Origin of the sequence: Providencia alcalifaciens DSM 30120, from assembly GCF_000173415.1 — a bacterium.
In the GTDB taxonomy this organism is placed as follows: Bacteria; Pseudomonadota; Gammaproteobacteria; order Enterobacterales; family Enterobacteriaceae; genus Providencia; species Providencia alcalifaciens.
Genome location: NZ_ABXW01000014.1, coordinates 1 through 114975 on the forward strand (window position 1 = coordinate 1; position 114975 = coordinate 114975).

Annotated in this window: 120 protein-coding genes, 2 pseudogenes and 1 other annotated feature (1 of these 123 only partly in view); of the genes and pseudogenes, 67 read left to right on the forward strand and 55 right to left on the reverse strand. The window is 41.9% G+C overall.

The genetic code is table 11. The annotated features are described in order from the left end of the window. Positions 1 to 322 precede the first annotated feature (322 nt). Positions 323 to 1087, reverse strand: a pseudogene (locus PROVALCAL_RS03235) (substrate-binding domain-containing protein). 207 nt (positions 1088 to 1294) lie between these two features. On the opposite strand from PROVALCAL_RS03235, the gene PROVALCAL_RS19695 reads away from it, so the two are divergent. Further along, positions 1295 to 1450: a DUF4376 domain-containing protein gene (locus PROVALCAL_RS19695; RefSeq protein ID WP_006657670.1), complete on the forward strand. Its 156-nt coding sequence runs from the start codon at positions 1295 to 1297 to the stop codon at positions 1448 to 1450. A gap of 8 nt (positions 1451 to 1458) precedes the next feature. Here PROVALCAL_RS19695 and PROVALCAL_RS03240 read toward each other — a convergent pair whose 3' ends face one another. Then, positions 1459 to 2538: a tyrosine-type recombinase/integrase gene (locus tag PROVALCAL_RS03240; RefSeq protein ID WP_006657671.1), complete on the reverse strand. Its 1080-nt coding sequence runs from the start codon at positions 2536 to 2538 to the stop codon at positions 1459 to 1461. A gap of 353 nt (positions 2539 to 2891) precedes the next feature. On the opposite strand from PROVALCAL_RS03240, the gene PROVALCAL_RS03245 reads away from it, so the two are divergent. From PROVALCAL_RS03245 to PROVALCAL_RS03255, 3 genes are all read left to right on the forward strand, one after another. Continuing rightward, positions 2892 to 4268, forward strand: a complete 1377-nt coding sequence (locus PROVALCAL_RS03245) for a DKNYY domain-containing protein (RefSeq protein ID WP_006657672.1) — start codon at positions 2892 to 2894, stop codon at positions 4266 to 4268. Positions 4269 to 4355: 87 nt separating this feature from the next. Further along, on the forward strand, positions 4356 to 5549 hold the full coding sequence (locus PROVALCAL_RS03250; RefSeq protein WP_006657673.1) for a multidrug effflux MFS transporter: 1194 nt from the start codon (positions 4356 to 4358) through the stop codon (positions 5547 to 5549). A 128-nt stretch (positions 5550 to 5677) separates the two neighbouring features. Beyond that, a complete protein-coding gene (locus tag PROVALCAL_RS03255) occupies positions 5678 to 6313 on the forward strand; it encodes a CatB-related O-acetyltransferase (RefSeq protein WP_006657674.1) in 636 nt (211 codons plus the stop codon). Positions 6314 to 6469: 156 nt separating this feature from the next. Here PROVALCAL_RS03255 and PROVALCAL_RS03260 read toward each other — a convergent pair whose 3' ends face one another. The 9 genes from PROVALCAL_RS03260 to hisG all read right to left on the reverse strand — a co-directional run bounded on the left by PROVALCAL_RS03260 (position 6470) and on the right by hisG (position 14173). Further along, entirely contained in the window at positions 6470 to 6910 is a 441-nt protein-coding gene (locus tag PROVALCAL_RS03260; protein WP_224063805.1) for a YbaK/prolyl-tRNA synthetase associated domain-containing protein, read from the reverse strand. Positions 6911 to 7098: 188 nt separating this feature from the next. Beyond that, the gene (gene hisIE, locus PROVALCAL_RS03265) at positions 7099 to 7710 is read right to left on the reverse strand and encodes a bifunctional phosphoribosyl-AMP cyclohydrolase/phosphoribosyl-ATP diphosphatase HisIE (RefSeq protein ID WP_006657677.1); all 612 of its coding nucleotides are present in this window, start codon (positions 7708 to 7710) and stop codon (positions 7099 to 7101) included. Then, positions 7704 to 8480, reverse strand: a complete 777-nt coding sequence (hisF, locus tag PROVALCAL_RS03270; protein WP_006657678.1) for an imidazole glycerol phosphate synthase subunit HisF — start codon at positions 8478 to 8480, stop codon at positions 7704 to 7706. Before hisF ends, hisIE begins: the two co-directional genes overlap by 7 nt. Beyond that, positions 8462 to 9199 (reverse strand): 1-(5-phosphoribosyl)-5-[(5-phosphoribosylamino)methylideneamino]imidazole-4-carboxamide isomerase, encoded by a 738-nt coding sequence (gene hisA / locus PROVALCAL_RS03275; RefSeq protein WP_006657679.1) that lies wholly within the window; start codon positions 9197 to 9199, stop codon positions 8462 to 8464. The genes hisF and hisA overlap by 19 nt, the downstream gene beginning before the upstream one ends. Positions 9200 to 9202: 3 nt before the next feature. After that, a complete protein-coding gene (gene hisH, locus PROVALCAL_RS03280; protein ID WP_006657680.1) occupies positions 9203 to 9796 on the reverse strand; it encodes an imidazole glycerol phosphate synthase subunit HisH in 594 nt (197 codons plus the stop codon). Continuing rightward, positions 9796 to 10863 (reverse strand): bifunctional histidinol-phosphatase/imidazoleglycerol-phosphate dehydratase HisB, encoded by a 1068-nt coding sequence (gene hisB / locus PROVALCAL_RS03285; RefSeq protein WP_006657681.1) that lies wholly within the window; start codon positions 10861 to 10863, stop codon positions 9796 to 9798. The genes hisH and hisB overlap by 1 nt, the downstream gene beginning before the upstream one ends. A gap of 13 nt (positions 10864 to 10876) precedes the next feature. Beyond that, on the reverse strand, positions 10877 to 11947 hold the full coding sequence (gene hisC, locus PROVALCAL_RS03290; RefSeq protein ID WP_006657682.1) for a histidinol-phosphate transaminase: 1071 nt from the start codon (positions 11945 to 11947) through the stop codon (positions 10877 to 10879). 3 nt (positions 11948 to 11950) lie between these two features. Continuing rightward, positions 11951 to 13267 carry a histidinol dehydrogenase gene (gene hisD, locus PROVALCAL_RS03295; RefSeq protein ID WP_006657683.1) on the reverse strand — a complete coding sequence of 439 codons (1317 nt, stop codon included), beginning with the start codon at positions 13265 to 13267 and terminating at the stop codon, positions 11951 to 11953. A gap of 6 nt (positions 13268 to 13273) precedes the next feature. After that, positions 13274 to 14173: an ATP phosphoribosyltransferase gene (gene hisG / locus PROVALCAL_RS03300; RefSeq protein ID WP_006662255.1), complete on the reverse strand. Its 900-nt coding sequence runs from the start codon at positions 14171 to 14173 to the stop codon at positions 13274 to 13276. 40 nt (positions 14174 to 14213) lie between these two features. Further along, positions 14214 to 14341, reverse strand: a sequence feature (His leader region). A 250-nt stretch (positions 14342 to 14591) separates the two neighbouring features. On the opposite strand from hisG, the gene PROVALCAL_RS03305 reads away from it, so the two are divergent. Then, positions 14592 to 15416 carry an SDR family oxidoreductase gene (locus PROVALCAL_RS03305; protein WP_006657685.1) on the forward strand — a complete coding sequence of 275 codons (825 nt, stop codon included), beginning with the start codon at positions 14592 to 14594 and terminating at the stop codon, positions 15414 to 15416. Positions 15417 to 15456: 40 nt separating this feature from the next. Here the strand turns inward: PROVALCAL_RS03305 and PROVALCAL_RS03310 are convergent, their stop codons facing one another. Further along, a complete protein-coding gene (locus PROVALCAL_RS03310) occupies positions 15457 to 16080 on the reverse strand; it encodes a glutathione S-transferase family protein (protein ID WP_006657686.1) in 624 nt (207 codons plus the stop codon). A gap of 267 nt (positions 16081 to 16347) precedes the next feature. On the opposite strand from PROVALCAL_RS03310, the gene PROVALCAL_RS03315 reads away from it, so the two are divergent. Both PROVALCAL_RS03315 and PROVALCAL_RS03320 read left to right on the forward strand, forming a co-directional pair. Continuing rightward, complete coding sequence (locus tag PROVALCAL_RS03315) at positions 16348 to 17553, forward strand: serine hydrolase (RefSeq protein WP_006657687.1); 1206 nt, start codon at positions 16348 to 16350, stop codon at positions 17551 to 17553. A gap of 254 nt (positions 17554 to 17807) precedes the next feature. After that, entirely contained in the window at positions 17808 to 19364 is a 1557-nt protein-coding gene (locus PROVALCAL_RS03320) for a coiled-coil domain-containing protein (protein ID WP_226890327.1), read from the forward strand. A 64-nt stretch (positions 19365 to 19428) separates the two neighbouring features. Here the strand turns inward: PROVALCAL_RS03320 and PROVALCAL_RS03325 are convergent, their stop codons facing one another. From PROVALCAL_RS03325 to PROVALCAL_RS03340, 4 genes are all read right to left on the reverse strand, one after another. Further along, positions 19429 to 20796 (reverse strand): L-serine ammonia-lyase, encoded by a 1368-nt coding sequence (locus PROVALCAL_RS03325; protein ID WP_006657689.1) that lies wholly within the window; start codon positions 20794 to 20796, stop codon positions 19429 to 19431. Positions 20797 to 20950: 154 nt separating this feature from the next. Continuing rightward, positions 20951 to 22267, reverse strand: a complete 1317-nt coding sequence (locus PROVALCAL_RS03330; RefSeq protein ID WP_006657690.1) for a serine/threonine transporter — start codon at positions 22265 to 22267, stop codon at positions 20951 to 20953. A 903-nt stretch (positions 22268 to 23170) separates the two neighbouring features. Further along, the gene (gene ybjG, locus PROVALCAL_RS03335) at positions 23171 to 23779 is read right to left on the reverse strand and encodes an undecaprenyl-diphosphate phosphatase (protein WP_006657692.1); all 609 of its coding nucleotides are present in this window, start codon (positions 23777 to 23779) and stop codon (positions 23171 to 23173) included. A gap of 420 nt (positions 23780 to 24199) precedes the next feature. Continuing rightward, positions 24200 to 24463, reverse strand: coding sequence for a GrxA family glutaredoxin (locus PROVALCAL_RS03340; RefSeq protein ID WP_006657693.1), 264 nt, complete (start codon positions 24461 to 24463; stop codon positions 24200 to 24202). A gap of 192 nt (positions 24464 to 24655) precedes the next feature. Here PROVALCAL_RS03340 and PROVALCAL_RS03345 point away from each other — a divergent pair, with 192 nt between their 5' ends. The 3 genes from PROVALCAL_RS03345 to rlmC all read left to right on the forward strand — a co-directional run bounded on the left by PROVALCAL_RS03345 (position 24656) and on the right by rlmC (position 26782). Further along, positions 24656 to 25009 carry a YbjC family protein gene (locus PROVALCAL_RS03345; protein ID WP_006662250.1) on the forward strand — a complete coding sequence of 118 codons (354 nt, stop codon included), beginning with the start codon at positions 24656 to 24658 and terminating at the stop codon, positions 25007 to 25009. A gap of 125 nt (positions 25010 to 25134) precedes the next feature. Continuing rightward, positions 25135 to 25647 carry a YbjN domain-containing protein gene (locus PROVALCAL_RS03350; RefSeq protein WP_006657695.1) on the forward strand — a complete coding sequence of 171 codons (513 nt, stop codon included), beginning with the start codon at positions 25135 to 25137 and terminating at the stop codon, positions 25645 to 25647. Between the two features lie 7 nt (positions 25648 to 25654). Next, positions 25655 to 26782 carry a 23S rRNA (uracil(747)-C(5))-methyltransferase RlmC gene (gene rlmC, locus PROVALCAL_RS03355; protein ID WP_006657696.1) on the forward strand — a complete coding sequence of 376 codons (1128 nt, stop codon included), beginning with the start codon at positions 25655 to 25657 and terminating at the stop codon, positions 26780 to 26782. A 46-nt stretch (positions 26783 to 26828) separates the two neighbouring features. Here the strand turns inward: rlmC and PROVALCAL_RS03360 are convergent, their stop codons facing one another. The 7 genes from PROVALCAL_RS03360 to PROVALCAL_RS03390 form a co-directional block, all read right to left on the reverse strand. After that, positions 26829 to 28286 (reverse strand): hypothetical protein, encoded by a 1458-nt coding sequence (locus PROVALCAL_RS03360; RefSeq protein WP_006657697.1) that lies wholly within the window; start codon positions 28284 to 28286, stop codon positions 26829 to 26831. Between the two features lie 192 nt (positions 28287 to 28478). Beyond that, positions 28479 to 29147 (reverse strand): arginine ABC transporter permease ArtM, encoded by a 669-nt coding sequence (artM, locus tag PROVALCAL_RS03365; RefSeq protein WP_006657698.1) that lies wholly within the window; start codon positions 29145 to 29147, stop codon positions 28479 to 28481. Continuing rightward, the gene (gene artQ, locus PROVALCAL_RS03370; protein ID WP_006657699.1) at positions 29144 to 29884 is read right to left on the reverse strand and encodes an arginine ABC transporter permease ArtQ; all 741 of its coding nucleotides are present in this window, start codon (positions 29882 to 29884) and stop codon (positions 29144 to 29146) included. The genes artM and artQ overlap by 4 nt, the downstream gene beginning before the upstream one ends. A gap of 12 nt (positions 29885 to 29896) precedes the next feature. After that, on the reverse strand, positions 29897 to 30640 hold the full coding sequence (gene artJ, locus PROVALCAL_RS03375; RefSeq protein WP_006657700.1) for an arginine ABC transporter substrate-binding protein: 744 nt from the start codon (positions 30638 to 30640) through the stop codon (positions 29897 to 29899). An 18-nt stretch (positions 30641 to 30658) separates the two neighbouring features. Next, a complete protein-coding gene (gene artP, locus PROVALCAL_RS03380; RefSeq protein WP_006657701.1) occupies positions 30659 to 31387 on the reverse strand; it encodes an arginine ABC transporter ATP-binding protein ArtP in 729 nt (242 codons plus the stop codon). 98 nt (positions 31388 to 31485) lie between these two features. Further along, positions 31486 to 32967, reverse strand: coding sequence for a DUF2867 domain-containing protein (locus PROVALCAL_RS03385; protein WP_006657702.1), 1482 nt, complete (start codon positions 32965 to 32967; stop codon positions 31486 to 31488). 51 nt (positions 32968 to 33018) lie between these two features. Beyond that, a complete protein-coding gene (locus PROVALCAL_RS03390; protein WP_006657703.1) occupies positions 33019 to 33918 on the reverse strand; it encodes a LysO family transporter in 900 nt (299 codons plus the stop codon). Between the two features lie 397 nt (positions 33919 to 34315). Between PROVALCAL_RS03390 and PROVALCAL_RS03395 the strand changes: the two genes are divergently transcribed. The 7 genes from PROVALCAL_RS03395 (at position 34316) to PROVALCAL_RS03425 (ending at position 43707) form a co-directional block, all read left to right on the forward strand. Beyond that, complete coding sequence (locus PROVALCAL_RS03395) at positions 34316 to 35980, forward strand: ATP-dependent nuclease (RefSeq protein ID WP_006657704.1); 1665 nt, start codon at positions 34316 to 34318, stop codon at positions 35978 to 35980. 108 nt (positions 35981 to 36088) lie between these two features. Continuing rightward, the gene (gene macA, locus PROVALCAL_RS03400; RefSeq protein WP_006657705.1) at positions 36089 to 37198 is read left to right on the forward strand and encodes a macrolide transporter subunit MacA; all 1110 of its coding nucleotides are present in this window, start codon (positions 36089 to 36091) and stop codon (positions 37196 to 37198) included. 2 nt (positions 37199 to 37200) lie between these two features. Further along, positions 37201 to 39144: a macrolide ABC transporter ATP-binding protein/permease MacB gene (gene macB, locus PROVALCAL_RS03405; protein ID WP_006657706.1), complete on the forward strand. Its 1944-nt coding sequence runs from the start codon at positions 37201 to 37203 to the stop codon at positions 39142 to 39144. Between the two features lie 463 nt (positions 39145 to 39607). Next, the gene (locus PROVALCAL_RS03410; protein WP_006657708.1) at positions 39608 to 40954 is read left to right on the forward strand and encodes a purine-cytosine permease family protein; all 1347 of its coding nucleotides are present in this window, start codon (positions 39608 to 39610) and stop codon (positions 40952 to 40954) included. Between the two features lie 10 nt (positions 40955 to 40964). Beyond that, positions 40965 to 41798: a nitrilase-related carbon-nitrogen hydrolase gene (locus tag PROVALCAL_RS03415; protein ID WP_006657709.1), complete on the forward strand. Its 834-nt coding sequence runs from the start codon at positions 40965 to 40967 to the stop codon at positions 41796 to 41798. Further along, positions 41795 to 42541, forward strand: a complete 747-nt coding sequence (locus tag PROVALCAL_RS03420) for an IclR family transcriptional regulator (protein WP_006657710.1) — start codon at positions 41795 to 41797, stop codon at positions 42539 to 42541. The genes PROVALCAL_RS03415 and PROVALCAL_RS03420 overlap by 4 nt, the downstream gene beginning before the upstream one ends. Before the next feature lie 230 nt (positions 42542 to 42771). Next, positions 42772 to 43707 (forward strand): DUF1177 domain-containing protein, encoded by a 936-nt coding sequence (locus PROVALCAL_RS03425; RefSeq protein WP_006657711.1) that lies wholly within the window; start codon positions 42772 to 42774, stop codon positions 43705 to 43707. Positions 43708 to 43809: 102 nt separating this feature from the next. Here the strand turns inward: PROVALCAL_RS03425 and cspD are convergent, their stop codons facing one another. The 12 genes from cspD to PROVALCAL_RS03485 all read right to left on the reverse strand — a co-directional run bounded on the left by cspD (position 43810) and on the right by PROVALCAL_RS03485 (position 51463). Continuing rightward, positions 43810 to 44040, reverse strand: a complete 231-nt coding sequence (cspD, locus tag PROVALCAL_RS03430; RefSeq protein WP_006657712.1) for a cold shock domain-containing protein CspD — start codon at positions 44038 to 44040, stop codon at positions 43810 to 43812. Between the two features lie 290 nt (positions 44041 to 44330). Beyond that, positions 44331 to 45464 (reverse strand): phage integrase Arm DNA-binding domain-containing protein, encoded by a 1134-nt coding sequence (locus PROVALCAL_RS03435; protein ID WP_006657713.1) that lies wholly within the window; start codon positions 45462 to 45464, stop codon positions 44331 to 44333. After that, positions 45454 to 45690, reverse strand: a complete 237-nt coding sequence (locus tag PROVALCAL_RS03440; protein ID WP_006662242.1) for a hypothetical protein — start codon at positions 45688 to 45690, stop codon at positions 45454 to 45456. Before PROVALCAL_RS03440 ends, PROVALCAL_RS03435 begins: the two co-directional genes overlap by 11 nt. 31 nt (positions 45691 to 45721) lie before the next feature. After that, the gene (locus PROVALCAL_RS03445; protein ID WP_006657715.1) at positions 45722 to 46519 is read right to left on the reverse strand and encodes a DNA adenine methylase; all 798 of its coding nucleotides are present in this window, start codon (positions 46517 to 46519) and stop codon (positions 45722 to 45724) included. After that, positions 46506 to 47051, reverse strand: coding sequence for a phiTE_072 family protein (locus PROVALCAL_RS03450; protein WP_006657716.1), 546 nt, complete (start codon positions 47049 to 47051; stop codon positions 46506 to 46508). The genes PROVALCAL_RS03445 and PROVALCAL_RS03450 overlap by 14 nt, the downstream gene beginning before the upstream one ends. Before the next feature lie 487 nt (positions 47052 to 47538). After that, the gene (locus PROVALCAL_RS03455) at positions 47539 to 47877 is read right to left on the reverse strand and encodes a hypothetical protein (RefSeq protein WP_039861564.1); all 339 of its coding nucleotides are present in this window, start codon (positions 47875 to 47877) and stop codon (positions 47539 to 47541) included. A gap of 10 nt (positions 47878 to 47887) precedes the next feature. Further along, positions 47888 to 48091, reverse strand: a complete 204-nt coding sequence (locus tag PROVALCAL_RS03460) for a hypothetical protein (protein WP_006657719.1) — start codon at positions 48089 to 48091, stop codon at positions 47888 to 47890. Positions 48092 to 48108: 17 nt separating this feature from the next. Next, positions 48109 to 48873 (reverse strand): hypothetical protein, encoded by a 765-nt coding sequence (locus tag PROVALCAL_RS03465; protein WP_006657720.1) that lies wholly within the window; start codon positions 48871 to 48873, stop codon positions 48109 to 48111. A gap of 83 nt (positions 48874 to 48956) precedes the next feature. Further along, positions 48957 to 49859 (reverse strand): recombination-associated protein RdgC, encoded by a 903-nt coding sequence (gene rdgC / locus PROVALCAL_RS03470; protein ID WP_006657721.1) that lies wholly within the window; start codon positions 49857 to 49859, stop codon positions 48957 to 48959. Between the two features lie 144 nt (positions 49860 to 50003). After that, positions 50004 to 50189, reverse strand: coding sequence for a carbon storage regulator CsrA (gene csrA / locus PROVALCAL_RS03475; RefSeq protein ID WP_006657722.1), 186 nt, complete (start codon positions 50187 to 50189; stop codon positions 50004 to 50006). Between the two features lie 30 nt (positions 50190 to 50219). Further along, on the reverse strand, positions 50220 to 50450 hold the full coding sequence (locus PROVALCAL_RS03480; RefSeq protein WP_006657723.1) for a hypothetical protein: 231 nt from the start codon (positions 50448 to 50450) through the stop codon (positions 50220 to 50222). A gap of 350 nt (positions 50451 to 50800) precedes the next feature. Next, the gene (locus PROVALCAL_RS03485) at positions 50801 to 51463 is read right to left on the reverse strand and encodes a helix-turn-helix domain-containing protein (protein WP_006657724.1); all 663 of its coding nucleotides are present in this window, start codon (positions 51461 to 51463) and stop codon (positions 50801 to 50803) included. Between the two features lie 41 nt (positions 51464 to 51504). Between PROVALCAL_RS03485 and PROVALCAL_RS03490 the strand changes: the two genes are divergently transcribed. The 14 genes from PROVALCAL_RS03490 (at position 51505) to PROVALCAL_RS03545 (ending at position 57479) form a co-directional block, all read left to right on the forward strand. Continuing rightward, positions 51505 to 51726 carry a helix-turn-helix domain-containing protein gene (locus PROVALCAL_RS03490; RefSeq protein ID WP_006657725.1) on the forward strand — a complete coding sequence of 74 codons (222 nt, stop codon included), beginning with the start codon at positions 51505 to 51507 and terminating at the stop codon, positions 51724 to 51726. Between the two features lie 50 nt (positions 51727 to 51776). After that, entirely contained in the window at positions 51777 to 52439 is a 663-nt protein-coding gene (locus PROVALCAL_RS03495; protein ID WP_006657726.1) for a hypothetical protein, read from the forward strand. Positions 52440 to 52453: 14 nt separating this feature from the next. Next, complete coding sequence (locus PROVALCAL_RS03500) at positions 52454 to 52912, forward strand: YmfL family putative regulatory protein (RefSeq protein WP_039861565.1); 459 nt, start codon at positions 52454 to 52456, stop codon at positions 52910 to 52912. An 82-nt stretch (positions 52913 to 52994) separates the two neighbouring features. Continuing rightward, positions 52995 to 53171: a hypothetical protein gene (locus tag PROVALCAL_RS19700; protein WP_006657728.1), complete on the forward strand. Its 177-nt coding sequence runs from the start codon at positions 52995 to 52997 to the stop codon at positions 53169 to 53171. Beyond that, positions 53161 to 53340: a DUF4222 domain-containing protein gene (locus tag PROVALCAL_RS19190; protein ID WP_192941393.1), complete on the forward strand. Its 180-nt coding sequence runs from the start codon at positions 53161 to 53163 to the stop codon at positions 53338 to 53340. Before PROVALCAL_RS19700 ends, PROVALCAL_RS19190 begins: the two co-directional genes overlap by 11 nt. Further along, positions 53340 to 54401 carry a conserved phage C-terminal domain-containing protein gene (locus PROVALCAL_RS03505; RefSeq protein ID WP_006657730.1) on the forward strand — a complete coding sequence of 354 codons (1062 nt, stop codon included), beginning with the start codon at positions 53340 to 53342 and terminating at the stop codon, positions 54399 to 54401. Before PROVALCAL_RS19190 ends, PROVALCAL_RS03505 begins: the two co-directional genes overlap by 1 nt. After that, positions 54398 to 54643: a hypothetical protein gene (locus PROVALCAL_RS03510; protein WP_006657731.1), complete on the forward strand. Its 246-nt coding sequence runs from the start codon at positions 54398 to 54400 to the stop codon at positions 54641 to 54643. The genes PROVALCAL_RS03505 and PROVALCAL_RS03510 overlap by 4 nt, the downstream gene beginning before the upstream one ends. Beyond that, positions 54643 to 55176, forward strand: coding sequence for a phage N-6-adenine-methyltransferase (locus tag PROVALCAL_RS03515; RefSeq protein ID WP_006657732.1), 534 nt, complete (start codon positions 54643 to 54645; stop codon positions 55174 to 55176). Before PROVALCAL_RS03510 ends, PROVALCAL_RS03515 begins: the two co-directional genes overlap by 1 nt. Continuing rightward, complete coding sequence (locus PROVALCAL_RS03520; protein WP_006657733.1) at positions 55173 to 55628, forward strand: hypothetical protein; 456 nt, start codon at positions 55173 to 55175, stop codon at positions 55626 to 55628. Before PROVALCAL_RS03515 ends, PROVALCAL_RS03520 begins: the two co-directional genes overlap by 4 nt. Further along, positions 55625 to 55807, forward strand: a complete 183-nt coding sequence (locus PROVALCAL_RS03525) for a hypothetical protein (protein ID WP_006657734.1) — start codon at positions 55625 to 55627, stop codon at positions 55805 to 55807. Before PROVALCAL_RS03520 ends, PROVALCAL_RS03525 begins: the two co-directional genes overlap by 4 nt. Then, entirely contained in the window at positions 55800 to 56204 is a 405-nt protein-coding gene (locus PROVALCAL_RS03530) for a hypothetical protein (RefSeq protein ID WP_006657735.1), read from the forward strand. The genes PROVALCAL_RS03525 and PROVALCAL_RS03530 overlap by 8 nt, the downstream gene beginning before the upstream one ends. Further along, on the forward strand, positions 56189 to 56563 hold the full coding sequence (locus tag PROVALCAL_RS03535; protein WP_006657736.1) for a RusA family crossover junction endodeoxyribonuclease: 375 nt from the start codon (positions 56189 to 56191) through the stop codon (positions 56561 to 56563). The genes PROVALCAL_RS03530 and PROVALCAL_RS03535 overlap by 16 nt, the downstream gene beginning before the upstream one ends. Beyond that, positions 56560 to 57099: a DUF968 domain-containing protein gene (locus tag PROVALCAL_RS03540; RefSeq protein WP_006657737.1), complete on the forward strand. Its 540-nt coding sequence runs from the start codon at positions 56560 to 56562 to the stop codon at positions 57097 to 57099. Before PROVALCAL_RS03535 ends, PROVALCAL_RS03540 begins: the two co-directional genes overlap by 4 nt. Before the next feature lie 32 nt (positions 57100 to 57131). Further along, positions 57132 to 57479, forward strand: a complete 348-nt coding sequence (locus PROVALCAL_RS03545) for an antiterminator Q family protein (RefSeq protein WP_006657738.1) — start codon at positions 57132 to 57134, stop codon at positions 57477 to 57479. 24 nt (positions 57480 to 57503) lie between these two features. On the opposite strand, the gene PROVALCAL_RS03550 is transcribed toward PROVALCAL_RS03545, so the two are convergent. Together PROVALCAL_RS03550 and PROVALCAL_RS03555 are read right to left on the reverse strand one after the other, a co-directional pair. Then, positions 57504 to 57989 (reverse strand): hypothetical protein, encoded by a 486-nt coding sequence (locus PROVALCAL_RS03550; RefSeq protein WP_006657739.1) that lies wholly within the window; start codon positions 57987 to 57989, stop codon positions 57504 to 57506. Positions 57990 to 58012: 23 nt separating this feature from the next. Next, a complete protein-coding gene (locus tag PROVALCAL_RS03555; RefSeq protein WP_039861566.1) occupies positions 58013 to 58834 on the reverse strand; it encodes a hypothetical protein in 822 nt (273 codons plus the stop codon). Between the two features lie 718 nt (positions 58835 to 59552). On the opposite strand from PROVALCAL_RS03555, the gene PROVALCAL_RS03560 reads away from it, so the two are divergent. The 28 genes and pseudogenes from PROVALCAL_RS03560 to PROVALCAL_RS03695 all read left to right on the forward strand — a co-directional run bounded on the left by PROVALCAL_RS03560 (position 59553) and on the right by PROVALCAL_RS03695 (position 81710). Beyond that, positions 59553 to 59858: a phage holin family protein gene (locus tag PROVALCAL_RS03560; RefSeq protein WP_006657741.1), complete on the forward strand. Its 306-nt coding sequence runs from the start codon at positions 59553 to 59555 to the stop codon at positions 59856 to 59858. After that, the gene (locus PROVALCAL_RS03565) at positions 59851 to 60336 is read left to right on the forward strand and encodes a TIGR02594 family protein (RefSeq protein WP_006657742.1); all 486 of its coding nucleotides are present in this window, start codon (positions 59851 to 59853) and stop codon (positions 60334 to 60336) included. Before PROVALCAL_RS03560 ends, PROVALCAL_RS03565 begins: the two co-directional genes overlap by 8 nt. Position 60337: 1 nt before the next feature. Beyond that, positions 60338 to 60793 (forward strand): lysis protein, encoded by a 456-nt coding sequence (locus PROVALCAL_RS03570; RefSeq protein ID WP_006657743.1) that lies wholly within the window; start codon positions 60338 to 60340, stop codon positions 60791 to 60793. Positions 60794 to 61215: 422 nt separating this feature from the next. Continuing rightward, the gene (locus PROVALCAL_RS03575; protein WP_165480216.1) at positions 61216 to 61413 is read left to right on the forward strand and encodes a hypothetical protein; all 198 of its coding nucleotides are present in this window, start codon (positions 61216 to 61218) and stop codon (positions 61411 to 61413) included. Between the two features lie 376 nt (positions 61414 to 61789). Further along, a complete protein-coding gene (locus PROVALCAL_RS03580; protein WP_039861567.1) occupies positions 61790 to 62143 on the forward strand; it encodes an HNH endonuclease in 354 nt (117 codons plus the stop codon). A 172-nt stretch (positions 62144 to 62315) separates the two neighbouring features. Further along, positions 62316 to 62810 (forward strand): phage terminase small subunit P27 family, encoded by a 495-nt coding sequence (locus tag PROVALCAL_RS03585; RefSeq protein WP_006657749.1) that lies wholly within the window; start codon positions 62316 to 62318, stop codon positions 62808 to 62810. Beyond that, entirely contained in the window at positions 62807 to 64537 is a 1731-nt protein-coding gene (locus PROVALCAL_RS03590; RefSeq protein ID WP_006657750.1) for a terminase large subunit, read from the forward strand. The genes PROVALCAL_RS03585 and PROVALCAL_RS03590 overlap by 4 nt, the downstream gene beginning before the upstream one ends. Then, positions 64534 to 64683: a hypothetical protein gene (locus PROVALCAL_RS19705; protein WP_006657751.1), complete on the forward strand. Its 150-nt coding sequence runs from the start codon at positions 64534 to 64536 to the stop codon at positions 64681 to 64683. Before PROVALCAL_RS03590 ends, PROVALCAL_RS19705 begins: the two co-directional genes overlap by 4 nt. A gap of 1 nt (position 64684) precedes the next feature. Beyond that, positions 64685 to 65917 carry a phage portal protein gene (locus tag PROVALCAL_RS03600; protein WP_006657752.1) on the forward strand — a complete coding sequence of 411 codons (1233 nt, stop codon included), beginning with the start codon at positions 64685 to 64687 and terminating at the stop codon, positions 65915 to 65917. Next, the gene (locus tag PROVALCAL_RS03605; protein WP_192941392.1) at positions 65856 to 66512 is read left to right on the forward strand and encodes an HK97 family phage prohead protease; all 657 of its coding nucleotides are present in this window, start codon (positions 65856 to 65858) and stop codon (positions 66510 to 66512) included. The genes PROVALCAL_RS03600 and PROVALCAL_RS03605 overlap by 62 nt, the downstream gene beginning before the upstream one ends. A 15-nt stretch (positions 66513 to 66527) precedes the next feature. Beyond that, entirely contained in the window at positions 66528 to 67760 is a 1233-nt protein-coding gene (locus PROVALCAL_RS03610; RefSeq protein WP_039861593.1) for a phage major capsid protein, read from the forward strand. A gap of 88 nt (positions 67761 to 67848) precedes the next feature. Further along, positions 67849 to 68151 carry a head-tail connector protein gene (locus tag PROVALCAL_RS03615; RefSeq protein WP_006657755.1) on the forward strand — a complete coding sequence of 101 codons (303 nt, stop codon included), beginning with the start codon at positions 67849 to 67851 and terminating at the stop codon, positions 68149 to 68151. Positions 68152 to 68159: 8 nt separating this feature from the next. Beyond that, positions 68160 to 68483: a phage head closure protein gene (locus PROVALCAL_RS03620; protein WP_006657756.1), complete on the forward strand. Its 324-nt coding sequence runs from the start codon at positions 68160 to 68162 to the stop codon at positions 68481 to 68483. Beyond that, entirely contained in the window at positions 68476 to 68922 is a 447-nt protein-coding gene (locus tag PROVALCAL_RS03625) for an HK97-gp10 family putative phage morphogenesis protein (protein WP_006657757.1), read from the forward strand. The genes PROVALCAL_RS03620 and PROVALCAL_RS03625 overlap by 8 nt, the downstream gene beginning before the upstream one ends. Next, positions 68922 to 69257, forward strand: coding sequence for a tail completion protein gp17 (gene gp17 / locus PROVALCAL_RS03630; RefSeq protein WP_006657758.1), 336 nt, complete (start codon positions 68922 to 68924; stop codon positions 69255 to 69257). The genes PROVALCAL_RS03625 and gp17 overlap by 1 nt, the downstream gene beginning before the upstream one ends. Positions 69258 to 69317: 60 nt before the next feature. Beyond that, complete coding sequence (locus tag PROVALCAL_RS03635) at positions 69318 to 69785, forward strand: phage tail tube protein (RefSeq protein ID WP_006657759.1); 468 nt, start codon at positions 69318 to 69320, stop codon at positions 69783 to 69785. A gap of 3 nt (positions 69786 to 69788) precedes the next feature. Beyond that, the gene (locus tag PROVALCAL_RS03640; protein WP_006657760.1) at positions 69789 to 70166 is read left to right on the forward strand and encodes a phage tail assembly chaperone; all 378 of its coding nucleotides are present in this window, start codon (positions 69789 to 69791) and stop codon (positions 70164 to 70166) included. 11 nt (positions 70167 to 70177) lie between these two features. Further along, complete coding sequence (locus PROVALCAL_RS03645) at positions 70178 to 70468, forward strand: phage tail assembly protein T (RefSeq protein WP_006657761.1); 291 nt, start codon at positions 70178 to 70180, stop codon at positions 70466 to 70468. Between the two features lie 20 nt (positions 70469 to 70488). Continuing rightward, entirely contained in the window at positions 70489 to 73770 is a 3282-nt protein-coding gene (locus tag PROVALCAL_RS03650) for a phage tail tape measure protein (protein ID WP_006657762.1), read from the forward strand. Position 73771: 1 nt separating this feature from the next. Then, positions 73772 to 74107, forward strand: coding sequence for a phage tail protein (locus tag PROVALCAL_RS03655; protein WP_006657763.1), 336 nt, complete (start codon positions 73772 to 73774; stop codon positions 74105 to 74107). After that, on the forward strand, positions 74104 to 74847 hold the full coding sequence (locus tag PROVALCAL_RS03660) for a phage minor tail protein L (protein WP_006657764.1): 744 nt from the start codon (positions 74104 to 74106) through the stop codon (positions 74845 to 74847). Before PROVALCAL_RS03655 ends, PROVALCAL_RS03660 begins: the two co-directional genes overlap by 4 nt. After that, positions 74844 to 75554 carry a C40 family peptidase gene (locus PROVALCAL_RS03665; protein WP_006657765.1) on the forward strand — a complete coding sequence of 237 codons (711 nt, stop codon included), beginning with the start codon at positions 74844 to 74846 and terminating at the stop codon, positions 75552 to 75554. The genes PROVALCAL_RS03660 and PROVALCAL_RS03665 overlap by 4 nt, the downstream gene beginning before the upstream one ends. Next, complete coding sequence (locus tag PROVALCAL_RS03670; protein WP_006657766.1) at positions 75551 to 76156, forward strand: tail assembly protein; 606 nt, start codon at positions 75551 to 75553, stop codon at positions 76154 to 76156. The genes PROVALCAL_RS03665 and PROVALCAL_RS03670 overlap by 4 nt, the downstream gene beginning before the upstream one ends. A gap of 55 nt (positions 76157 to 76211) precedes the next feature. Next, the gene (locus tag PROVALCAL_RS03675) at positions 76212 to 79874 is read left to right on the forward strand and encodes a TipJ family phage tail tip protein (RefSeq protein WP_006657767.1); all 3663 of its coding nucleotides are present in this window, start codon (positions 76212 to 76214) and stop codon (positions 79872 to 79874) included. Positions 79875 to 80260: 386 nt separating this feature from the next. Then, positions 80261 to 80416 carry a hypothetical protein gene (locus tag PROVALCAL_RS20230; RefSeq protein WP_226890326.1) on the forward strand — a complete coding sequence of 52 codons (156 nt, stop codon included), beginning with the start codon at positions 80261 to 80263 and terminating at the stop codon, positions 80414 to 80416. Positions 80417 to 80510: 94 nt separating this feature from the next. Next, positions 80511 to 80827, forward strand: a pseudogene (locus PROVALCAL_RS19450) (DUF4376 domain-containing protein); the annotation flags it as partial. Between the two features lie 211 nt (positions 80828 to 81038). Then, positions 81039 to 81218, forward strand: a complete 180-nt coding sequence (locus PROVALCAL_RS03690; protein WP_006657771.1) for a hypothetical protein — start codon at positions 81039 to 81041, stop codon at positions 81216 to 81218. A 12-nt stretch (positions 81219 to 81230) separates the two neighbouring features. Then, the gene (locus PROVALCAL_RS03695; protein WP_039861594.1) at positions 81231 to 81710 is read left to right on the forward strand and encodes a type II toxin-antitoxin system death-on-curing family toxin; all 480 of its coding nucleotides are present in this window, start codon (positions 81231 to 81233) and stop codon (positions 81708 to 81710) included. Between the two features lie 33 nt (positions 81711 to 81743). On the opposite strand, the gene PROVALCAL_RS03700 is transcribed toward PROVALCAL_RS03695, so the two are convergent. Beyond that, complete coding sequence (locus tag PROVALCAL_RS03700) at positions 81744 to 82025, reverse strand: DinI-like family protein (protein ID WP_006657773.1); 282 nt, start codon at positions 82023 to 82025, stop codon at positions 81744 to 81746. Positions 82026 to 82649: 624 nt separating this feature from the next. Here PROVALCAL_RS03700 and clpS point away from each other — a divergent pair. Next, positions 82650 to 82970, forward strand: a complete 321-nt coding sequence (gene clpS, locus PROVALCAL_RS03705) for an ATP-dependent Clp protease adapter ClpS (RefSeq protein WP_006657774.1) — start codon at positions 82650 to 82652, stop codon at positions 82968 to 82970. Positions 82971 to 83001: 31 nt separating this feature from the next. Continuing rightward, the gene (gene clpA / locus PROVALCAL_RS03710; protein WP_006657775.1) at positions 83002 to 85287 is read left to right on the forward strand and encodes an ATP-dependent Clp protease ATP-binding subunit ClpA; all 2286 of its coding nucleotides are present in this window, start codon (positions 83002 to 83004) and stop codon (positions 85285 to 85287) included. 67 nt (positions 85288 to 85354) lie between these two features. Here clpA and infA read toward each other — a convergent pair whose 3' ends face one another. The 7 genes from infA to trxB form a co-directional block, all read right to left on the reverse strand. Further along, positions 85355 to 85573, reverse strand: a complete 219-nt coding sequence (infA, locus tag PROVALCAL_RS03715) for a translation initiation factor IF-1 (protein ID WP_004244560.1) — start codon at positions 85571 to 85573, stop codon at positions 85355 to 85357. 139 nt (positions 85574 to 85712) lie between these two features. Next, entirely contained in the window at positions 85713 to 86435 is a 723-nt protein-coding gene (aat, locus tag PROVALCAL_RS03720; RefSeq protein ID WP_006657776.1) for a leucyl/phenylalanyl-tRNA--protein transferase, read from the reverse strand. Positions 86436 to 86443: 8 nt separating this feature from the next. Then, on the reverse strand, positions 86444 to 88186 hold the full coding sequence (gene cydC, locus PROVALCAL_RS03725) for a heme ABC transporter ATP-binding protein/permease CydC (RefSeq protein WP_006657777.1): 1743 nt from the start codon (positions 88184 to 88186) through the stop codon (positions 86444 to 86446). A gap of 2 nt (positions 88187 to 88188) precedes the next feature. Next, positions 88189 to 89955, reverse strand: a complete 1767-nt coding sequence (gene cydD, locus PROVALCAL_RS03730; RefSeq protein ID WP_006657778.1) for a heme ABC transporter permease/ATP-binding protein CydD — start codon at positions 89953 to 89955, stop codon at positions 88189 to 88191. A 319-nt stretch (positions 89956 to 90274) separates the two neighbouring features. After that, positions 90275 to 91330: a DUF7057 domain-containing protein gene (locus PROVALCAL_RS03735; protein ID WP_006657779.1), complete on the reverse strand. Its 1056-nt coding sequence runs from the start codon at positions 91328 to 91330 to the stop codon at positions 90275 to 90277. Between the two features lie 7 nt (positions 91331 to 91337). Then, positions 91338 to 91955: a hypothetical protein gene (locus PROVALCAL_RS19935; protein WP_006657780.1), complete on the reverse strand. Its 618-nt coding sequence runs from the start codon at positions 91953 to 91955 to the stop codon at positions 91338 to 91340. Between the two features lie 190 nt (positions 91956 to 92145). Continuing rightward, on the reverse strand, positions 92146 to 93108 hold the full coding sequence (gene trxB / locus PROVALCAL_RS03740) for a thioredoxin-disulfide reductase (RefSeq protein WP_006657782.1): 963 nt from the start codon (positions 93106 to 93108) through the stop codon (positions 92146 to 92148). 536 nt (positions 93109 to 93644) lie between these two features. Here trxB and lrp point away from each other — a divergent pair. The 5 genes from lrp (at position 93645) to serS (ending at position 101684) form a co-directional block, all read left to right on the forward strand. Next, positions 93645 to 94139: a leucine-responsive transcriptional regulator Lrp gene (gene lrp, locus PROVALCAL_RS03745; protein WP_004918089.1), complete on the forward strand. Its 495-nt coding sequence runs from the start codon at positions 93645 to 93647 to the stop codon at positions 94137 to 94139. A gap of 412 nt (positions 94140 to 94551) precedes the next feature. Then, entirely contained in the window at positions 94552 to 98211 is a 3660-nt protein-coding gene (locus PROVALCAL_RS03750; RefSeq protein ID WP_006657783.1) for a DNA translocase FtsK 4TM domain-containing protein, read from the forward strand. An 86-nt stretch (positions 98212 to 98297) separates the two neighbouring features. Next, the gene (lolA, locus tag PROVALCAL_RS03755; protein ID WP_006657784.1) at positions 98298 to 98918 is read left to right on the forward strand and encodes an outer membrane lipoprotein periplasmic chaperone LolA; all 621 of its coding nucleotides are present in this window, start codon (positions 98298 to 98300) and stop codon (positions 98916 to 98918) included. A 24-nt stretch (positions 98919 to 98942) separates the two neighbouring features. Beyond that, positions 98943 to 100286, forward strand: a complete 1344-nt coding sequence (locus PROVALCAL_RS03760; protein WP_006657785.1) for a replication-associated recombination protein A — start codon at positions 98943 to 98945, stop codon at positions 100284 to 100286. A gap of 105 nt (positions 100287 to 100391) precedes the next feature. Then, positions 100392 to 101684: a serine--tRNA ligase gene (serS, locus tag PROVALCAL_RS03765; protein WP_006657786.1), complete on the forward strand. Its 1293-nt coding sequence runs from the start codon at positions 100392 to 100394 to the stop codon at positions 101682 to 101684. A 161-nt stretch (positions 101685 to 101845) separates the two neighbouring features. On the opposite strand, the gene PROVALCAL_RS03770 is transcribed toward serS, so the two are convergent. The 5 genes from PROVALCAL_RS03770 to ycaO all read right to left on the reverse strand — a co-directional run bounded on the left by PROVALCAL_RS03770 (position 101846) and on the right by ycaO (position 109097). Further along, positions 101846 to 102676, reverse strand: coding sequence for a BPSS1780 family membrane protein (locus PROVALCAL_RS03770; RefSeq protein WP_006657787.1), 831 nt, complete (start codon positions 102674 to 102676; stop codon positions 101846 to 101848). 198 nt (positions 102677 to 102874) lie between these two features. After that, positions 102875 to 103669: a pyruvate formate lyase 1-activating protein gene (pflA, locus tag PROVALCAL_RS03775; RefSeq protein WP_006662183.1), complete on the reverse strand. Its 795-nt coding sequence runs from the start codon at positions 103667 to 103669 to the stop codon at positions 102875 to 102877. 112 nt (positions 103670 to 103781) lie between these two features. Next, positions 103782 to 106064 carry a formate C-acetyltransferase gene (pflB, locus tag PROVALCAL_RS03780; protein WP_006657789.1) on the reverse strand — a complete coding sequence of 761 codons (2283 nt, stop codon included), beginning with the start codon at positions 106062 to 106064 and terminating at the stop codon, positions 103782 to 103784. A gap of 88 nt (positions 106065 to 106152) precedes the next feature. Next, positions 106153 to 107010 (reverse strand): formate transporter FocA, encoded by an 858-nt coding sequence (gene focA / locus PROVALCAL_RS03785; protein ID WP_006657790.1) that lies wholly within the window; start codon positions 107008 to 107010, stop codon positions 106153 to 106155. Between the two features lie 332 nt (positions 107011 to 107342). After that, the gene (gene ycaO / locus PROVALCAL_RS03790; protein WP_006657792.1) at positions 107343 to 109097 is read right to left on the reverse strand and encodes a 30S ribosomal protein S12 methylthiotransferase accessory factor YcaO; all 1755 of its coding nucleotides are present in this window, start codon (positions 109095 to 109097) and stop codon (positions 107343 to 107345) included. Between the two features lie 235 nt (positions 109098 to 109332). On the opposite strand from ycaO, the gene ansB reads away from it, so the two are divergent. After that, on the forward strand, positions 109333 to 110376 hold the full coding sequence (gene ansB, locus PROVALCAL_RS03795) for an L-asparaginase 2 (RefSeq protein WP_006657793.1): 1044 nt from the start codon (positions 109333 to 109335) through the stop codon (positions 110374 to 110376). A 181-nt stretch (positions 110377 to 110557) separates the two neighbouring features. Here ansB and PROVALCAL_RS03800 read toward each other — a convergent pair whose 3' ends face one another. From PROVALCAL_RS03800 to PROVALCAL_RS19840, 5 genes are all read right to left on the reverse strand, one after another. Then, complete coding sequence (locus PROVALCAL_RS03800; protein ID WP_117584501.1) at positions 110558 to 111079, reverse strand: bactofilin family protein; 522 nt, start codon at positions 111077 to 111079, stop codon at positions 110558 to 110560. Positions 111080 to 111513: 434 nt separating this feature from the next. Beyond that, positions 111514 to 111960, reverse strand: coding sequence for a ferric iron uptake transcriptional regulator (gene fur / locus PROVALCAL_RS03805; RefSeq protein WP_006657795.1), 447 nt, complete (start codon positions 111958 to 111960; stop codon positions 111514 to 111516). Between the two features lie 232 nt (positions 111961 to 112192). Then, the gene (fldA, locus tag PROVALCAL_RS03810) at positions 112193 to 112720 is read right to left on the reverse strand and encodes a flavodoxin FldA (RefSeq protein WP_006657796.1); all 528 of its coding nucleotides are present in this window, start codon (positions 112718 to 112720) and stop codon (positions 112193 to 112195) included. A gap of 153 nt (positions 112721 to 112873) precedes the next feature. Further along, on the reverse strand, positions 112874 to 113167 hold the full coding sequence (gene ybfE / locus PROVALCAL_RS03815) for a LexA regulated protein (protein WP_006657797.1): 294 nt from the start codon (positions 113165 to 113167) through the stop codon (positions 112874 to 112876). A gap of 173 nt (positions 113168 to 113340) precedes the next feature. Beyond that, positions 113341 to 114975: the 3' portion of a type I secretion system permease/ATPase gene (locus PROVALCAL_RS19840; protein ID WP_006657798.1), read on the reverse strand. Its footprint extends 456 nt past the window's final position; the window shows 1635 of its 2091 coding nt (coding positions 457-2091); its start codon lies off the right edge, out of view — the gene reads right to left on this strand; its stop codon occupies positions 113341 to 113343.

Genomic DNA, 114975 nt, shown 5'->3' on the forward strand with positions numbered 1-114975 from the left:
GTTGTTATTTAAATAGATTTTAAATCTTATTTTTACCGTTTGTTTGTGTGCGATATGGTGTAATTTTATATCGATTGATCATCTATATTTAAATGTGGGGAATTCAATGTGTTGTATGTTTATTAGCTAATGACACTGATTTTTCAATGAAGAATACGTTAACTATATTTGTCGAGTTATCTACATAAGCTTTCATTGTAACGGTATAAATATAGTTACTTCATGATGTAATAATTTATGGTTTATCCAGTAAATTTAGAAGTTAAAAGGCGTTTGTCCGTAATATAGGAGACGCCTTTTAGCTAACAGTATATATTAGAAATTAATTATTTTTGATCCATCCATACTTATAAAAAATTTTATCTGCATTCCCTGATTGCAGCCAAGTTGCGAAGTTATTAACTTCATCTGGAGCATTTTTTCTAACGGTAATATTCATATCTCTCCATATTGTATTGGATGGGGAAATATGAACGATATCACCTATGTCTGGATTACTGATAGCCCAATCTAGCCATGTGATCCAAGCATCTGCATTCGGGTTTGTTTCAAATTCTTTTCTAGCTGAGCCACTATTAGGAGCAAATGATATAATATTTTTACGAATATTTTTGACTGTATTTATATTCCCCGTTCTTCCTGCGATGTCTTCCCAAACACCAGTTCCTGACGTATTACTTCTACCTCCACCATCATTAACGATAATACCGATACCGTTCTGTGTTAAATCTTCAATTGATTGAATATTTTTAGGATTTCCTTTTTTAACGAGAATAATACTTTTTCGTAGATATAAAGGTGTTGTATCTTTTTCATTAAATTTTTCGTTATGATCTCTAATAATTGCAAGGGATGATTGTTCTGATGCACCAAAAATAATATCAGCATTTTTTTTTGCTATGTTATTCCAGCTTGCTTGTGGTCCGTAATTAACATTTACTTTTACTCAGGTTTGCTTTTGATATAACGAAGCTGCTTCCTTTAATGCAGTATGAGGACCACCTGGTCCATACATATTGACATCTGAATATGCTAAAGAGGAAGAGAAAAAACATAATAAAGTAATTACATTTTTAATTTTAAACATTAAATTCTCCAGTTCATTATTTGCCAGATAGTAAATGGAAATATAAATAATACCTATGCGATTAGTATAGGTTATTCTTGTGAACAATAATATTACAGAATAATTACATTTTTGTAAGGTTGACTGATAGTTATATAATGATAGGTGTTATCTGTACTACAGTAAAGCTCCGTCCATTAATACAGAGATAATATTAAGGCTAACCGAGTGAATGATATTTACCAACGTCAGCGCGTGATGAAAGATAAGCTTGAAGAATTGGATGAGCTTGATGACATTCGAAACTTTCTAGTGGGGAGTTATTCTTACTATGGATGTAAAAGCCACTGTAAAAAGCAGCTTTCCATCACATTAAATATTTAAGGGAAATATTAGCTCGTTAATCTATTGTATTTCTCATGAAGAGTTTCTGGAAATAATTCAGTATAAACACGCCACAAAGTAGTCAATGATTTATGACCCGTCACTTGAGCTACTTCTTCTATTGATAATCCAGCTTCGAAATACCTACTTGCCCCCTCTCTACGCAAGTCATGATATCTTAAATCTTTTATACCTAAAGCGTCTCTGACTTTGTGAACGCCCTTAGATACCGATTGAGAGTTATAAGGAAATACCCTGTCACTCACTTTATCTTGCCTTGTCAGTATTCCCCATGCTTCACCTAGTAAAGGAACGAGCATGTGGTTTCCCGATTTTTTTCGAGGATCCTTTCTATCTCTTACAATCACAGACTTATTAGTATAATCTACATCTGACCATAGAATCCTACACACTTCTCCTATTCTCATGCAAGATAACATTGAAAACGTGAAAATATCTCGGTAGGGTATTCGGCATTGTTTTTGATTTTCTCGTTTTTTCAATCCCTCCATTAACATCAATATTTCATCCTTTGTTGGGCGTCGACTTCTCACATTTGACTTGGCTATTAACCCCATTTGATTGAGGATTGGCTTAGAATCTCGACCTGGATTGTTTGTGTAATCTATATCAAATATAGATTTTGCGGAGTTCAATACTACCGTAAGATAGCTTACATCTTGGCTTACTGTATTGGGTCCTGTTCCTGATGCTCTTCTCAACTTACAATGCTCAATCACATCATTAACTGAAAGTTTGGCGAGTGAGATGTTTGCCAATGTGGATTTTAATAGTGAGGTGATAACGTATTTTTTTGTTGTGCCAGCTTTACCTCCGAGACCCGGTTCATCTAAGTACATTTGAATTAAATCACCTACAGTTATGGTTGAGGGAGTGCATATTTTTGGTAACCCTTTTTGTTCAATTTCTGCTACACGCCTCACTCCCCAAGATTTTGCAGCTGCAACTTTACTGAAAGTTTTATTTTCTCTATAAACATATTTCCCTCCTTCTTTTACGCCAACCGTACATCTGTATTTCATAGTTCCATCTGCTTTAGGGCGTTTTTCAATACTGTAATATGCCATTTTCACTCCAAATTTCAGGGGTGCTATAGGGGTGCTGACGTAAAAAAAATATACCAAAATGAACAAAAAAAAGTCAAAAAAAAGCTATTTATAAAAAATTAATTAAATGTATCTTATTGATATATCTTCTTTTTGTGTTTTTATGTGCACTAATTCTACCCACACTGAGTGGATGGAATAAAGATAAACCGTTAGGCTATCTTCCATAAGTGAAAAAAGGTGCTCAATTGAGCGCCTTTTTTATTTTTAGCTTTTTATACACTTTCAGACTTCGAGTATTTCTTTCCTCACGCTTTTCCCGTTGAATACCCAGACAAAAATAGATTAAAAAAACAAAATAGGTATTTCACAGCATGAAATCCAAAACGATAAGTTCAATGGTAGTCGGTGTCACTCTTCTCGTTTCGATAGCGCTTATTTCAGGAATGGTATTATCGATGAACGACGAGCCGTATCATGAAATCGACAGTAAGGGTGAAAAAGTCGGTTACAGTATTTACGTTATTTATCATGATAAAGTTTATGCGAGTGTACCGAGCAATGGCTTTTATCTGATGAAGGATGCCGATCCTGCGAGTTTTAAATTATTACCGGAAGGTACTTATTATGAGCACCAGTTTGCGATAGATAAAAATCATGCCTATTGTGGGAACTTGGCAATCCCTGCATTTAATCCTAACAGCGTAAAATCGCTGGGAAATAACTATTTTACGGATGGAAATCAGACCGTATATTGCTCAATGGGCTCAGTAAGGAATTATGAGCTTTCAACAATGGATGAATTATTTCAGTCTTGGTTATATGGTTGGGATTTAGGGGATAAACCGCAAACTTATATTTACCCGATGAAACCACTTCCTGCATCATCGACGCCATATCAATCATTATTGTCACGTTATTTGGCAACTGACGGACAGCGCATTTTTTATCAAGGGGAATATATGCCAGATGCGGATCCTGCGACCCTACAGGATATTGGCTCCCTTCAGGATGATGATTCCGTGAGGGATAGCCTTCATTTTTATCGGGATAATCTTAATGTCTATTATGACCAATATAAATTGCCAATAAAGAGTCATTCTGGTTTATACAGCTTGATATTGGACGGGTTATTTCAAGAAGGTTATTTGATTGATCCGCAATCTGGCAATGTGGCGATGAATGATATTTTATTTCCTGAGCAACACGCGCCTTATCAGCTAATAAGCCGTCATAGTCAGCATGTGAATCAAGCCCTGTTTTTGTCGAGAGATGGCGTATTTTTCTATCATAGAGAAAAAGAAATTATTGTTCGCGCGGGAGCGAATCCATTTATTGACGGTGAATTAAAAGAAATTGCACCTTTAGTGTTCACTCATAATAACCAAACGTATTATCTACAGGATTCCGAGATTTGGGGAACCAATAAAAATCCGGGGTTAATTTCACGGAGTACAAAAATATATCGTTTCAATGAAACGAATAACTCACCATGGGAAAAGGTGGGTGATTTAGATCATCGTAGATTTGGTCAGGTATGGAAAAAAGGGGATGAATATTATTATTTTGATAATTTAGGCTCCACTCAATTAATTCGATATACCATTTATCGAGTAGATAACCAGCGTACCGTGAACCGTTTATTGAATGAAAAGTTATTACCAAGAGATATTCGTGTCTTGATTGATAATGATGATTTACAGCCGATAAGAGGCACCGAAGTGGTTCATGCAATTACCAAGTATCGATAAGATTCGATATCTATACAGAAATTCTGATATTATCGATAGCCATTTTCGAAATCGTTATCGATAACTCACCTGCTCAGAATCGGTCATATGCATAAATTTCTCGCTTTATTATTACTTTTAGTCCTATTAGGACCTCTTGGGATAGATCTGTATTTACCGACTATTCCAGCTATCGCTAAAGATTTAGGGAGTAGCGAGTCTATAATCCAATCGACCATCGGATTATTTATTTTAGTCTTAGGGATTGGACAGCTAATTTCTGGACCATTAGTCGATAGATTTGGTCGTAAGCCTATCGCTATCATTGGGTTAGCTATTTATCTAGCTGGATCCATTGTGGCCGCATTCTCAACGACGGCAGGGTTATTTATTGCTTCTCGGCTGTTACAAGGAGTGGCTGTGTGCTGCACCTCTGTAGTGGCATTTAGTTGTGTCCGTGACCGTATGAATGGCACAGAAGCCGCGAGAGCATTTGGATTTTTAAATGGAACGCTGAATATTGTACCTGCATTGGCGCCATTGTTAGGGGGATTACTGGCGGAAGCATGGGGATGGCGAGCGCCATTTTGGTTCTTGGCGATTTATGCTGTAGCGATTTTCCTGCTAATTTTATTTTTTCTCCCAGAGACGCGTCCTGTCAGCTTAAAACAGGTCAAAAAGCTCCAGTTTAAGAGTTATTTTCGCATTCTGACGAGTGAGCATTTTTTGATTTTTGCATTGGTAAATGCCGGCGCAATGGGCATGGCACTGACGTATGTCTCTTTAGCTCCTAGCGTATTAATGGGGGATGCCCAATTAACACCACTTGAGTTCTCGATTGTTTTTGGCGTTAACGGTTTTTGGATCATGCTGGCAAGCTATATTGCGAACTATTGTATTCGCAAAATGGGACGTCCAGCCTGTTTATCAATCGGTAGTGTCATGATGGCACTTGGTTGCATCGGCTTATTATTCGGTTTGATGGTGCTTTCACCTGAAATGCAAACCCATTGGTTAGTGTATATGTTGCCGGTTGCCTGCGCGTGTACAGGGCTTGCCTTTATGATGGGTACGGCGACAAGCTATGCGTTAGAGCCATTTGGCAATGAAGCTGGGGCGGCATCAGCCCTCGTGGGATTTGTGCAAATGGCGGGTGGCGCTGTATTAGGGTTATGTGCAATTGCGTTACCGATAGCACCGAAATTGTCCCTTGCTCTAGTGATGCTAGCGGGATGTATTTTCGGATTAATTGCAAGAAAAACCAGTATAAAACGCGCTGCCATAATAGAGAAAATTGAGTAATCGATATGGTTAATAATCCATTATTAAAGCAGCCGAGGATCGGTTAGCGGTGATGTAGTGTGAACGCAATTACATCACCATAGAATGCGTTCTATGGTAATTAAATACTGATTTAAAGGTTATTTACCATGAAAAAGAAACATTGGTCGAAGACTCAGCTATTACATGAAGTTGTTCAAAACCCTAACATCCATATTAAAGGTCGGCACAGTTACTATAGTGACTGTTGGGATGACGGTTTCGAACAATCGGTGGTTCGTTATTTACAAGGCGATGAACAGAGCCGAGATTGGCAGTTAGCTTGGCATGTAGACCAATTATATATTGGCGATTATGTGTGTATTGGGGCGGAAACTGTGATTTTGATGGGCGGTAATCATACTCATCGATTGGATTGGTTCTGCCTGTATCCTTTTCTTGAGCATATTGAAGCGGCTTATGTTGGTAAAGGCGATACAATAATTGAAGATGGCGTTTGGATTGGCATGCGGGCATTTATTATGCCGGGAGTCAAAATAGGTGAGGGAGCGGTGATTGCGACCAATAGCGTCGTGACTAAAGATGTTCCGCCTTATACCATTGTGGGAGGGAACCCTGCGCAGCCTATTAAAACTCGTTTTTCTTCTGACGTGATAGAACAATTATTAGCGCTGAAGATATATGAATGGAGTGAAGATAAATTCGAGGCATTAAAAAGATTTATTTGCAGTTCGGGTTTCCTGGCATTAAAAGACGCTAGTGAACACTATGACCAAACTCAGTAATGGGTTATGGTGTTGAAACACCGGATTTTTCAATTATAGAGGGTTATCCGTGGATAACCCTTTTTCAGTTTAATTACCCATCATTTTGTGACTATATTAGTTTTTTTATTACCATAAAACGAGTGCGTTAATTAGGTAGCAAAGGTGTTATTTTATTTATGCTATATCAAGCTCATGATTTGTGCGAATAAACTCGACTAAAGTGGGTGACGCGATACGCTGGTAATCTTGGGTATTAAGAATAATTGAACGTTCTAAGCTTCCTGCATTAAAGGCGAGTTCATCAAAGCGCACAAACAGATAAGGGTCAGCAATAAGCTTTAACGAAGGATGGAAGCTAAAAGGAGGGATGGCACCAAAAACACAATGGGTAAGTTCATCAACCTCTTTTGGGCTCGCTAATGATGCGCGGGTTCCACCAATTGCTTTGGCAATTTTACTCAAGTCGGCTTGTTGATCCGCAGGTAGGATGGCTAAAACATGCTGACGTACGCCATTTCCTTTTACATGGCAGACTAACCCTTTGGCGCCTTGACCTAGCTGTGTGCCGCGGATTTTTGCCACTTCTTCAGATTTTCCCGCCGTTGGGTGCTCCATCACGCGATATTTTGCATTTTGGCTATTCAGTAATTGGGTTAACTGTGTAAAAACGTCATTGTCAGACACAATGAGCTCCTTCAAAAGTCCACATCAAATGAGGGGAATGATAGCAAGTTCAGAGAGAGAAACAATGACGAGAGAAGAAAGTAAGGGCAGCTATCATAAAATAGTTACCCTTAAGCCAGTTACTGATGGCGTTCTTTTAAACGCTTGATAATGGCGGTCAAATCGAGGTTTTGATCTTGCAATAGCACCATTAAGTGGTACATCAAATCGGCGGCTTCGTTGGTTAATTCTTCGCGGTCATTCACCGTGGCAGCGAGTGCGGTTTCAACGCCTTCTTCACCCACTTTTTGTGCAATACGCTTGGTGCCGCTAGCATACAGACGGGCAGTATATGAACTTTCTGGCGAGGCATTTTTACGCTCTTTTAGTAAGGTTTCTAATTCATATAAAAAGCCCCATTCGCTTTGAGCTGGTGCAAAGCAGCTGGTGGTACCGTTATGGCAGGTTGGGCCATCAGGCAGCGCCATGGCAAGCAAAGTATCGTTATCGCAGTCAGCGACAATATCGACTAAATTTAGGAAGTTGTTGGAAGTCTCACCTTTAGTCCACAAGCGCTGTTTGGTGCGAGAGAAAAAGGTGACTTTACGGCTCTCTAAAGTCACTTTCAGCGCTTCTTGGTTCATATAACCCAACATGAGAACATCACCAGAAATAGCGTGCTGAACGATGACGGGCATTAGGTTATCGACTTTTTGCCATGCAAGCTGATTACATTGTTCTGTGGTTAACATACTCTTATTTGAACTCCATTTTCTGCTAAGTACTGCTTTAAGTCACCGATGTTAATAATCTGCTTGTGGAACACCGAAGCGGCTAAAGCGCCATCGACGCCAGCGTCAGTAAAGGCGTCTAGGAAGTGGATTTTTTCCCCTGCACCGCCGGAGGCGATCAGTGGAACTTGGCACACTTCACGAACTTTTTTCAGTTGTACCAGATCGTAACCTTGTCGTACACCGTCTTGGTTCATCATATTGAGCACAATTTCTCCGGCGCCGCGCTGCTGAACTTCTTTCACCCAATCAAGGGTTTTCCAGCGAGTTTGGGTGGTGCGTTTTTCATCCCCTGTGAATTGATAAACTAAATATTCGTTTGTTTCTGCGTCAAACCATGTATCGATTCCAACCACGATGCACTGAACACCAAAGCGATCAGCCAAACGGCTAATTAGAGTTGGATCAGACAATGCAGGGGAGTTGATTGAAAGTTTGTCTGCGCCAAAAGAGAGGATCTGAGCAGCATCTTCCACGCTTTTAATTCCACCCGCCACGCAGAAGGGAATATCAATCACTTCGGCTACTTTGGCGACCCAGCTTTTATCAACAACACGACCATCTGAAGATGCAGTAATATCGTAAAAAACCAGTTCATCGGCCCCTTCTTGGGCATAACGTTGTGCAAGAGGAACGATATCACCAATGATTTCGTGGTTGCGAAATTGCACACCTTTAACGACTTGTCCGTCACGGACATCCAAACAAGGAATTATGCGTTTTGCCAACATTCAATTGCCTCCGTTACGGTAAACTTACCTTCTAATAATGCGCGTCCAACAATAACACCCGCAGCACCAGAGGCTGGCAAGGCGGCGATATCATCTAAATTACCAATTCCACCAGAGGCTTGAATTTCAATATCGGGAAATTTTTCGCTAATTTCACGGTACAAATTCACATTCGAGCCTGATAGGGTGCCATCTTTGGAGATATCGGTACAAAGAACATGTTTCAAGCCATAAGGGCGATATATTTCAATGGCTTGTTCAAGGGATAAATTGGAGTTTTCTTGCCAGCCGCTAATGGCAATTTCTTTGATGCCTTGCGCATTAATGCGCACATCTAATGCTAATACGATAGCGTCGCCACCATAACGTTGAAACCAAGTTTTCACGAGCTCAGGTTTGGTGACCGCAGTGGAACCAATGACAACACGAGTCGCTCCAGCATCGAGTAGTGCTTTGACATCATCCTCGGTACGAATACCACCGCCAACTTGGACAGGAACACTGACACCTGCCAGTAGTTTTTTCAGCAGAGGAATTTGGCGTTGTTGTGGGTCTTTTGCACCAGTTAAATCGACTAAGTGAAGTAACTTAGCGCCTTGTTTTTCATAGTCTTGTAAGCGTGGTAGTGGGTCTGTGCCATAATCAGTTTGTTTGGCGTAATCTCCTTGATGTAAACGCACCACAGTGCCATCAATTAAATCTAAAGCAGGTATGATCATGGTTTACATCTCCAAAAAGTTTTGGATCAAGCGAGCACCCGCGGCACCCGAACGTTCTGGGTGGAACTGCACGCCATAGAAATTATCTTTATTCACAGCACTACTAAACAGGTTGCCATATTGTGTTTGCGCGATGGTGTTGGCGGAAATAGGCATTGAATAGCTGTGCACAAAATAAAAATAGGCATCGTCGCTGATCCCTTTAAATAGGGGATTGCCCGCGAGTGCTTTCACTTGATTCCAACCACTGTGGGGGACCGGTAACCCGTTCGCATCCATTTTACGTACGGGGCTGTCAATTAACCCTAACAGTGGAATTTCTGTTTGACCTTCTTCGCTGATATTGCCCAGTAATTGCATACCTAAACAGATACCTAAAACAGGCTGAGTCAGTGCTTTAATTAAAGGGATAAGTTCACGCTCAGCGAGCTTTTCCATCGCAGCGCTGGCAGTGCCTACACCAGGTAAAAATACTTTGTCAGCTTGTAAAATGGTGTTGGTATCACGGCTGACGGTTGGTTCGTAGCCTAAGCGTTTAATGGCATAGGAGACAGAGGCTAAGTTTGCACAGCCCGTATCAAGGATTACAACCTTCATTACAGAACTCCTTTCGAACTTGGTAGGGTGTCCCCTTCAACACGAATTGCTTGGCGTAATGTACGACCAAACACTTTAAATAGGCTTTCTGCTTTGTGGTGATCGTTTTTTCCTTTGGTTTTTAGGTGCAATGTACAGCCCATTGCATAGGATAATGAACTAAAGAAGTGCTCAATCATCTCAGTGCTAAGGTCGCCAACGCGCTGATATTTAAACTCCGCTTTATATTCCAAGTGTGGTCGACCTGAAATGTCCAGCGCACAGCGTGCTTGACACTCGTCCATTGGCAGAACAAAACCGAAACGTGCAATTCCGCGTTTATCACCCAGAGCGACACGTAACGCCTCACCTAAGGCTAACCCCGTGTCTTCGACAGTGTGGTGGTCATCAATAAATAGGTCGCCATTAACCTCAATGCGTAAGCGGAAACCGCCATGGGTCGCGATTTGATCCAGCATATGATCAAAGAAGCCAACACCTGTGCTGATTTTGCTACCACCTTCTTGGTCTAACCACACCTCTACTTGGATATTGGTTTCTTTCGTGACGCGTTCAACTAGCGCGTAGCGGTTACGCTTAGTGAGTTGATTGGCGATAGCATTCCAATCAAGTTCGTTGGCGCTGTAACGTAGCCCTTTAATTCCCATATTTTGGGCAAGTTGTATGTCGGTTTCGCGGTCACCAATGACATAACTGTTTTCAATATCTAATACGCCGTCTTTCAGGTAATTTTCTACCAACTTAGTTTTTGGTTTACGGCATGCACAATTATCCGCAGGCAAATGTGGGCAAATTAACACATCATCAAAGCGGATACCTTGAGATTCAAATACTTGCATCATTAAATTGTGGGGCGGATCGAAATCTTCAGTCGGAAAGCTTGCTGTACCTAAGCCATCTTGATTAGTAATCATCACTAAGCGATAGTTGGCTTTTTGTAACGCTAAAAGGCTAGGAATAACATTGTTTTCAAAGGCTAATTTACTGAGACTATCCACTTGGAAATCTGTCGGTGGCTCGGTAATTAATGTTCCATCACGGTCGATAAAAAGAATTTTCTGGCTCATGACTATTTCCTAATTAGCAAAGTGCTTTGATAGCTTCAATAACACGGACATTTTCGATTTCAGTACCAATCGTGATGCGTAAGCAGTTGACCAGACCGGGTTGTTTGCTTTGATCGCGTAGGATAATGCCTTGATCCCACAGCGCTTTAAAAACTTTCGCGCCATCGGTAAAACGCACCAGAATATAGTTGGTTTCACTTGGGTAAACCGTTTCAACGAGCGGTAACTCACGCAGTGCTTCAGAAAGTGCAATGCGATTATCACGGATTTCCAATACACGCTTTTTCATGGTTGTGATGCCATCTGCATCTAATGCCTTCTCTGCAATGAGTGCGACAGGGGTCGAAAGAGGGTAAGGTGCAATGACTTTTAGCAAGACTTCAATCACTTCGGCGGATGCCAAGGTAAACCCACAGCGTAGCCCCGCCAAAGCAAAGGCTTTTGATAAGGTTCTTAAAATTACTAAATTCGGGTATTTCGCCAGCCAACTGACAACACTAAATTCAGGGCAGAATTCAATATAAGCTTCATCAACCACAACCAATGCCTGTCCAGCAGTCATCTCTAATACGTCGAGCAGGGCTTGATTATCGATGATATTGCCGGTCGGGTTATTCGGGCTGCAAATATAAATCAGTTTGGTATTGGATAAATTTTCACGGATAGCGGCAACATTTAATGACCAGTCAGGAAGTGTCAGAATTTTTTTCTGTTCTACACCAAACGTTTCTGCACTGACACTGTACATTCCGTAAGTAGGAGGGCAGAACATGACAGCGTCTTTACCAGGCTCGCAAAATGCGCGTATCAGTAATTCAATAGATTCGTCCGCCCCGCGACAAACTAAGACTTGCTCTGGGGATAATCCGGCGTAAGCTGCGTAATTATTGATGACACCCGCGGGTTGGGCTTCTGGATAACGGTTGAGGTTACGCTCAATAAATTGGTAATCCGGTGCTGTTGGGTATTCATTTGCGTTCAGCCACACATCGCCATTCCCGCCAAGACGGCGAGCTGACATATATGGGGTCATCACTTTTACATTTTCACGCGCAAGGCTGGCGGCATTAAACGTCTGGCTCATGTTTCACTCCTGATTTTGTTTTTTTAGTTCGGTGACACGTAGGGTAACGGCGTTTTTGTGAGCGGTAAGCTGTTCAGCTTGCGCTAATGTTTCTATGGTGTTTGCTAATCCTAACAATCCTTGAGCCGAGAGTTTTTGTACTGTCATTCTCTTCATAAAATCGGCTAAACCAAGGCTTGAATAGGTTGATGTATAACCATAAGTTGGCAATACGTGATTGGTGCCAGACGCATAATCTCCCGCCGATTCTGGGGACCAATCGCCAACAAATACGGAGCCTGCGCTGGTGATAGATTCCACGAGTTCGTCCGCATTGCGGGTTTGTAAAATCAAGTGTTCAGGTCCATAGCGGTTACTGATTTCCACGCATTGTTCGATAGAATCGGCGATAATGACGCGGCTTGCGCTAAGTGCTTCACGGGCAATGGATGCACGGAATAACACCGCAAGTTGCTTCTCTGTTTCTTCAATGACACGCTGAGCAAAATCAGCACTATCTGTCAGTAAAATCACTTGAGAATCAGGCCCATGCTCCGCTTGGGATAATAAGTCAGAGGCGGTAAACGCAGGGTTGGCTTGGCTGTCAGCAATCACTAATACTTCGGAAGGACCCGCAGGCATATCAATCGCTGCACCTTGATAGCTTTGACTAACTTGGCGTTTAGCTTCGGTGACATAGGCATTTCCCGGACCAAAAATTTTATCAACGCTAGGAATGCTTTTGGTACCAAATGCCATCGCGGCAATAGCTTGTGCTCCTCCAACTTGGAAGATATCTGTAATCCCACACAGCTTCGCAGCATATAAAATTTCATCTGCAATCGGCGGTGGTGAACAGAGAATAATCTTGCGGCAACCCGCAATATTCGCAGGGGTTCCTAGCATCATGACGGTAGACAGTAATGGTGCAGAACCGCCCGGGATATACAGCCCAACGGAATCAATCGGGCGGGTGACTTGTTGACAAACGACTCCCGCTTGGGTTTCAACGGTGATCGGCGTGGGTTTTTGAGCTTCGTGGAAGCGACGAATGTTACCAATCGCTGTATTCATTGCCGCTTTTATGTTATCGCCAAGGCGAGCTTGGGCTTCATCAACGGCTTCTTGTGAAACACGAACAGAGCTAATCTCTGTTTTATCAAAACGTTGGCTCAGAGCGATAAGCGCAGCATCGCCCCCAGTGCGCACTTGATCAATAATTTGGCTGACAGCGGCGCTAATGTTGCCAGAGGCGGCAATAGCAGGGCGCATCAGTAATATTTCTTGCTGTTCTTCAAGGCAGTCTGACCAGCGAATTGGTTGATTGAATCCCAGTTCCATGGCGATTTACTCCATCATTTTTTCAATTGGTAAAACAAGGATTGAACTTGCGCCCAAGGATTTCAGTTTTTCCATGGTTTCCCAGAATAGGGTTTCTGAACTGACCATGTGCATTGCAACGCGGCTTTGGTCGCCAGCTAATGGCAGAATTGTTGGTCGCTCAGCACCCGGTAACAGTGCGATGATTTCTTCGAGTTTTTCACCCGGAGCATGCAACATAATGTATTTTGATTCGCGGGCTTGGATAACGCCTTGAATACGCGTCATCATGCGGTCAATTAACTGTTGCTTATCGGCTGACATTTCGCCATCACGCTGGATTAAACAGGCTTTTGAGCGGTAGATGACTTCCACTTCTTTTAAGCCGTTTGCTTCAAGGGTTGCGCCTGTAGAAACGAGGTCACAAATGGCATCGGCTAAACCAGCGCGTGGCGCGACTTCTACAGAACCGTTCAGTAAGCAAGATTTAAATGTCACGCCTTTTTCATCAAAATAGCGTTTTAGTAGGTACGGGTAAGAGGTGGCGACACGGGAACCATTCAAGCATTCTGCCCCGGTATAATTGAAGTCTAATGGCGCAGCTAGAGAGAGGCGGCAGCCACCAAAATCAAGGCGACGTAAGGTGGTAAATTGCGGTTTTTCGCCACGCGCTTGGCGGCTTAATACTTCTTCTTCTAATACGTTTTCACCGATGATACCGAGGTCAACAACACCATCCATGACCAGCCCTGGAATATCGTCATCGCGCACACGAAGTAAATCAATAGGCATATTTTCTGCATAAGCAATCAATCGCTGCTGTTGTAAATTGATTTTAATGCCGCAGCGAGCAAGGAGCTCTCTTGATTCTTCGCTTAAACGTCCTGACTTTTGTATTGCGATACGTAAACGTGATTTGTCCAACATAATTCTACTCCACATCCCAAAAATATCTTTTTGATTAATAATAAAAAAACCCTCGGAAGATTATCTTCCGAGGGTTCTCTCAATTTGCATTTCAGCCACCGGAAGAGTCGTTGATCGTCTTCCAGCACACATCGCCCGAAAGACTAATCAGGATGATGGTGGTGATGATGGTTGCGTGAAATACAGGTCATAATAGCTTCCGTTTAGTTATTTGGATAATTGCTTAAACATTCAATACTAATCAAGCTATCCGATTTCATACTATGAATGCAACCCTTTTTTTCAAAATAACGCATAATAATTAGTTAGTGGTTTTTTATAGTGATTAATCTCTTGGAAAATAGCTTCGGAAGTTAAATGATTTTCAGCTAATCTATGGGCAATGATGTAATCACTTTCTCAGTAGCGGGACAGTAACATGAAAAAAATCACCATTATTGGTTTAGGTTGGTTAGGTGTACCTCTAGCAAATCGCTTGATGGCTCACGGAATGAATGTGGCAGGAACAAAAACGAGTATCGATGGTGTTGAAGCGGCTCGTGGGGTAGGTATTGATTGTTATCAATTGCAGTTAACCCCAGAATTACGCTGTGATGTCGATGATTTGGACCAGTTAATGGAAGGAACCGAGGTATTGGTGATTTTACTGCCGCCATCGAAAGTTAGCCTTTCAGGGTATATTGTGGCCATTGAGCAATTAGTGGACAGCGCAATAAGCTATCGGGTTCCTCGAGTTATTTTTACGTCATCCACATCTGTCTATGGTGAGGTTGAGGGGGTTATTACGGAAGATGCGCCTTTATTGGGTGAAACAGCCTCCGCTAAAGCGTTAATTGCTGTTGAACAGTGGCTTCATGGGTTACCGAATATTCGTGTAGATGTACTGCGACTAGCGGGTCTGGTCGGGGAGAATCGGCATGCAGGGAGATTCCTTGCAGGAAAAGAGCAAGTCAAGGGCGCTAATCAGCCAGTTAATATGGTGCATCAAGACGATGTTATTGCAGCGATTTTGTTATTAATTCAGCGATCAGAAGGTGGGCATGTTTATAATTTATGTGCGCCCGAGCACCCAACTCGCCAGCAGTTTTATACTGAAGCCGCTGAGTCTCTGAATTTAACGCCGCCAAAGTTTGTGTTAGAAGAGGATGAAATGGCAGGTAAAACAATTGATGGACAACGAATTTGTCATGAGCTGGGTTATGAGTATCAATTCACGCATCCATTATATATGCCGATGAGCTAAGGCTAAGCCGTGGCGCTTATTTTGGCACCACGGTAAACGGTTATTTGATAGGTAACATGACAATTTCTTGGAAGGCTGGACGTTGGGTCAGTGTTTGATACCAACGTTCTAAATGAGGAAATGCAGGGCGTTCAGTAACAATCTCATGCCATGGGTAGAACAGTGGCGCAATAGCGATATCTGCAATTCCAAATTTATCCCCACTAAAATAGGCTTGAGTGCTAAGTGCCTCATCAGCAATTGCCAAAAGCTTTTCGATATTTTGATAAATGATTTTGGCTTGAACTGGGTCTCTGTCGGCCTCAGGGACACGAACAATTTTGTTCATCATTTGTTTGATATGATCAAACAGATTGGCGCCGCTCCAGTCCATCCATTTATCGGCAGCAGCTTTTTCTTGTAGATCAGCGGCTAACAATAGGTGAGAGTGATCATATTTTTCCGTAAGGTAACGTAAAATTGCATTGGATTCCCACAGGGTAAACCTTTCATCCTGTAAAGTTGGAATTGTGCTGTTTGGATTCATTTTTTTATATTCAGGTGTATCGACACCACCGAATGGTCCACCAACATCTTTTTGATTATAAGGAATATTCAGCTCTTTCAGGCACCACAGTACTTTTTTGACGTTTGAAGAGTTAGTACGTCCCCAGACAGTTAACATTGGAATCTCCCATATTATGTTTTTGACCGAATATTTAGATTTGACCTAACTAAGATAGATGAAATTGATGAATTGAGGAACTTTATTATTTACTCATTGCTGGTGGTCATTGTTGTCTATTTTGTTTAGGGTATAGAGAGTGTTTTAGTGAAGTAATATTTTGCAGTATCTCGATGAATTTGACTGCATTTTTGGTTTCTAGTGAACGCCTAATGATGGTTTTGATTGTGATGAATGATTTGAGTTGGAATAGTAAAGGAGTAACCAATGAATAAAAACACGTTGTCCTCGACCGTACGAGGGACTGGTATTGGATTAAGTCTATTCGTTGTGATGAGCGCGAGTGTTTATGCGGCTCAGACACCAGTTGCTCCACAAGTTGACGCAAAAGCGTTTGTATTGATGGATTATAACAGCGGCAAAATTTTAGCTTCCAGTAACCCTGATGAACGTTTAGACCCTGCGAGCTTGACCAAAATTATGACGAGCTATGTCGTTGGGCAGGCCGTGAAGGCGGGGAAAATTACACCGCAGGATATGGTGACCGTTAGTGAGGCTGCATGGGCGACGGGGAATCCGATTTTAAAAGGGTCATCCTTGATGTTTTTGAAGCCGAAGGATCGTGTTTCGGTATTAGATTTAAACAAAGGTGTGGTTATCCAATCTGGGAATGATGCCAGTATTGCCCTTGCTGAGCATGTTGCAGGAAGCCAAGAATCTTTTGTTGACTTGATGAATGGCTACGTTCAAAAAATTGGCTTAACAAATACGCATTTTAAAACAGTACACGGCTTAGATTCTGATGGGCAGTACAGTACTGCTAGAGATATGGCAGTATTAGCGCAAGCGCTGATCCGTGATGTACCTGATGAGTATGTACTACACAAAGAAAAAGAATTTACCTTCAATAATATCCGTCAGCCTAACCGCAACCGTTTATTGTGGAGCCAGAATCTCAAAGTCGATGGCGTGAAAACAGGGCATACTAGTGGGGCTGGTCATAATTTAGTGGCATCAGCAACGGATGGTCCTATGCGTCTAATTTCCGTGGTATTAGGGGCACCGAGTGACCGTGTTCGTTTTGCTGAAAGTGAAAAGCTACTCACTTGGGGTTTTCGATTTTTTGAAACGGTGACGCCAATTAAAGGTGATGCCGTACTACAAAAACAGCGTGTATGGTTTGGTGATATTTCAGAAGTGCCTTTAGGCGTGGAAAACGATGTAGCAGTGACGATTCCAAAAGGTCAGCTACAGAATTTAAAAGTGGATATCAAGCTGGATAATGATTCCCTAGAGGCGCCATTAGCGTTAAACCAGAAAGTCGGCACAATTAACTTTATTTTAAATGATGAAGTTATCGAGCAACACCCATTAGTCGCTAAGCAAGCGGTTGAAGAAGCGGGTTTCTTTGGGCGAATTTGGGATTATGTCATGAAGACGATTACGGGTTGGTGGAATGCAATTTTTGGATAAGAAGTAACTCGTTATTTAGCAAATCAATTAAGGCCTCATGAATGAGGCCTTTTTGTTTTAATATTAATTAAATTTACAGATTAACTTCAATTGAAATAGATTCTATTTAATTTAATAATTATTAAATCGTTTGAAAATTAATAAGTTAAATTATTATTGGTTTTATTTTTCATTCGATATACTTATTTTTAAATCATTTTATCTAATCTATTTTAACGGAGAACGTATCAATGGGCATTTCCATGGACGAAAGAATGCAACAACTGTTTCAACAAAAAAATACCAAAGGAATCGGTGAGAACAGTGTTAATGGTGGTCAAGCGGATAACTGTGGTGAAAATACAGGAGTTATAAAGTCAGGTAATGCAACGGATTCTGGTAAGGGGGGCGGTTCAGTCAATGGCGGTCACACGGTTAACCACCATACAAATAGCCATATTATTAAAGGGGGGGATGGTAACAATGAAGGGCTGAACAATGGGGGAGTTGAAGGCGGTCATAGTACAAACTTTGGTTTAAACAATAATGAGTTAAATGGTGGTTCTGCACTGAACAGATTAGGCTCGACTAACAGTGAAAACTCTTTCATTAAAGGGGGTAATGCGATTAGGGAATTACAAAGTGGTATTGAAAAATATCAAGGTATGCAAAAGCAATTAGCGGATGCGAATAAGGAAATTATCCGTAAAAATAATGAATTACTGCAATTGCAGAAAGACATTGAATCCCAAAAACAAGAATTACAACAACAACAGCAAGAATTAGCGGATCAGAAACGTCAATCTCAGGAAGATCAAAATAAATTAAAGGAAGCGAATCAACGCCTAATTAATCATGAACAAGAAAAAGCGCAGCTGAATAATGAGCTCTCAAAAGCCAAACAGAATGTTGAACAATTGCATTCAGATATGCAGATTCAACGTGGTGAAATTGACCGTTTGAAAGCACTTGTTGATCAAGGGAAAAAAGAAATTCAAAGTCTCGAAGCTAAATTGGAGCAAGCAAATGGAGACAAAAATAAATTAGAAGAACGCTTAAAAACACAGCAAGATAGAAATAAAAAACAAGAAGAAAAAATTACCGAACTTCAATGCAAAATTGATGAAAAAAATAAAAAACTCACTGAGTTGAATGAAAAGCTGTTGCGGGTTAATGAAAACAATGAAGGTTTAAATGCCCGAATTACACGTTTGAATAATGATCTTGTTTACCTGACAGGTATCTTAGATGAGAAAGTGCGAAAAGAGTCTGAATGCAGCTCTAAAGTATCTAATTTAAAAGATAAAATTGACTTATTAGAGGTAGAGAAAAAACAATTAGCAGACCGTTTACAACATGGTCGCCAATCTTATTCTGAATTGGAAGAAACATATCGTCTTTATCAGTTATCGGTCAAAACGGATATGGAGACTTTCAAGCAATTAAAACCAATGTTATCTGAAATTGGTGCTTTAGCTACACAAGGTGAGGAAATGCTAAATGATCCTACTAAAAGCTCTTCTAGAGTAGAGTTTTCGTTGAAATCTGTAGAGAAGACGACGACACCATCGCCTGCTATTTCCGCTGGAACGGCACTTAACTCAGGCACCAATTCTGGCTCAGTTCGTGGTGGAGATAGTATTAGCAATTCTGTTGTGGTCGGTGGTTTAGCCATTGAGGATGAGTTAATTGGGAACAAATTAGCTGAAAGTATGAGTGATTTGGCGCAAACCTTAGAAACGATAGCTCAAAATACGAATGATTCAGTCAATGGAGCAGTCGGGCTGTTGGGCATACTGGTAGAAACAAAAACACCCTATCAAGTTTGGTAGTCACGTCTTTATAAATAACAAAGGGCCTGCAATTGCAGGTCCTTTTTGTATGTATGGTGAAGGATTATTCACAGTGAGCTAGCTTTATAGCCAGACCGCCTTGTGATGTTTCACGATACTTAGCATTGATATCTTTGCCTGTTTCATACATGGTTTCGATCACTTTATCGAGACATACGCTTGGCGCACTCACACGGCGTAATGCCATACGTGCGGCATTAACAGCCTTAACAGAGGCAATGGCGTTACGTTCAATACACGGTACTTGCACTTGCCCACCGACTGGGTCACAGGTTAAGCCTAAGTTATGTTCCATGGCGATTTCAGCGGCAACACACACTTGCTCTGGGCTGCCCCCCATTAGCTCCGCTAATCCTGCCGCCGCCATAGAGCAAGCAACACCCACTTCACCTTGGCAACCGACTTCAGCGCCAGAGATGGAGGCATTCATTTTATATAATGTACCAATGACGCCGGACACTAAGAAATAGCGGGTATACGAGTTTTCATTAACTGGGCGAATAAACTTATCGTAGTAGGCTAAAACGGCAGGAATGATCCCACAAGCACCGTTTGTCGGCGCAGTAACAACTCGACCACCTGCCGCGTTCTCTTCATTGACGGCAAGCGCGTACATGTTGATCCAGTCAATGACTGCCATTGGGTCGATATTGTTGTTATCTGAAGTGACTAGCTGGCGACGTAGTGCGGCAGCACGGCGAGGAACACGTAATGGACCGGGTAATAAACCTTCGGTACTCACACCACGTTCAATACCCGACTTCATGACATCCCACACTGCAGCGAGGTATTCAGAAATCTCTTCTTTACTGTGCAGGGCTAACTCATTTTGCATGACTAAAGCCGATAACGATAAGCCAGTCTCTTTGCAATGTTTCTGTAAATCAGCTGCATATTTATAAGGATAGGGAACTTGGACTGCATTTTCAGTTTCTTGACCGAAATGCTCTTCATCGACGATAAATCCACCGCCAATAGAATAATAATTTTTGGTATACAGAACGTGATCACCATCAAACGCAGTAATGGTCATTCCGTTTTCATGTAATGGTAGGTTGGTTGAATGGAAATTCATCCCACCTTCAGTTGGGAAATCAACTTCATGTTGACCATTTGCCAGCAACAGTTTGCCTGTTTGCTCAACATTGCGCATAAATGCTGGGATAGCATCAATATCAATCGTATCGGGCAGATTACCCGCTAAACCCATAATAATCGCCATATCAGTGGCGTGGCCTTTACCTGTCAACGATAAAGAACCATAAACATCGACGGAAATACGTGTGGTTTTAGTGAGAAGATTTTGCTGGATGAGGTCATCGACAAACTGCTTACCGGCTTTCATAGGGCCGACAGTGTGTGAGCTGGATGGTCCGATACCGATTTTAAAAATGTCGAATACGCTAATCATATTCTGTCTTCCTATATTGAAGGATCCCCATCAAACTGCCAATTACAGGGTATTTGTTGTCAGTAAGATGATTATAGAAGATCCCTCAATTAACCAGATTGATATAGGTTAATTGAGGGCTTAGATTTACTTAATTATTTGCTAATTTTTTTAATTAGAAGAATAACTTGTAAGTTGCAGCGGAGATTGCGACTAGACCCATGATAACCACGAAAATGTTGCTGAGTTTACCGGAATATTTACGCATTGCTGGGACTTTACTGATTGCATACATTGGCATCAAGAACAGCAGGATTGCGATGACTGGACCACCTAAACTTTCAATAATATCCAGTACACCTGGGTTCAGCGTTGCGACTAACCACGTTGTTACCAGCATGAACAGCGCAGTACCACGGTTTAATTTCTTGATATCAACAGTTTTACCTTTTGCACGATATGCACGCTCAACTAAACCATTGAAACCTTCACGAGCACCTAGGTAGTGACCTAAGAATGATTTGATGATAGCGATAAAGGCGATGATAGCGGCAGCATACTTGATGAACGGCTGATCAAAGTAACCAGACAGATAGTCAAGGATACTGATGTTTTGCGCTTTAGCAGCAGCAAGATCTGCTGATGATAGCGTGAATACACAGCTGATGACGAAGAACATCACAGTCAGAACCATCAGGATGTGGGCAGAAGCCAAAATGCGTGAACATTTCTTTTCTGCGGCTTCATCATATTCTTCACGTTTTGCCACTGAGAATGCAGAGATGATTGGTGAGTGGTTAAACGCGAACACCATCACTGGAATTGTTAGCCAAATAGTGATCCAAATGCTTTGTCCGCCGGATGCTTTAGCCGCTTCAGCCACGCTATCTAACGATAAAGTACTCAGAGCATCGGAGCTCCAGTGTGGAACCATGTACAGTGAGAATGCAACCAGTACAGCGATGAATGGGAATACCAGCATACTCATGACTTTAACGATGTATTTTTCACCGAATGCCACGATTGCCATGACGCCACCGACTAAAATCAGTGCCAGCAACCAACGTGGTGGAGCGCCAACACCTAAAAGTTCAGTCAGGAATTTGTTGACGTTGTTAGTGATAGAAACACCATAAACTAACAGAATAGGATAAATTGCAAAGAAATAGAGCAGGGTAATCCAGTTACCTGCTGTACGACCAAAATGTTCTTCTACAACTTCAGTAATATCACCGTCTTTTTTCGAGCCAGACAGGACGAAACGAGTTAAACCACGGTGAGCGAAAAATGTCATTGGGAAAGCAAGTACCAACATCAGTAAGACGGGTAGCAGACCACTCATACCTGCGTTGATAGGTAAAAATAAAACGCCAGCACCAATTGCAGTACCGTAAAGACCAAGCATCCATACGGTGTCTGTTTTGCGCCAAGCGGTAGCATTCCCTGTTTGCGAGGCTGTTTTGTTGATGGAACCAACTTTTGTTGTATCCATAATAGTCTCCGAAAATAAAAGTAAAAATAAAAATTGGGTGCCTATATCACTAGGCTCTTAATCTTTTTGTACGATTAATCGACTGTTCCATAAATGTTCATCCAATAAACAATCGGTTAATACACTGTCTAGCCATGAATAATGGTTTAATACGTAACAATCTGATTGGAAATAAAACTCAGATGAATATGAAATTCATTTTCAATCAGTTTTGTAATTTTATAAGTAATTTTTAAAGGTGGATTTTGAGTGTGTGAATCTACATTTTAGCAGAACAAAATGCCGTGATCATTATCTCAAAAGAGAAATATCCCCCATGTTTATCAGGTCACAGTGAATTTTGTAAAATTGTTAATGAAATTTAACTTAGTGCTAGTTTTCATGGATTTTCGGCAATGTTCATAAAATGATTATTCGACAAATTTATTTATATAAAAATACAAAACATTAAAACCGTTATCATGTTAATAAAAAATTTAACGTCAATCAGATGATCAATGACTTGAAAATACGGATGAAAAAACCGCTTTATTCTTTAGAGAAATACCTAGCTGGGGTTTATTTTAACATATTGATATAAAAGGAATTTATTCCTTTACGTTAATTAATTAATAACGTGATTAATTTTTTTGGTTAATTAATGTTCTTGCGAAATATGTTAATTATTTTAGGGGATTTAAGATGGGAAATAGAATACTTATTTTTTGTCGCAAAAAATAATAAGAAATAGTTACAAAATATTTGTTAATTAATTGTTTTAATATTTATTTGATAAATTCAAATAAAGTTATTATCGCTAAAAATAAATGAAAACAAACTTTGATTTAGCTCAATATTTAATGATGGAGAAAATGAAGGGGAAAGTACTGACACTGATAATAGGTCAGTACTTTAAATCACCAATTAAGGTTGCATCCATCCTTTACGAATGAGAGAACCAAATACGAGGTGGTAAAGACGAGTGAGTGGTTGCTGAATAACACTGCCGCCTCCAGCCCAAATCAGCTGAGATAAACCGCAAGAAATAGCACCTAAGATAAATGCACCGATCATGTCTAACGGCCAGTGAACACCAAGATAAATTCGAGACCATGCAATAACGATGGCAGGAACCATAAACACGAAGCCAACCCATGTTCTTAGCCAAAATAAGAAAGCAAAAACAAACGTGAAGACAATAGTTCCATGGTTACTTGGAAAAGACGGAGTTGCGTCGTGATCTAAGAAATTAGAGCCAATGCCCATCACGAAAGGACGCTCATGTGGTGCAAAATAACCAATCAACCAAGAAATTACTAAGCCAATGACAATGGCGTAAGCCGTTTTACAGGCAAAGGCACGTTGGCGAGTCATACTTGACTGCGCGCCCCAAAACCAACACGCAACAGTAAATAGCGGGAAAATAAGGATCAAGCGTTTGGCGATCACCGTGGCTAACGCAATAGTACCACTGGCGGACTCAGGCGTTGCGTTGATCAGATTAAAAAGATCCAGATTTAATTGTTCCAGCACGATCAAAGTACCTCGGACATGTGTTCTCAAGAAGATAGGACATAGCAATGGAATGGGGATAACTCTAGATTGCCCTAGACCTTGCTACTCAAGGTGACAAATTTACTTTTTGTTAAACATTAACTCAATCAATATTTGCTCAATAACAGTGATTTATCAGGGGAAATGTAAAAGCGCTGGGCACAAAAAACCCGATAGCATGAAAGAATCAAATGGCTATCGGGCTCCTCAATATGGGGACATCAAAGAAAAGCAGTGGCACTCATTAAGACTACGAGAAAAGAGGAAAGTTCTCACTATGATCGGAAAATGTGCAATTTTTGATGAAAATATTTTTTCATAGCACAAAAAGAAAAAGTAAAGCCCCAAAAGAGGAATCTCATTTGAGGCTTTATAAAAGAAAGAGCGTTGTAATATTGATTATTTGTACAGGCTCAGATTTTCTTTAGCATATGCTTCGAAATCAGTGCAGCCACCGATGTGTTTCTCATCGATGAAAATTTGAGGCACGGTTTCAACAGTTTTACCCACAGTTTTAGATAAGTCTTCTTTAGAGATACCTTCTGCTTGGATATCAACATAGCGATAGTCGAAGTCGTCACGTTCATTTTTCAGTTTTTCTGCAAGTTCTTTAGCGCGAACACAGTATGGGCAGCCAGGGCGACCAAAAATAACAGTGTACATAATATCTCCTTAAATTTAGAACTCAGATTCTAATGACTAATCAGATACGAAATAATAATGCTCAATACTATGCCAACATCAGCTTAGAAATAAAAGTTGAATTTTCCTTTCATAGCTATAGGCAGCATATATAATTCGCTAATCGTTGTAACAATACTGTCAGTGCAAGGCAATAAAATGAAGGAAAACATCATGGAACAACAGCAAAAACCCACGAAAGAAACGAAGGGAACGATGCGCTCATTAGCGGATATGCCAAAGCCTGTGCTTTTCCTAGAAGGTATTGGAATCATATTATTAGTCACTGTATTACTTGCCACAAATAACTATATTACTCTCCCAGATTGGCTGGCGAGTTCAGGTGCGATCATCTCAATGATACTGGTTGGGATGGGGTGCCTGATCCCTGCGATGATCAACATTATTTGGCGCGCAGTGCATGGACTTACTTTTTTAGGCATTGATAATAAATCGGGCAGCGCAAGCCGTGATCGTCGGCAGTCTAAAAATGATCCAATAGATGATGATAAACCAGACGAAAAGTAGAACTGAGCATGGTTTTACTGGTGTTTAGACTGATGATGTGTGAAAATTATCCGCTTTCTATTTGTTAGAATGAATAGTGTTATTTTTGTTGTGCCGTTATTTTGAGTTGAAGAAGGTTATTGATCATGGACTCCATTTGTTACCCAGATATCTCACAATTACGTGAGTGGCTCGACCAACTCAAAACCTCTTATTTCGAGTGTGATTCTTGTGCTGCGCTGCATCTTCCGCATATGCAAAACATTGATGGAATATTTGATGCGAAACTAGACATTATTAATAATGTCCTCGTGTTATCAGCACTGGCGGAACTTAAGCCAACAGCGATTATTACATTGGTCGCGAATATTAGCCAAATTAATGCCAGCTCGTTAACTGCGAAGGTTTTTCTCGAAATTAATAATGAAAACCTGCCTAAATTAGTCGTCAGCCAATCATTTTCGTTAGGTGCGGGTATGACATACCGCCAATTTAGTCATTTTATTCAAGAAGCGGAAGAGCAAATTTCCAGTATTGTCTTTGAAATCTTCAGTAATAATCTGCTGTATGCTAACCACGATGAGTTTGAAGAAGCCGAAGTGGAAGATGATGAGGTAGAATCTGATTCCGACGATAAACCGTCTGTAATTATTCACTAAATATCCTATGCACTGTGAAAAATATTTGGCAGGAGAATGCCTCTCCTGTCAATGGCTCGAATTATCGCCAGAACAGCAAATTTCCCGCAAACAAAACCATTTGCAATCGTTATTGCCTTCTCTTGATTCGTCCTTATTTTTAACTCCTATAACGGGACCGGCTGAAGCATTTCGCAATAAAGCCAAAATGGTCGTGAGCGGCAGCGTTGAAAAGCCCATTTTGGGGATTGTTAATCGTGATGGTGTTGCTGTCAGTTTGACGGAGTGCCCGTTATATCCGGCCGAGTTTTCTCAAGTTTTTGCGCAGCTTATTCCTTTTATTGCTAGAGCCGGTCTAACGCCTTATAACATTGAGCGTAAGCGCGGTGAGTTAAAATATATTTTGCTGACTCAAAGCTGGCATACCAAGCAATTCATGCTGCGCTTTGTTTTACGCTCCGATAAAAAAATTGCACAGTTACAGAACGCATTGCCTTGGTTACAAGAAAAATTGCCACAATTGGCAGTGATCACCGCCAATATTCAACCTATTCATATGGCTATTTTAGAGGGTGAACAGGAAATTATGTTCACGCAGCAGCATGTGCTGCGGGATGAATTTAACCAAGTTCCTCTATTTATTCGACCACAAAGTTTTTTCCAAACGAATCCGATTGTGGCATCTCAGCTATATCAAACTGCTCGCGAGTGGGTGAAAGCACTGAATATCACTAGCTTATGGGATCTGTTTTGTGGTGTAGGTGGATTTGGTTTGCATTGCGCGGATAAGACAACAAAATTAACGGGCATTGAAATCAGTGCACCAGCGATTGAGTGTGCTCGCCAATCTGCTCAAGAGCTAGGTTTACAGCATGTTGAGTTTCAAGCATTAGATTCCACTAATTTTGCCACTAGCCGTGACGATATTCCTGACTTAGTTCTTGTGAACCCTCCACGTCGTGGTATTGGTAAGAATTTATGCACTTATTTATCGGATATGCATCCTGAGTATATTCTCTATTCCAGCTGCAATGCTCAAACCATGGCACAAGATTTTGCGTTATTATCGGGCTATCAAGTATGTAAAGTACAATTGTTTGATATGTTCCCACATACTGCACACTATGAAGTACTGAGCTTATTGAAGCGCAAGTGATTATTCTCACAGATAGGGGGACTCCCCTATCTATATATCGAAAGTATTAGCTAAATTTAAAAGTATTTTTTAAGACATTTTTTAGGCTAAGCTTTAGTTTCTGAGAGTAAATATCACCATTATTGTTAATATAAACACTACCTTTTTTATTTTTTATCAATGGCAATTTTTCTGCTATAGAGTCAACCATTTTTTTTATATCCGATTCATTAGACGAAATATTCCATTTTTTATAGTGACCATAAATTGTCGCTTTAGTTATATTGGTGATTGGGTCATGGCTTTTTAACTTTAACTTGTACTCATTATTTAAATCTATTTTTACATTGTCCCTTATTAGTTCACTCTTTATGTGATTTTGAATGTCGATATCTTTAAACTCTGGTAATTTCAATGTGTTTTTATAATCTATTTTTCTTTCTATTGATGAGACATCTAATAAACCTTGTTTTGCCGTGGTTTGTAAGACTTTCCCCTTAATATTATAATCATCGATAATTGAAAATAGATGATTATAAAAAACATGTTTGTCTTTAGTTTCTAGTAAACCATAAGTTGGCTGAAAAAATTTATATATTTTTTCATTGCCATTTATTTTAGCAGATATGGCCATTGCATGTGTTTTTGTTGCGACGGAACTATAATAATAGCCCTTGTTGAGCAATGATTCCTCAATATCTTGTTTTATTTCACTGTGTGTTTTTAATGCGTGCTTATCATGTGTGTTTATTTTATGTCCTAAAGTATAGGTGTTGTCATTGATTAACCCAGCACGAATTTTTCTATCAGAAATAATTGCATTGATTTTAGCACTTTCATGATGGAAGTAAGCCTTTAAAATGTACATTGCATTATTTTTAGTTAGTGGTATTTCATTTCTAAGCTTTACTTTTATTTGATCTATTTTTTTAATTGGAATATTGATGCTTTCTAATGAGCTATCTTTACTGTTCATTAAATCTTTCATGAAAAAATCGAAGTGTTTATTGTTTTCTTTTTCTTTAAGGAAAGTAAATTTATTATTTAATATCTCTTCGAAATTTATTGATTTCAATAATTTTTTTAGATAGTTAATGTTGCTTTCTTTATTAAGATTATCACTTATCTCCAGACGGTTAACTTGCTTGGATAAATTATTTAACTCTAAAGCATATTCATAGTCTATTTGATTATTAATCCCAATAGAGAATAAAGTCTCTAAAATAGTTAGATCGAATTTTTTCTTTGAATTTAAAATGTATTTTTCTAACGTATTTTTAGGGAGTTCATTGCTCGATATTGAATTGAATGAATCACTTATGGCTCTTATGTAATGAGTGCCAAGATTATTATTTTCATACATTAAAAAACTGTTACTAATACCTTGGCAAATGCCGATTTCTGCGAGGGATACATTAGATGTTTTAACCAGCCTATTTTCAAATCGATTGGGAATAGTATTTACAATGTAACTTAATATCGTATCTTGCTCTAATGGAATGGAGTACTTAGTTGGTGTAGGCATCAGTAAAATCTCATTTAATTAGTATTACGTAAAAAATCGATACTACTGATACAAAAAGACATCTGCTTTCAAAAATCAATTAGGTTTTAGTTAACTAGCTAAACATATATCGTAGATATAAAAAAGCTCGGCGATTAGCCAAGCTTTTAATAATAATGGACAAGCTTTTAATAACAATGGGTAATAATAAGGCTAGTTACGCTGCTCAAATGCCAGTGCTTTGCGCTCAATCAGACGCATAATTAACGTCAGAATAGCATTCACGACGAGGTAAATAATTCCCGCAGCGACAAATGCCATCACATCCCATGTCTGACCAAATACTTGGCTACTGTAGCCCATAATATCTAGCATCGTAATGGTACTGGCGAGAGAAGTACTTTTGAAAATCAATACCACTTCGTTGGAATAGGATGAGAGTGAACGTTTAAATGCATATGGGAGAATAATTCGCATGGTTTGCAGTTTATTCATCCCTAATGCTTGGCAAGACTGCCATTGACCCGACGGAATCGCTTTTACCGCACCGTGGAATAGCAATGTGGAATACGCAGCACTATTCAATGCCAGCGCAACCATTGCACATATCCATGGGGTCGAAATAAACTCCCACAACATAGGATAATCTTGCAGGGATTTAAACTGGCTTGGACCATTATAAATCAAGAAGAATTGGACTAATAACGGCGTTCCGGTGAATAAGGTGATATAGACCTTAACCGCTTGTGAAACGACGGGCGTTTTGAGGGATAAGATTAGCGTAAAGAAGATAGCTAAAATGAAAGCAACGAACAACGCACTGAAGGTCAGTGACAAGCTGGTTGGTAATCCCGGTAAAATTTGCAGAATTAAATCAATCATTTCGCATCACTCCGTTCAAAACGGGTGGTGCGCAGTTCAATGCGTTTGAGTACCAACTGGCTTAATAGCGTGATAGCGAGGTAAATCAGTCCCACAATGGCGTACCAAGTAAATGGCTCATGGGTGCGGTTTACAATAGTTTTAGTCTGTAGCATTAAGTCATTAACGCTAATTAAGGAGACTAACGCGGTATCTTTGAGTAACACCAACCATTGATTGCCTAAGCCTGGTAAGGCATGGCGCCACATCTGCGGCATGATATAGCGAAAGAAAATGGTTCTTTTGCTTAATCCAAGTGCCAATCCGGCTTCCCATTGACCATAAGGTACAGCTTTTAATGCACCTCGTAGGGTTTGTGAGGCGTAAGAGGCGTATAACAGCGCAAGGGCAATGACACCACAGAAAAATGGAGTGTAATCAAACTCGCCGCTATCAGCAAAGAAAATGCTCGGATCAATTTGGAAAGTACCTTGCCAGAAACCCAAGTTAATGGCGATACCATCCCCTAACAAATTGATTAGCTGGAGCGTTCCAAAATAGACAAACAGCACCACCAGCAATTCGGGCAAACCACGTATCAGTGTGACCCAGCATGTCCCTAAAAAGGCGAGTGGTTTGAATCGAACGGATTCCCACGCAGTAAATAGCATCGCGAGAACTAATCCAAGAATCAGGGCTGAAACGGCAAGGCCGACGGTAATACCGGCGGCACTTGCTAAAAAGAGAAAGTCATTCATTAATTATATCGACTACTGTTGAAACCATTTTTTATGGATAGCATCGTATGTGCCATCTGCTTTAACTTCAGATAAGGCTTTGTTCATCTTATCTAACAATTCTTTGTTACCTTTACGAACGGCGATACCTAAGCCGATGCCGAAGTATTGTGGGTCTGTCACTTTATCGCCGACTGGCGCTAAGTTTTCATTGCCTTTCGCTTTTAACCACTCATCAGCAACTGCGGTGTCACCGAACACAGCGTTAATACGACCATTTTGCAGATCTAAAATCGCAGATTGGTAGTTATCATAGGGAACAACAGTCATGTCTTTATGTTGTTCCATAATATATTTTTGGTGTGTGGTCCCGTTTTGTACCCCAATTTTTTTGCCTTTTAGCTGGTCAACTGCCGTAATTTTATCTTTTACCGCGATAAACTCGGCTGAGTTAGGGTAGTAAGTTTCAGTAAAATCCACTTGTTGTTGACGTTCAGGGGTAATATCGATGCCCGCCATTAACGCTTCAAAACGACGGAATTTCAGGCTTGGGATTAAGCTATCAAAAGATTGGTGTGTGAATGTGCATGTTGCATTCATTTTTGCACACATTGCATTTGCCAGATCCACATCAAAACCAACGATTTGGTTGTTTTTATCAAACATTTCAAACGGGGCATAAGTGGCTTCGGTTGCAAAACGGATCGTCTCTTTTTCCGCCGCAGTCGCAGATAGGGTTACAGCGCCTAATAATGTAGCTAATAATAATTTTTTCATTGCTTAATCCTATATCTATTAGTGGGACAGATAATTTGCAAATGCTGCAGTTTGAGGAGAAGTAAAGTGGCTAGCATCTCCTTGCTCTACAATATGACCGTTTTCCATATAGACCACACGGCTCGCAGTTTTACGGGCAATTTCAACTTCATGGGTCACGATAACTTGTGTGATCCCTGTTGCTGAAAGTTCACGAATAATGTCTACCACTTGGGCGGTGATTTCTGGGTCAAGCGCGGCGGTTGGCTCATCAAATAATAGAACTTGAGGTTCCATCATTAGGGCGCGAGCAATCGCGACACGTTGTTGTTGACCGCCCGATAAATGCAGTGGGTAGCGATTGGCAAATTGAGATAAACGTAAACGCTCTAACAGTTTAGCCGCCTTATCTTGAGCTTGTTGCTTGGTCAATTTCAAGACACGGCACGGCGCTTCGATCAGGTTATCCATGACACTTAAGTGAGGCCATAAATTATATTGCTGGAAAACCATTCCCACATTTTGGCGCAGATCACGAATCGCTTTCGCATCAGGTGCAGTGGAAAAATCAAAGTGATGGTTGGCAATATTTAGCTGACCTGAACGCGGCATCTCTAAAAGATTCAGTACACGCAGTAAAGAACTCTTGCCTGCACCACTGGGCCCAAGTAATACCATTGTCTCACCAGCAGTACACTCTAAGTTAATATCAAAGAGTGCCTGATGGTTGCCGTAGAAACAGTTTATGTTTTTTAATTGAATGCTCATGCTTACCAATAATATCTAAATTAACTATCAGCGATATTAATCCTGTGAGCATATTTATGCAATGTTTTATGCATAAAAATTTGGTTTTTACGCTAAATTTATTCTGGCTTATTGGAGCGATGTTCCGCTATCTGCTCTGTCACAAGCTGTTTGTCCCGTTGAACCGCTAATTCACTAATACGCTTAGCCATGCCTTTAAAGATGAACAAATGCGCTGGCATCATTGCAAACCAATAGAGTAACCCACAGAAGCCCGCAGGGTGCCACCATGCACGAACATCAATTGAGCGTAGGTTTCCACTATCATGAATGGTGAAAGTTAACCGGCCTAAACCTGGCGCTTTCATACCAAAAAGCAAGCTTAGTTGCTTGTTTGGCTCCATATTAATGACTCGCCAGCCATCAACTTCATCACCAACTTGTAAGGTTTCACGATCAGGTCTGCCATATTTAACTTTATTCAGCATCATATCATCCATCATGGCGCGGGTTTTCCAAAGGATGTTGGCGTAAAAATAGCCTTCCTTTCCGCCAATTTGTTGGACGGTATGCCAAAGTGACTCAGTGGATGCGGTTGTGCTGAAGGTGAAGCCGGCTTGTTTAGGGTAGTAACCGTAACCTGGTCGCCAGCGTTTTCTCACTTCAGGGTCGTAGCCCCAATCCGAGTTATCGATAGCACTGGCTTCTTCTGCTAGCGTTGTTCTGACAGCATCATCAAATGAAATCAGTGTCTGTGGGATCAGCTCTCGAATGAGTTTGTCATCTGCAGGTAAGTCATGTTGCAAACCTTGGATCAGCTCTTTTGCGATAGATGGGGGCACCGATGTGATCAGGCTGATAAAGTGTACGGAAATCATGCTGACAGGAATAGGAATTGGAATTAATAAACGGCGTTTTCCGGAGACTTTAATAAATCGTTTGAAGAGCTCCTGATAGCTTATGTATTCAGGACCACCAGCATCCAAAACTCGGCTTTCAGTCACAGGTAGCTGAGCCAATTGAGTCAGGTAGTATAGGATATTTTCAAGGGCGATAGGGGATGACTTCGAACGAACCCAGCGAGGTGGTGTTAAAATGGCGAGGTTATACACCATATCACGCATTATTTCGAAGGCAGCGGAACCGGACCCAACAATAATGGATGCGCGAATTTCAGTCACGGGAATTCCACTTTCACGCAGGATTTCTCCCGTTAAGCGCCTTGCAATTAAGTGCGGTGAATAAGTATGACCGTGTTGCAGGGCACTGAGGTATATCACCTGTTTAACGTTGGAGTTCTGTAATGCGGTTTGCACATTACGAGCTGCCTCACGTTCACGCTCAACGAGGTTAGCTTGATCTGCCATACTGTGAACGAGGAAGTAGACAATATCCACTTCATCCATGATATTTTTTAGGGTTTCGGGTTGATGTAAATCCACATAGATACAACGAGTATCGGACCAACCTTGGGATAGCATCCAGTCTACACGTCGGGCAGCCGCAGTGACTTGATGACCTTCTTCCAATAATTTAGGAATTAAATTTTGCCCAATATAGCCGCTGGCGCCTAGTACTAAAACTCGTGGTTTTCCCGTCATGTTAATTTCCTGTGATACCTAAATTAACGGCTATTGTGACTGAAATTCTACTTATGTAAAGAATGCCATAAGAATTGGCGTAATAAGACTTAAAACGAACCCATGAACGATGGCGGCAGGGACAATTGAAACACCGCCACTGCGTTGCAATACCGGTAAAGTAAAGTCCATCGATGTTGAGCCGCAGATACCTAAAGCGGTTGAGCGATAGCGGTTAATGATCAGCGGGATCAGCATAATCGCCGTTAATTCGCGCAATAAGTCATTAAAGAATGCAGCGCTGCCCATAACAGGACCATAGGCATCGGTAATTAAGATCCCTGTGAGGGAATACCAACCAAATCCAGAGGCAATCGCCAACCCCATTTTGATAGGAAGTCCAAGGAAAAAGGCGGCGGCTGCGCCACCTATAAGGGCGCTGACCCCCATGACTAAGGCGATAGTTGTTCCTCGGCGGTTGATTAAAATTTGTCGAATATGCATTCCGCTATTACGCAGTTGAACCCCGACGAGTAAGAGCAGCAACATGAGGGCGACTTGGCTACCTTTATCCGCATAATGTAGAAATTTAAACCCCGTTAAGCCCACCAGAAAACCCACCAGTAATACACCGCACAGTTGCAAGGATTCAAAGACCATTTTGATGCGAGAAGGGGGTTTTTCTTGCTTGTGTTGCGGGACTTTCCACGGATCAAGTTTATCGAGAAGGATTAATGAGAGTGCATTTAAGCCAAAAATGCAGCCGAAGAAGGTTAGGGCATAAACTAAAATGGACACTAAATGGGCACTGAGGTTTTCAAGCAACGCGAGGGTAATACCCATTAAAAATAAAATCACGTACACCATCGAGTTTAAAGATTGATGAACTCGATGAAGAACATTTTTATTTTTTATAGGTATCAAGTAACCAAGAACCAGAGGTAAAAGAATAATCAGCAAGCCAGAATACATGTCGGTGCCCTTTTTATTTCATTAACTACACATAAATTATATCAATATAAACAAAAGATTATATTTAAACTTTCAGGGGTATTGCTATCGAAACAGTAATAAATTTAGCCTGTGATGCTAAATATCATGTAGGTGACAGATATTTTTCAATGGCTGACTAACTAAAAATAGGAGAAAAATGCTGGAAAATAAAGCATAAACATCCTATATCACCAATTAAATAAGCTCAATACAGGAACATGTATCGTAACGTGTTTTTTTGTACTATTTTGACTCGTCTAGTAATTAGTTAGCTAAATAAGTAAGCTTTTATTTGTGATAGTTCAGGTTGTTTCACGGATTCCTGAATGGTTGAGATGTTACAATCGAACTCAGTTTTGACAGTAAGGGGAGAGATATGTATCTGGAACGTGTGGAAATATATGGATTTAGAGGGATCAACCGGCTTTCTTTAGAGCTTAACAATAATACTGTCTTGATTGGTGAAAACTCGTGGGGTAAATCGAGTCTACTTGATGCCTTGGATATTTTGCTCTCTCCCGATCATCGTGAATACCAGTTTAATGCTAATGATTTTCACCATCCAACAGGGGATGATGAAACGCGTTTTCGTACTTTGCAGATAGTCCTAAAGTTCTGTGAAAGCCGCCCAGGTCGACATCAGTCTTATCGTTTTCAAAATCTAGCCTCTGTCTGGGTTGATAATGGGGACGATCTAAAACATATTTTGTACCGAGTGAGCGCCGAATTAAAAGACGATAATAGTGTTGTAGTGGATAAGTGTTTCCTAAATTCAGGAGGGAACAAGCTATCTCTTGATAATGTCGGAAAGTACATTAAGGAAATTATTCGTTTATATCCCGCGATCCGCTTACGAGATGCCCGCTTTTTAAACACCATTAATCCGAATACGATCCAGGGTGGGGATAACCATTTTCGTGAAAACTTTAATCACCAGATTAAAGAGCTAACCATGGCGTTGGTGAATAACCCTGAACGATTAAGTGATAATGACCTTGAAGATGGTGTGGACGCAATGCAGCAATTGCTGAGCCATTATTTTTCAGGAAAAAGCGGTCATATGGTGAAAGCGGATAATTCAATCATTAGCTTAGAACCTCGGAAACGCGGCTGGCAAGCATTGGATAATATTAACCGGCTGATTGCAAAACCTAATCAACGTAATATTCGCCTAATTATCTTAGGGATGTTTTCATCATTATTGCAATCTAAAGGGAATATCGAGCTCGATAAACATGCTCGCCCAATTATTATTGTGGAAGACCCTGAGACGCGGCTACATCCTATTATGTTATCTATTGCTTGGGGGCTATTTAGCTTATTCTCATTGCAGCGGATTACAACGACCAACTCTGGCGATTTACTTTCTCAGGCGCCAATTGACAGTTTATGTCGCCTTGTGCGTGATACCAATAAGGTATCGGCATATCGTCTTAGCCCCCAAGATTTAAGTGCGGAAGAGCTACGCAAAATATCATTCCATATTCGTTTTAATCGACCATCTGCATTATTTGCCCGTTGTTGGTTATTGGTCGAAGGTGAAACAGAGATTTGGTTAATGAGTGAATTTGCGAGGCAGTGTAATTATTTCTTCGAAACGGAAGGCATTAAAGTCATTGCTTTTGCGCAGAGTGGTTTGAAACCATTATTAAAATTTGCCAATAAAATGGGGATTGAGTGGCATGTATTAACGGATGGGGATGAGGCAGGAAGGAAATATGCCGCAACTGCCACCCATTACGCGAATAAAATTAATTCTTCAGACCGAGACCGTTTAACGATGTTACCTGCACCCGATATGGAGCATTTTCTCTATCGTGAAGGGTTTCAAGGCTTGTACCATGAAATTGCGGAAATCCCTGAAAATGCAAGGGTTTCAACCCGTCGGGTTATCTTAAAAGCGATTGCTCGAACCTCGAAGCCTGACTTAGCACTTGCGACAGTGAATCGTGCAGCTGAATTGGGTCCAGACGCAGTGCCATTAGTGTTAAGAAACATGTTCTCTCGCGTTGCATGGCTCGCGCGTGGTAAGGCGTATTGATATAAATTGCAGTTAATCTTAAATCTGTTTAGTGAAGATAGATAATTATTCAGCTATCTTATTTTCAAGGGAGGGGCGGCCCTCTTATTGAAAATAGGAACGTGAGTAATGAAGGCAACATCAAGAAAAAAATGGATTTATGGTATTTTAGCCTTGCTTATGGGGAGCATGATTGCGTGGTATTTTCTTGGTAATCAGAAACCAGAAAGTTACCAAACGGTTGATGTAACCCGTGGTGATTTAGATAAGCAGGTTCTCGCAACAGGGAAGTTAGATGCTGTGCGGAAAGTTGATGTTGGTGCGCAAGTCAGTGGTCAATTACAAGCGTTATATGTAAAAGAAGGCGATACGGTCAAAAAAGGCGACCTGCTGGCGGTGATTGATCCACAAAAGGCGCAAAACGAGGTCACCGAATCCCAAGAAACCATTCATGAATTAGAGTCGAATTTGGCACTGGCTCAAGCCGAATTAAAATTGGCGCAAGTGACCTATCAGCGTCATTTAAGCTTATCAAAAGTGCAAGCGGTGTCTCGCCAAGAACTGGATAAAGCCAGGACTGACGTCGAGGTGAATAAAGCCAAAGTTGCCACGTATCAGTCACAAATTAAACGCAATCGCGCCTCTTTAGATACGGCAAAAACCAATTTGAAGTATACCCAAATTACTGCACCGATGGATGGCATTGTGACGTTTATCAAAACGTTGCAGGGGCAAACTGTGATTGCAGCTCAAGAAGCACCGACGATTTTGACGTTGGCGGATCTGGATACAATGTTGGTAAAAGCTGAAGTGTCTGAAGCCGATGTTATCTATCTTGAACCAGGGCAAAGTGCGTCTTTTACCGTGTTGGGTGCACCAGATAAAAAATTTGCGGGAAAACTGAAAGATATCCTTCCTACGCCTGAAAAAATCAATGATGCGATTTTTTACTACGCGCGCTTTGAAGTACCAAATCCCCAGCATTTATTAAAGTTGCAAATGACTGCGCAAGTGGTGATTGAACTTGAATCTCATAAAAATGTGTTATTGCTTCCGTTGCTCGCTTTAGGAAATGAAGTTTCTCCACAGGTTTATGAAGTGGAGGTGTTGAATGGCGGTGTACCACAAAAGAGAACCGTTGAAATTGGTAGCCGCAATGATGTCTCCGTTGAGATTATTAAAGGGCTGCAAGAAGGGGATAAAGTCATCACTAATCGCAGTAGTGATACGGAATTGTAATCATGGCAACCTTACTTGAGCTGCATAACATTACACGGCGATACCCTGCGGGTGAGCAGGAAATCACGGTACTAAAAAAGGTTTCGCTGAAAATACATTCAGGGGAGATGGTGGCGATTATCGGAGCATCAGGCTCAGGAAAATCGACGTTGATGAATATCCTTGGGTGTTTAGATAAACCATCCTCAGGCGAGTACTATGTTGCAGGGCAAAATATCGCAGAGTTAGATAATGATCAGCTGGCGCAATTACGTCGTGAACATTTTGGTTTTATTTTTCAACGCTATCATTTGTTAAGCCATTTGAGTGCAGAGCAGAACGTTGAAATTCCTGCTATTTATGCGGGAGCTGGTAAGGCGCAACGACAGGAACGAGCAGAAAAATTGCTGCAACGTTTAGGCTTAGGGGAGCGCGTCAATTATCGTCCTAGCCAGCTGTCTGGAGGGCAACAGCAGCGAGTCAGTATTGCTCGGGCACTCATGAATGGTGGTCAGGTTATTTTAGCGGATGAGCCTACTGGGGCGCTAGATAGCCATTCAGGGGAAGAGGTGATGAAGATTTTAAAAGATCTTTGTGCCCAAGGACACACGGTGATTATCGTCACCCATGACCCAAAAGTAGCGCAACAAGCAGAACGGATTGTTGAAATCAAAGATGGCGAAATCATTAATGATTCTGGTGCACTTGCGGTAAAAGTCGCTGAATTTCCAGCCAAAGCCGTCATACGGAAAAATCCATTAGGTCAGTGGGTTAGCCGATTCAGTGAAGCGCTGCTGATGGCATGGCGAGCGATGGTCGTGAATAAAATGCGCACCTTACTGACCATGTTGGGGATTGTGATTGGTATTGCATCGGTGGTCTCCATTATGGTGATTGGTGATGCGGCTAAAGGGATGGTATTGAATGATATTAAATCGATTGGGACCAATACGATCTCGGTGTATCCCGGCAAAGATTTTGGTAGTGATGACCCTGAAAACCGCCAAGTATTGAAAGCCTCGGACATTTCAGCAATTGCTCAGCAGCCTTATGTACAGTCAGTGACTGGCTCTATTGAAACATCCGCGCGGTTACGTAAAGGTAATTTGGATGCGGTTGCTCGGGTGTCTGGGGTAGGAACCGATTATTTCCAAGTTTATGGAAGCCATTTTTCTGAAGGGATGGGATTCACTCAGGATATGCTAACTCGGCGTGCGCCTGTAGTTGTCATTGATAGAAATACGAAACGACGTTTTTTCCCGAACAAACAGAATGTGGTGGGTGAAACATTACTTATTGGCAATATGCCCGCTACGATTATCGGAGTATTGGGGGAGCAAAAGTCAATTTTTGGCTCCAGTAAAAGTTTAGAGGTATTTTTACCAGATACCACCATTAACAGTAAGCTCATTAACCGTTCTTACTATGACAGCATTGTGGTGAGAGTAAATGAAGGTGTTGATGCCAAAGTGGCTGAGCAACAACTGGTGCGTTTGCTTACGCTGCGTCATGGTAAGAAGGATATTTTTACTTATAACATTGATACATTGGTTAAAACGGCTGAAAAAACCACACAAACGATGCAGCTCTTTTTAACCCTCGTCGCCGTAATTTCTTTAGTGGTCGGGGGTATTGGTGTGATGAACATTATGTTGGTATCCGTAACGGAAAGAACCCGTGAAATTGGGATTCGGATGGCGGTAGGAGCACGAACTTCGGATGTTATGCAGCAATTTTTAATTGAAGCGGTATTAGTGTGCCTTATCGGTGGCTTAATGGGGATTGGGTTATCTTATGGCGTGAGCTTAATTGCCCAAATGGCGCTACCAGGTTGGACATTTGAATTTGATCCTATCGCGCTAATCAGTGCATTTGCCTGCTCCACTGCAATTGGGGTTATTTTTGGTTTCCTACCCGCCAAAAACGCGGCCAAATTGAACCCAATTGATGCATTAGCGAGAGAGTGATTTTTTAATTGGCGGTGATGTAAAAAGTTGCTGAGAAAATATCAGCAACTTTTTTCTCATGATATAAGCAATTTTTTGAATGAAAAAATTGGAAAATGGCTGTTTAGGTCGAATATTTTGTGAGATTAAGCGCAATGAAAAGAGAAACTACTCTAAATTGGCGTGTCGAAATTAGAATTATCTATTGGGGATAACTCTTTTTATGAAATTTCTCTAATCAAATGTGGAGTTTTTAACCCATTAATTTACAGCTTATTTTGTTTTTATCTCCTCCTATATCTCCTCTTATTTAAATAACCGATAATAAAAAAGCTATCAAAAAGGTAAATTCTACTTGCGGTTTGGTACTGATCGTGGATATCATTCGTCTTGTAGAATAAATGAAACCTAGTTCCATTAAATGGAACTTTAGCGAAAAGCCAATAAATCACAAGTAAAGACTCATACACAGCAGGCATGAAAAATGGCAAATAAAGCAGGTGAAGATTATTCTCTGGCGCGGGTACCGCAAAGTGCTCGTCGACCGTTTTATGAAGTGTTGATCCTCCGTATCGGTTCACTCGCTTGCGTTTCGCAAGTGATGCTAGGTGCAGCTCTTGGGTATGGATTAACGTTTTGGCAGGCGTTTTGGGCAACGATGCTCGGCTCTGTAATTTTACAGGTCGTCAGCTGGGGGCTTGGAGCAGCTGCTTGTCGCGAAGGAATGTCAATCAGTCTACTGTCTCGGTGGGCTGGTTTTGGAAAGCTAGGATCTGCATTAATTGGAGGAGCGATTGCTATCTCCTTAATGGGTTGGTTCGGCGTCCAAAATGGTTTCTTCGCTGATGGTATGTATAAAGCGACTAACGTGCTAACACCAGGGACCTGGTCGCTTATTACAGGTATTGCGGTGACAATTATTACGGTATATGGATATCGCTTTTTATCTATTACCGCGAATATTTCAACACCGCTCTTTTTATTCGCACTCGGTTGGGCAACTTATAATTTATTATCAGGACAGGATATTGGTTCGTTAATCAATGCCACTGAACCTGCCGGACCGTTAATGACTATGCCAGCGGCAATTACCATGGTTGCTGGTGGATTTATCATCTCTGCTGTGACAACACCAGACATCAGCCGCTTTATGCATAAGCCGAAAGATGTGTTCTGGATGACCTTAATTGGTACGTTCTGTGGCGAGCTTTTCGTCAACATGATTGCAGTTTTAATGGCTTTAGCATTACGTACAAGCCAAGTTTTTGATTTGATGATGGCGTTGACTGGATTGCTAGGTGCATCGATTGTTATCTTCTCAACAATTAAAATGAATGATATCAATCTTTATTCTTCGTCACTGGGCTTTTCAACATTGTTGAACGCCATCTTTAATAAGCGCTTTGATCGCCGTTATTTAACATGGGTAATTGGTATTTTTGGTACTGTTGCTTCTATGTTAGGCATCTTAGATAACTTTATTAGCTTCTTAATTTATCTCGGTATTTCGATTCCGCCTGTCGCGGGCATTATGGTTGTAGATTACTACCTTTTAAAACGTGACAGAAAAGAACTGGATATTACCCGGGAACAAGGCATTTTACCGACACGCTGTGAAGCATATAACCCAGTAACATTAGTTGCGTGGTGTTGTGCTGTTATCGTGGGTTGGGGAACGTCTGCTCTGGGTCCATTTAATGCAGATATTGGTGTTCCAGCATTGAACTCTTTGCTGGTTGGTGCGGTGGCTTATTGGATTGGTATGCGACTATTAGCCGCATTCCGAGGCGAGAAAGGAACCCATTTCCGCCAAGTTTCTCATTTAGATTGAGGGCAGATAGATGACCGATAACCGAGTAAAAGTGGCTTTGGCTCAATTTAATTCTGAGCTCGGAAATAAAACAGGTAATTTGCAGCGTATGGCGCAACTGTGCGAGCAGGCGGCATCTCAAGGCGCTAAATTAATCTGTTTCCCAGAGTTGGCGACAACGGGTTATCGGGGCGATCTATTATCCACAAAATTATGGGATTTAAGCGATTTTGAAGGCAGTGAAACTGACTGCCTATTTAGCCAGTTGGCTTCCCGCTTAGATATTACGATTGTGTCAGGGTTTGCTGAGCGCGGTGAGCGTCTTGGTGAAGTTTACAACGCGGTGGGTGTATGGAATCCAGGCTGTGAAAATATCAGTGGTGTATTTCGTAAAGTTCATGCGTTTGGTATTGAAAAACAATGGTTCAAAAGCGGGGATAGCTTCCCCGTGTTTGAGACACCCATCGGTAAGATAGGTGTGATGATTTGTTATGACATGGGATTCCCTGAAGTCGCTCGGATCCTCACGTTACAAGGTGCGGAGTTATTGATTGCGCCTTCAGCGTGGTGTATTCAAGACCGAGATATGTGGGATATCAATACGGCATGTCGTGCATTAGAAAATGGGACTCATCTTCTGGCGGTTAATCGCTGGGGACATGAAGAAGATTTACACCTGTTTGGTGGTAGTAAAATTGTCGGTCCACGAGGGCAAGTGCTATGCGAGGCATCTTGTGAAAGTGAAGCGCTATTAGTCGGTGAAATTGATTTTCGCCTTCAAGCACATACGCGATTAAATGTGCCTTATTTAAGAGACAGAAAGCCTCTAAATTATGGCTTACTGGCGCAGGAAATGCAGGTATGAGTATTTTAACAAGTGTTGTCGATGTGTTTCGCCTATTTTTACGTTCAGGTGATGAGCTCACGGTGACTACATTGGTAAATGAGTTGTCCATGCCTAAAAGTTCTGCTTCACGTCTGTTAAAGCAGATGGCAGAACTGGGGTTGCTCGAAAAGAAAAATAACGCACCGATTTATCGTCCAGGGTTATTGATTATGGAAATTGCCCATCGGGCTCGAGGCATGAACCATTTAATCGATATGGCGTTGGAAGTATTAGACAGTTTGACGAAAGATACTGGGTTTACCAGTTATGTTTCCGCATTAGACGAAGATAAAGTGCGTGTCGTACATGCACGATTTGGTAACAGTATGCTGCAAGTCATTACGCAGCCAGGAACTCGTTTACCGATTGGCGGAACCTCAACTGGACGTGCGTTATTAGCACGATTACCCGTCAATGAACGGACAAACTTAATTAATTTAGAACCTGAAGACACACGGTCCCGTTTAAAAGAGCGTATTGACGCGATTACACAACGCGGTTGGGAGTTTTCAGTCAATGAGTCAGTTGCAGGTGTCGCTTCCGTATCCAGTACGGTGTACGACCCTTCACAAAATACATTGTATGCGTTGTGTTTAAGTCTTCCAGAGTCGCAAATGACCGATGAGATAATGACACAGCTGTCTCAAGACCTTTGCCGTAAGGCGTCTTATCTAGGTTGCATGGTAGGCGATCCTTATTGGCTAGAGCGTAGTGCCAAGTAGTCAAAAGCCTTGTGATATAAAGCAGTAAAAATAGTCGTAAAAGTTCAGTAAGCAGTAATGAGTAGTCGCAGTAAATAATAATTAAATACCATTCAAAGTGCGTGAATACGCCTTCATCAGGAAATATACCCTTTGTCTTTAGTTAAGGGGTATTCAGAGCGAACGGGTGCCCTTTTGGTGCTCGTTCGCTCTAAAACTCGAAAAAAATAATTAGAATTAAAGGAAGTACAATGACTCTAAAGCAAACTTTGTGCGTTTATGAGCTACTCGATTGTGCGAATGTAAGTGGGCATGATGTCGTTCAGTTGTTTCAAGATTTCCCCGAGGTTCAAGTCATTTCAACGACTGTCGTCGATCAAAAAGGTCAAAGTGATTTCGTCAGAATTACGATCCCCGGTCAACAAGGTAAGTCTCAAGGTAAAAATGCGCCAACCCTCGGCATTATTGGGCGTTTAGGTGGACTCGGTGCAAGACCTTCACGCATTGGCGTTGTCTCTGATGCTGATGGTGCAATCGCCGCCATCACAACAGGATTAAAACTGGCGCAAATGCAGCAGCGAGGTGACACGTTATTAGGCGATGTGATCATTACCACGCATATCTGCCCAAATGCACCTACTCGTCCACATACTCCAGTCGATTTTATGGATTCCCCGTTGGAAGATGTGACGATGAATCTCCACGAAAGCATTCCTGAAGCAGATGCGATTTTATCGGTGGATACGACTAAAGGAAATCGCCTGATTAACCATAAAGGGTACGCACTATCACCTACGGTTAAATCAGGATATATCCTGCCTGTTTCTGAGGATTTGCTGCGTTTAATGGAGTGGAGTAGTGGACAGAATGCGGTCACTTTCCCACTAGCAATCCAAGATATCACTCCTTATGGTAATGGGCTTCATCATTTAAACAGTATCATGCAGCCAGCGGTTTCGACGACAGTACCTGTTGTTGGTGTTGCAATTTGTACGGAAACTGTTGTACCGGGTTGTTCAACGGGGGCGAGTCATGAAGTGGATATTGCAACGACCGTAAAATTTATGATTGAAGTGGCAAAAGAATTCGGTGAAGGCAAGTGCGCTTTTTATGACGAAGAGCAATATCAGTTATTAACTGAACTGTATGGAGATATGCGCCATCTACAAGCCACGGAAGAACAATAATATTTATTGCATGCTTTCTTAATTTGGAACTGTTTTAATTTAAATAGCCACAGTTAATTATTTACCCCTTAAAAATAATTAACTGTGCTCTATTACCCTAATTTATTCTGCTTTCTCTTCACCGCTTTCAGTAATTGGGATAATGACGTCAGCATGAGAGCCTTTAGGACCAGCACCAACACTATAGTTAACCTTCTGGCCCGCTTTCAGTGTTCGGTAACCGTCCATTTGGATTGTGGAGTAATGTGCAAATACATCATCTCCGCCATCTGTTGGGCAGATAAAACCAAAACCTTTCGCATTATTGAACCACTTCACCGTACCTGTATTCATATTTCTGTCCTTTCAGTTTGCTACTTACTGTTTATATACATGCATAAAATGCATATGTATACCAGAAGAGTTTTTTCATTACACGTAAATTAAATTAATGTTTTATTTCGATAATATTTTTTATCTGTTTTTAACTTATTGTATATATTGATTTATTAAAATATCGATTTTCTTATTATGATTAAACGCATAAGGAGTGTTATGGTGTTTCTGTTTGTTTTATAAGCAATTATTTTCTTCCCCAAAACCCCACCAAAAATACTCCCCAAAACATTTAAAAATTTGAGTCTTTAAATTACGACAATTTTCCACTCTTTACCGCGATCATCGTTGTAATTATCAGTCATTACTTTCGACCTGTGACCTAACAATCTTTGAGTATCCAATCCTTGTTCTCGATATATCCTTTCAGAAAGAGAACGCTGTTCATGAAAGGTTGGTTCAGCACCTTTCGACCAAGTAATTCCACATTTATTACGTGCATTTTTAAACGCGGTCGTTAATGAGGTATTTGATATTGCCCCGCCTTTTTTACCCCTAGCAATAGAATGGCGATGGTGAAGTAGGTAAGGGCTAACAACAAGATCCCTACACATGGAGATCACATCACCAAGCGTCATTTCTATAGCATCACACTTCAGCGTTAATGGGATGGCAATTTTCGTCCCTGTTTTTTCTTGCTCAATGTGCAACATTCCATCCCAAACATCCGAGAATTTCATTTTTGTGATATCACCAAGGCGCTGCCCTGTAATTAGAGCTAATAGCATCCCATGCTGTAAGTAATGAGGGTGCATAGCTGCTTGCTGATAGATAGCCTTCCATTCATCCAGCGATAAGCGCTCTCGCTTCACTTTGCTTCTAGGTTTCTTGGTTGCAAGAGCAGGGTTATATCCTGGTGGAACATGGCCAACATGCTGAGCCTCTTTAAACACATCAACAATCACGGATCTGACTACTTGAGCCATTCGGTTATGCCCGAGCGCCTTTACTTCGTCTGTTATTTTAACGACTTCAAGCGCAGTTATATCTTTTAAGGACATCATCCCGCAGTGTTGCTTAAATAGATTTAGCGGCTTAATTTTTTGCTTATATGAGTTTAGCTTTAACTCTCCTTGGTCCATTCGTTCTTGCTGTATTTCTAAATATTTATCAATCCAATTGGACACGCTAATGCCAATTTTCTTATTTTTAATATTTGAAAGCCTGTCATTGATACTGAGTATTTGTTTTGTTTGCTGTTCAGCTATAACCACATTTGCTTGAGCGGCTACTTGCTCGGCTTCCTCGGCGTCCGTGCCGAGGCTATGAAACCTACCTGTTAACGGGTGTTTATATTGCCAATAAACCTTTCCGTTTCGTTTATCTAATTTCCGATACAAATTTGGAATAGTGATTTTATGAGCGCGGGGTCTAGCTGCCATCAGATAATATCCTTTGAAGTTTATCGTTTGAGCAATTCGGTAATTGAGGTTTTGAAACAATACCCACCCAGCGGGAATCACGATCTACCATCCATTTCTTACCAACTTTTAAGGCTGGTGGTACCATCATGTTCGCTTTCGCATACTTCAATAACACTTGCTTGCTGGGCGCATCATCACCGAATTCCAGTTTTGCCCATGCTTCTAGAGATACCATTCTAGACATAATTACCTCCACATATCTGCCCGCATGCAGACTAATAATTCAACCACAAACACTCGGTACGCTTTACTGAACCAGCATGCCCGTTTGCTGCTGTTGTCTTTACTTCTTTTCGCCAGCTCGAGAGTTGGCTGTTATATAGATCGTTGTCATAACCACAGATAATAACTTTCCCTTGAAGCTGGACAGCGACAGTGATTAATTGCTGGTGGCCCCATTCATCCATTTCATACCGATATGTTTCGCTTCTCATACTCCTTGTTTCATGTAAATAGGGTGGGTCAATAAAATGCAAGGTACTGCTGGTATCATGGTCTTTCATGCACTGAATGGCATCACGATTTTCAATTAATACCCCTTGTAATCTATCAACAACAGCGAGCAGGTTTTCCGGTGCACGTGTCCATATCTTTTGTGCTGTCGCTGAATTACGTTTAGTGTCTAATCTAAAACCGGTTTTACCTTTCGTTGCACCGGCGCTACCAAAGCCCATAGTGGCGCGAACAATCGTTTTACGTGCTCGTTCAATAGAGCAATCAGAAATTTCATAAGCACAATTAAATTCAGTTCGTGAGTAGGGCGTTAATAGACAAGCATCGATAAGTTTTTCAGCCTGATCTTTATCACGCAGAACGCGAAACAGATTTACTATTTCATCATCCAAATCGTTATAAACTTCAGCTTCCGAGCGAGATTTACGCAAAAGAACTGAGGCAGCCCCGCCAAATGGCTCAACATAACAACGATGATCTGGAAAGTGACTAATCACCCAAGGGGCAAGTCGATACTTGCCGCCATGGTAGCGAATAAGCGGGTGTTTAATGATTGTCATGTTCCACCTTCATTTGCTTGAGTGCTTCACGAACAGCGTTTAAACGTGACTCCATCCTCCAATAATCGCTATTTTCCTGCTTAGGCCATGGAGCACTCCACGGATCATTACCAAATAACCCATTATATTTATTACTAAAAGTGCAATTAATAACATCATCTTTAATATCTTCAATCCATTCGAGATCATCAAACATGGTGCGAGCGTCACTTTCAGTTAGTATTCTTTTTTTTCGACACTTCATTATTTCTTTCTTAACAAACGCGATATTTTCTTCATTATCAGCGTCAATTTCCTTGTCTAGGCTTGAGTCCAAATAACCAATCCAATATTGGTTTGTGATCCATAATAAAAATTCAGTAAGAGACATACCCATACCGCCCCAATAGCATGACCATGACTTACTAAATTCACTGATAGTCACACGACCTCTACGATTATCGCCATAGTCTTCAAGGTAAACATGAATAGGGTCATGATTATTCACATTTGTTATTACTAGCTTAGTAACTTGTGATTGCTCAACCTTCATATTTATTTCTCTTCACTGTTTAAATTTAATCCTATCGAGCAAAAAATTTCACTTAAAATTGAGTTAAGTATCAGTTAATTCAGGTGTATATTCTAAGTGCTTATTATTTGGAGAAGTACATTAGCTCGCATTATTTTATTGCCGATACCGATGTGTCGGCATTTTTTTTAATTTCATATTCATTTATTACGCTATTACGCTAATCCTATCGAGTAAAATATTTCACTGAAAATTCACTTATATTTCGAGTGGATTAGATGTAATCTCTATTTAGCTCATTTAAAATGGAGCGTCCTTTAAATAGTTTCTTTTGAGCATATTGCCGATGCCCCATGCGTCGGCATTTTTTATCTAACTTTTTTGTTAAATCCATGTTATGAACTATGATTAAATTGCTTTTATAGAGAAAGTAGAAATACCTAAGCAATCTTTACCGCCATCTAATAACCCCTAGATGGCGGTTTTTTTTATATCCCGACACTGAGCTTTAACTCCAGTTTGAAATTTCTTCTTCGATTAAATCGTCTATTTCGTCGTTAGTAGCTTCTTCATTGAGAAACAAACGTGCTTCGGTCATGTATTTTTCTCGGTTCTCGTCAAAGAACTTTGAGCATTCAGGCGACCAACCACACTTACCTCCTTGAAAATCTGCGGCAGCATTATCTTCAGCCATATTTTGAATCATCATATCGGCAGTAATAACGCCCGATTCACGACAAAACCCCATTAAGTCGCGCTTTCTGAAATAAGATGAAACTTTTGAATCGCAAACATCTTTAAATCGTAGTTTCCAGCGCTGAATACAGCGCCCGTGTAGAGTTTTCATATTGATTACCTCATACAACAATTCTGTAAACTGAATTAACTGTCTGGATATATCCATCAGCAAGATAAGTATCGATATTAACTACTGGTGATGTATGTATTTGAGCGCCATTAAAGACGCGTTTTTTTGTGTCATTGTAAACATGACCATCAGCACCATGGGCGTTAACTGATTCGAGTAATATATCTGCATCAAATTTAATTTCGTTAGACATGATTAACCCCCTCGTTATTAATAATCATTGCAGTAGCAAATATCTTCTGGTGACTCATCCCAAACTAATAAGCTACCACCGTAATAGAGGTTCAAGATTAATTTATCAAAACGGGAATATGGGTTAATTATTCTTTTGCCTAAAGTATTACCTTTAACTTTACCCCCAAACAGCTCATATACTTGATGACCTTCATGTAAAAATAATTCGCTTCCATAGCCATCTTCTCGGACGCTACTCAGAAAGAATCTATAATCACATTCGCTTTCTCTTATTGAGTTATATGAAGATGTGGCCTCATCTGGGTGCAAGCTAACAAAAATAGATCCATCACGTTCATCATCAAAAAATACCTGTGGAGAATCCCACCCATTTTCAATTGCGTTGCTAGCATTACCTTCAATAAACGCCTCCCATAAATCGGAAGCTTTAATGTATTTAGGGCATTCTTCCTCACTAACAAAATCTTTTACTAAAGCGGCAACCTTTTCCTGTAAGTCTGTTTCGATTCCTGATTTCTCCCAAGAGTTACGCATTTTTTCAGTAACGAGCGTGTTGTATTTTTTCAAATCAACCATATCTTCTATGCTAGTGGGTAGGGCGCTTTCCATTGCCTTTTTAAATGCTTTTCCAAAGTCGCCGTAAGAACGAAAAGCATCATCAACAACATTGTTAAATAAGTTAGCTATACCCTTATCAATAATTTCTACTGCTTGTTCGCTATTTGCAAACTCAACACAACGCTGAGTTAATAATTCACTTAATGTTAGTTCTTTAGACATAATTAATACTCCACACACAATTTAGATAATAAGAGTCCGTCTCTTAATAAAGAGAATTAAATTCCTTGGTATTGGCTAAATAGCTATTCTGTTTTTTCTTTATATTTTAATAATTCAATTAATAGCTCAATGGTATTAACCATGTGAAACATAAATACAGCATTGGTATGTCGGTATCGATATGCTTTATCACCATCGCATTCAATTTTTGCTAGTGGCTTGATGCTCTTAAAGTCAAAGTTATCTGTAAGTTTGAAAATTAAATCAAAGGTGCTTAATTCAATTAGACTTACTTTGAAATGATTGTCTAATGAATCTTTAACTTGCTCACGAATTAAATTAAGTTCAGCATCGTATTTTACAGTTTCAAGTTTTTTATCAACTTTACGTTGTAGCAAAATGAAATTACCGGGATGAAGGTCATGACCAAAACACTCTTCAGGCGATAAATTATCAATGTGGTTTGATAGTCGTGTTGTAATACCGTTTTTTGCATCATCGATGTTAAATGTTTCAGTTTTTACGGTGCCACAAACTTTAACTAAGCTACCCACCAGTGCTTGATAATCTGGCTTTCTTGTTGTTGATATGAAGAGGAAGCCTTTGGAAACATGGTATAGCGCTGTAATAACTTTTGTCTTTGTTAATGCGATTTTTAGAAGTTCATCTATAGCCATACGCTTTATTTCAGGCACAAGATAATCGGTAATGCCTTGTTCTTTCAGTTTTTCAATGCGTTTGTTTATTTCGAACGCGATAGCCGCTTTAGGTAGTATCTTTTCATCAATACGGAAATTGATGATATAACCACCTTCAATTGGTGTGACTAATTCACCAGTTACTTTATTTGGAATAAAGCCATAGCTAAAAGAGTGCGACTCAAGAATATCAACAAAAGGTAATTCTTTTAAATGATTTTCTAGCGCTTCAGCATTTGGTAATTCAGCCTTAAATACAACTACACTGCTAATTGGAAAACGTTTCATTTGCTAATCTCCGCATAATAATTAACTCCACAAATATAAATAAGACCACTGACAGTAATTAAGTACATATTTACCCGTATGGACTGACGCCAATGGTCTTATTTATATTTAGAAAAAGAGGCGGCATGGCACCGCCAAAAACTACTAACTAGCAACGGCATTATTATTTTCAGCTTGGATCCGAAGATAAATTTCTTCGCGGTGAATACTTGTATCTTTTGGTGCTTCGATACCAATCCGCACTTGGCATCCTTTGATTCCCAAAACAGTGACTTTGACATCATCACCAATAACAACGGTTTCACCGGCACGACGGGTTAAAATAAGCATTCCACTAATTACTCCACAAAGTTAAATCAACTAAGCACTAATAGTGACTTTACAGCGTTCGGTCTGCTCGAAAATCTCATCATCGAGCCTTTCAATTTTGCGCTGCAGTTCGACTTTATCTTGTTCTAACTGAGCTTGTTTAGCCTTAAGCGACTCCAGCGTATTGAATTCAGCAGCCTTTTGCAGAATCCATGCTTGTGCATCTTCCTGCGACATTGGCACACTAAAGGTTACGATTGGTTCATTTGAATTGGTTTGCATTGTACCCACCTAGTCGTTTGTATTGATAAGGTAAATATAGCAACGAGTATTAAATATAGCAATAGGTATATTGCGTATATTTTGGTGTGATGTGTATGGTAATGAAATCTAAGAGGTTATTTTTTCATTTTCAAAAAAATACGAAAGGGTATTAGAATTAACATAGAATAATTCTTGCAAATTTTACCTGAGAATATAAAGTATAAAACAATTTACTGTATAAATATACAGTAAGTAACCAAAAGCTATAATGTTATATTCGAGAGGAATGAGACGATGGTGATAGTTTTGGTGAGGAATGGAGCTGGTGAGTATAGAGAGGTGCTTGTTAGTCAAAAAGAAAAAACAAGCTACCTTCTGAAATCACGAACAAGAAAGACGACAACACCGATAAATTGTGCAGAGGATAACTCAATTAATGGCACTCTGTTATCATCAACTGATAGGAAGCCGTGACTACCACCATCTAAAAATTTATATACAGAAATAGAATTGTTAACCTGTGCTATCACCAGATCCCCCGTTCCTGGTGTTATCTCAGTATCTACGATAGCAATACTTCCGTTCGGTGCCTCAGCGCACCCAGTATTACGGCTCAGTACATACGCACGATAAGATGGTAATGGCTTACCCATAGGGGATATGACGAAATCATCAGTTTCGCCAGACTCATCCCAAACTGAAATGTTAAGAGATTTATCTAGTCTAAACTTTTGTTCGCTATTAGGGCCTTCCATTTCGCCGATGCCATTTGCCAGCCAATCAACATTCACGCCAAGAGCATTAGCTATATCAACTAATTTTACCGATCCTTTAGCTTTTCCATTCACTAAGCGCCAGATTGTGGGCTGAGCAACACCCGATGCTTCAGCTAAAGCACCTTGCGTCATGTTACCCCTATATTTCATAGCCTCTTGGAGGCGTTCAGACAGTGTCGTTTTCATGAATGCGAATTTATAGTCATGCGTATTAAAAATCAAATTCCCATTGCTATTGTATAAATTAATACTCATTGCTATTATTTATCTCACGACAATACTAAAAGGGTTAAAAAATGAAAAACAAAGCAATTCAAAAAGCAATTGATATTGCTGGGGGGCAAAAAAAATTAGCTGACCTGTGTGGCGTGAGCCAGCCGACGGTTTGGCGATGGCTTCATGGTGGCGGTGTAGATGCAAGATTGGTTATGTCTATTGTGAAAGCTACCAACAATGCAGTCTTACCTCATGAAATAAGGCCAGACCTTTATGAATTAATTGGAACAGGCAAACAATAACAAAACCAACTAACAGAGTTAACTACTAAGAAAACAACGGAATTGTAGATATGTACAGCGTAAATAAATTAACGGTGCTTTATAAAACGCAGAAGATTATTAATCTTCGGAATCATATTGTCAGGATCTTTGAGTATGGGAAAAATCCAATCATCTTCGTAAAGTTCATTTGCTTTAAGAGCCTGAAAAAAGTCATCTACAGCTGCATTGTAATTTACACACTTTCTTTTGGTCAGGTGAAGGCGGAGAGCTCGAAATTCATCTTTATTGATATTAGGCATATCCCTTATTCCTCCACTGCAGTCTTCGAGGAATTTATCCAATTTCAAAAACAAAGGGTCAGCAATAGTGTTGAATTCTTTGCGTTTATCTCTAGCTCTAGCGAGGTAATGACCGAGCCAAGTACCCAAGAAAAAAGAAAATACAGCCCAAAAGAAAGTAATAAAGCTGAAGCTGGACTTGAAGAACAAGACGAGATTACTCAAGAGGACATCGAACATTTTAAATCATCCATTATCGGTATGTTATTGATATCTTTAGTTATGATCCCGTTAGGGATTATTTTGGGTTCATATATTAGCCCTCGCATTTTAGCAAAGCGTAAGCGCTGGATGAAGCTACATACACTTAAGGCTAAGAGGTTTCATCGAAATAATCCTAATAAGCATTACACCACTCCACGCAAAACACTCTGTCAGTGGCTTTGGTTTTAATAGGAATTTTAATTATGAGCAAACAAACACTAAAAGAAGTCGTGAAAGAAATGTGCAAGGTATTTCCCGGTGGGCGTTCTGCAATGGCTGGCGCTTTGGGCATTTCTGAAACCACTTTCAACAATAAGTTGTATGAAAAAAACGGTTGTCGCTTTTTTGAAAACGATGAGCTTGAAGCAATGGAAGAGCTATCAGGCACTAAGTTGCTGGTGGAGTACCACATGAATCGTCATGGGATGGTACCTGCACCGAAAGTTGAAGCAGAGCAACTTGATAAGGTTGAGTTATTTGATATCCGCATGAAATTAAATGCGATGCAGGGTGATTTAAATATTTTTATCGAGGAATGCATTTCTGATGGGAAGTTAACTCTTGATGAAATCACTGCAATCAGACGCAAACAGGGGAAAGTTAATGCCTATGAGCTTGGTTTTGTTAACTCACTAGAAACGGTATATGGGGTTGGGAAATGATGAGTATAGCTAGAAAGGTTGACGCCCCAGATATGCGGTCCGAGGCGTCGGGGTCGCTAAAAACATTTGTGGAGTAATTAGCATGAGTAGCTTAGCAAATTTAACGAGTCGTCCGCAAGTACGAGCGTTAATGTGCGGAAACCGTTTCGTCTATGAGATTAAAGTACCAAACGGTTATCAAGAAACCAACTACCAGTTTATGCGCTGGTTAGTAGATGACTTCAACTCTACTTACGGGAGAGGGGAACGTGTCCAATGAAGACGTCAATAATCTCAATCGTATTTATTTGGATAAGCGCGGTCGCCATGTTCGAGTCATTCGTTATGACCGAGTCAAGCAATGGGTCATATTCTTGCGTGACGGTTATGAGCATGAGTGTTTCGCACCTTTGTATAAGTTCAAGTCAGAGTTCACAAGGGTGAAGTAATGAGCTGTTTATTATTACTGAAAACTCGCCCCCAAATTGTTATTCCAGAGCTGGCTGTGCGTTTAGGTTTGAGTGAAGCTTTATTGCTTCAGCAGGTTCAATACTGGTTATCTGAAACGGCATCAGGAATAGAGTATAAAGGTCGTCGCTGGATATATAACACCATTGAGGAATGGCGAGAACAATTTCCGTATCTCTCGGAATCAACAATCAAGCGTGCATTTACTAATTTAAAGAAATTGGGCGTGTTAAGTATTGATCAAATCAATAAACACAACCATGACCGCACAAATTATTACTCGATAAATTACGAGCATACGTTGTTATCCGATGAGGTCAAATTGACCTCATCGAGCAGGTCACCGAAAGCCATTCGAACAGGTCAAAATGACCTTATCGATAAGCGCAAAATGAAACGTTCTGAACGGGTCAAAATGACCTCATCGAACGGGTCAAATTGGTCTGATCTTACAGAGAGTACTACAGAGAATACTACAGAGATTACAACAGAGAGTAACTCTTCTTGTCAGGCTCATGCTGAGCCAGACGACGCGAAAATGGTTTTAGACCATTTCAATAAAGTGACGAATTCAAGCTATCAGGGCAAGAAGACCACTATGGGGTATATCAAGGCTCGGTTAGCTGAAGGGTATACGGTGGATGAGCTAAATCAAGTCTCTGACTACCTGACAGCTAAATGGCTGAATGATCCTGAATACGCTCATAACCTCCGACCGTTAACGGTATTTGGTGAAGAAAAATTTGAGAGTTATTGCCAATGCTCAAAAAAATGGCATCAGCAAGGCAGACCTGTGCGAATTGATGGCAAATGGCGAAAGCCAGGTGAAGTCACAGTAAGAATCGACACAGTTCAGCGTGACGAAGCATTCACTCGCATCATTGGATCCCATTCTAAACCTCGAAATCGCATCGAAGAAATTGCGGCAGAGCTAGCGGGTAAGTCTGGCATACGTCGTATGAGTGATTTTGTTGGACGCAAGGCATGGGTAAGTATTTGGCAACGAGCAACAGAACAAGCAGCAAGGGAGACGGCGGTATGATGCACTGCGAGTCTAAAGAAATTTACGGTGTAGATGTTTTGGGTTTAGTTGCTGTGTGGCATCAACTACGCCGTTGGTGGCTAATTGGCAAGCTTAGAAAGCGTTGCAAAAGGGATCGAAAATTACTGGTATTGCTCCGCAGGCGAGGAATGCATTTAGCTACGGCATCTTTAGGTGTTGATATTCGTTATAAGCGAATTCGGTTGTGTTTTGAATACCACCAGCAGCGAGGTGATATCTAATGGCAGTTTATGCGAGTCATACAGCTCCAGCAGACAAAGATTGTTATCAAACACCTCAGTGGCTATTTGAGGCGATGACAGCAGAATTTGGTTTTTGGCTGGATGTTGCAGCGAGTAAGCAGAATGCGTTATGTGTTGATTTTTTCACGCAAGAACAAGACGCACTAAAGCAGGAGTGGTTTAGCAAAGGAGCCATTTGGTGTAACCCGCCTTACAGCAATATCAAGCCTTGGGTTGAGAAAGCCGCGGAGCAATACCTAGAACAGAATCAGCCGATCGTGATGTTAGTCCCAGAAGATAAATCTACGTCATGGTTTTCACTGGCATTAAAGAGCGTTGATGAAATACGAGTTGTCATTGATGGGCGTATTAACTTTGTAGATCCGACGACAGGCAAAGAAAAGCGGGGAAATAATAAGGGGTCGATGTTCCTTATTTGGAGACCGTTTACTGAGCCAAAGAGAGTGACAACACATGTATCTAAAAAACGATTAATGGAGATTGGTTATTCGATTTTAGGAGTTGCAGCATGACAGATTATATGTACCGACAAGGGATTGATTTAATTAAGGCAATGCGTGGTTACGATAATTTCACCGTCAAAATGTTGGTAAGTGGATGCGCTATTAGTCCACATTCAGCACCTAGATTGTTAGAGGTTATGTCCGAGCTTGGGTGTGTAAAGTTCATCGGTAAATTCAATCGTAATAGTAAAGGTGCCATTGCTAATCACTATCGAGTAACGCCTTATGCTGTGACGAAATTAAAAAAGGCTAAATCAGAGTGTGATAGAAAAAAATTAGATAAGTATGTGGCGAAAAAAACAAAAGTTCAGTCAGTAGCCAATCATTCAGTAGAGGTATCTAAAAAGAAAAAGCAGGATTCTTTGGGCGAAATGATAGTTGTTAAAAAAGCCTGTGTTGATGGACTTGGTAGCTCGCTATTGATGCATTTGGACAAACTGTTAGCGGGAGTTCGCGCATGAAAGACCAGCTTCCTGAAATTTATCAGTGTAAGTGTGGGAGTGAGGATCTCCACATTGAAACACTGGAGTATCGGACTTGGTTTTATGTTTATTGCCATGGCTGTGGGAAGAAAGGTCCAGCGATAAATGATAAGCCCGAAGCAGTAAAGATTTGGAATATGGTGGTATCGAATGGCTAGTAACAAGTGCATGTTTTGCGGCGGTAAGGCAACGCTTTTATGTGATTTTGTTCTTGGTTTTGATGCCGAAGAGGATGAAAACGGCAGCATAATAACACTAAGAAAACATCACACCTGTGATGCACCAATGTGCCGAGAGTGTGCGACATGGCAAAGCAATATCTTTTTCTGCGGTTCAGCAGGGTTTATGGATACTGTCGACTATTGCCCTATTTGCCAACCGCTATATGCGAAAGGCTTTATGGTTCGACGTCATAAAGGTGGCTTGCGTGAGGCGAGCTTTACTATCGAACAAGCTGAAATCATCCGTAAAGCTCATTGGGGCAAGTATTTAAATGCAAACGGCAGGGCATTCTCCATAGTTTCTGGTGGGGGGCAACTATGTCTGGATCTGTAAGCTTAACACTGCCCTTTCCTCCAAGCGTTAATACGTACTGGCGAAACCTTAAAGGTAAAACGTTAATCAGTGAAAAGGGGCGTCGATATCGGGCGAGTGCGATAGCAGCGATCTATCAGCAATTACCGAGGAGATCAGACGCCATAACTGGAATTGTTTCAGTGACGGTAAAAATGTTCCCACCAACAAGCCACAGAAGAGACATTGATAATTATTTGAAAGCCCCATTTGACGCACTGACACACGCGAACATTTGGAAAGACGATGATCAAGTCAAACATGCGGATATTGCTTGGTGTGATGTTGTGAAAGGTGGACGCTTTGAGATAACGATAAGACCGATAGGTAATGTTGTATGACAGATTTTTGGCTATTAACGCCGATCCGTGTTCCGGAGATTGGTATTGTAATGTTTAAGCCTGGGCATTATTCAAATGAATTTATGGAACGAATGTTGTTGATGCCTGTACCAGATGAATTGAGGGAACTGGCATCAGGGCGGTTATCTCTCCCATCACAATACTTCAGCGACGAGTTTAAGGATGAACGGGTATCAAAAGCTGTATTAAATTTAACCGTAGATCCTGAGCCACCAGCAAGTTTTATGAAAAAACCAAAGTCTCGACGCTGGACAAGTGAAGATTATCTGAAATGGGTTAAATCACAGCCTTGCTGTGTTTGTGGATCAACAGCAGATGACGCTCATCACATTATAGGTTACGGATTGGGTGGTATGGGAACAAAAGCGCATGACTTATTTACTATTCCACTATGTCGAGTTCACCACAGCGAGTTACACAAAGATCCGAAGGGGTGGGAACAAGAGAATGGCTGTCAGTTAATGTTGTTATTTAAATTTTTAAATCAGTCTATCAGTCAGGGTGTGTTCGGTTAGTACGTTATGCGGAACGTGGCGGAGATTATTGCATGAGAGATATTCAAACAAGATTGGAGCTTTGGGGAGCATGGGCTGCATCAGAAAATAGCGGTGTTGATTGGCAACCTATAGCAGCGGGATTTAAAGGACTATTGCCAAATACAAGGAAATCTCGCCTTCAATGTGATGATGATGAAGGCATACTTTTAGACAGCTGTATTTCTTGCTTAAAAAAGTATCAACCTAAAGAGTACGAATTAATTATCGCCCATTTTGTTGTTGGGATTTCGTTACGTTCTATAGCTAAAAAGAGGAAATGTGCTGATGGTACAATAAGAAAAGAACTTCAATCAGCTATGGGATTTATAAATGGTTGTTTATGTTTTATTTTAGTTTGAGATTATAAAAGCCGCAATTGCGGCTTATTTTTTGCTCAACTCTTTTTTCTCTTCAAATAATGCTTTTATTTTCAATGGAATAAATGTTGATTGAATAAATGAAAAGCATGTTAAAAAAGAAATGGAATATCCAATAAATGATTTTAAAAACAAAAAATACTCATTTTTATTTTGAGTGTCTTTAGATAGCAAATAAAAAATAAAAATTAAGGCAAGTGTCAATATATAAAGCAAAAATAACATATAATACTTAGTAAAGCGCATTAGAAAACGCCTTTCTTGATTAGCCGCATCAAGTAGTGAAAGACCGTTCATGATTGTTGAATTTTCACCAGACATAGTTATCACTAACAGCAAAAATCCAGAGAGAATAGAAAATACGTTAGCGACTAGATTTAATGCATCATTGTTATTGGTCAAACTATAAGTAAGAAAGTATGAAAATGCTGCTGAGGCTAAAACATTCAATGATGTTGCAAGTATTCCCTTTATATTAAGTTCGTTGAACATGTTAGCCCCCTTTGTCTCTTTGATTATAGCTCTTTTTCAACAAAATCCTCTAGAATTTCTTTGGCATATTTTGCATTTATAGATTTAGAACCATAAGGTACCGCAAAATAGGTTTTTGTCAGCTTCATGTCATCCCCATAGATTCTTTCACCTTTTTTGGTCTCAATATAAAAATCTGATGATAAATCAGCAATCCATTTTGCAGGATTTTTTTCTATAGATTGAGCTATTTCCGCATTTCCAGAGGCATCAATTTTTAGATGTCCCGAAATTCCTTTTGTTCTAGTTTTTGGTTCTTTTTTGAATATTGAGGCGAACATTGACGGAGCTTTGACAAAGTCAGATTGTTCTACAGCGATATCTATATGCAAAGCTCTAAATTTTTGCTCTTTAATTTTTTCTATTACTTTTTTCTCTAATACAGGGGTTGGGGTGATAGTTATGCCAAATTGCTCAAAAATAGTAGCAATTTTATTTTCACACCAGTTGGTAGATATCTGCATTAATGAAGCAATATGATTATCTTTAATTAGGAAAAAAGCGTGAAGGCTATCTAAGTTCTCAACTTCAAGTAAGTCGCTAGCATTCTTTTTTGGTGGCGTTATAGATACTTGCTCTTTTGGGTTATATAAAGCAAAGTGCATGTAATGAATATCTTTTTTAGTTGAAAACTCTTTAAGTTTTAGGTGTTTTTCTTTACTTATTTTTATTACTTTATCAACTTTAAATTTATCTGAATTAGATATTTGGTCGAAAAGCACATCTGTACTAGATGTGTTTACTTTGAAAGCTCTAACTAAACATTTTTTAGTATATCCATCTTCTTTTGAGTAAGAAAAATTCATAGTAGGGTCCATTTGTGAAATTTAGTTTAAGTATTGTATTAAAATACTAACGCGTACGCAAAATTATTGATATTGTGATAAGAGCGAATACGTTGTCACCTAACTTATAGAATGAAACCTCGCCAGTCGGGGTTTTTTTATGCCTGAAATTCACATAAGACTTGCTGTTACGTTTGGTCAGAGTGACATGTGTGTTCATGCACAATAGGACAAAAAAAGCCGGTTGTTCAAAACCAGCTGGAGGTACAACTAATAGTACAAGCGAGAATGTGTTTAAAATGCAAAACTATATCGGGTGTAAATTTAATTATCACAAAAAAAATTGTCCATATCTGAATGATATTTATGTGATTTAAGTCAAATCTTAATAAGCTGCAATTAATCGTAATGGAAAACTTTCATTAGCAGAAATGCCGACATTGCGGGTGAGCACCTTAACCGTCTATCCAATCTTGCGATAGCCACGTTATGCCCTTCTATTTCAACTCTCTCGGAATTTCCGGATAGTTCAATTTATCCAGTAGCCATAGAGTCTTGTTAGCGCAAGACAGCCAGACTGAGCTATATCAGTCACCTTATTCAACAAGTCGCCTAGTGCGGCTTTTTTCGTATACGCTGCCACAGAATTCTAATCATACACTTCATTGATATTCAGGGATTGTGTGCGGCTTTCTATTAACTTTAATTACGGAACACTCCTTTGAGGGTGGATATGCGCATGCCATATAAAGAACCTAATAATATAAATTGGCTAACCGTTATCTTGGTTGGCGTAATGACATTTTTTGGTGGTACTGCAAGCTATGCCAATAAAGTACTGAAAGGTGAGCCATTTAGGTTTGGGCTTTTTATTGCCCAGGTCGTTGTTTCTATGTTTGCGGGCTCAATGGTGTTATTGGCTGCAAGTTACTATGTTTGGCAAGCTGAAATTGCTGGTGGAGCAGCAGGTTTAGCTGGGTGGTCTGGTGCAGCTGTGGTTAGCGCATTAGAGAGGCGTTTTTTAAGGAAGGTGTCAGATGAATGAACCTAAATGGCTTGTTGAAGCGAGAAAAGAAATCGGTCAACGCGAAATTAAAGGTGCAGCATCGAATCCTCGCATTGACCAGTACTGGCGAGATAGTAAGTTGTCCGGTTTAGTGGGAACGGATGATAAGGTGCCATGGTGTGCTGGTTTCGTGAATGCAATGTTAGAGCGTGCGGGTATTCGTTCCACGCGTTCAGACTTCTCTCGTTCATACCTGAATTATGGAGTGAAGCTATCCGAACCTAAATACGGTTGCATTGTTACTTTCTCTCGTACTGGAGGTGGTCATGTCGGTTTCGTTGTTGGCAAGACAGAATCAGGCTCATTACTGGTATTGGGCGGTAATCAATCCGATGCTGTCAATATCAAAGCGTTTGAGACATCCCGAGTAACGGGGTATTGCTATCCGAAAGGTGTGGCGATTGACAACCGACCGTTACCGATTGGTGACGCAGCCTTATCAGTGAAAGAGTCGTGATATGAACAAATGGCTAATTTATGGCGGGTCGGCTATTTTGGTGTTTCTATTGCTAGTGGTTATCGATTCGCAAGCAGGAAAAATTTACAAGCTCGAAGATGATAATAAAACCCTAACAAAGCAACGTGATGAGCAAATTGCTATCAACGTAGACTACGAAAAACGCATTAACTCCCTTCACGAACTCGACACCAAACACACAACGGAACTCACAAATGCAAAAGCTGAAATTGATAAGTTGCGTAATGATGTTCGCAATGGCGCTAAGCGCGTGTACGTCAAAGCTGACTGTCCAAAGCCCAAAGCGAATACAGCCGAAAGCGGAAGCAATGAAGCCTCCGCACGACTTAGTGAATCAGTTGAACAAGATTATTGGCGTCTCAGAGAAATGATGACAGAGAACGAAAAGCAAACTTTGTATTTGCAGAATTACATTAGAACGGAGTGTTTACGATGAGTGAATAAGTATTAGCGGTAAAAATTGAAGCATTTCTGAAGGCGTACGATCCCGCTGAGTATGACGACGGTGATATTGGTAGTCGATACGCCAAAGCATTCTCAAAAAAACTCGCTGAACATCTAGTCAAAGAGTTGCAAATAGATAAAAAAAACCCCTCAAGTGTCCAATGAGGGGGCAGTCAACAAACGAAGGTGTGACAACATACATGAGCTACTAAGCTAACAAGAGTTCCCATTAACGTCCTAAATTTAAATTTATCAGCTGATATTTTTCAATATTTCACATAGGGAATATGAAGGAAAATAATTTTTTGATGATAAATCAATGAGATATTTTTTATTCAATCGATTGTTTTGATGTTTTTGATTAACTGAAGGTGGCATTTAATGGCGATATTCAATCACTTGACGAGGGAACAGATGAAGCAGGATTACGACCATTACGCTTTATTCATGGGGATTGTGCCAATCTATGTCGGAGATGTTCATGGTGAGTGCCGCGTAGCTGTTCGTAATTGGTTTCCTGATTGGTTATTGGATTTGGCTGACTTTCTTCATCAGTTCACACCATACATGAATGGTTTATCAAGATGGGCAAGTCAATCAAGTAGTCCATAAGAAAGCAGTACGGGTAGTTTAACAATAACAAGCCTTGTAATCGTGGGGCTTCTTAATGGAGAAATGCTATGTCAGCACAAGGATTCGATAAACCAGTTCAATTTCGTGAAGAGTTGGATAAAAGTGTTCCTGAAGAATAAAAAAAGCCGCAGATACCTGCGGGTAATGAAAGGCTATGTATGAAAAAATAATCTCATTACGCTTGCTAATATAAATTTTTGGAGAAAAAAATTCAATAGCTCTTAATGGATCCTCTTTTCGGCTGTTTATTGCAAGTATCCTAGTGATATCTGCTGTTGCTTTGTTTTTTAGTTGCAGGGTGGATAAACAAAAAACACTAAACAAATAGCTGGTTATTTTTTATTTGAGGTTGCTTATGCCCCCACGTATAGCACGAGCTTGCCGTAAGTGCGGCTGTCGTAAAACAACAACCGATCGCAGTGGCTATTGCCAAGATCACATGAATACAGGCTGGGAAAACCACCAGCAAGGTAAGAGCCGTCATGAGCGTGGTTATGGGGTCAAGTGGGACAAAATACGTGCTCGTGTTTTGCATCGTGATAAGCATCTATGCCAAGAGTGCTTAAGGTCTGGTCGAGCTGTAGATGCCAAGACGGTAGACCATATTAAACCCAAAGCGCATGGCGGTACCGATAACGATAGCAATCTGCAAGCATTGTGTTGGTCGTGTCATAAACGTAAGACTGCAAGCGAACGAACCAGAAGATAGCCGCTATATGAGCGACAACTCACAAGGGGGAGGGGCGGGTCAAATCCCTACCACTTTCGCCCTAAAGTACCGCCGCTTCAATCGAATTTTTATACCCGCGAAAAATAAAATTAAAATTAGCTCGATAAATCACCTTTTTTTGAACTGAATCCGAATTATTGGAGGTTTTTTTATGGCTGGCACGCCGGGTAAATCTGGTCGTCGCCCGAAGCCTACTGCCAGAAAAGAATTAGCCGGCAATCCGGGGAAACGGGCATTAAACAAAGATGAACCCGTATTTACTCCATTAAAAGGAGTTGCACCTCCCGAGTGGTTTATTGAAAACAAGCTAGAACTTGCCGTGGTGATGTGGGAGCTCACAATAAAAGAACTTTGTGGGCAAGGTCTTTTGTGTATTACCGATTTGGCTGTTCTTGAACGTTGGTGTGTTGCTTATCATCTCTGGCGTCATGCTGTGATCGCCATCATGCGAGATGGTACTCGCTTAACGGGTGCAACAGGTGGACCGATTAAAAACCCAGATTTAACCACAAAAAAAGATCAAGAAAGTGAAATGGACCGCACGGGCGCCATGCTGGGTTTAGATCCGAGCAGTCGGCAGCGGCTTATTGGCGCGGCTGGACAGACGAAACACGATAACCCATTTATGAGAATTATTACTTCATGAGTCGTAAATCTTACCCCAATGTCAATGCGGCTAACCAATATGCGCGTGATGTGGTGCGTGGCAAGATCACCGCATGCCAATATGTTAGAGATGCTTGTCAGCGACATATTAACGATATTGCACAAGAAAAAAACACAAAATTCCGTTATCGCTTTGATAAAGATTTAGCCGAAAAAGCCGCTAAGTTTATTCAATTATTACCTCATACAAAAGGGGAATGGGCATTTAAGCGGATGCCTATTACGTTGGAGCCTTGGCAACTTTTTATTGTGTGCAGCGCGTTTGGGTGGGTGCATAAAGGAACAAAGCTTCGACGTTTTAGGGAAGTGTATACGGAAATTCCGCGTAAAAATGGCAAATCAGCCATTTCGGCAGGTGTTGCGTTGTATTGTTTCACTTGTGATAACGAATTTGGTGCTGAAGTGTATTCTGGTGCGACGACGGAAAAGCAGGCGTGGGAAGTCTTTCGACCTGCGAAGTTAATGTGTAAGCGTACTCCTTTGTTAATTGAAGCATTTGGTATTGAAGTCAATGCGAAAAATATGAATCGCCCAGAAGACGGTGCTCGATTTGAACCATTAATTGGTAATCCCGGGGACGGTCAATCTCCTCACTGTGCCATTGTGGATGAGTACCATGAACATGATACGGATTCACTTTACACAACCATGCTTACCGGGATGGGAGCTAGGCGTCAGCCGTTAATGTGGGCAATTACGACGGCGGGATATAACATTGAAGGTCCTTGTTATGACAAGCGACGAGAAGTCATTGAAATGCTCAATGGTACTGTACCGAACGATGAATTATTTGGGGTGATTTATACCATTGATGATGGGGATGATTGGGCAGATCCCGAGGTACTAAAGAAAGCGAATCCGAATATGGGGATTTCTGTTTACAGCGATTTTTTAATGAGTCAGCAAAATCGCGCTAAAAACAACCCAAGACTTGCCAGTATATTTAAGACGAAACATTTGAATATTTGGGTTTCCGCGCGTTCGGCCTATTTCAATATGCTCAGTTGGCGTGAATGTGAAGACAAAACACTCACGATAGAGATGTTTGAAGGGCAATCCTGCGTTCAGGCGCTCGACCTGGCGAGAAAGCTGGATATGAATTCCCGCGTTAAATTGTTTACACGAGATATTGAGGGAAAACGGCATTATTACTGCATTTCTCCGAGTTTTTATGTGCCTTACGATGCTGTTTTTGGTGCAGATATTGAAAATCAACGAACGGCTGAACGCTTTAAAAAATGGGTTGAAACGAAGCACTTAACATTAACGGATGGGGCTGAAATTGATTATCGCGTTATATTGGAGGATGCAAAAGCTGATAATTTGAGTAATCCGATTGATGAAAGCCCTATTGATCCTCACGGGGCGACAAATTTATCTCATCAACTGGCTGATGAGGGATTAAACCCTATCACCATCGTGCAAAACTACACAAATATGTCTGATCCCATGAAAGAGCTTGAGGCTGCAATTGCTTCAGGGCGTTTTCATCATGATGGCAATCCTATCATGACATGGTGTATCGGTAATGTTGTTGGCAAATTCTTACCCGGTAATGACGATGTGGTAAGACCTATCAAAGAGCAAAACGAAAACAAAATTGATGGAGCTGTGGCATTAATTATGGCTATTGGTCGAGCCATGCTTCACGAAGAAAGTGATTTTCTCGCATCCATAGATCCAGACGAAGACTTACTATTCCTATGAAAAATCTCTTTATTGATATTACTGCATTAGCGGGATTTTGTGCGGTGATGGCGGGTTGTTATCTTAAATACGGACTGCCGAATACATTAATACTTGGTGGTTCTGTGTGGGTCATTTATGCATTATTTGCGGCGATGAGGAGGTGATGTGATTTTGAATGCGTTATTTCGTCATGATAAACCGACGAGTATAGAAAATCCCTCAACGCCAATTACCGCCGACTCGATTGATACCGAGGGGGTTTTTACGGCAGATGTGCATGTTAGCCCTGAAACATCGATGAAATTAGCGGCAGTATACGCGTGTATTTATGTTCTTTCTTCTTCAATTGCCCAAATGCCCCTGCATGTCATGCGAAAGTCTGGCAATACAGTTGAGATAGCACGAGATCACCCCTTATTTTATTTGATTCACGATGAACCGAATAACTGGCAAACCAGTTACAAGTGGCGTGAAACCAAGCATAGACACATTTTAGGGTGGGGGAATGGTTACACGCAGGTTGTGCGTAATCGTAAAGGTGAAGTGGTTAGTCTTGAGGCGTGTATGCCGTGGGAAACCACTCTATTGAATGCGGGGGGGCGTTATACCTACGGCGTTTACAATGATTGCGGTAATTTTGCTATCAGCCCTGATGACATGATCCACATTCGTGCTTTGGGAAATAATCAACGGATGGGGTTAAGCCCGATTGCTCAGCATGCTGAAACGATTGGTATGGGGATGAGTGGGCAAAAATACACCAGCTCTTTCTTTGGTGGTAACGCTAGACCAGCAGGAATTTTGTCTGTTAAAGGTGATCTAAATAAAGACGGTTGGGCGCGTATAAAAGATATGTGGCAAAAGGCAAGCGCCGCACTCCGTAGTCAGGAGAATAAAACCATGCTTATCCCTGCTGATCTCGACTACAAGGCGCTAACAGTTTCCCCTGTCGATGCTCAGCTCATTGATATGCTAAAGCTGAACCGCTCGATGATTGCGGGCATATTTAATCTGCCTGCGCACATGATTAATGATCTTGAAAAAGCGACGTATTCAAATATCTCAGAACAATCCATTCAATTTGTACGCCATACCATCATGCCGTGGGTAGTGAATTGGGAGCAGGAGCTGAATCGGCGCTTATTCACAAGACAAGAAAGGGCGGCAGGATTTTACGCGCGTTTTAATTTGGCGGGCTTATTGCGAGGTACCGCTAAAGAGCGCGCTGATTTTTATCATTTTGCTATTACTGATGGTTGGATGAGTCGAAATGAAGTGCGCGCTTTCGAAGATATGAACCCAGTTGATGGGCTGGATGAAATGTTAGTCAGTGTGAATGCGACTCAGCCTGTGGGGAGTCAAACAAAAAAACTCAAAGGAGATACTAGTGAGCAGTAACCAAGAAACTCGCTGCTATATCGGGGAAGTGAGAGCAGAGTCCAGAGATGAGGGGAGCGCCTCCCATATAATCGGGTTAGGTTCTGTTTTTGATTCTCGTTCCGAGTTGATGTGTGGATTTAAAGAAATTATTAAGCCGGGCGCATTTGATGACGTACTGAATGATGATGTTCGAGGGCTGTTTAACCATGATCCTAATTATATTTTGGGCAGAACAGCGGCGGGGACTTTGTCATTAAGTGTGAATGAGCGCGGTTTGGTTTACGACATTACCGTACCTGATACCCAAACGATCCGCGATTTGGTATTGGCTCCTATGCAACGTGGGGATATTAATCAGAGTTCTTTTTCCTTTCGTGTCGCTCGAGATGGCGAAGATTGGTATCAGGATGATGATGGGGTGATTATTCGTGAAATTCACAGATTTTCTCGTTTATTCGATGTGAGTCCGGTGACTTATCCCGCCTATCAGGAAGCTGGCGCAGCTATACGTTCAATGAATGCATGGAAAGAGGCGAGAGACAGCGGCGACTTGCAGAAAGCCATTAATCAAAAATTAGCGCGTGAGCGCGTTTTAACTTTACTCAATGCATAAGGTAATACTATGACGATGAAGCTTCATGAATTAAAACAAAAACGTAACACCATTGCGACAGAGATGCGCGCTATCCACGAAAATGTGGGTGACGGTATGATGACGGATGAGCAGCGTACTGAATGGAATAAAGCAAAAACTGAACTTGAAAAATTGGATGCGCAGATTGAACGTGAAGAGCAACTCCGCTCTTTAGATCAAGCGTTTGTTGACGATAAAGCGCAAGAGCAGCGCAATCAGCCGACAGGCGACTCAGATAAAACACAGGCAGAACGTCGTAATGCTGCATTTGACCGATTCTTGCGTTGTGGTGCTAGCGAGTTAACAGCGGAAGAGCGCCAAGCATTGCGTGAATTGAATCAAGAAGCCCGAGCACAAGGTGTTACGCCAGATGAAAAAGGGGGATTTACCGTACCAACACAGATGCTTAACAAGGTAGTTGAGCAGATGAAAGCTTATGGTGGTATTGCCAATATCGCTCGGATCCTCAATACCTCCAACGGTCAAGATATTATCTGGTCAACATCGGACGGCACTATGGAGGAAGGTGAGCTGTTAGGTGAAAACACCCAGACAACCGAAGAAGATGTGGAGTTTGGTTCGGCAACATTGGGTGCTAAAAAACTTTCTTCAAAAATGATCCGAGTTTCGAATGAGCTACTTCAAGATAGTGGCATCGATATGCAGGCTTATCTCGCGGGACGCATTGCTCAACGCATTGGGCGTGGTGAGGCAAAATACCTAGTAAAAGGTACAGGAAAAGGTACACCGTTACAGCCAAAAGGGCTTGAAGCATCGGTGACTGGCACGGTTGATGCAGCTGCGTCTTTCGGGTGGAAAGATATTAATGCGCTTAAGCATTCTATTGATCCAGCTTATCGTAACGGGAGTAAATTTCGTTTAGCGTTTAACGACAGCACACTTAAAGTGATTACTGAGTTAGTAGATGCGCAGGGGCGTCCGCTTTGGTTACCTGAAATTATTGGTGTTGCGCCATCTACGATTTTAGGTATGCAGTACACTATTGACCAAGCCATTGCTGACATGGGGGCGGGGAATAAGTTTATTTACTGTGGTGACTTTGATCGCTTTATCGTGCGCCGTGTGACCTATATGACATTACGCCGTTTAGTTGAGCGTTTTGCCGATTTTGATCAAACGGCATTCTTGGCGTTTCACCGTTTTGACTGCGTGCTTGAAGATACCTCTGCCATTAAAGCTTTGGTGGGTAAAGCTGCCGCTAAATAAGATGTCATTGCCTTGAATCAAGCGCCGCTTAATTGCGGTTTTTTTGTGCCTGCGATCTAGATAGGGGCGCAGGCAGTTAGGTGAAATCATGCCATTGCCAACACTAGAAAAATTAAAAATTCAATGTCGGATCGATGAAGATCATGTTGTTGAAGATGATCTATTGGAGACCTATTTATTGGCAGCCAAAAAGCGAGTGGAAAATTACATTAATCGGAAACTGTATGAGGACACCATTCCTGAGTCAGATCCGGATGGCTTGCTCATTTCAGATGATATTGAGTTAGCGATCATGCTAGTCGTCGGTCATTTTTATGAAAATCGCGAGTCTTCATCCCTCCCTCCTGGCTTCAAGGCGCTGCTTGAGCCTTATCGGTTTATCAATCTGTAGGAGAAAAAATGGATATAGGTCGATTGCGGCATCGAGTCAGAATAGAAAGACCCGTGACGAAACCGTTGAGCTCCGGGACTCGAGAAAAAACATGGATGCCAATTTGCGAAACATGGGCTGAGGTCAATTCAATCAGTGGTCGAGAATTGATGTCTTCAGGGGCGGAGATGTCTGAGGTGACGGTTCGCGTGTGGATGCGTTACCGAGCTGATATTCATCCAGCTTGTCGGATGGTTTATCGCGGGCGAATTTATGGAATTCAGGCGGTAATTCCCGATGTGAAATTTACCCGGCTTGAATTGTTGTGTAAATACGGGGTGAAAGATGGTTGATATGCATCTTGATTTTGGCGAGCTTTTGAATATCTCTCAGGATTTAGATTTACTCAGCCAAGCGGAAAATCACAAAGTCTTACGACAAGCGGTCTCTGAGGCGGCGGGAATGTTGCGAGATGAAGCGAGAGCCAAAGCACCGAAACGAACTGGTAAGTTGGCAAAAAATATTGTCTCGATGACTCAACGCAATCGCCAGCAGGGGACAGTATCCGCGGGTGTGTATGTTCGAGGTTCGAATCAAGCCGGCAATAACAGTGATACTACTTTGAAAGCGAGCGATCCTCGAAATGCCTTTTATTGGCGTTTTTTGGAATACGGTACATCTAAAATGGCGCCTAAACCGTTTATCAGACCAGCATTTGATGCTAAAGCGGATGAGGCGGCTAATTTTGCGATCAGTAAATTGAATCAAGCTATTGATGAGGTATTACGTTGATGACAGAGTCCGATTTATTTCACCTTTTGTCACCGGTATTACCTTCTCAGGTCTTTCCTTATGTAGCGCCGCAAGAGGAGCCAGCGATCACGCCGCCGTGGTTAATCTTTTCTTTTTACGATATTGATGAGGATGTGTTGAGTGGGCAAGCGAGCACCATGACGCAGATCCAGATCGACGTTTATGCAAAAACACCCGACATGGCGCGTGATATACGTGCGAAAGCGTTGCTAGCCATTCAGGTGTTAGCACCTGTGAATATCGTGCGAAAGCAAGATTATGAACCCGATACGTCATTGTATCGAGCCACCATAGAGTGCCAAGTTTGGCAATAATCCCTTCCCTTTCCCATAAGCTGCTTCGGCAGCTTTTTTTATACTGATAGGAAAATAACGATGTCGAGTAAATATGAAAAAACACAGGGAACGAAAATTAGCATTTCTAAGCTCCCTGCAACGGAAGCCAACCCAACCTCTGCGGAGTTTTTACCACTTGCGTGTGCGGCAAAAGAAATCAGTTATACCGGTGGTCAAAAATCCGATATTGATGTGACGACACTATGCTCAACAGAGCAGGAAATGACGAATGGATTGGCATCTCCGGGGGAAATCACCATTTCCGGGCATTGGTCTCCGGATGAGGGGCAAGAAGCGCTGCGAACGGCTTATGACAATGACGCTATCCATGCGTTTAAAGTGGAGTTTCCTTCCGGTAATGGTTATGCCTTTTTGGCGGAAGTTCGTCAAAACAGTTGGAGTGTTGCAACCAGTGGCGTGGTTTCTGCCTCATTTACACTACGCGTGAAAGGTAAACCGGTTCCGATTAAGACCCCTTCAGTCGCTGGACGAGGAAAAGGGGCGTAATCGATGGCAAGTTCAATATTAAGACAGTTAGCGCTCAGTCCAAAAAATGCGTTCCGTTCTAAACGGGTGGGGGTGCCTGAATGGGATGGGGTGCAAGTTATTTTACGTGAACCTTCTTCAGCGGCGTGGCTAAAGTGGCGTGAGCTCATGAATTCAGAGCCAGAAAGTGAAGGTAAATACTCTGAAGCGGAACAGGCTCAGCGCAATTTACGTGCGGATGTGGTGATGTTTTCAGATATCCTCCTTGATGAAGACAAGGAGCGCGTCTTCGCTGATGAAGATATCGATATTTTGATGGGGATTTATGGTCCTGTTCATGCTCGTTTGCTGAAACAGGCGCTAGATCTGATGACCACGCCGGATGAAGCAGAAAAAAAGTAGCGCAGCCGGAAATGTTTTTCCTGATGACACTGGCGCTCCGGATGGGGCGCACAGTGGATGAACTGACAAGGACGATGAGCGCCGATGAACTGATCATGTGGATGGCTTTTGATCGTCTTAGTCCGATTGGGGATATCCGCGGAGACATACAAACGGCGCATATCGTTTCGTCTTTGTACGGTGCTCAAGGGGGGAAACTCAGCCTGCATGATGCAATGTTGAGATGGGGTGCTCGGGACGAGAGAGTTGCAGATGACAGTTTGGAGGAATTTTTGCAGTCGATATCAGAAGGTGGATTGTAAGGCGATAACGGGGGCATTTAATGGCAAAGCTTCGTGAACTAATTATTAAAATATCGGCAAATTCATCCTCGTTTCAGGCTGAGATAGCTCGTGCATCACGGATGGGCGAAAACTATTACCGGGCGTTGGAGCAGGGAGGGCGCCGGAGTGCGGCGGCATCACGGGAAGCGAAAAGTGCAATTCGTGAACTGAATCGCGATCTGGCATCCATCAAATCGACTGCTACCGGGGTGATGGGGGCAATGGCAGGCGCTTTTGCCACCTCTCAGTTGATTCATTATGCCGATACGTGGAGTCAATTGAGTGGTCGTTTAAAGTTAGCCTCTGTGTCGGCAGAAGATTTTAGTCGCGCTCAGCAAGCGCTGATGTCTTTGAGTCAGCGCACAGGGACATCGCTGGCGGCAAACGCCAATTTATATGCGCGTATTGCCCAGTCGATGAGAGATGCGGGCTATGCTTCCGAGGATGTGGCGAACGTCACGGAAACGATAGCCACCTCGCTGAAGTTGTCGGGCGCCAGTACTGAAGAAGCCAGCTCCGTGATCACACAGTTAAGTCAGGCTCTCGGATCCGGTGTTCTGCGCGGTGAAGAGTTTAACGCGGTGATGGAGAACGGCGGAAGACTGGCGAAATTGCTGGCTGATGGAATGGGGACTACCATTGGTGGTTTGCGCGAAATGTCACAGAGCGGCAAGCTCACCATGGATAAGATTGTGCCAATCTTAACCAACACCGAACAGCTTAGAAAGGAGTTTGAGCAATTACCGCAGACGGTCAGCGGCGCTTCGCAGAAAATTGAAAATGCCTTTATGGCGTGGGTTGGTGGTGCGAATGAGGCATCTGGAGCAACGAGCGCGTTAACCGGCGCATTAAATGGTATTGCAGATAATATCAACAATATCGCCACTGTTGCGGGTGCTTTGGTGGGTGTCGGGCTGGCGCGGTATTTCGGTGGATTGACTGCCAGTGCTGTCAGATCTGCCATCGGGGTGGCAAATGCGGCAAAAAGTGAGATTGCACTGGCTCAGGCTCAGGTACAAGGCGCTCAGATTGCAGTGGCTCGAGCACGCGCCGCAGAGTATCGCGCTCAAAAAGCGCTGATGGCAGCAAAAGGGACAGAGGCACAAGCCGCCGCAGAGAAGCGTCTTGCCAGGACTCAGGCTTTAGTTGCTCGTAATATCACTGCGCGAAATACTGCCCAGAAAAACTTAAACAATGTGACCGCAATTGGCTCCCGTCTTCTTGGTGGTGCGCTTGGTTTAGTTGGTGGTATTCCTGGATTGGTGATGTTGGGGGCGGGTGCATGGTATGCAATGTACCAAAAGCAGGAACAAGCGAGACAATCGGCGCTTGAATATGCCGCTGCGATCGAGCAGGTTCGAGCTAATCTCAATAAAATGACCTTGCCGGAAACCTCAGATAATGTGGGTAAAACCAAAGCATCTTTAGTTGCACAGAATCAATTGATTGATGAGCAGCGCCAGAAAGTCGAGGCAATAAAATCAGCGATAAACGGGTATCAGCAGATTTTGGCTTCACCGGGTCCCAGTATCAATGGTTATCTGATTAACCACCTGACGAGTCAGGAGGAAGTCGTCAAATCCCTTGCGGCTGCACAGGGTTCACTTTTTGTGGAGCAAAGTAGGCTCAATGCACTGACGCAGAAATCGGAAGAAATTCAGGCAGCGTTAAAAGCAGTTGAAAGTCAACGTGATTTTCTGATACGTCAACAGACGCTGGCACAGGCAAATATGCGCCGAAGCTTGTTGATGATGAATGCTGAGCATTCTGAATTTAACCGGATAATGTCTATCGGTAACCAAATTCTGAGTAATCGCCAGACGTTGGTGAGCAGTCCGATGCGCATCCCCGCTGCGCCCTTGAGTGACAAACAACAGGATTTTCTACAAAAATCTGAACGGGATAAAGCATTATCGGTGCTAACCGGGGAGGCAAAGGTTATCCGTCAGGCAGAATTTGCCGCGGATGACATGGGACTGACGAAGGATATGGCTCATCAAGAGGCTCGTCAGAAATATATTGATAATCAGGTTGTCATCTACCGTAATCAGGAAAAACAGAATCAGGCGATAAAAGCTGGGAAGGATGCGCAAAATGCGTACAACAACGCACAACGCGAAGCTGAAAGACGCTCAGAACAGTATGCACGTAAAATGGCGGATTTGAGTATAGCGACTGAGGTGCAGAAAGTTCGCGCGACTCAAGGGGAGAAAGCTGCTGAGTTGTATGCGGCGGCACATGAAGCGGGAACGAAATGGACGGATGAGCAGCGTAAGGCGATCCGTGCGTCTTCAGTTGCGCTGGCGGAGTGGACGCAAAAAGCGGATGAGGCGGTGAGAAAACAGCGCGAAATGGATGATGCGCTAAAAGCCATGCGAGACGGGGCTAAAAAGTTCCATGATGATGCCAAACAGATTGATGAAACTCGAAGTATGGGGAGCCTCAATCGCAGTTATTACGATGAGCGCCAACAGATTGAGCGTGTTTTTGAAAAGTCGGATAAGAAAGATGCTGCAACAGAAGCCTATCATCGTGAACTTGAAGCACTGGACTTGAAATACCAGAATCTTAAGGCGGTGCAATCAGATTGGCGTAGTGGTGTTTCTCGAGGTCTGGAGGATTGGGTCGCAGAGAGCGGAGATTATGCTGTGCAGGCAGCATCCGCCGTGCAGAATGCGATGGGGGGAATGGTGAATAACATCACCGAGATGCTAAACGACAACAAAGCCAGTTGGCGTGAGTGGTCGGTGGATGTGCTTAAATCCATTCAAAAAATCTTGGTTCATGCTGCGATGGTGCGCAGTTTTGAATCCCTGTCAAGTGCAGGCGGGGTGATAGGCAGTGTGGGTAAATTTCTGAGCGGGGCGGTTGCCAATGCGAAAGGGGGCGTTTATGACTCTCCGAGCCTCAGTCGTTATAGCAATCAGATAGTGAGCACGCCTACCTATTTTGCTTTTGCAAAAGGGGCGGGCTTAATGGGGGAAGCGGGTCCCGAAGCGATTATGCCACTGACTCGAAGTGTTGATGGTTCGTTAGGGGTTCGTGTTCTCGGCTTAGAGAAAGCACAAAACACACCTGCATCCGTTATGCGCCATCAAGCCATCAATATTGGCATTGGTGACATTTATATCACGAGTGACGGTAAACCTGAGCGAGAGTCCTCCGGCGATGCGAATGGTGCAAGGTTGCAATTAAAAAATGAAATTGTTCAGGTAATTAATGAGCAAGCCTCAAGAGAAGGCACGCCACTATGGATGATGATGTATCGAAGAGAGCGCTAATATGATAGAAACATTCACTTGGTGTCCGCGTATCAATGCACAAAGTGAGACAACATTCAGAGTTAAAAAAGCCCAGTTCGGTGATGGATACACACAAACAGCAGGTGATGGGTTAAATCACCGCTCTGATAGTTGGCAACTGGAATTTGTTGGTGGAGAGGCAATGATCGAACAGATTGTTGCCTTTTTTGATCGTCATGGGGGACATAAATTTTTTCTTTGGAAGCCTCCCCTTCGCTCAATCGGTTTTTTTCGTTGTGAACAATACAAAGTGAAAGCATTAGGCGGTAATCAGTATGCAGTCACGACCACATTTATTGAGGCATTTAGTGCATGAACATAACATCTGACATTCAAAAATTAGAACCAGGGAATAAGGTTCAATTAATTGAAGTGGACGGTAGTGAGTTTGATGCGCCTATTCTTCGCTTTCATGCTTATAACTTACTGCACACCTCAGAAGATATTGATACCGCGGGGGGAGGCATCAAGCCAAAGTCCATTTGGTGGCAAGGGCATGAATATGGCGCATGGGCTTATGAAATCGAGGGCATGGCTAAAAACAGTGATGGTAGTCCAGCCAGACCCCGACTAAGAGTGGCGAATATCGAGGGGCTGATATCCTCGTTGTGCTTGCAATTCGATGATATGGCACTGGTGAAAGTGACGATTTATGAAACCTTCGCGCACTATCTAGATGCTAAGAATTTTTCAGAGGGAAATCCTACTGCTAACCCTGAAGAATTTTTCAAACAGGTTTATTTCATCGACAGAAAAATGAGCGAAGTCGCGGGAGAAACAGTTGAATTTGAGTTATCGAGTCCGTTCGATTTGCAAGGGGTTATGATCCCCGGTCGCCAAATTCACAATCTCTGTTTCTGGTGTATGAAAGGCGATTATCGAAGCGGACGAGGCTGTAACTATACCGGCAATAATTACTTTAATGAACGCGGTGAGCCAGTTGATGATCCCGCATTAGATAAGTGCGGTGGACTTATTAGTGATTGCAAAAAACGCTTTGGTGAAAATGAGCCTTTGGATTTTGGAGGATTCCCAGCAGCGGGATTAATACGATGATCACAAAGAAATTAACGGAGGCGATATTTCAGCATGTCAAAGCGGAATATCCCAAAGAGGCTTGTGGTGTTATCTGCCAAAAAAGCCGAGTCAAAAAATACTTCCCTTGCCGTAACCTCTCCGATAATCCCACAGAACACTTTGAACTTTCCCCTGAAGATTATGCGAACGCTGAAGATTGGGGCGAGCCAATAGCGATTGTGCATAGTCATTGCGGGGATGGGGTGACGTCTCAACCGAGTGAAGTTGATAAGCTGCAGTGTGATGCGACGGGGTTACCATGGGTAATAGCATCATGGCCAGAAGGTGACATTCGCATCATCCAGCCTCGCGCAGAACGTGAATTAGAAGGTCGTCCGTTTGTGCTTGGTCACGCAGATTGTTGGTCGCTCATTATGGATTATTACCGACAGATGCACGGGATTGAGCTGACTAATTACAGCGTCGAGAGACACTGGTGGGAAGCGGGGGAAAACTTGTATATGGATAACTGGCAGCAAGCGGGCTTTGTCGAGTTTGCCGGTGATTTAAAGGAAGGCGATATGGTCATTATGCAAGTGCAAGCCGACGTTCCGAACCATGCAGGGGTGATAGTGAATGGTATGCTGCTTCATCATTTGTACGGACAACTGAGTTGCCTTGTCCCCTACAGTGATTATTGGCGCGATAGAACCGTGAAAATAGTCAGACGTAAGGAGTTGGCATGAGTTTAAAAACAATACAGCTCTATGGTGTTTTAGGTACCCAATTTGGACGTGAACATCGGCTTGCTATTGATTCCCCCCGTGAAGCCATTAAAGCGTTATCCGTGCTTTATGATGGGTTTGAGCAGTTTCTCGCGAATGCCCATCTTAAAGGGTTGGAATTTGCGGTGTTCAAAGGTAAGCGGAACATCAAGGAGGATGAGCTGTATCTTGATACTAGCGAAGATATTCGTATTGTCCCCGTGATTAAAGGGAGCAAACGTGGCGGTTTTTTCCAGACCATACTGGGTGTTGCGCTAATTGGTGCTGCCGCATTTTTATCGGGAGGTCTCTCTGTCGCATTTACCGCTGTGGGGGCATGGGGAGGGGCATTGGCGATGAGTGGTGCTGCCATGGCACTCGGTGGTGTGGTGCAAATGCTCTCGCCTCAGCCTCAAGGCTTATCCATGCGGCAAGATGCGGATAATAAACCCTCTTATGCGTTTGGTGGCGTGGTGAATACGACGTCACAAGGTAATCCCGTCCCGTTGTTATATGGGCTAGAGCGCCGCGAAGTCGGCGGTGCCATTATCTCTGCGGGGATCTATACCGAAGATCAGAAATAGCAAAACGAATACGTGAACACGAGCGGCTTAATTGCCGCTTTTTTATGGGTGAAATATGGAAACGATATACGGTGCAAAAGGTGGCGGTGGGGGCGGTCATACGCCCGTAGAAGCAAAAGATAATTTACTTTCTGAATCGACAGCCAAAATTCTGTTAGCGATATCTGAGGGCGAGATTGCTGGCGGCTTGGATGATACGCGTATTTTTTTGGATGGGACACCGATTGGTAATGCCGATGGAACAAAAAACTTCGAAGGCGTGACATGGGAGTTTCGTCCCGGCAGCGAACAGCAAGAGTACATCAAAGGCATTCCCTCGGTCGATAATGATATTGCCGTCGGCATGGAGCTGAAAGACGATCAGCCATACATTAGAACCATTAATAATACTCAGTTATCCGCGATTCGCCTTCGCTTTTCGGTGCCTCAGTTAATGCGTCAACATGATAATGGTGATACAACGGGATATCGTATTGAGTATGCGATTGATTTATCTACTGATGGTGCTGGGTATCACGAGCTCGTTAAATCTGCATTTGATGGAAAAACGACCAGTGAGTATCAGCGCACCCATCGTGTCGATTTACCCTCAGCCACGACCGGCTGGCAATTACGCGTTCGGCGACTCACCAAAAATCAGAATACTGCTCGTATTGCCGATAAAGTCTCGATTGCTGCGGTCACTGAGGTGATTGACGCCAAGCTACGGTATCCTAATACCGCTCTTTTGTTTGTGACATTTAATGCCCGCCAATTTAACAACCGTATCCCTAAAATTAGTGTTCGCCCGACAGGGGGGTTATTCATTAAAGTGCCGACAAATTATGACCCCGTAAACCGAACGTACGCAGGTGTTTGGGATGGAACGTTTAAGCTGGCGGCGACCAATAACCCGGCTTGGGTGTTTTATGATTTAGTCCTGAACAATCGCTATGGCTGTGGTGACAGAATTAAAGCCCATCAGATTGAAAAGTGGGATTTGTACAAAATCGCACAGTATTGTGATGAATTGGTGCCTGATGGGCGAGGAGGTGACGGTAAAGAGCCTCGTTTTTTATGTGATGTATATATTCAATCACAAGAGGCAGCGTATACCGTATTACGCGATGTTGCGGCTATTTTTCGTGGAATGACCTTTTGGGCGGACAATAAAGTCAATGCGATTGCTGATATGCCTGCACCAATCTTTCGTACGTTTACTAATGCCAATATTGTTGGGGGAAAACCGTCCTATTCGGGGGGTAGTATCCAGAATCGTTACACCCAAGCACTGATCTCATTTACGGATACGGATAACCACAGCAAAGATGATATCGAAGCGGTTGCGGATTTAAAGCTCCAGCATCGTTATGGCGTGCGCAAAACAGAACTCTCTGCGATTGGATGTACTCGTCGAAGTGAAGCAAATCGTCGTGGTCGCTGGGCATTATTGACTAATGCCAATGACCGCATGATCACTTTTGCTACAGGGTTAGAAGGGGCGATCCCCTCTCCGGGTCATATCATTGCCGTAGCTGATTCAAACTTGGCAGGGCGAGATACGGGCGGGCGTATTTCTGCTGTTAATGGGAGAAATATCACACTTGATAGAGAAACATCACTGAAAGCTGGCGACCGTTTAATCATCAACCTACCGGATGGAAAGTCAGAGGCACGTACCGTGACGGCGGTGAATAAAAAGGTGGTGACGGTTTCGGTAGGTTATTCTCAAACACTGCAAAAAGACGCAGTGTGGGTGGTGGATTCGAATGATTTGGCTGTACAGTTGTACCGAGTGATTAATATTACCGACAATGGCGATAACACGTACACCATTAGCGGTGCTATTCATAATCCTGACAACTATGAGCACATTGATTCCGGTGCGCGAATTGATGAGCGTCCTATTACAGTTATTCCTCCAAGTGTTCAGCTAGCACCGAAAAACGTAAAAATCTCATCTTATTCTAGGGTTGATCAAGGCATGGCGTTTACCACTCTCAGTGTCAGTTGGGACGCTGCTGAAAGTGCGATTGCCTATGAGGCTCAATGGCGTCGTGACAACGGGAATTGGGTTAATGCACCAAGGACATCATCTCTGGGGTTTGACGTTGACGGGATTTATTCCGGTCGATATCAAGTGCGGGTCCGTGCAATTAATGCGTCTGAAATTTCCAGTGTGTGGGCAAATGCGCCCGAAACGACACTGACCGGAAAAGTGGGTAATCCGCCGAAGCCTGTGAATTTCAACGCTTCTCCGCTGGTCTTCGGGATTAAGCTGGACTGGGGGTTTGATAAAAATACGGGAGACACGTTAAAAACGGAAATCCAGTATTGTAAAAACCATGATGGTAATGATCCCTTGTTGTTGGCTGATGTGCCTTATCCCTCGCATTCCCATGAGTTGGCGGGGTTAGCTGCCGGTGTTACATTTTATTTTCGGGCAAGGCTTGTTGATAAATCGGGTAATGAATCCGAGTGGACGTCATGGGTGCGAGGAGAATCTGAGTTTGATGTGAATACCATCTTGCCGGATTTGAACGAGCATTTTATGTCGACAGACGCTGGGAAACAGCTCTCTCAAGAGCTGGATTGGTTAAATGAGTCGGTATTAGTCAATAGTGCGGCAATTAAAGAAGTAAAGAAAGAGGTTACGGTAAACCATGAACAGGCACAATCTCAACTTAAAACGTTAGAGCGTGGGTTTGCGGATGAACGAAAATCGTGGGCAGAAAAATACGCACAAGTGACCGCATCAATTAATGGGGTAAACGCAGGCGTTGTTCGGCTTGATAAAGCGGTGACGAATTTAGACAGGTCTTTCAGTGAATCACAGAAGCAAGTTCAGGCGAAATTGGATAATCAAGGTGCGCTGATTAACTCCAAGATGCAGGCGGAATTTAAACAAAATGCCGGGTACGCGATGCACAGTACAAACATCACAATTATGGTTGATGGGAAAAAATATAACGCGGCAAGCATGATGGTGAGCGCGGAAGTGAAAGGGGGACAAATCGAATCGTTTATTGGGTTTAATGCAAATAATTTTGCCTTTTTTAACCCAACACGAGGGCGAATGGAACCCTTGATGTTCATGAAAAATGGGCAGATTTTCATGCGTGAATCCTTCATCGCCGATGCATCGATTAGCAATGCCAAAATAGGGAATGTGATTCAGTCGAATAACTTCGTTTCGGGTAAATCAGGATGGCAAATTAATAAAAATGGTACCCCTGAATTTAATGATGGAATATTTAGAGGAAAAATTTACGCGAGAGATGGTGAATTTAGGGGAACAGTTTATGTTGATAAGCTTGTTGGTGATAATGCAACGGCAACAATTTATAAGGAAGTATCTAAGAGTGAGATCCATGGTAAGCGTTATGACCAAATCATAGAAACCTCTGTCATTTATAAAGGAGGAATGCCTTATGAGGTTGATTTATTGATGCCAACGATGCAATTCACCTCGGAGGGATCTGTGCCCGGCGCGATTCACTCTACTCGTGTAGAAGTTATCATCAATGGCATTAAATACTCGCCTCAAACTACGGTAATTGCGACAGAAAAAGATCGAAGGCTGATTTGTTCGTTGTATGTCACACTCAAAGCGGCAGTTAAAGATGCGAAGGTGACGATTAGATATATCACGTATCATAAAAACGGTTGCAAGACTACCATTCATCCCGCGATGATTATTGTTTGTAAACATAATTCCTCTTCATTCATGCCTATTTAGCAGGTTAACAGTCAATAGTTATAGTATTCCCATTCCAGCCAAAGGAGAGGAGGATGCATAGTAGTGTGCATATACAATCGTTTTATCGAGAACTACAGATAGAAATATGATACTGATCTTCTCAAATACAGAGAGGGCTGAAATATATAAAGAAGGCTCAACACTCATTAATCCGATAAATCAGTAGCAATGATGGTTAAATCTATTTGTCTGAATATCTATTGATTTAGTATGTTACGGATAATTTTAATACCACCTTCGGGTGGTTTTTTGTTATTGAGGTTATATGACGGTATTAATTTCTGGCGCATTAGTGAATGCGGCGAGCGCCATTGGTTGGGAGTCAGATAACGTTAAGGGCTCAAGTCAATTCATCTGATGTGGTTATGCATACGGCTGCGATTATTACAACAGATGCGGAAGGGGGTTATGAATTCGTTACGCAAAAAGATGCGTATAATGTGTATTTAAAACCTCCACGACAGAGTGAAGAGTATGTGTGGAAATTGTTGCTGATGAAAGTGCGATTTAGGGGACGTTAAATGATTTTTGTTGGTATGAAATGGGGTGGATTTAAAGCCGGATGTGGTTAAGTGTTTAGAGGAAGTTGCTGCGCAGACTAAATAATACACCGAAGCGGCAGCAAAAGCTGCCAAACGACAGGAAATTGTCGCATGGCGTGCAGAACAGGAGTCACAGTCATTTACGTTTGAGTGAGGAGGTCATACATGGAATGCTGGTGCTGATTCATTGGCGCGTCTTTACCCGTTAGTGACGGCTTCGAAATCAGGTCTTTTTCGTGACGTGATGGCATGGGGGATGCAGATAATCAACAGGTTGTGTTATCAATGCCGGAATTCGACGCACTGGTGGGGGCAATGGCACAAGCACAAGTCGAGCGTAATGATGAAATTTACCAACGCCAGCGTGCGATGAAAGATAAGCTCGAATAATTGTCTAATCTCGATGAAATTAGAAACTTTCGAGTGGCGTAGTTATTTTTAGGTGGTGCCAATCTTGCTGGGCGCGAATTATACGAGCGTCAATGTAAAATACAAGCAAAACTGTTGACTTAATGTAGCTTAACTTACATTATAATCAGAGGTAATACGCATCGTATACCTAGATGTAAATTATAACTCATTGGTTTATAACGAGGTTAATATGGGTCACGCACTGCAAAAGCCTAATCGCTTGAATATACCTGCTCGTGACAAAAGTAAAATTGCAGCACCAAGAGCTGCCATGAGCGAGCAAGGAAATCATGATAATCAAGTCAAGAATGCTTTTGACTTTGGTTTCACTCGCTATGAAAAAGCCATGGAAAAGTTAGCTAAGGTATAGTGAGTGATCAACATCACAGGGGAGTTTGTCGAAGGGATTAACTATCTATCTATTGATGATCTAATAAACATCAATAGAACATTGATAGAGTTGCAAACTCCCAATGAGCCTATCAAAGTATTGAACTTCAATAACCTTAGTTCATCCCAATCAAGACCAAGCCAAGTGAAATATTACGAGCAAACAGATGACATGTTTGTTCTTGCTTCTGTGTTAATTGAAAGTCTGATTCAAAATCATCCTTTTGCCAATGCCAACAAGCGAACAGCCATGATGGCTGGGTATGTCTTTTTGTTGCTCAATGGTTATGAACTAACAGCCCCGGAAGATGAAGTAGTTGAAATGGCTCGGGGCTTGGCAACTAAAGAATATTCGCTTGATGAGCTAGATAGTTGGCTTTGCAATTGGTCAAGGGACTTTGACTCTAGGCAGCTATGCTGTAAACAAGTAAATATCGAAACCTGTTCTGTAATTAAAATAAATATAGACTAAATAGCGCCAGCTCGAGTGGTTGGCGCAATCTGATCATTTATCGAAATACTCCACTTCCTCAGTTTCTTTCATTTCAGGCATCCAATCCCCATCATTCCATATTTCTTCCAGTGTTTCTTCGATGTAGGTTTTCTTTTCGTTCTTTCCAAGACCACCAATAGACACATTAGCTTGAGATCCCCAGTTGATATCGATGTTTAAATCGGGGTATTTTGGACTCAATCTTTTTGTGATTTCATTTCTCAATGCATCGAAAGTCCCCATGGGTAACTTGCCTTTCATACTTGCAGCGAAGCGAACTTTAATCGTAACCATAGTATATTCTCCTTATATAAAACGCTGTATATAAAAACAGAAAAACTATAACTGTGATTATATACAGTAAAATATTAATGGAGGTCAAGAAATAAGGTAAAATTTATCTTATGACTGAGAAAATGGCTTCCCCAAAACTATTTAAGGAATATCGTTAAATCAAGAGGTTAAATGATAGTTGAAAATGACATAAAACCAAGGCTAAATGCCATTTAAATTATTATTAATCAATTGGTTAGGTTATTATTAAGCGCATGAATAAAATACACATGCAAACTAGGTATAAATACGAGGTTTATCGCTCGCATTTCATACTGTATTGGATAGGGATATTTGGTCAAGAGTCGGATTTTGGCTTTTTGAGTAAACTGAAAATAATCCGATGAGCGTTTTTCGTGAATTTTTAAATTATTTGATATGGATCACAAAATTTAGGATCTACAAGTCTGCTATCAGCCCATGGTACACTGACGTAAATTGAGTATTTAGTATCAAAATGAAGACAAAATATTTTTAATGACCTAGCTTTATTGAAGTGCTATTTAACGGATAGATATCATTGATAATAAAGGCTATGCTTAAATTGAATTTCCACACTGAGCAACACGACTGAGCAAGAAAGTAATGAGTGATTTTCTGGGCACATTTAAAACTGACACAATTTTTAAAGATGAAGTTGAAAAGGCGCTGCAACCACCATCAATGTATAAGGTTTTGTTAAATAATGATGATTACACGCCGATGGATTTTGTTGTTGAAGTGTTACAAAAATACTTTTCTTTTGATGAAGAACGCGCTACACAGATAATGTTAGATGTGCATTTTCAAGGTAAAGGTGTTTGCGGTGTTTATACTGCTGAAATTGCAGAAACGAAAGCCGCTCAAGTCAATGCTTTTGCAAGGGAACATGAATATCCTTTATTGTGTACTATAGAGAAAGTCTGAAGAGTCTTAATATCAATTTTGGGAGGTGCTTATGCTCAATCAAGAACTGGAGCTTAGTCTAAATGTCGCTTTTACCAGAGCGAAAGACAATCGCCATGAATTTATGACTGTGGAGCACCTATTGCTGGCGTTGTTGAGTAATATCTCTGCGCGTGAAGCATTAGAGGCTTGTAAGGTTGATTTGGTTGCCCTTAGACAAGAGCTTGAACATTTTATTGCCCAAACTACACCGTTATTACCTGAAAATGATACACGAGATACTCAGCCGACATTGAGTTTCCAGCGCGTGCTGCAACGTGCTGTTTTTCATGTTCAATCATCAGGGCGTAATGAAGTGACTGGCGCTAATGTGCTGGTGGCGATTTTTAGTGAACAAGAATCACAAGCCGCCTATCTATTACGTAAGCATGATGTTAGCCGCCTTGATGTGGTTAATTACATTTCCCACGGAACCATCAAAGGTGAGGATTCATCCTCCTCAGAAGAGGATGCTTCTAACAATGCTCCGTCAAGCGAAGAGCAGCCAGTCTCAGAAGACCATATGGACAACTTCACCACGAATCTTAACCAGCAGGCTAAGAAAGGGAATATTGACCCGCTGGTGGGACGTCAAGCTGAATTAGAGCGTACTATTCAAGTACTATGCCGTCGCCGTAAGAATAACCCATTATTAGTTGGGGAATCCGGCGTGGGTAAAACAGCGATTGCAGAAGGCTTAGCATGGCGCATTGAACAAAACGATGTCCCTGAAGTGATGAAGGATTGCACTATTTATTCCTTGGACATTGGTTCGTTGCTAGCAGGAACAAAATATCGTGGCGACTTTGAGAAACGTTTCAAAGCGTTGCTAAAAATGCTGGAAAAAGATCCGAAAAGCATCCTGTTTATCGATGAAATTCACACCATTATTGGGGCGGGAGCCGCATCGGGTGGGCAAGTCGATGCCGCAAACTTGATTAAGCCACTTTTATCGAGTGGGCGTATTCGAGTGATTGGTTCCACCACATATCAAGAGTTCAGTAATATTTTTGAGAAAGATAGGGCATTAGCTCGCCGTTTCCAAAAAATTGATATTGTGGAGCCATCCCCTGAAGAGACTGTACGTATTATTAATGGCTTGAAGCCAAAATATGAGTCCCATCATGATGTTCGTTACACCGCAAAAGCGATTCAAGCAGCGGTGGACTTGTCTGTGAAATACATTACTGACCGCCATCTGCCAGATAAAGCAATTGATGTCATTGATGAAGCAGGTGCAAGAACTCGTTTAGTTGCTCCAAGTAAGCGGAAGAAAACGATTGGTGTACCTGAAATTGAAACCGTGGTGGCACGTATTGCGCGTATTCCAGAAAAAACGGTTTCATCCAGCGACAAAGACCGCTTAAGAACCTTAGACTCTCGCTTGAAAATGTTAGTTTTCGGGCAAGACAATGCGATTGAAGCGCTTTCTGAAGCGATTAAGATGAATCGCGCTGGTTTAGGGCTAGAGCATAAACCCGTAGGCTCCTTCTTATTTGCAGGACCAACAGGGGTGGGTAAAACCGAGGTGACGGTCCAATTAGCGAAAGCATTGGATGTGAAACTATTGCGCTTTGATATGTCCGAGTACATGGAACGCCATACGGTTAGTCGGTTGATTGGTGCACCTCCAGGGTATGTAGGCTTTGACCAAGGCGGTTTGTTAACCGATGCGGTTATCAAGCACCCACATTCCGTGGTGTTATTGGATGAAATTGAAAAAGCGCACCCCGATGTGTTCAATATCCTTCTGCAAGTGATGGATCACGGTACGTTAACTGATAATAACGGTCGTAAAGCGGATTTCCGCAATGTGATTGTTGTGATGACAACAAACGCAGGAGTACAAGAAACTCAGCGTCGTTCGATTGGCTTTGCAGAGCAAGACAATAGTACGGATGCAATGTCAGAAATCAAAAAGACATTTTCACCGGAGTTCCGTAACCGTCTTGATGGCATCATTTGGTTTAATTCACTGTCGATGGATATCATCACACAGGTGGTTGATAAGTTCATTGTCGAGCTGCAAGCTCAGCTTGATGAGAAGGGCGTTTCGATTGAGGTTAGCCAAGCAGCTCGCCGTTGGTTATGTGAAAAAGGGTATGACAAAACAATGGGTGCCCGACCTATGGCGCGTGTCATTCAGGATAACCTGAAGAAACCATTAGCGAATGAACTGTTATTTGGTTCGTTAACGAATGGTGGCTCGGTGAGTATCGGGCTTGATGAAAATAGTCACACACTGACATACAGCTTCAGTAGCGTACACAAGGCCTCTCCAGAGGATGCTGTAATCTGACAATAGCTAGTACCACAGGTGTCTTGGGCACCTGTGGTCTTGTCAGGTCTTGCCTGAAAATCGAAAATCAGCGGCTACGGAAAATGATACGACCTTTGCTCAGGTCATAAGGAGTTAACTCTACAGTTACCTTGTCGCCTGTCAGAATGCGGATGTAGTTTTTACGCATTTTACCAGAGATGTGTGCAGTCACGACGTGACCATTTTCCAGTTCAACGCGGAACATTGTATTTGGCAGGGTATCCAAAACCGTTCCCTGCATTTCAATATTATCTTCTTTGGCCATCTAATCCTCTAAGTCTAATAACCGTGATTTTTTACGGGCAAGATAATGCCCAAAAACCCACACTAAGTAAAGAAGTGTCGCATTTTAAAGCGATCTTTCTTTCGCACAGTTGGGGATAAAATTACTGTATTGTCACTTTTTATTTCTTAAAAAGTGGTGATTTTTCAAATGATTGTGGTAAATCAATTGACTGTGGTAACCAGCATGCTGGGTCAATTCGCAGATCACGCCACCGGTAAAGAATATGAAGGAAATCCCTGCGGGAGATCTCCGTTGCACCCAGTGAGGCGGTGTGGTGGTTAAGTACCTGACAATCAAAAAGTTGCCCATTATAGCGCAAAAAATGAAAATAGAATGTAATAAAAGCACATTTGGATGCATCATTCATTTTACTGAACATGGATTCCCCACAAAACAGGTGTCCCATGTTCACGCCGTATAAGCCTCCAACCAATTTCTCGCCATGCCATGCCTCAATAGAGTGCGCTAAACCCTCTTGATGTAAAGCGAGATAGCCAGCCTGTACGGAAGGCAGTATCCAAGTCCCTTCTTGACGTACTGCACAAGCTTCAATCACATTTTTAAATGCATGATTTATGGTAATGCGATAAGGGGATTTTTTTAATGTTTTGATCATGGAGCGGCTGATATGCAGATCACCCACCATCAAAACAGCTCGAGGATCAGGAGACCACCATAATGGTACTTCTCCAGGGTTAAACCAGGGAAAAATACCATCATAATACGCAGATTGTAATCGGCGGGATGATAAATCTCCGCCAATCGCTAATAATCCATTAGGTTCCCGCATCGCTTCAGACACGGGAGGGAACAGATAAGAGTCGTCATCTAACTGGTACATGGTACACCTCAGCGAGTTTGCTGAACCAAATGACGCTGATGGAATTGATAATAGCGACCTTGCTCAGCTAACAGTTGCTGGTGGGAGCCTTGTTCAATGATTTCGCCATTATCCATCACACAGATAGTATCCATTTGCTCTAAACCTTGCAGACGATGGGTGATAACTATCAGGGTTTTATCTGCACATTTTTGTTTGAGTAAACTGAGAATTTGTTGCTCAGTATGAGCATCTAGCCCTTCGGTAGGCTCATCCATTAATACCAGTGGCGCATTATGTAAAAGTGCACGAGCGATACCTAAGCGGCGCTGCTCTCCTCCTGATAATTGACGACCACCTTCACCCATCCAAGCATTTAATTTTAATTGGGTATCCAATAAGTTATCTAAGCCGACTTGGGTTAAAACATCACAAAGTTGTTCGTCAGAGGCTTGTTCATTCGCCAGCAGTAAGTTGTTGCGTAAGGTATCACTGAACACATGGACACGCTGAGGTACAACAGACATTGCTCCACGCAGCGCTTCTTCACTGTATTCTTGAATTGGCTGACCGTTAATCGTAATCACACCACTGTCGACATCCCAAGCACGAGTGAGTAATTGAAGTAGGGTCGATTTTCCACAGCCGGTTTTTCCTAATAACGCAATATGTTGACCTTGCTTGACGAATAATGAGACTTTTTTGATAACCGCAAAAGGTTGCTCTGGATACGTAAAGGTCACATTATCAATCATTAAACTTTCAAGAGACTTCAGCTCGTGACTTTGATTAACAAAGCTCACTTCTGGCTTCGCATGCATTAATTGGGACACTCGAGTCGCTGACGCGATGACTTGTCCCATGTGTTGGAATGCCACAGCCACAGGACCTAAGGCTTCAAATGCAGCCAATGCACAGAAAACGAATAAAGCAATCAACGCACCCGGTTGTGTATTTCCCCCCACATGCTCAGCAGCCATCCATAATAGCAAGGTTGCTGTTAGTCCTGATGCACAGAGAATAATTGCTTGAGATAGCCCCGTGAGTGCAGCTTGTTGTTGTTGACGCGCTTGCCATGAATTTTCGATGTTAGATAAGTTTTGGCGAAAACGTTGAGTGGCACCAAACAAGGCTAATTCGGCTTGTCCTTGTAATGCAGAAGTTAAAACGGTGCGGTAATTACCACGGAGTTCGGTGAGTTCGTGCCCAATAGGTTTACCCGCACGATAAAAAACAATCGGCATCGTGAACAGTAAAAACAACATTACGCCGCCTAGAGTCCATGCAAGGCGAGGGTCAAGGAAGCTCAGACCGATGATTAGCACAAATGTCACAAAGAAGGCGCTAACTATTGGAGACAGAACACGCAAGTAAAGATGGTCTAAAGTCTCCACATCGGCAACCAATCGATTTAATAAATCCCCTTGGCGGAAACGGCTGATCCCACCAGGAGACAGCGGTAGCACTTTACTGAAAGCGAAAACGCGTAGATGGGCTAAGACCTTAAAAGTGGCATCGTGGCTAACTAAGCGCTCGGCATAGCGTCCTGCGGTACGAAAAATGGCAGCACCACGGACACCTGCGGCTGGCAACATATAGTTAAAGAAATAGATCCCCGGAGCACCCACGATAGCAGCACCCGCTAAGAACCATCCTGATAGGGTAAGCAGCCCAATACTTGCAAGTAGAGTGACAATTGCCAGAATGATCCCTAATGAAATCAAAAACCAATGGCGGCGATAGAGGGCTAAGAAGGGCAGTAATACTTTCATTTTTAAAGCTCCTCTTGGCGGTGAGCAAGCAACTGGGCAAAGGCACCTTCAGACTGGCTCAGTTGTTGGTAATTACCACGTTGAATAATTTGTCCATTTGCCATTACCCAAATTTGGTCGTAATCCATCGTTTCTTCGAGTAAATGGGTCACTAAGAGCGTCGTTTGCTGCTCGGAGAGTTGGTTTAATGTTTCCATGACACGCTGCTCGCTATGGGCATCTAAGCTCGCAGCGGGTTCATCTAATAGCAATAAACGTGACGGCTTTAATAGTACGCGAGCGACGGCCACACGCTGGGCCTGACCAACAGAAAGGCGCGCAGCAAAATCACCTAAACGCGTGTTTAATCCATCAGGTAAGTTTGGCAGAAATTCTGCAACATACGCTTTTTCAATCGCAGATTGAATTTCCGCCTCTGTTGCATCAGGTTTACCCAAACAAATGTTTTCTTTCAACGTCTGTTCTGGCAAATGTGGGTTTTGTCCTACCCAGCCGACCAACGCTCTCCATTCATCAGAGCATAGCTGATTGAGTTCATGACCATTAATGGTGATAGAGCCACGGTAAGGAAGGAAACCGAGTAATAAGTTTAATAAGGAGCTTTTACCCGCACCACTTTGCCCAACTAATGCGATGCGTTGTTGTGGCTCAACCGTAAAATCAAGAGGACCCGCAAGGATAGCGCCATCGTGGGAGAGAATTTCCAGCTGTTTGGCTTCAATGCGAATCGGTTGATTATCAATGACCTTGTTGCCTTGAGGTGATTTTTCATCAGCTTGGCTTTCGAGTAGGGTTACAAGTGATTCAGCGGCGCCCACAGCTTGAGCTTTAGCGTGGTAGTAAGTCCCTAAGTCGCGCAGAGGCTGGAAGAACTCAGGGGATAAAATTAAAGCAAGGAAACCTGCAAATAGGGTAACGGGCAGACCATAGCTACCGAAGCTCAATTCCCCGAGGTAGGAAAAACCAAAGTAAACGGCAACGACGGCAATGGAAATAGAGGCAAAAAACTCTAAGACACCTGACGATAAAAACGCCATGCGGAGCACTTCCATCGTCCGAGAGCGAAAATCTTCGGTGGATTCACGAATTTGAGTCACTTCCGCTTTGCCACGGAAAAATAGACGAAGAGTATCCAATCCTCGTAATCGGTCAAGGAAGCTACCACTCAAACGGCTCAATGCTAAGAAGTTTCGACGGTTAGCATCTGCAGCGCCTAGCCCAACTAATGCCATGAAAATAGGAATTAATGGTGCAGTAGCAAATAAAATTAATGCCGCAGCCCAGTTAAATGGGAATATGGCAATCAGGATCATGATTGGGATGATGGTGGCGAGATACATTTGAGGAAGATAGCGAGAGTAGTAATCTTGCATATCTTCAATTTGCTCAAGAATGATGGTTGCCCAGCTGCCAGCAGGTTTGCCTTTCACCCACACGGGACCTAATTCTTGTAGTTTATCTAACACCATACTACGGACTTGCTGCCTAACGACTTGCCCACAATGGTAACCCGCTCGTTCGCGCAGATAGTGAACAATGCCTCGTAAAATAAAGACACTAATCAATAAAGTAAAGTCGGTGAGCAGTTGCTCTCGAGGAATGTGGTCCATCAGCAAGGCTTGTAAAATCACTGCGATTAACCAAGCTTGCGCAATAATTAATAAACCACTGACTACGCCTAAGAGCATAGAAATTCGGAGCCAACGCTTGGCAGGAGCGCTGTGTTGTTTTAACCAACGCACCAATTCAGTCTGTCTTGATTTATCCATAATGATTTAGTTAGCAGGTGTAGTTTTCATGTTATTGAGTGCAGTTAAGATAGTTGACTTTGTCATCAAATCTAACCGAATTTTTACCTATCATAACAGCTTCCATTGGAGATGTTACATAATAAAAGTTAGATATTTGAATAGAATAATTTTTGTTATCAATATGTTTTATAAAGGTAAATCATATTGATTGTCATATAATTAAATTCGAGCGAGCAGAGGATGTTACCGTTATTATGACCAAAAAATAAGGTGGCATAATTTATAATTGTTAAGCCACCTACATTTTAGATTGAAATCGCGAGAGGAAGTCAGCCAGTTATTCAGGAACAATTTCTAACCATGTTTTAGGTTGTAGCTTAAATTGGTTATTGAGTAAGTTATCCCATGCGGCTTTTTTATCAGCGGTATCATCAAAGACTTGCTTTTGTGTATCCACTAGATTCCATGTGTTTGCTTGGGCTTGCCAGATGGTGCATTCATAGTCGAGGGATTCTGGCATGGAATAGCACATAACCACTTCATCAGCCCCATCGCTGTTCACATCCGCCATGAATCCAAGACATTCGTAATTACGGTAATAACTTGTGCAGTTCCAGGAATCTCGAATTCCATCTTCCATATCAAACCAACTCTGGGGAAGTGGCTGACTACCTTTTGCGATAATGAGTACTTCTTTAAAAGGTTTTGGTGTATCGGAGTAAGCACCAACTTTAAGTTGAGCTTTCGTTTCTGGGTTTTGTTCTAGTTGTGCTAAAGCGGCTTTTCCTCGCTCCCCGAGTTTTTCTAGGTCATACGATAAATCGTAATTAATTTTAATTTTGCCTTTTTCAACCGCCGCCATAATGCTATTAACCGTGATCCGCTGGAAATCACCAATAGGACTATTAATCACTAAAATAGTGGCGATTAAACCAAGAATAGCAACCTTATTAATCGAGCCTAGAGCGTTTGCCCAGTGGCGTCGTTTTATCATGACTGTAATGCTGTACGCCAAAATCAGGATTGCCAAAAATAATGCAATTGCAAAGGCGTACAATCGGCTGACACTCCAACTATATTGGTTGACTCGAACTAAGATGCCATACAGAGAAAGTGCAGAGAATACGTTGAGCAGAACGATGCTAATTAATACAAACCCATTGATGATAGCTTTAAATTGAAATTGCGTTGAGCCATCACCATAAAGGGCATTAATAAAAATGACATTTAAAATAACAAAGCAAAGCATGGTTCCAGAGCCAAGTTCTGAAGCGGTATAGTGCACCCCCGTAAAGAGTGAAATGGCAAGGCCAACTAAGAATATGACTGCAATAAGGCTAAGCAGTGGTAGGAAAAATTGTGAAAAATACTTGGCGATATTGTTCAGCTGCATCACTAATTTAGAGCGCAAAAAACAGCACGCTGATATTGAAGCCAAGTAAAAAAGCGATCCAAAGGATGTAATCATTGTTAAGGAAATGACTGAGTGTCGTCAGATTAACAATGCCGAATAAGAAACTGGCTTGTTTAACAATAAACGCTAATAAGCCACCAATAGCACAGGCAAAAAAGCCAAATAGCGTATTGCGGAAATAGTGCCCGACTAAGCAGCTGTAATGAGCTTTCCATCTACCCGTGGCTTGGCGATTTTGCATCCATGGTAGCAAAAAGAAAATCAGGACGGTTAGCGTGCTCACCGCGAGGAAGGGTTCACTACTGGATGAAGACCCTGTTTCTAAGTTCTGCCAAGTATTAATCCAACCGATAAGAATGATGGTCAGGATGATATTCAGATAAAAAGCAGGTTGTTTGGCATTTGTAATAAGAAAACTGATCACAGAAGGCACAAAAATGGCGAATACCATAGGCAAATAGATCCATATAGGATCTAATTCAACATTGGTACGAATGGAGTAATCTAGCGTACCAGTGATGATAATCCCTTGAATAACCGATAACAAAATAACAATCAGATATGCCAATTTACTAACTGATTCTTTTTGCGTTTGTGGCTCCATGTCAATTCCTTAGTGAATAAGATGATGAAGCTGAGTATAGATAGGGAGCCAAAAGAACAACATAAACTTGCTCCTAATTCACTTAGCGGTGCGATGCTTATTTTTGTGAAATGGATAAATAAAAAGCCCCATTCTATTTCGTTTCGATGAACGGACAGAATGAGGCTTAAATTAAGGCTGGGTTAGAAAATTATTTCTTATCGGCTAATCCATCAAGATAGCGCTCTGCATCTAATGCTGCCATGCAACCAGTTCCCGCAGATGTAATGGCTTGACGATAGATGTGGTCCATGACATCGCCCGCGGCAAAGATCCCTTCAACAGACGTTTGGGTCGCGTTACCGTTAGTACCGGATTGCACTTTTATATACCCATTATTTAAGGCTAACTGACCATCGAAAATCGCGGTGTTTGGGCTATGACCAATAGCAATAAAGGCACCCATTACCTCAATATCCTCTGTTTTATCTGTTTTGGTGCAACGTAAACGAACGCCAGTCACGCCCATGTCATCACCCAGGACTTCATCTAGAGTATTGTCAGTGTGCAGAACGATATTACCATTTTCGACTTTATCCATCAGTCGGTTGACTAGGATTTTTTCTGCTCTGAAGCTGTCACGACGGTGAATTAAATGCACTTCAGACGCGATATTAGAAAGATATAGCGCTTCTTCAACCGCAGTATTACCACCGCCAACTACGGCGACTTTTTGGTTACGATAGAAGAAACCATCGCAGGTTGCACAAGCGGAAACACCGCGACCTTTAAATGCTTCTTCAGATGGTAAGCCAATATAACGAGCCGATGCACCCGTTGCGATGATTAATGCATCACAGGTGTATTCAGCCTCACCACCGAACAAACGGAAAGGACGCTGTTGGAAGTCTACTTTTGTAATGTGGTCGTTGATGATTTCAGTTTCGAATTTTTCTGCATGGGCATGCATGCGCTCCATGAGTCCTGGACCTGTTAAGCCTTCAGGATCACCCGGCCAGTTTTCAACTTCGGTAGTTGTGGTTAATTGACCGCCTTTTTCCACCCCAGTAATCAGTGCAGGGTGTAAATTTGCGCGAGCTGCGTAAACGGCTGCGGTATAACCGGCAGGACCTGAACCTAAAATGATTAACTTGCGATGTGTGGTTGTGCTCATGAATTCCTCTTTTAGTCTCGAAAAAGCATAGACACGATTGTAGGAGAAATAGGGGGGTAACAAAAGTGATTTAACTGTTCATTCATATGGACAGAACAAATTTTTCTGATAGGTAGTACCAATTAAGAGTTAAAAAATAGAAGGGAAAGTGCTTTAATCACGAAATGGTAATTTTAGGAATTATCTTGAATTAGGTCTGCGAAACGTTTTACTGAAAAAAAAACCGAAATCTTGTACTGATTTTTATTCATTTACTTTGACAATCGGCTGCGCATTTGCGAAAACATCTATCTAAGAGTTAATTATCTAGCAGGTCAATGGAAATGGCGCATTTTTGTTCTTACTGGAAAATTAACTTTACGTCACACATTCAGGCAATGTCGCGACGATTGTAAACAATTATTCGGTTTACGAGAACTTCAGTTATGACGAATAGAATAGGTTCCACGCCCGCTAGTCCTCTTAGGAAGACTGACGTATAGATGGGGCCGTTTTATAAGATATGAAAATAACAATTAGAGAAAGAGAGATAAGAGATGATTGACAATAAAAAGCGTCCTGGCAAAGACCTTGACCGGATTGACAGGAATATACTGAACGAATTGCAAAAAGACGGGCGTATCTCTAACGTTGAACTATCTAAGCGCGTTGGTTTATCTCCAACACCATGTTTAGAGCGTGTTCGTCGTCTTGAAAGACAAGGGTTCATTTCTGGCTATACCGCGCTGTTAAACCCACACTATTTAGATGCATCACTGCTGGTTTTCGTTGAAATCACGTTAAACCGTGGGGCTCCTGATGTCTTTGAACAATTCAACACAGCAGTTCAAAAACTTGAAGAAATTCAAGAATGTCACCTTGTTTCTGGTGACTTTGACTATCTGTTGAAAACGCGTGTGCCAGATATGTCCGCATATCGTAAACTGCTAGGTGAAACCTTATTACGCCTTCCGGGTGTAAACGATACTCGTACCTACGTAGTTATGGAAGAAGTGAAACAAAGCAACCGTTTAGTGATTAAAACTCGCTAATCGTACTTTGTATTCATCATTCCTGCACAGCAATCTGCATTGTTGTCGCACTGCTGTTTCAACGCTGAGTTTACTCAGCGTTGTTCCGTTTTAGGAACACTCACTTTTCTCTCTGTCCCCTTAATGATTCTTTTTTAAACACGATCTTGTCTGCTGTACTCAAGAGACCTCAAATTTAGTCAGAAATTTTCATTTCAATTTATTGATTTTAAAGCTATAAACAATTAAGAATTTTGACCTTAAATAGAGTTTGAAACCTCATTCGTAAGATGAAATACTGAATCTTATGGTCTCTATGGTGTGATAATTTGTCTTAATCTCCTTAAAGCAGGCACGTTTAGGGGATTAGTGTTAGAATAATCATAGAATAATCACGTATTAAGCAAGAACATCAGTCAGTAAAGAAACAATAATGAGCCAAGAATATACCGAAGATAAGTACATCAAATTTAAAAAGCTGAGTAGCGGCAGACGGCTATTAGAGGTGATTTTGTTGGTCATCTGCCTCTGCGCGATTTTTCTTATGGTCGCGTTATGGAGCTTTAACCCTTCAGACCCAAGTTGGTCACAAACTAACTGGGATGCTCCCGTCAAAAATTTAGGGGGAAGCATTGGCTCATGGAGTGCGGATATCCTCTTTTCTGCATTTGGTATTCTTGCATTTGCGATTCCTCCGTTATTGTTACTCGGGTGTTGGGCAATTTATCATTATGAAAGTCAGCGTCGTTATATTGACTTTTTCTCACTTTCTTTACGCTTGATTGGCGGGTTAGCGCTGATCTTGTCATCCTGTGGTTTAGCTGCCCTCAATTTTGATGATTTACCAAACTTCGCTTCAGGTGGGGTGATTGGTAGTGTCTTTAGTAATGCCATTATGCCGTGGTTTAATTCGTTAGGCGCCACTTTAGCTTTGCTGTTTCTCTGGGCTATCAGTTTTACTCTTTTCACTGGATGGTCTTGGCTTACGATCGCGGAAAAAATTGGGGCAGGGATACTACTTCCAATTACATTACTGACAAATCGAGCGCGTGGTGATGATCTAGATGACCACGATTATGAGGTTGAAGAAACCGAAGAGGCATTACAGCGAGCTCAAATCGCTGAGCATCAAGCGCATGATGAAGCGCAGCAATATGATGCTGATGATGTGCTTTTCTCAGCACCGACGGTATCGGAGCTAGTCTCTGAAGATATACCGGCTGCTGCTGAACCACAAATTGTCGTTGATTCGCAACCGACTATTGTGTTGCAGCAAGAGATTGAACCTGTACAGCCAACCGCATCAATAGCTGAGCCTGTATTTGTGGCGAAACCGACGGAAAACGAGAATTTACCCAATTTCTCGGCAACGGAAGAACCGCAAACTTATCATTTTGAAGTTCCTGATGAATATCAGCCGCAAGTGCCGCCGACACAGGCATATTCTTCTTCACCTGTGATTTCGCAAGAGCCTGAGTACACACCTGAGCCTACATTTACGTCTGAGCCAGCATTTACTCAACCACCTGCATTTACGCCAGAGCCTATTTTTGCTCCTGAACCACAGGCGCCAAAGTCAGTTGCACCAACAACGACAGCATTTTCACCCGTAGAACCCACAATAGAAGTGGGAAGTCCTGATATCAGTGAACCTTCAGTGACCAACCGTATTGCTGATCCTGCTGCGCTAACCGCGGCAGGTATTTCAATCGCTGCGATGGATCGCCATGCACAAGTGAAAAAGAATCTGGAGCCAGAATTACCGCGCCCAAATCCAGTTCGTTTGCCAACACGTCGTGAGCTGTATGGTATCCGCATTCCATCTCAACGGGATGCAGAATTACAGCGTCGCCAAGAAGAGGCATCACAGCGCGAACAGGTTTATCAACAATGGTCCGCGGAACAAGAGCCGGAAGAAAACGTTAAAACGGATGATGAGCTGGAGCAAGAAAGGTTGCTGCGCGTCCAGTTTTTGGAACAACAGCGTCAGCGCTATGGTGAACCAGAAACGGATATGCAAGATTTTGACGCGGCATTTCAGGTTGACCAATCTGCGGTTGAGGCTCCTTTAGAGCAAGTAACGCCGCCGGTTAGCACGTTTACTCAGCCTGAAATTGAGCATCGTTGGGCTTCTGCGCCAGCGTTTACACCTGCTTTTGAACCTGTTGTACCAACAGAACAAACTCAGCCTTCAGATATCCACCGTTTTACGGCTCATGCCGATGATGAGCATGATTTAGATAATGATGTGGATGACTTAGAGCCTAGGATTGATTTAAGTACGCCATTGTCAGCATTTGAGCGTTTCTCACCCGTTGATGATTTAGTTGATGATGAGCCAGCCGTGCCGTTATTTATGCCATCGGTGGCTGAACCACCTGTGCAAACGCCATCTACGCCAGTTAATCCTATCAATGAAGTTGTTGCTCATTCTGCTGTGCAGCCACACACTATTGCGCAGCCGCAACAGCCGCAACAGCCGCAACAGCCGCAACAGCCGCAACAGCCGCAACAGCCGCAACAGCCGCAACAGCCGCAACAGCCGCAACAAGATAGCTTGTTCCATCCATTCTTGGTACGTAATGATCAACCATTACCAAAACCAACAACGCCAATGCCATCTCTTGATTTATTGGCAAGTCCACCAGAGCAAGAAGAGCCTGTGGATATGTTCAAATTGGAGCAAACAGCAAGGCTGATTGAAGCTCGCTTAAATGATTACCGCGTCAAAGCAGAAGTCGTCGGATTCTCTCCTGGTCCTGTTATAACGCGTTTTGAGTTAGATTTAGCACCCGGCGTGAAAGCCGCTCGCATTTCAACGTTATCAAGAGACCTTGCTCGCTCGTTATCGACGACAGCAGTACGTGTCGTTGAAGTGATTCCGGGCAAACCTTATGTGGGTCTCGAATTACCGAATGAAAAACGTCAAACGGTGTACTTAAGTGAAGTCTTAGATTGTGATGATTTTAGAAAAAATCCATCACCATTGACGATAGTTCTAGGAAAAGACATTGAAGGCGAGCCGGTTGTTGCTGACTTGGCAAAAATGCCTCATTTATTAGTCGCAGGTACCACAGGGTCAGGTAAATCTGTGGGGGTCAACGCTATGATCCTCAGTATTTTATATAAAGCTAAACCTGAAGATGTTCGCTTTATTATGATTGACCCGAAAATGTTAGAGCTCTCTATTTATGAAGGGATCCCACATTTATTAACCGAAGTCGTGACAGATATGAAGGATGCCGCCAATGCACTGCGTTGGTGTGTTAACGAGATGGAGCGCCGTTATAAACTCATGTCTGCATTGGGTGTGCGTAACCTTGCTGGCTATAACGATAAAATCAAAGCTGCGGCAGAGATGAATCGACCAATTCCTGATCCGTTCTGGAAACCGGGTGACAGCATGGATGTAGAACATCCAATGCTGAAAAAAGAACCGTATATTGTGGTGATGGTTGATGAATTTGCTGACTTAATGATGACCGCAGGGAAAAAAGTGGAAGAGCTTATTGCTCGCTTAGCGCAAAAAGCGCGAGCTGCGGGTATCCACCTAGTATTAGCAACACAGCGCCCATCCGTTGACATCATTACAGGGTTAATTAAAGCCAATATTCCAACCCGTATAGCCTTTACGGTATCCAGTAAAATCGACTCTAGAACTATTCTTGATCAAGGTGGCGCGGAATCATTATTGGGTATGGGGGATATGCTTTACCTGCCACCTAACTCATCAATTCCTGTACGTGTTCATGGCGCATTTGTGCGTGACCAAGAAGTTCATGCTGTCGTTAATGACTGGAAAGCGCGTGGCAAACCGCAATATATCGACAGTATTACGACGTGCAGCGATGACAGCGAAGGGGGCGGCAGTTCAGATAATGGCGATGAAGATCTTGACCCATTATTTGATCAAGCAGTTGAATTTGTTGTTGAAAAACAAAGAGTCTCTATCTCTGGTGTGCAACGTCAATTCCGTATCGGTTACAACCGTGCCGCTCGAATTGTTGAGCAAATGGAAGATCAAGGAATTGTGAGTGAACCTGGACATAATGGTAACCGAGAGGTATTAGCTCCGCCATCAATGGGATATTAATATTTCATGTGCTAATTGCTGGTTTAATTCAAGGGGTGTATAAAGACATACGCCGCTTGAGGTATTAATTTAAAGGTCTTTTCTCGATGAAAAAAATGATGTTATTAGGTGCATTAGCCCTGAGTTTAAACGTAGGTCAAGTATTGGCAGATGCGAGTCAAGACCTTCAAGACCGCCTGAGTAAGGTGAATAGCTTCCAAGCAAGCTTCTCACAAAAAGTCACTAGTCCAGAAGGTGATTTGATCCAAGAAGGTGTTGGTGACTTATGGATTGAACGTCCTAACCTATTTAACTGGAATATGACTTCGCCAGATGAAAGTGTGTTGGTGTCAGACGGCAAGAACCTCTGGTTTTATAACCCGTTTGTCGAACAAGTCACAGTAACGAATTTGGCAGATGCAACGCAAGATACGCCATTTTTACTATTAACGCGTAATAATCCTCAAGATTGGAAACAGTACTCGATCGTTCAACAGGGTAATACGTTTGATTTAAAGCCAAAACAAACTAATGGCACGCTAAAAAGTTTCTCTATTACCGTTAACCCACAAGGTACGATTGAAAAATTTGCTGCGGTTGAGCAAGATGGCCAAACGAGCGCATATCAACTAAAACAGCAAAAAAATGGGCCAGTTGATCCAAGTAAATTTAAATTTACGGTACCGAAAGGGGTCACTTTGGATGACCAGCGTTCTCGCGCTCACTAATCTCTAGGGGGTAAAGAGGATCTCGTGGGTAACTTGTCTCTCGATTTTTCACAAAATGAATTTCAACCACTGGCTGCACGTATGCGGCCAGAAACCCTTGAGCAATATATAGGTCAAAAGCATTTACTTGCCGAAGGTAAACCGTTACCAAGAGCGATTAGGGCAGGTCATTTACACTCGATGATCTTGTGGGGACCTCCGGGAACGGGTAAAACCACATTGGCTGAAGTTATTGGTCACTATGCACAAGCAGATATCGAGCGCATCTCGGCAGTGACTTCGGGGATCAAAGAGATCCGTGAGTCTATCGAAAAAGCGCGCCAGAATCTTAGTGCAGGGCGCAGAACTATTCTGTTTGTGGATGAAGTTCATCGGTTTAACAAAAGCCAGCAAGATGCTTTTTTACCCCACATTGAAGACGGGACGATCACCTTCATTGGCGCGACAACGGAAAACCCTTCATTCGAGCTTAATTCAGCACTGCTTTCTCGTGCGAGAGTCTATTTATTAAAATCATTAGAAAGTAGCGAAATTGAAGAGGTGTTACTTCAAGCTCTCGGGGATAGCGTTCGCGGATTAGGCGGGCAAAATATTATTCTCCCCGATAGCACAAGAAAAATGATTGCTGACTTAGTCAATGGGGATGCGCGACGTTCGTTAAATCTGCTAGAAATGATGGCGGATATGGCTGAGGCTGATAATCAAGGTCAGCGTATTTTAACGGCGGAGTTACTCAAAGAAGTCAGTGGCGAACGAGCGGCTCGTTTTGATAATAAAGGCGACCGTTACTATGACTTGATTTCAGCACTTCATAAATCTGTTCGTGGCTCTGCGCCTGATGCCGCTCTTTATTGGTATGCCCGCATTATCACGGCGGGTGGTGACCCACTCTATGTTGCTCGCCGCTTATTAGCAATCGCGTCAGAAGATATCGGAAATGCAGATCCTCGTGCAATGCAGGTCGCTATTTCAGCGTGGGATTGTTTTACCCGTGTAGGGTCTGCAGAAGGTGAGCGTGCGATTGCTCAAGCCATTGTATATCTTGCATGTGCCCCGAAAAGTAACGCCGTGTATACCGCGTATAAAGCAGCGATTAAAGATGCTCAGATGCAGCCAGATTATGATGTTCCTGAGCACTTAAGAAATGCCCCCACTAAGTTAATGAAAGAGTTAGGGGTTGGCAAAGAGTATCGTTATGCTCATGATGAGCCTAACGCGTATGCGGCGGGTGAAAACTATTTCCCTGAGCCGATGAAAGCGACGCAATACTATTATCCAACCGCGCGTGGGTTAGAAGGCAAAATTGCCGAAAAACTCGACTGGTTAGCCCAACAAGATCAAAATAGCGCAACAAAACGCTATCGCTAAGCGGGTCAATGCGATAAGGTTATAACGCAATAAAATAATTTAAATATAACGCCGGAGCGCGTTATATTCGTTCTCACAATTGACTAACAAAATCACAGGATAAGCATGCTCGATCCAAATTTACTGCGTACGGAGCTAGACGCGGTTGCTACAAAACTGGCTCGCAGGGGTTTTACCCTTGATGTGGAAAAGCTGCGTGAATTAGAAGAACGCCGCAAAGTTTTACAAGTTGAAACTGAAACCCTGCAAGCAGACCGTAACTCGCGATCGAAAACTATTGGTGCAGCTAAAGCGCGTGGTGAAGATATTGAGCCATTACGTCTGGAAGTGAACCAATTAGGCGAAAAATTGGATGCTGCTAAAGCAGAGTTAGATAAACTGCAACAAGAAATCCGTGATATTGCATTAAGTATCCCGAATATTCCTGATGATGAAGTACCAGATGGTAAAGATGATTCAGAAAACTTGGAAGTTTCTCGTTGGGGTGAACCGCGCCAATATGATTTTGAAGTCAAAGATCATGTGAGCTTAGGCGAACTGGCTGGTGGTTTAGATTTCCCTGCTGCGGTGAAACTGACTGGCGCACGTTTTGTTGTGATGAAAGGTCAAATTGCACGTATGCATCGTGCATTAGCTCAGTTTATGCTGGACTTGCACACAGAAAAACATGGCTACCAAGAGCTGTATGTACCTTATTTAGTCAACCATGCCACTCTGTATGGTACAGGTCAGTTACCTAAATTTGGTGAAGACTTATTCCACACTAAACCATTGGAAGAAGAAGCGGATAGCAGCACTTATGCGTTGATCCCAACGGCGGAAGTGCCTGTGACTAACTTAGTGCGTGATGAAATTTTAGATGAAGACGCGCTTCCTCTGAAAATGACGGCTCATACCCCATGCTTCCGTTCAGAAGCAGGATCTTATGGTCGTGATACGCGCGGTCTGATCCGTATGCACCAGTTTGATAAAGTCGAATTAGTGCAAATTGTGCATCCAGAAAAATCAATGGCAGCATTGGAAGAGTTAACGGGGCACGCTGAGAAAGTTCTGCAATTATTGAACTTACCGTACCGTAAAGTATTACTGTGTACTGGTGACATTGGTTTCGGTTCTCGCAAAACTTACGACTTAGAAGTCTGGTTACCAGCGCAAAATACGTATCGTGAAATCTCTTCTTGCTCAAATATGTGGGATTTCCAAGCCCGTCGTATGCAAGCACGTTTCCGTGGTAAGAGTGATAAGAAAACCCAACTGGTTCATACATTGAATGGTTCTGGTTTAGCGGTAGGTCGTACTCTGGTTGCTGTGCTGGAAAATTACCAGCAAGCGGATGGTCGTATTGAAGTGCCTGAGGTATTACGTCCGTATATGAATGGCTTAGAATATATCGGTTAATTGATATATTAGGCGTTAAAGGCTGAGTCTAGTTTTAAACTGGGCTCAGCCTTTTTTATTTGCACATAAAAAATCCCCCAAATGTTTCTCAATGGGGGATTTGAGTCGTTTTAAATTGCAAACCATCAACAAAGCAAATGAGCACGATATCTCAGCTGTGATTACATAATCAATGAGCTGGTTTGTGACTGTTTAGTCTCGGTAAAAAAGATACTGCGGTATGTGCTGTAGTATGTCGCATACATAATTGGCATAGAAATAAACAGACCTAATCCAAAAGGAATGATAGAGACAAACATCAGTACCATGGCAATCAGGAAGAATAGGAAACCAGGCAATAGGTTTTTCTTGACGGCTTGTAAGCTGGCGGAAATAGAAGTACCAATTTTAAAGTCATGGTTCATGATTAACGCAGGGGCAAACCACGTCAATGCGGTACCAAATAAGCTGGCTAATGCCATGACAATTCCAGCGAAGACGAATGACCCCGTTGATGCGAAAAATGCAGCATCAGAAATTCCATCATATTGATCGGCTTGCATCACTAAACTAAAGATTGCGGAACCTGCGATGAGGAACGCAATTAACATGCCTACCATATTTGCGGCGAAGTTAATGGCGCCGACAGCAAACAGTTCACCAAATTTCTTTTGGAATCCAGAGAAAAGTAAGCCAATATCCGCTTCACCGGTTTTGCGCTGATTTTCGCAAATGGCAATAATCCCACCCACAAAAACAGGCGTAACAAAGCTGACGAACATGCTAACGAGTGGCAAGAAAGCCATGGCAAAAATAATCAGGAAAAAGACGATGTTAATGAGGATCCACATCCCTAATTTTTCCTTGACCAGTGCCCATGCTTGGCTGATCCACTCAACCCCTTCACCTGCTTGAACGGCATTAGGTTCTGGTGTAAATACAAAGCTATCGATGGGCTCGGGTGGTGTCATAGGCGAAATGTCGTTATCAACATTATCGTGTTCATTGTTCATAGTGAGTGACCTATTTAGTAGTGATGAATTAGCAATATTTATTATAGAGTTATGTTGCTATTAATAAATTAAATTTAACGTGCGGATTATGCCTAAAAACCGTGCCTGTTCAAAGCAGAGTAATCTGGTAACGAGAAGAGAGGTCGGATGCGAAGAGATTATATGAAATAGGCTCCCAGAAGGGAGCCTATGAAGAAATTAGTACATGACTTTTTTGCCGTAGCTTTCGAGGATACTTTTTACTCTTTCCATTACCTCTTTTGACGGTGGTCTCACGCCATCAAGTTTGTACTCTTCACCCATGGTTTCCCATTTGTGTTTGCCCAGCTCATGGTAAGGGAGTAATTCAATTTTTTCGATATTATCCATATCTTTGACAAACTCACCGAGCATATGGACAGAGTGGTCATCGTCACTCCAGCCTGGGACGACGACATAGCGGATCCATGTTTTTTGATTGCGCTTAGCGAGGTAGCGAGCAAACTCTAAAGTGCGATGATTGGAAACGCCAACGAGTTTTTGGTGGATCTCATCATCAAGCTGTTTTAAGTCAAGCATGACAAGATCAGTGACATCCATTAGCTCATCAATGACAGGGTCATAGCGACGAACAAACCCGTTAGTGTCTAAGCATGTATGAATGTTCTCTTTTTTGCAGGCACGGAACCAATCACGGACAAAATCAGCCTGTAAAATAGCTTCACCACCTGATGCCGTGACACCACCGCCGGTTGCGTTCATAAAATGGCGGTAAGTGACCGCTTCTTTCATTAACTCATCAACGGTAACCATGTTGCCTGTATGGGTATCCCAAGTATCACGGTTATGGCAATACAGGCAGCGCATTAGGCAGCCTTGGAAGAAAACGATAAAGCGGATCCCTGGACCGTCGACGGTACCACAGGATTCAAAAGAGTGAATTCGTCCAAACGTCGCGGGTGGCGAGGTGGTCGAAATTTCAGTCGTTGGAATAGTCTTTTGCGTTGTTGACATAGCAGGAACTCACAGAATGTAGAATTATAATCTCTTATCTTTGACTAAGATAGAAAGGCCCCAATGGGAGGGGCCTTTTATTTATTTTACGTTATAGAATCTTAGCGCAGTATTACAGAGTACTGGTGAAAGTACGAGTAATAACGTCTTGCTGCTGTTCTTTAGTCAGAGAGTTAAAGCGCACTGCATATCCTGATACACGGATAGTCAGTTGTGGATATTTCTCTGGGTTTTCCATCGCATCTAACAGCATTTCACGGTTCATCACGTTCACGTTTAAGTGCTGACCGCCTTCGATAGAAGATTCATGATGGAAGTAACCATCCATCAGACCCGCTAAGTTAGTTTTACGAACTTCGTCATCTTTACCTAACGCATTTGGCACGATAGAGAAGGTATAAGAGATACCATCTTTTGCGTAAGCAAATGGCAGTTTAGCAACAGAAGTCAGAGATGCTACCGCACCTTTTTGGTCACGACCGTGCATTGGGTTAGCACCTGGTCCGAATGGTGCACCAGCGCGACGACCATCTGGGGTGTTACCTGTTTTCTTACCATACACAACGTTAGAAGTAATGGTCAGAACAGACTGAGTTGGAACCGCGTTACGGTAAGTAGGCAGTTTCTGAATTTTCTTCATGAAACGTTCTACTAAGTCACAAGCGATATCATCAACACGTGGGTCATTGTTACCAAATTGTGGATATTCACCTTCGATTTCGAAGTCGATAGCGATACCGTCTTCATCACGAATTGGTTTAACTTTTGCGTACTTGATTGCAGACAGTGAGTCAGCAGCAACAGACAGACCTGCGATACCACATGCCATTGTACGGTAAACATCACGGTCATGAAGCGCCATCAGTGCTGCTTCATAGCTGTATTTATCATGCATGAAGTGGATGCAGTTCAGTGCAGTAACGTACTGAGTTGCTAACCAGTCCATGAAGTGGTCCATTTTGTCCATCACGGTATCGAAGTCGAGAACTTCATCCATGATAGGTGAGTGTTTAGGACCCACTTGCATTTTCAGTTTTTCGTCCACACCACCATTGATGGTGTACAGCATTGTTTTCGCTAAGTTTGCACGAGCGCCGAAGAACTGCATTTGTTTACCAACAATCATTGGGCTTACGCAACATGCGATTGCGTAGTCATCATTGTTGAAGTCAGGACGCATTAAATCGTCGTTTTCATACTGTACAGAAGAGGTGTCGATAGAGACTTTTGCTGCGAACTTTTTGAAGTTCATTGGCAGTTTTTCTGACCACAGGATAGTCATGTTAGGCTCTGGAGATGGGCCCATGGTATACAGTGTGTTCAGGAAACGGAAGGTGTTTTTAGTCACCATAGTACGGCCATCAAGACCCATACCTGCCAGTGATTCTGTTGCCCAAATTGGGTCACCAGAGAACAGCTCATCGTATTCAGGTGTACGTAAGAAACGAACCATACGCAGTTTCATGACTAAGTGGTCAATCAGTTCTTGCGCTTGTTCTTCTGTGATTTTACCTGCATCTAAGTCACGTTGGATGTACACGTCTAAGAACGTAGATACACGACCAAATGACATTGCCGCACCGTTTTGAGATTTAACAGCCGCTAAGTAACCGAAGTAAGTCCATTGAACTGCTTCTTGTGCGTTAGTTGCAGGACCAGAGATGTCGTAGCCATATTTAGCTGCCATCTCTTTGATTTGACCCAGTGCACGATGTTGCTCCGCAATTTCTTCGCGCAATTGGATAGTCATTTGCAGGTCTTCACCTTTCTCTAATCTTTCTTGCAGAGAAGTGAATTGGTTGAATTTGTCTTTCATCAGGAAATCAATACCGTACAGAGCAACACGACGGTAGTCACCGATGATACGACCACGACCATAGGCATCTGGTAAACCGGTTAAGATACCGGATTTACGGCATTTTAAGATGTCTGGAGTATAAACATCGAAAACACCTTGGTTGTGAGTTTTACGGTATTCAGTGAAGATTTTTTTCAGGCTAGGATCTAAAGTACGATCATAAGCTTTACATGAACCTTCAACCATTTTGATACCACCGAACGGGATAAGACCACGTTTCAGAGGTGCGTCAGTTTGTAGACCAACGATAGTTTCTAATTCTTTGTTAATATAACCAGCATCATGGGAAGTGATTGTTGATGCAAGGTCTGTATCAAAATCAACTGGCGCGTGAGTGCGGTTTTCGATTTTGATCCCTTCCATGACTTTTTCCCACAGCTTATCAGTTGCTGGAGTTGAGCCTGCTAAGAAAGATTCATCACCTTCATACGGAGTATAGTTTTTCTGAATAAAGTCACGGACGTTGACGTTATTCTGCCAGTCACCTTGGCTAAAACCTTGCCATGCTAAAGCGAATTTTTCATTTAATTCGGACATGATACTTTTACCTTTTAACAATGGATCTTTGAGGGATCTTAATAAATCTTTGTGTACGTGTAATAACAATTATATTAACAAATCTCGATTAATGTTTTTCGTTATTACGCAGATGCATTAACCAGTAAACTAGGCCGACTAACACTGCGCCGCCAATAATATTTCCGATAGTCACTGGTATTAAATTGTCACTGATAAAGTTCCCAACCGTTAGGTTAGCGAATTGCTCAGGTGCCATGTTGATTTGAGTCCAAAATTCAACAGAGGCGAATTCTTTAATCATGATACCCATAGGGATCATAAACATATTTGCGATACTGTGCTCAAAACCGCTGGCGACGAACATCGCAACAGGCAGAATCAAGGCGACAAATTTATCGGTTAGGCTACGACCGGCATAACTCATCCAAACAGCTAAGCAAACCATTAAGTTAGCTAAAATACCAAGGAAGACAGCTTCCACAAAAGTGTGGTGTAGTTTGTAGTTGGCGGTTTGTAGTACGTTCAAACCCCATTGACCGTTTGCGGCAACATATTGCCCTGCAAACCAAATAACCGCGACAAAAAACAGTGCGCCGACTAAGTTGCCAATATAAACGTGGAACCAGTTGAGGAGCATTTGACCCCAAGAGATTTTTCCTGTGGCTTTAGCAACAACGGTTAAAACAGTGGATGTAAATAAGTCGGCTCCACAGACTACTACCAACATTAATCCAAGAGAGAAGCAGATGCCCCCAATCAGTTTGGTGAAGCCATAAGGCGCACTCGCGGTACCCGTAGTAGCTGTGATATAGAACACAAAAGCGATAGAGATAAAGATACCAGCGGTGAATGCTGACAAGTAAGTCATGGCGGGGTGTTTGTTGACTTTATAAACGCCCACATCATTAGCGACTTGAGCCATTACAGCAGGGGGTAATAAATTAAAAGGGTTGTCAGCTTTCATACCAACACTCTCTTACAAAGTTGATTAATTATAGCACGCAATTATAGTAACAAACGGGTGTGGTGATAAATTTGATGTGGATCATGAAGTGTTAAGAGAACGGGGGTAAAACAGGTCGAAAATCGTCAAAATCAAAGGTAACATTATGATTTAATTGTAAAAAATATTTTTTAAATTTTATAAAAAATTTTTATAAAACCACGAAAAACGGTCTTCAGAAGTAAAATGTTACAGATGATTGTTAACGAATGTCGATAATTATTATGTGATTGAAATTAAATATTGCTTAAGTAAAGATAAAAGCCCGAAGGCCTTTATCTTATTGTCGTCAATTACGCGTTAGCGCGCTTGGCTCTTTGCAGCTTTTCGTAAGCAGCGAGTAGTCCTTGATGAGCCGGTAATGCTTTTAATTCTGCATCTATTGACCATAATCCATAGAAACACGATTCACCGGCGATTGCTGCGGATGCTGCATCCACCGCTTCTTGCCCATACATACGAACAAATGCTTGATAATATTGAGTAGGTTTTCTCTCTTCTTCTTGAGAAAGCAGCAGTAAGGTGTGCAAGCAACGATAGTAGTTGGCACGTTCAGGCGTGAATACTGAACTGTTGAAGTCTTGTGTCCATTCTACCCAAGCCAGTGCTTGTTCAAGATCACCTCCTGCTAGCGCCAGCATTGATTTCAATTCACCGATGCGCAGGTTACTCCAGCCATTATCTTTGCCAACGGCTAAACCTAACAGCTCGCGTACGCGGGTAAAGTCATCTAAGCCGTCATCATCTAACTGTTCAATTAAAGCGAGGTAATCTTCTTTTTCCCATTGGCTATCTGGCAGCGCCATGATGGTGTCACGCAGGTAAGCCCCCATCGCATTGTTAGCAATGTGCAAATCTTCGACAGGATAGATATCGGACATGCCTGGTACCAAAATACGGCATGCGTATACGCCTAAATGGCTATAGTCCGCAATATAAACTTCCGCATCAAGCTTATTGAAGATGGCCATTAATGTGGCGAACTCTTCGGTCGTGGTCCCTTTAAAGCTCCAATCTACGAATGGATAATCCGCATCATCTTTAAACGTATCCCAGCTAATTAAACCGCTAGAATCGATAAAGTGAGTTTCTAAGTTCGTGTGTTCACCCACTTCTTCATCGTCAAAGGTTGGGGCGTTAAAGACATCTAAGTCTTTCAGACCACGGCCTTGCAGCAATTCAGTTACGGTACGCTCTAATGCAACACCAAAATCAGGGTGTGCACCGAAAGAGGCAAAACACGTTCCGTTTTGTGGGTTAAATAACACAACACAGATAACAGGGAATTCCCCACCTAAAGATGCATCGTAGCTGAAGATAGGGAAACCTTCATTTTCTAACGTTTCAATCGCTGCAACGACACCTGGATAGCGAGCCATCACTTCGGCAGGAATTGTCGGTAAGCTAATGCTTTCAGCAATAATTTTGTTTTTCACAAAGCGTTCGAACACTTCGGATAACCCTTGAACTCGCGCTTCATTTGCGGTGTTTCCTGCGGACATCCCATTGGATACATACAGGTTGCCCACGATATTCATCGGAATATAGACGGTACGATTATCTGATTGGCGTGTAAATGGAAGGGCGCAGATACCACGTTCTTCATTGCCAGATTGCAGGTCGATAAGTTGGCTGCCAGCGAGTGCATTATCAGGATCGTAAAACGCAACTAAGCGCTCATCTAATAAACCTTCTGGTAGGCTGTCGTCCTCGGTGAGCGGGAACCATTTCTCATTAGGATAATGGACGAAGTCCCCTTCAGCGATAGATTTACCCAGATAAAAATCCGCAAAGAAATAGTTTGTGGATAAACGTTCAAAATACTCGCCAAGTGCAGAAGCTAATGCCGCTTTTTTACTGGCGCCTTTACCATTGGTAAAGCACAGTGGGCATTCCTTATCACGGATATGAACGGACCAAACGTTCGGTACGGGATTTAGCCAAGAGGCCTCTTCGATATCGAATCCTAGATTTTTCAGTTTAGTTTGGAATGCTTCAATGGAGACTTCGAGTGCGGCATCTTTGCCGGGAATAAATGTTTGGCTCATTGTCAGTCACTTGTAAATGGCTTGTTTCAGATAGCGACTATGATACGGATTTTTCCCAGATTGCTCACGCTTTTTATGCTGAGTTCCTGTTTTTTATTCAAGACAGAAAACAGGCAAAAAATTAGAATTTACTAAAATGACTAAGCGGATCACAAAACTCTCGGATTAAATCCACATAATAACGTGAGTTTATTTTTAATATCATGTTCGTCAATTTTAGTTAAAGGAAAATAGGATGAAAAACCGTAATAAAGCACTGTTAGCCACATTGGTTTCATTGTTTGCTGCATCTGCATTTGCACAACCGAATATTACTGTGTTGGCAACAGGCGGGACGATCGCTGGTGGGGGAGAATCAGCAACTGGCTCGAGCTATCAAGCGGGTAAGGTGGGGATTGATTCTTTACTTAATGCGGTACCAGAAACTAAAAAAATTGCCAATCTTAGTGGTGAGCAGCTTGTGAACATCGGTTCTCAAGATATGAATGATCAAGTGTGGCTAACTCTCGCTAAAAAAATCAACCAAGATTGTAATAAAACCGATGGTTTTGTCATCACTCATGGTACTGACACCATGGAAGAGACTGCCTTTTTCCTCGATTTGACTACAGCATGTAAAAAACCCATTGTAATGGTTGGTGCGATGCGTCCTTCTACTGCCTTGGGGGCCGACGGTCCATTGAATTTGTACAATGCCGTGGTACTGGCATCTGACAAATCAGCAGGGGAGCGAGGCGTGCTGATGGCAATGAATGACAAAGTGATTCAGGGTCGTAATGTGATGAAAATGAGTACAACGGAAGTTCAAGCATTCGACGCGGTGAATGCGGGAGCTGAAGGTTATATTCATGATGGTAAAGTGACTTACTACCAAGCTGCTCAGCCTCGCGGTGACAAGCCTGTTTTTGATGTGAGTAAATTAGATAAATTGCCGGAAGTCGGTATCGTTTATAACTATGCAAATGCTTCGGCTGCACCAGTAAAAGCGCTACGTGAAGAAGGAGTTAAAGGTATCGTCAGTGCAGGGGTAGGTAACGGCAATATGTATAAGACCATTTTTGATGCACTCGCGAATGCGGCAAAAGAAGATGTGGTTGTTGTGCGCTCTAGCCGAGTTCCAACAGGCTATACAACACGTAATGCCGAAGTGAATGACAATGAATATGGCTTTGTGGCTTCCGAAAGATTAAATCCACAAAAATCACGCGTATTATTACAATTAGCACTGACTCAAACAAAAGATCCGAAAAAGATTCAAGAAATGTTTGAGCAATATTAATTCTCTAAGAATAGGCGGCAGAAATGTCGCCTTGATTATGTTTTTATAACTACATCTAGAATGTGTTTCTTGATTGATAATCACATTTAAATAATCAAAATAACTCGATAATAAATTCCTATAAGATAGGTAATAAAGTTTATTATCGAGTATTTATGTATCATATATTTAACAAAATTAATTATAAAGCACCGACTTCGGGCGTTTGAGGATCGGATTTTTCTTGCTTATTTTTTTCTTTAAATGCAGTTACGTTTCCTGTCGATTGTGTGGCAGATTTAACTTCAGCAAGCCCAGAAAATATTCCGCCTTTTTTGATGGATAAATTCGAATAGCGGATAGTCCCATAAATTTCGCCATTGGTATCAATGCTGATGGTTTCCGAAATACATTCCCCTTCAACTTTACCGTTTACCCACAATTCATTACTCGTAATATTGCCGGTAACATGCCCATTTTGCATAATTTTTACGGTGTTATTTTTGCCAGTAATATTACCAATCACAGTACCATAAATATGCACTTGCTCATTGGAGGTCACATTGCCTTCAAATACGACATCTTTGGCAATGATAGTATTGGTTTTTTCTTCACTGACCGTCGGTGATGATACTTGCATTTTTTCCTCAGCGATCTGTTGAATGATTTCTTCTTTATTGATAGTGGGAGTGGGCTCTGGTTTGTTTTGTTTTTTATTGAACATGTGACTAACCTTTTTGAAATTGAAGTATAGAACCAAACAAATGATTGAAGATATAAAGGCAAGAGATGCCACAACGGTATATCTAAAAAACCACGCTATCAAAGTAAGAAACCAGAAGAAAAAACTTATGTTCAAAAACAGATAGGCTTTTTTCATCTTTTAATCTCTTACACATAAATTTAAGCATCAGTATAAATTAAAATAACACATAACAAATTAAAGAATAGAGGATGATTTTAGTTTTATCTGAAGAAATAAAGGCATGAGTTTTTAAAAAATAGTCGTTATTTTTCAGATATAGAATGGAAATAGGGAGATGTTAAGATGGGTTAAATAAAAATACCCACAATGAACATTAAGTGGGTATTCTCAGCATTAAATCACGTCTTAATTAAATCGCTTCCTTTAAAAGAAAGAAGCGATTGATAATGTGATTATTTTGCTTCGTGTGCTTCAGTATTTTCGCGACAATTACCTTCAGCGCAGTGACCATACAGATATAAACTGTGGTTAGACAGTTTAATACCGTGACGTGCAGCGATATCATGCTGGCGTTTTTCGATTGATTCGTCTGTAAATTCGATAACCTTGCCACAATCTAAACAAATTAGGTGGTCATGGTGATGTTGCTGAGTTAATTCAAATACGGATTTTCCACCTTCGAAATTGTGACGTGTCACAATACCAGCATCATCAAATTGGTTTAATACGCGATAGACAGTTGCTAACCCGATTTCTTCACCAATATCAATCAGCTTCTTGTAGAGATCTTCCGCACTGACGTGATGGCACTCAGGCTCCTGAAGTACTTCCAAAATCTTCAATCTTGGAAGAGTGACTTTGAGTCCTGCATTTTTCAATGCTTTATTATTGTCTGTCATGCGGGCTTGTCCTGTATTTTAAATCATAAATTTAACAATAATGAGACGTTTTTAACAAAAATCCAGTTGTCTTCTAAACTGATTTACAATTATAGGCATGGAAAATAAAAATAGAAACCATGCATTGTCTCATTATTTTGATTCGAGCTTAAAAGCGAGTCCCTTGATGTGGTGGACGAATGAGCCATCATATCTAACAGTGCTCGCTTTTAATTGACAATCAATGTCATTATTAGCCAAGGATTTCAGCCAGCGACATCTCTTCAGAGATCTGTTTAACCCAAGCATTAACACGCTCTTCGGTAAGCTCTGGTTGACGATCTTCATCGATAGCAAGACCGATAAAGTGAGTATCATCAGCCATGCCTTTAGAGGCTTCAAAGTGGTAGCCTTCTGTTGGCCAGTGTCCCACAATGACTGCGCCGCGGGGCTCAATGATGTCACGGATGGTACCCATCGCATCACAGAAATATTCTGCGTAGTCTTCTTGGTCTCCACAACCAAACAGCGCGACAAGTTTACCGTCAAAATCAATTTCTTCTAATGTTGGGAAAAAATCATCCCAATCACATTGAGCTTCACCGTAATACCACGTCGGGATGCCGAGAAGTAGGATATCAAATGCTTCGATATCTTCTTTGCTGCACTTAGCAATATCGTGAACTTCTGCAACATCTTTGCCTAATCTTTCTTGGATCATTTTGGCAATATTTTCTGTGTTACCTGTGTCACTTCCGAAGAAAATGCCTATAACTGCCATAAATTGATTAACCTCTTGTTTTTCTAGCAGAGAGTTTAACTTATTGATTCTACTAGAATTAAAAATAGAACGAAAATAGGTAAAATTTGCGCCTTATTTTGGCGAAAAAAACGGTGTTAGTCTGTCAAATTTGTGTGATTCATTCAGACACAGCTAGTGGTCAATTATCTCACTAACCTGCTCAAGTTGAGCCATCAAAATTTCTTCAATTAGCTCACTTCGGCTTATATTTTTCTCTTCAGCTAATTGGTTTAAGACTGCGACAGCGTCTTCATTTAATTTCAGCTCAACTCGACGCAGTCCTTTGACTTTATCCCGTTTGAGCTGATTTCGTTTGTTAATTCTTAATTGTTCATCCCGCGACAACGGGCTAGTTTTTGGTCGCCCAGGCCTGCGTTCTTCTGCGAACAAATCCAGTGTCGTGCGATCAGTTTGTTCTTTTGCCATATCTACTATTGCTAACGGAAGGGGTGTGCCAGTATTTCAGCGCGCAATGATACCCTAGCTGAATCCCTAGTACCATAGGTGCATACCCAGCTAATTCATCTAATAGATTAAAAAAAAAGCACTTTTAAGAAAAAAGCATCCCCCAACGAGGGGGAGATGCTTTTTTGTTCAGGTCAACGAGTCTGCTGCTGCCATAAATTTGCATAAATGCCATTCAATTTAAGAAGGTTTTCATGGGTTTCCGTTTCAGTCACTTCCCCATTGCAAATCACGTAAATTTTATCGGCGTTCATGATGGTATTGAGACGGTGGGCGATGCTAATTACCGTTCTACCTTGTGAAATTAATGGCATGTTTTGCATGATGGCAGATTCCGATTCGTAATCTAATGCGGATGTAGCCTCATCAAGAATTAAAATATCGGGCTCAGTAATTAATGCTCGAGCTAACGCAATGCGCTGACGCTGCCCACCTGAAAGATTTAACCCTTTTTCAGATAAATGATAATTAAAATTATTAGGCAATGACATAATAAATTCATACGCACCTGCAAGTTTTGCTGCATGAATTAATTGTTGCTCATTTGCTTGTGGGTAACTTAAACGAATATTTTCTGCAATTGTTCCGACAAACAATGTGCTTTCTTGTAGCACGACACTCATTCGACGACGCAATGCCACTGTATCGGCAACGGCTAAATCCATTCCATCCACAATAACTTGCCCATGTTGAGGAACATATAATCGCTGTAATAGTTTTGTTAGCGTGCTTTTCCCCGAGCCAGAAGGACCCGTGATACCAATAAATTCTCCCGCCTTGATGGATAAACAGAGATTATTAAGGACTTCAGGGGTTTCTGGTTGGTAACGAAACCGGATGTTTTGAAACTGAATCTCGCCTTGAATAGCGGCGGAGCTAGCAATGCCTTGGCGCTCATTTTCAATAGGTTTATCAAGAATGTCACCGACGCGACGAAGGGAAATGATCGTATGTTGAAAATCTTGCCAAATTTGAGCAAAGCGCAAAATGGGTTGAGTTACATGGGCGCTAAGCATATTAAAGGCGACGAGCTCCCCTGGAGTAATGTTACCTGCTAACACCTCGTTCACGCCAATCCACAGTAAAATTGCAGTAGTAATTTTACTCACTAATGTCATCAATTGCGTTGCAACCACGCTGCGCATGGATACTTTAAAGCCTTGAATCAATTGTTGACTGAGTAATTTCTGCCAGCGTCTAAAAAAATATTTCTCTGTTGCGGTAGTTTTTAGGGTTTCAATCCCCGTAATGGATTCAGTTAAAAACGTAAGGCCATTTTCATCAGCTTGGTAAGATTTTTCTGTCTGTTGACGAATAATGGGACCTAAAATCATCCATAAAATAAAAAAGACGCCCATAGAACCAACGAGAGTCCAAGTCATGATGTCACTATACGAAAATAAGACGGCGACAAACAGGATCACAAAAATAAAGTCAATGAACAGCATAAGTGTTGAACCAGTCAAAAATTGACGGATATGCGCTAATTCACGGACACGAGCAATAATTTTTCCTGTTGGCCTTAACTTAAAATAATTAAGCGGTAACGCCATTAAATGGCGATAGAGTTTACCGGATAACTCTGCACTAATTTGTGTGCTGGTATGGCTGAAGATTTTATTACGAATAAAGCTATAAATAGGCTCTGCAATTGCAATGGCGAGTATGCCAAGCGCAAGAATGTGCAAATTAGGTAGGCTTCGTCCAACCAGCACTTTATCAATCAGATTTTGAAATAGTAGCGGGCTGATTAATGCAAATAGTTGCAC

Bases quoted from the DNA above. Each gene is read 5' to 3' on its own strand.
- PROVALCAL_RS03240 (WP_006657671.1), bottom strand. From the start codon at position 2,538: ATGGCATATTACAGTATTGAAAAACGCCCTAAAGCAGATGGAACTATG.
- PROVALCAL_RS03245 (WP_006657672.1), top strand. From the start codon at position 2,892: ATGAAATCCAAAACGATAAGTTCAATGGTAGTCGGTGTCACTCTTCTC.
- PROVALCAL_RS03250 (WP_006657673.1), top strand. From the start codon at position 4,356: ATGCATAAATTTCTCGCTTTATTATTACTTTTAGTCCTATTAGGACCT.
- PROVALCAL_RS03255 (WP_006657674.1), top strand. From the start codon at position 5,678: ATGAAAAAGAAACATTGGTCGAAGACTCAGCTATTACATGAAGTTGTT.
- PROVALCAL_RS03260 (WP_224063805.1), bottom strand. From the start codon at position 6,910: ATGGAGCACCCAACGGCGGGAAAATCTGAAGAAGTGGCAAAAATCCGC.
- hisIE (WP_006657677.1), bottom strand. From the start codon at position 7,710: ATGTTAACCACAGAACAATGTAATCAGCTTGCATGGCAAAAAGTCGAT.
- hisF (WP_006657678.1), bottom strand. From the start codon at position 8,480: ATGTTGGCAAAACGCATAATTCCTTGTTTGGATGTCCGTGACGGACAA.
- hisA (WP_006657679.1), bottom strand. From the start codon at position 9,199: ATGATCATACCTGCTTTAGATTTAATTGATGGCACTGTGGTGCGTTTA.
- hisH (WP_006657680.1), bottom strand. From the start codon at position 9,796: ATGAAGGTTGTAATCCTTGATACGGGCTGTGCAAACTTAGCCTCTGTC.
- hisB (WP_006657681.1), bottom strand. From the start codon at position 10,863: ATGAGCCAGAAAATTCTTTTTATCGACCGTGATGGAACATTAATTACC.
- hisC (WP_006657682.1), bottom strand. From the start codon at position 11,947: ATGAGCCAGACGTTTAATGCCGCCAGCCTTGCGCGTGAAAATGTAAAA.
- hisD (WP_006657683.1), bottom strand. From the start codon at position 13,267: ATGGAACTGGGATTCAATCAACCAATTCGCTGGTCAGACTGCCTTGAA.
- hisG (WP_006662255.1), bottom strand. From the start codon at position 14,173: ATGTTGGACAAATCACGTTTACGTATCGCAATACAAAAGTCAGGACGT.
- PROVALCAL_RS03305 (WP_006657685.1), top strand. From the start codon at position 14,592: ATGAAAAAAATCACCATTATTGGTTTAGGTTGGTTAGGTGTACCTCTA.
- PROVALCAL_RS03310 (WP_006657686.1), bottom strand. From the start codon at position 16,080: ATGTTAACTGTCTGGGGACGTACTAACTCTTCAAACGTCAAAAAAGTA.
- PROVALCAL_RS03315 (WP_006657687.1), top strand. From the start codon at position 16,348: ATGAATAAAAACACGTTGTCCTCGACCGTACGAGGGACTGGTATTGGA.
- PROVALCAL_RS03320 (WP_226890327.1), top strand. From the start codon at position 17,808: ATGCAACAACTGTTTCAACAAAAAAATACCAAAGGAATCGGTGAGAAC.
- PROVALCAL_RS03325 (WP_006657689.1), bottom strand. From the start codon at position 20,796: ATGATTAGCGTATTCGACATTTTTAAAATCGGTATCGGACCATCCAGC.
- PROVALCAL_RS03330 (WP_006657690.1), bottom strand. From the start codon at position 22,267: ATGGATACAACAAAAGTTGGTTCCATCAACAAAACAGCCTCGCAAACA.
- PROVALCAL_RS03340 (WP_006657693.1), bottom strand. From the start codon at position 24,463: ATGTACACTGTTATTTTTGGTCGCCCTGGCTGCCCATACTGTGTTCGC.
- PROVALCAL_RS03345 (WP_006662250.1), top strand. From the start codon at position 24,656: ATGGAACAACAGCAAAAACCCACGAAAGAAACGAAGGGAACGATGCGC.
- PROVALCAL_RS03350 (WP_006657695.1), top strand. From the start codon at position 25,135: ATGGACTCCATTTGTTACCCAGATATCTCACAATTACGTGAGTGGCTC.
- rlmC (WP_006657696.1), top strand. From the start codon at position 25,655: ATGCACTGTGAAAAATATTTGGCAGGAGAATGCCTCTCCTGTCAATGG.
- PROVALCAL_RS03360 (WP_006657697.1), bottom strand. From the start codon at position 28,286: ATGCCTACACCAACTAAGTACTCCATTCCATTAGAGCAAGATACGATA.
- artM (WP_006657698.1), bottom strand. From the start codon at position 29,147: ATGATTGATTTAATTCTGCAAATTTTACCGGGATTACCAACCAGCTTG.
- artQ (WP_006657699.1), bottom strand. From the start codon at position 29,884: ATGAATGACTTTCTCTTTTTAGCAAGTGCCGCCGGTATTACCGTCGGC.
- artJ (WP_006657700.1), bottom strand. From the start codon at position 30,640: ATGAAAAAATTATTATTAGCTACATTATTAGGCGCTGTAACCCTATCT.
- artP (WP_006657701.1), bottom strand. From the start codon at position 31,387: ATGAGCATTCAATTAAAAAACATAAACTGTTTCTACGGCAACCATCAG.
- PROVALCAL_RS03385 (WP_006657702.1), bottom strand. From the start codon at position 32,967: ATGACGGGAAAACCACGAGTTTTAGTACTAGGCGCCAGCGGCTATATT.
- PROVALCAL_RS03390 (WP_006657703.1), bottom strand. From the start codon at position 33,918: ATGTATTCTGGCTTGCTGATTATTCTTTTACCTCTGGTTCTTGGTTAC.
- PROVALCAL_RS03395 (WP_006657704.1), top strand. From the start codon at position 34,316: ATGTATCTGGAACGTGTGGAAATATATGGATTTAGAGGGATCAACCGG.
- macA (WP_006657705.1), top strand. From the start codon at position 36,089: ATGAAGGCAACATCAAGAAAAAAATGGATTTATGGTATTTTAGCCTTG.
- macB (WP_006657706.1), top strand. From the start codon at position 37,201: ATGGCAACCTTACTTGAGCTGCATAACATTACACGGCGATACCCTGCG.
- PROVALCAL_RS03410 (WP_006657708.1), top strand. From the start codon at position 39,608: ATGGCAAATAAAGCAGGTGAAGATTATTCTCTGGCGCGGGTACCGCAA.
- PROVALCAL_RS03415 (WP_006657709.1), top strand. From the start codon at position 40,965: ATGACCGATAACCGAGTAAAAGTGGCTTTGGCTCAATTTAATTCTGAG.
- PROVALCAL_RS03420 (WP_006657710.1), top strand. From the start codon at position 41,795: ATGAGTATTTTAACAAGTGTTGTCGATGTGTTTCGCCTATTTTTACGT.
- PROVALCAL_RS03425 (WP_006657711.1), top strand. From the start codon at position 42,772: ATGACTCTAAAGCAAACTTTGTGCGTTTATGAGCTACTCGATTGTGCG.
- cspD (WP_006657712.1), bottom strand. From the start codon at position 44,040: ATGAATACAGGTACGGTGAAGTGGTTCAATAATGCGAAAGGTTTTGGT.
- PROVALCAL_RS03435 (WP_006657713.1), bottom strand. From the start codon at position 45,464: ATGGCAGCTAGACCCCGCGCTCATAAAATCACTATTCCAAATTTGTAT.
- PROVALCAL_RS03440 (WP_006662242.1), bottom strand. From the start codon at position 45,690: ATGTCTAGAATGGTATCTCTAGAAGCATGGGCAAAACTGGAATTCGGT.
- PROVALCAL_RS03445 (WP_006657715.1), bottom strand. From the start codon at position 46,519: ATGACAATCATTAAACACCCGCTTATTCGCTACCATGGCGGCAAGTAT.
- PROVALCAL_RS03450 (WP_006657716.1), bottom strand. From the start codon at position 47,051: ATGAAGGTTGAGCAATCACAAGTTACTAAGCTAGTAATAACAAATGTG.
- PROVALCAL_RS03455 (WP_039861564.1), bottom strand. From the start codon at position 47,877: ATGAAAACTCTACACGGGCGCTGTATTCAGCGCTGGAAACTACGATTT.
- PROVALCAL_RS03460 (WP_006657719.1), bottom strand. From the start codon at position 48,091: ATGTCTAACGAAATTAAATTTGATGCAGATATATTACTCGAATCAGTT.
- PROVALCAL_RS03465 (WP_006657720.1), bottom strand. From the start codon at position 48,873: ATGTCTAAAGAACTAACATTAAGTGAATTATTAACTCAGCGTTGTGTT.
- rdgC (WP_006657721.1), bottom strand. From the start codon at position 49,859: ATGAAACGTTTTCCAATTAGCAGTGTAGTTGTATTTAAGGCTGAATTA.
- csrA (WP_006657722.1), bottom strand. From the start codon at position 50,189: ATGCTTATTTTAACCCGTCGTGCCGGTGAAACCGTTGTTATTGGTGAT.
- PROVALCAL_RS03480 (WP_006657723.1), bottom strand. From the start codon at position 50,450: ATGCAAACCAATTCAAATGAACCAATCGTAACCTTTAGTGTGCCAATG.
- PROVALCAL_RS03485 (WP_006657724.1), bottom strand. From the start codon at position 51,463: ATGAGTATTAATTTATACAATAGCAATGGGAATTTGATTTTTAATACG.
- PROVALCAL_RS03490 (WP_006657725.1), top strand. From the start codon at position 51,505: ATGAAAAACAAAGCAATTCAAAAAGCAATTGATATTGCTGGGGGGCAA.
- PROVALCAL_RS03495 (WP_006657726.1), top strand. From the start codon at position 51,777: ATGTACAGCGTAAATAAATTAACGGTGCTTTATAAAACGCAGAAGATT.
- PROVALCAL_RS03500 (WP_039861565.1), top strand. From the start codon at position 52,454: ATGAGCAAACAAACACTAAAAGAAGTCGTGAAAGAAATGTGCAAGGTA.
- PROVALCAL_RS19700 (WP_006657728.1), top strand. From the start codon at position 52,995: ATGAGTAGCTTAGCAAATTTAACGAGTCGTCCGCAAGTACGAGCGTTA.
- PROVALCAL_RS03505 (WP_006657730.1), top strand. From the start codon at position 53,340: ATGAGCTGTTTATTATTACTGAAAACTCGCCCCCAAATTGTTATTCCA.
- PROVALCAL_RS03510 (WP_006657731.1), top strand. From the start codon at position 54,398: ATGATGCACTGCGAGTCTAAAGAAATTTACGGTGTAGATGTTTTGGGT.
- PROVALCAL_RS03515 (WP_006657732.1), top strand. From the start codon at position 54,643: ATGGCAGTTTATGCGAGTCATACAGCTCCAGCAGACAAAGATTGTTAT.
- PROVALCAL_RS03520 (WP_006657733.1), top strand. From the start codon at position 55,173: ATGACAGATTATATGTACCGACAAGGGATTGATTTAATTAAGGCAATG.
- PROVALCAL_RS03525 (WP_006657734.1), top strand. From the start codon at position 55,625: ATGAAAGACCAGCTTCCTGAAATTTATCAGTGTAAGTGTGGGAGTGAG.
- PROVALCAL_RS03530 (WP_006657735.1), top strand. From the start codon at position 55,800: ATGGCTAGTAACAAGTGCATGTTTTGCGGCGGTAAGGCAACGCTTTTA.
- PROVALCAL_RS03535 (WP_006657736.1), top strand. From the start codon at position 56,189: ATGTCTGGATCTGTAAGCTTAACACTGCCCTTTCCTCCAAGCGTTAAT.
- PROVALCAL_RS03540 (WP_006657737.1), top strand. From the start codon at position 56,560: ATGACAGATTTTTGGCTATTAACGCCGATCCGTGTTCCGGAGATTGGT.
- PROVALCAL_RS03545 (WP_006657738.1), top strand. From the start codon at position 57,132: ATGAGAGATATTCAAACAAGATTGGAGCTTTGGGGAGCATGGGCTGCA.
- PROVALCAL_RS03550 (WP_006657739.1), bottom strand. From the start codon at position 57,989: ATGTTCAACGAACTTAATATAAAGGGAATACTTGCAACATCATTGAAT.
- PROVALCAL_RS03555 (WP_039861566.1), bottom strand. From the start codon at position 58,834: ATGAATTTTTCTTACTCAAAAGAAGATGGATATACTAAAAAATGTTTA.
- PROVALCAL_RS03560 (WP_006657741.1), top strand. From the start codon at position 59,553: ATGCCATATAAAGAACCTAATAATATAAATTGGCTAACCGTTATCTTG.
- PROVALCAL_RS03565 (WP_006657742.1), top strand. From the start codon at position 59,851: ATGAATGAACCTAAATGGCTTGTTGAAGCGAGAAAAGAAATCGGTCAA.
- PROVALCAL_RS03570 (WP_006657743.1), top strand. From the start codon at position 60,338: ATGAACAAATGGCTAATTTATGGCGGGTCGGCTATTTTGGTGTTTCTA.
- PROVALCAL_RS03575 (WP_165480216.1), top strand. From the start codon at position 61,216: ATGAAGCAGGATTACGACCATTACGCTTTATTCATGGGGATTGTGCCA.
- PROVALCAL_RS03580 (WP_039861567.1), top strand. From the start codon at position 61,790: ATGCCCCCACGTATAGCACGAGCTTGCCGTAAGTGCGGCTGTCGTAAA.
- PROVALCAL_RS03585 (WP_006657749.1), top strand. From the start codon at position 62,316: ATGGCTGGCACGCCGGGTAAATCTGGTCGTCGCCCGAAGCCTACTGCC.
- PROVALCAL_RS03590 (WP_006657750.1), top strand. From the start codon at position 62,807: ATGAGTCGTAAATCTTACCCCAATGTCAATGCGGCTAACCAATATGCG.
- PROVALCAL_RS19705 (WP_006657751.1), top strand. From the start codon at position 64,534: ATGAAAAATCTCTTTATTGATATTACTGCATTAGCGGGATTTTGTGCG.
- PROVALCAL_RS03605 (WP_192941392.1), top strand. From the start codon at position 65,856: ATGCGACTCAGCCTGTGGGGAGTCAAACAAAAAAACTCAAAGGAGATA.
- PROVALCAL_RS03610 (WP_039861593.1), top strand. From the start codon at position 66,528: ATGAAGCTTCATGAATTAAAACAAAAACGTAACACCATTGCGACAGAG.
- PROVALCAL_RS03615 (WP_006657755.1), top strand. From the start codon at position 67,849: ATGCCATTGCCAACACTAGAAAAATTAAAAATTCAATGTCGGATCGAT.
- PROVALCAL_RS03620 (WP_006657756.1), top strand. From the start codon at position 68,160: ATGGATATAGGTCGATTGCGGCATCGAGTCAGAATAGAAAGACCCGTG.
- PROVALCAL_RS03625 (WP_006657757.1), top strand. From the start codon at position 68,476: ATGGTTGATATGCATCTTGATTTTGGCGAGCTTTTGAATATCTCTCAG.
- gp17 (WP_006657758.1), top strand. From the start codon at position 68,922: ATGACAGAGTCCGATTTATTTCACCTTTTGTCACCGGTATTACCTTCT.
- PROVALCAL_RS03635 (WP_006657759.1), top strand. From the start codon at position 69,318: ATGTCGAGTAAATATGAAAAAACACAGGGAACGAAAATTAGCATTTCT.
- PROVALCAL_RS03640 (WP_006657760.1), top strand. From the start codon at position 69,789: ATGGCAAGTTCAATATTAAGACAGTTAGCGCTCAGTCCAAAAAATGCG.
- PROVALCAL_RS03645 (WP_006657761.1), top strand. From the start codon at position 70,178: ATGTTTTTCCTGATGACACTGGCGCTCCGGATGGGGCGCACAGTGGAT.
- PROVALCAL_RS03650 (WP_006657762.1), top strand. From the start codon at position 70,489: ATGGCAAAGCTTCGTGAACTAATTATTAAAATATCGGCAAATTCATCC.
- PROVALCAL_RS03655 (WP_006657763.1), top strand. From the start codon at position 73,772: ATGATAGAAACATTCACTTGGTGTCCGCGTATCAATGCACAAAGTGAG.
- PROVALCAL_RS03660 (WP_006657764.1), top strand. From the start codon at position 74,104: ATGAACATAACATCTGACATTCAAAAATTAGAACCAGGGAATAAGGTT.
- PROVALCAL_RS03665 (WP_006657765.1), top strand. From the start codon at position 74,844: ATGATCACAAAGAAATTAACGGAGGCGATATTTCAGCATGTCAAAGCG.
- PROVALCAL_RS03670 (WP_006657766.1), top strand. From the start codon at position 75,551: ATGAGTTTAAAAACAATACAGCTCTATGGTGTTTTAGGTACCCAATTT.
- PROVALCAL_RS03675 (WP_006657767.1), top strand. From the start codon at position 76,212: ATGGAAACGATATACGGTGCAAAAGGTGGCGGTGGGGGCGGTCATACG.
- PROVALCAL_RS20230 (WP_226890326.1), top strand. From the start codon at position 80,261: ATGCATACGGCTGCGATTATTACAACAGATGCGGAAGGGGGTTATGAA.
- PROVALCAL_RS03690 (WP_006657771.1), top strand. From the start codon at position 81,039: ATGGGTCACGCACTGCAAAAGCCTAATCGCTTGAATATACCTGCTCGT.
- PROVALCAL_RS03700 (WP_006657773.1), bottom strand. From the start codon at position 82,025: ATGGTTACGATTAAAGTTCGCTTCGCTGCAAGTATGAAAGGCAAGTTA.
- clpS (WP_006657774.1), top strand. From the start codon at position 82,650: ATGAGTGATTTTCTGGGCACATTTAAAACTGACACAATTTTTAAAGAT.
- clpA (WP_006657775.1), top strand. From the start codon at position 83,002: ATGCTCAATCAAGAACTGGAGCTTAGTCTAAATGTCGCTTTTACCAGA.
- infA (WP_004244560.1), bottom strand. From the start codon at position 85,573: ATGGCCAAAGAAGATAATATTGAAATGCAGGGAACGGTTTTGGATACC.
- aat (WP_006657776.1), bottom strand. From the start codon at position 86,435: ATGTACCAGTTAGATGACGACTCTTATCTGTTCCCTCCCGTGTCTGAA.
- cydC (WP_006657777.1), bottom strand. From the start codon at position 88,186: ATGAAAGTATTACTGCCCTTCTTAGCCCTCTATCGCCGCCATTGGTTT.
- cydD (WP_006657778.1), bottom strand. From the start codon at position 89,955: ATGGATAAATCAAGACAGACTGAATTGGTGCGTTGGTTAAAACAACAC.
- PROVALCAL_RS03735 (WP_006657779.1), bottom strand. From the start codon at position 91,330: ATGCAGCTGAACAATATCGCCAAGTATTTTTCACAATTTTTCCTACCA.
- PROVALCAL_RS19935 (WP_006657780.1), bottom strand. From the start codon at position 91,955: ATGGAGCCACAAACGCAAAAAGAATCAGTTAGTAAATTGGCATATCTG.
- trxB (WP_006657782.1), bottom strand. From the start codon at position 93,108: ATGAGCACAACCACACATCGCAAGTTAATCATTTTAGGTTCAGGTCCT.
- lrp (WP_004918089.1), top strand. From the start codon at position 93,645: ATGATTGACAATAAAAAGCGTCCTGGCAAAGACCTTGACCGGATTGAC.
- PROVALCAL_RS03750 (WP_006657783.1), top strand. From the start codon at position 94,552: ATGAGCCAAGAATATACCGAAGATAAGTACATCAAATTTAAAAAGCTG.
- lolA (WP_006657784.1), top strand. From the start codon at position 98,298: ATGAAAAAAATGATGTTATTAGGTGCATTAGCCCTGAGTTTAAACGTA.
- serS (WP_006657786.1), top strand. From the start codon at position 100,392: ATGCTCGATCCAAATTTACTGCGTACGGAGCTAGACGCGGTTGCTACA.
- PROVALCAL_RS03770 (WP_006657787.1), bottom strand. From the start codon at position 102,676: ATGAACAATGAACACGATAATGTTGATAACGACATTTCGCCTATGACA.
- pflA (WP_006662183.1), bottom strand. From the start codon at position 103,669: ATGTCAACAACGCAAAAGACTATTCCAACGACTGAAATTTCGACCACC.
- pflB (WP_006657789.1), bottom strand. From the start codon at position 106,064: ATGTCCGAATTAAATGAAAAATTCGCTTTAGCATGGCAAGGTTTTAGC.
- focA (WP_006657790.1), bottom strand. From the start codon at position 107,010: ATGAAAGCTGACAACCCTTTTAATTTATTACCCCCTGCTGTAATGGCT.
- ycaO (WP_006657792.1), bottom strand. From the start codon at position 109,097: ATGAGCCAAACATTTATTCCCGGCAAAGATGCCGCACTCGAAGTCTCC.
- ansB (WP_006657793.1), top strand. From the start codon at position 109,333: ATGAAAAACCGTAATAAAGCACTGTTAGCCACATTGGTTTCATTGTTT.
- PROVALCAL_RS03800 (WP_117584501.1), bottom strand. From the start codon at position 111,079: ATGTTCAATAAAAAACAAAACAAACCAGAGCCCACTCCCACTATCAAT.
- fur (WP_006657795.1), bottom strand. From the start codon at position 111,960: ATGACAGACAATAATAAAGCATTGAAAAATGCAGGACTCAAAGTCACT.
- fldA (WP_006657796.1), bottom strand. From the start codon at position 112,720: ATGGCAGTTATAGGCATTTTCTTCGGAAGTGACACAGGTAACACAGAA.
- ybfE (WP_006657797.1), bottom strand. From the start codon at position 113,167: ATGGCAAAAGAACAAACTGATCGCACGACACTGGATTTGTTCGCAGAA.